The organism is Actinoallomurus vinaceus (assembly GCF_039542055.1).
In the GTDB taxonomy this organism is placed as follows: domain Bacteria; phylum Actinomycetota; class Actinomycetes; order Streptosporangiales; family Streptosporangiaceae; genus Actinoallomurus; species Actinoallomurus vinaceus.
In genome coordinates, this window is record NZ_BAABHK010000005.1 from 1 (window position 1) to 115,343 (window position 115,343).

Genomic DNA, 115,343 nt, shown 5'->3' on the forward strand with positions numbered 1-115,343 from the left:
CCCGCCGCGCGCGCCGCTCGCCGCGTGCCAGGCCGCCGCCCCCGCTGCCCGCCGCCCGCCGTGCGCGTCGCCGTGTGCCACCCCGCCGTACGCGCCGTCAGCGCTGGGCCGGCTGGTCCGCGTCCGCCGGCCGGCGTCCGCGCGATCGGGGCCTCGGCCCGGTCGGGACCGTGGACCCGGCCTCCGGTGGGGGTGCGCCGCCGGGGCCGGGGACGCCGGGTAGCCGGAGACGGATCAGCGCGCCGCCTCCGGGCCGGTTCTCCGCGAGTACCTGGCCGGCGTGGTGCTCGGCGGCGTTCCGGACGATCGCCAGGCCCAGGCCCGACCCGCTGGCCGCGCGCGCCGCCGCCGACCGGTAGAAGCGTTCGAAGACGTACGGCAGGTCGCCGGGCTCGATGCCGGGCCCCTCGTCGGCGACGACGAGTTCGCCGTCGCGGAGCACGACCCACACGGTGCCGTCCGGCGGCCCGAACTTCACCGCGTTGTCGAGGAGGTTCGTGACCGCCCGCGCCAGCTCCGGCTCCGCGCCCTCCACGACCCACGGTTCCACGTTCACCGAGAACACCGTCGCGGGCGCGCGCAGGCGCACCCGCTCCACCGCGTGCTGGACGATCTCGTCGAACCGTACGGGCACGCGCAGGCGCGGCGTCTCGTCCTCGCGCGCCAGCTCGACCAGGTCCCCGACCAGGGTGGTCAGCTCCATGAGCTGGGCCTTCACGTCGGCGAGCAGCCGGTCGTGGGTGCCCTGGGGCAGGGTCCGCTCCGGGTGCCGCTGGATCTGGATCAGCAGGTCGATGTTGGTGCGCAGGCTCGTCAGCGGGGTGCGCAGCTCATGGCCGGCGTCGGAGACCAGCTGCCGCTGCCGCTCGCGGGACCGGTTGAGCGCGGCGAGCATGGCGTTGAAACTGTGCGCGAGCTCGGCGATCTCCCCGCCGCCGGTCACCTCGATCGGCGTGGGGTCCAGGTCCTGCGTCCGGGCGATCCGCGCGGCCGCCCGGGTGAGGTTCCGGACGGGCCGCAGCCCGGCTCCGGCGACGGCGAACCCGGCGGTGGCGGCGAGGGTCACCGCGCCGAGCCCGAAGATGACGGTCCCGAGCTGGAGCTGCAGCACGGTGCGGTCGACGTCGGCCAGGGACCGGGCCAGCACGATGACGGTGCCGTCCGGGGCCCGCGTCGTCACGACCCGCACGTGGACGTCGCCGGAGTAGGCGCTGCGCAGCCGGTCCGGAGGCCCCGGGCCCGCCGACACCGCGCGCACGTCGGCGGAGTCGACCGGCACGCGGAGCGTCGTGCCCGGCGGCGTCATGACCGAGCCGTCGGGATGGACGATCGCGACGCTGATCCCCATCGAGGCGAGCAGGCGGCCGTCGTGCCGGTCGCCCGGCCGGTCGTCCGGCGAGTGGGCGAACGACTTGGCCTGGCTGATGAGGGTCTGGTCGATCTGACCGCGCAGCTCGTTCTGCAGCAGCGTGTCGGCGGCGAACGCCACGATGACGATCGCCAGGATGACGGCGCCGGCCGCCAGCAGCGCCACGCGGGACCGCAGCGACAGCCGGCGCGGGGACGGGACTCTCATCGGAGGGCGTACCCGACTCCCCGGACGGTGTGGATCACCCGGGGCTCGCCGTGCTCTTCGGTCTTGCGCCGCAGATAGCCGATGTAGACGTCGAGGGAGTTGGACGAACGCCCGAAGTCGTACCCCCAGACCTCCTCCAGGATCCGGGAGCGTTCCAGCACGTGCCGCGGGTTGCGCATCATCAGCTCGAGCAGGTCGAACTCCGTCCGCGTGAGTTCGAGCGGCCGCTCGCCGCGGTGGGTCTCCCGGGTGGTCAGGTTCATGATGAGGTCGCCGAAGCGCAGGACCTCCTCGCGGGGTCCGTCGCCGTCGTCGAATCCGCGCGACCGCCGCAGGAGCGCGCGCAGGCGGGCCAGGAGCTCCTCCAGTTCGAAGGGCTTGGTCAGGTAGTCGTCGGCACCCGCGTCCAGGCCGGTGACGCGGTCGTCCAGGTCGACGCGGGCGGTGAGCATCAGGATGGGGATGTCGTCCCCGCGCCGCCGCAGCATCCGGCACGCGCCCAGACCGTCGAGGTTCGGCATCCTCACGTCGAGGATCAGGACGTCGGGCCGGGCGGCGTCGACCGCCTCGAGGGCGCCGATGCCGTCCTCGGCGAGTTCGACCTCACAGCCGTTGAACCGCAGCACCCGCTCCAGGGCGGAGCGCACCGCGGGGTCGTCGTCGGCCACCAGGATCCGTGCGGAAGCCACCATGCGGCCAGCCTGGGCATTCGCCGTGATCCGACCATGAAGCGAACATGAGACCCGCCTGAGATCCCGTACATGGGCCGCGCCCCTGGCCGGATCCGGCCCCTCCCAGCGTCTTGATCCGGCGTTCGGCCGGTGTGACAGTGCGCGCGTTCTGACAACTCCTGAGATGGGAGATGACCGTGCGCGACAGGATCCGGCCATGGGCCCGGTGGGCGGTGGTCCCGGCGTTCGCCCTCGTCGCCGGCCTCACCGCCCCGGCGCATGCGAAGGCGACCGGCGAGGACTGCGAGGAGCCCGAGGTGAAGGCGGCGAAGGCCGCGACGACCCGGGTTCTGGAGGACGAGGAACCGGAGGAGTGCGGGCCGCTCGCCCCAGGCGAGTGGAAGGCGCGCCAGGACCTGTCCGGCGGCGCCGGGCTGCCGGAGCAGGCTCTGCTGACGGCGGCCGGCCAGGCCCGCCGGATCCGGTCCGTCGGGCACTGGACCTCCGAGGGGCCCGCGAACATCGGCGGGCGGGTCACGGGCGTCTCCGTCGACCGTGCGGGGGCGGTCTTCATCACGGCGGCCAGCGGCGGCGTCTGGAAGAGCACCGACCGGGCCACGACGTTCCGGTCGGTGTGGCCGGACGACTTCCCGCAGGCCACCGGTGCCACGGTCGCCGCTCCGGACGGGGCCGTCTACGTCGGTACCGGCGAGGCGAACCCCGGCGGCGGTTCGCTCACCTACGAGGGGAACGGGATCTACCGGACCACGGACGGCGGCCGTACCTGGCAGAACCTCGGCCTGCGTCACTCGGCCACGATCGGGCGGATCGCCGTCGATCCGAGGAACCCGAAGCGGATCTTCGTGGCGGCCACCGGGTCGCTGTTCCGCCCGGGCGGGGAGCGCGGTGTCTACCGGACCACCGACGGCGGTCGTACGTGGCGGCACGTGCTGGCCGGGGCGAACGCCTGGACCGGTGCGGTCGACCTGGCGATCGCGCCGGACCGGCCGGACACCGTGTACGCGACCCTCTGGGACCGGCAGCGCACGCCGAGTCTGCGCCGGTACGGCGGGCCGGGCTCCGGGCTGTACCGCTCCACCGACGGCGGCGCGCACTGGACGCGGCTGGAGAACGTCACCAAGCTCACCCCCGGCGACACCACCGGCCTGCGGCCCGACCCGAGCTTCAGCCGCTCCGGGGTGGCCGCCGCGCCCGGCGGACGGGTGTACGTCCGCACCGCGACGTGGGGCGCGTACGGCGACGAGAAGGGCTTCTACGTCTCCGACGACGGCGGGAACACCTTCACCACGGGTGGTGCGCACGAGGCCGGGCTCGGCTGGTGGGGCGGCGAGGTCTGGGCCGACCCGGCCGACCGGAACCACGTCCTCGTGCCCGGGCAGTTCCTCCGGGAGTCCAAGGACGGCGGCCGGACGTGGACCAACGACACCGGCACGCACGTCGACCACCACGCGATCGCGTGGGACCCGACCAAGCCGGGCCGGGTCTACGAGGGCAACGACGGCGGCGTCTACCGCTCGGACGCCAACGCGGCGGCCGGAAGCTGGACGCACGCGGCGTACGAGCCGTGGACGCAGTTCTACAGCGTCGCGGTGAGCGCGCAGGACCCGACGCGCATCACCGGCGGCGCCCAGGACAACGGATCGAACCGCACCTGGGGCGGCGAGCGCTGGAACTCCTGGTACGACGGCGACGGAGAGCAGAACCTCATCGACCCGCGGAACCAGAACCGCGTCTACGCCTGCTACCAGTACGGCAACTGCGCCCGCTCCCTCGACGGCGGCGACAACACCACCGACCTCACCGTCGCGGCCGACGAGGACGACCGGTTCAACTGGTTCAGCCCTCTGGAGTTCGCCACCGATGACCCCGACGTCACCTACCTCGGCGGGAACCGGCTCTTCCGGTCGGCGGACGGCCTGCACTTCACGCCGATCAGCCCGGACCTGACCGGCGGGCCCGGCGACGACCCGGTCTATCCGTTCGGCACGCTGACCTCCGTGCAGGCCACCGGTGACCGGATCCTGGCCGGCACCGACGACGGCCGCGTCCAGCTCACCAGCGACGCCGGGCGGACGTGGACGCCGCTGCTGACCGGGAAACAGTGGGTGACCCGTGTCCGGTTCGACGGGGCGCGCATCGTCGTCACCCTGTCCGGCTACCGCGCCGGCACCGGCGGCGGCAATGTGCTCACGTCGTACGACGGCGGCCGGACCTGGAGCGACATCACCGGCAACCTGCCGACGGCTCCGGTCAACGACGTGATCATCGGTCCGCGCGGCGTGCTGGTCGTCGCGACGGACGCCGGCGTGTTCGCGGGCCTCGGGAGGCGTTGGATCCGGCTCGGCAGCCTGCCGCTCGCCTCGGTGACCGACATCGAGTTCAAGGCGGGGAGGCTGTTCGCGGCGACCTTCGGTCGCGGCGTCTACAGCATGCGGCTCACCCCGGCACTGCTCAACCGGATCGACTGATCGAAGGGCGAGTGATCCGATCAATATCTCGATAACCGGTCGCTCCGGCACAGAAGTATTGATCGATTGAATAATTGGTCCTACCTTTGGGGCATCTCCTGACCCCTGGAGGGCCGATGCCCCGCTTCTTCCGCCTTCGTTCGCCCGGGTCCCGGGCCTTCGCCGCCGAGTCGGCGCGATCCCGGGCCCCGGGCGTACTGCTCCTCACGGCCGGACTGACCGCCCTCGTGACCGCCGGAGCGTTGTCGGCCGGGGTGCCGGCGGCGCAGGCGGCGTCCCAGGACGTGTACGTCTCCCCGGCAGGCTCCGACCACGCGCCGGGCACAGCCGTACGCCCCGTCCGGACCCTCGAACGCGCCCGTGACCTGGCCCGGTCCCGGCGCCTGACCGGGGATCTGACCGTGCACCTCGCATCCGGCGTCCACCGGCTGACCCGGCCCCTCCAACTCGACGCGCGCGACTCCGGGCGGGACGGCCACCGGATCATCTGGCAGGGCTCGTCCGGCACCGTGATCAGCGGCGGGCGCCGGGTCACCGGCTGGCGGCCCGGCCCGAACGGCGTCTGGAGCGCCCCCGCCCCGGGCGGGCTCGGCAACACCCGGCAGCTGTACGTCGACGGCGTCCGCGCGCAGCGCGCCGGCGGAAAGGTCCCGGTCACCCTCACCGCGACCGACACCGGATACACGGCGTCGGCCGACACGCTCGCGAAGTGGCGGAATCCCGGGGACGTCGAGTTCGTCTACACGGCCGGCGAGAAGCTCTGGAACGCCGAGCGCTACGGCCTCGGCCAGTGGACCGAGCCGCGCTGCCCGGTGGCCTCCGTCTCCGGCACCACGGTCACGATGGCGCAGCCGTGCTGGGACAACTCAATGAAGCGGGTCATCTTCCCCGACATCCCGGGCCGTACGGTCAACATGGTCGGGCCCGGCACGCTCACCAACGGGAGCCTGCCCGCGTACGCCGAGAACGCCCTCGAACTGCTGGACCAGCCGGGGGAGTGGTACCTCGACCGCACCAGGCACCGCGTCTACTACAAGCCCCGGGCCGGGCAGGACCTGCGCCGCGCGGACGTCGAGGTCCCGGCGATCGAGAAGCTGATCGACGCGAGCGGGATCCACGACGTCGCCTTCCGCGGCCTGCGCTTCTCGTACGCGACGTGGCTGACGCCGTCGAGCCCGGAGGGCTTCTCCGAGATCCAGGCCGGCTACACCATCACCGGCACGACCGGGTACGCCACGCAGGGCCTGTGCCAGTTCGTCGCGGGCGGCACCTGCCCGTACGCCTCCTGGACCAAGGAACCGGGCAACATCTCCGTCACCGGGGAACGCGTGGAGTTCAGCGACAGCGTCTTCGCCCACCTCGGCGCGGCCGGGCTGGAGTTCGGCACCGGCACCAAGGACGCGGTCGTCCGCGGGAACGTCTTCACCGACATCTCCGGCAACGGCGTCGAGATCGGCGGGGTCGACAAGCCGCAGGCCGACGACGCCGGCACCACCCGCGGCAACACGGTGGAGGACAACCACCTGTACGGGCTGCCGCGTGAGTTCCACGGTGGCGTGGCCATCATCAACGGCTACAGCCAGCACGACACGATCGCGCACAACCAGATCGACGACGTCGCGTACTCGGCGATCTCGATGGGCTGGGGCGGCTGGCCCGACAAGATCAGCAAACCGGCCACGCCGAACCTCTCGCACGACAACGCCGTACGCGACAACCTCATCTTCGATTACATGCAGCTGCTCGACGACGGCGGCGGCATCTACACCCAGGGCATCACCGGCACGTCCATCGCCGACGGCGAGAAGGTCACCGGCAACGTCATCCACGACCAGTGGGGCCTCGGCAAGAACGTCTACACCGACAACGGCTGCACGTACGAGACGATCGAGGGCAACGTGCTGTACAACGCGGCGTACGCCAACGTCGCCAGCCGGCACACCGACTACCGCGACTCCCTCGGCAACAACGACCCGACGCTCATCAAGGGCAACTACTGGCAGCAGGGCGACCCGGACAGCGACAACAAGGGCCTGGTCACCCAGGCCAACCACATCCTGTCCGACCCGTCGAAGGCCCCGGCCGACATCGTGACCAACGCGGGCCTGGAGCCGAAGTACCGCGGGATCCTCGGCGTCCGGGTGCCGACCGCGCCGGAGACCCCGGGACGCGTCGCCACCTTCGCCGCGGACGGCAAGGTGTACGTCGCCTGGAACCCGGCCTCCGACGGCGCGGCGCCCACCTCGTACACCGCGACGGCGTCCGGCGGGAAGAACGTCACGATCGGCGCCGCCGACTTCCGGCGCACCGGGTACGCCGTCATCGACGGTCTCACCAACGGCACGCCGTACACGGTGACCGTCACCGCCCGTGGCGCCTCGGGCGTCAGCGTGCCGTCACTGCCGTCGGCCGCGGTCACGCCGGGCTCGGGCACGGGTGCGCTCGCCGCCGCGCCGACGAGCCTCAAGGCGCGGGCGAGCGCGGACGCGGTCGCGCTGCAGTGGACCCCGCCGACCGTCACCGGTGACACCCCGGTGATCGGCTACACGGTGAGCGTCTCCGACGGCCGTACGGTCGCGGTGCACGGCCGGGACACGCTGATCAGCCAGCCGACGGCCAAGGCGCTCCTCCGCGTGGTGAACGGCCTGCAGCCGGGCACGAAGTACACCTTCACCATCGCCGCCGTCACGGCCACCGGCACCGGCACCCCCGCGTCGGTCACCGCGACGACGCAGAGCAACTGAGGCAGCGCGACGACAAGACGCGAAGGCCGCCCCCGGGGAAAGGGGGGCGGCCTTCGTAAGGCGCGAGGCTGCCCTATTCGACGATCACCGCGCCGACGCGTGGCTCGGCCGCTGGTGTACGGATCGGGCGCAGCCGCAGACTAGCTGTGCACCTTGGCGCAGGCGGTGCCCACGTGGTTGACGAACGCCTTCGTCGGTGCGACGCCGGCGCAGAGCAGAGTACCGTTGGCGAACTTCTTGCCGGTCTTCCACACGACGATCGACGGCTTCCCCGGCTTCTTGGTGTACTTCGATGCCCAGATGATTCTGAACTTGTGCTTCGGCTCGGACACCTCTACGTAGCCCCAGCCCCAGACCGTCGGCTTCCCGTTCTTTATTTTCTTGTTCCAGACGGTTACTTGGTCGACCTTCAGTCCATGCCCCTTGAAGTAGGCGGCGAACTTGCTGCCCTTCGGCCAGGAACTCTCCGTGTGTACCGTGCCCGCGCTCGCCGTACCAGTGGTGAGTGCCAGACCGCCCAGCGCGACGGCGCCGGCGAGGGCCATGGAGAGTTTGCGCATATTTCCCCCTAGGGATGATCTTGCGTGACGAGATCACCCTAGGGATGCGATAGGCCGCGATACAGAGTCTGCGGGCTCAACCGAGGATTAGGGCCTGAGACCCATTCGTGATGTCGCTGAGACCCGGTCAGGCCAGGCAGCGCAGGGCGTCGCGGAGGTCCGCGTCGAGCGGGTGGTCGTCGGGGAGACGTCCCACCGTCGCCTCGACGAACTCCGCCGGGGTCAGCCGGCCCAGGCCGCGGGACGTGCGCACGACGAGGTCGCCGTCGTCGTCCTCCGCGACCTCCACGTCGGCTTCCTGCTCCTCCAGCGCGAAAAGGCCGACCGCGACGCGCCAGGCCGTACGCTCCCGCGCGTCCTCGACCGGCACGCCGACGTCGTCGCCGTGCGTGGCGTACTCGGAGGAGTAGTGGAAGGCCTGCAGGCCGACGGGGTACGGCCCGGACATCGTGGCCAGCGTGGCGTCGCGTCCCAGCGCGCGCATCCGCCGGCGGGTGTCGCCGTTCCGGGTGCGCCACTCGTCCAGCACCTCGGCGACGGGGAGACCGCGCCGGGTGCGGACCGTCCAGTCGTTGAAGTCCGCCAGGCCGGAGATGCCGTTCTTCTCCAGGCGGGACCAGAGCCCGTCGAGGCCGTCGTCGAGGCAGGCGTGGTTGTAGTCCTCCTCGCCCGCCAGGTGGGCGAGGACGTCGCGGACCGTCCATCCCTCGCAGCGGGACGGCCGCATCCAGTCCTCTTCGCTCAGCTCTCTGAAGAAGCGGTCGAGGCGCTCGGCCTCGGCGTCGAAGACGGCGAACGGGTCGAGATCGTCAAGTGCGGTCACGCCCGTCCTCCTGCCCCGGACACGGCGGAACATTCGCCGCGCGTGCCCCGACCGTCACGCCACTGCCTGGGCCGCGGCGATCCGCTGTTCCAGCACCTGCTGGATCCAGGTGAATCGTTCCTGGTACGCGGCGTTGTCCGGATGGGCGAGGGCCAGACGTTGGGCGTAGGGGACGACCTGACGTACGGGTTCGACGGCTTCGGTCGCCGGTAGGTAGCCGGAGTTGATGCCGACCTGTGCGATCAGGTCGAAGAGGTAGCCGTCGTCGGTGTCCGGTGCGAGTGCGAGGAAGAGTGCGATGGCCTGGCGGGCGGGTTCTGTGGCTTCGGGCGCTCGGCCGGCCGCGGCGAGGCGTTGCGCCAGGACCACGAGGATCCATGGGTATCGGTAGCGGTAGTCCGGGTTTCCCGGATTTCCCTCGGCCAGCCGCTGAGCGAAAGGCGCCACCTGACGTACGGGTTCGACGGCTTCGGCCGCTGGCAGGTAGCCGGAGTTGATGCCCACCTGTGCGATCAGATCGAAGAGATAAGCGTCATTGGCGTCCGAAGCAAAGGCCAAGAACAATCCGATGGCCTGCCGGGCGGGTTCCGTCGCCTCCGGACGTCGACCGGCCCCGTCGAGGCGTTGCGCCAGGACCACCAGGATCCACGGGTACCGGTAGCGGTAATCCGGGTTTCCCGGATTCGCCGCGGTGAGTCGCCGAGCGAAAGGCACCACCTGACGTACGGGTTCGACGGCTTCGGCCGCTGGCAGGTAGCCGGAGTTGATGCCCACCTGCGCGACCAGATCGAAAAGGTAGGCGTCGTTGGTGTCCGGTGCGAGTGCCAGGAAGAGTCCGATGGCCTGCCGGGCGGGTTCTGCGGCTTCGGGCGCTCGGCCGGCCGCGGCGAGGCGTTGCGCCAGCACCACGAGAATCCACGGGTATCGATACCGGTAATCGGGATTGCCGGGATTCGCCCTGGCCAGACGTTGGGCGTAGGGGACGACCTGACGTACGGGTTCGACGGCTTCGGTCGCCGGTAGGTAGCCGGAGTTGATGCCGACCTGTGCGATCAGGTCGAAGAGGTAGCCGTCGTCGGTGTCCGGTGCGAGTGCGAGGAAGAGTGCGATGGCCTGGCGGGCGGGTTCTGTGGCTTCGGGCGCTCGGCCGGCCGCGGCGAGGCGTTGCGCCAGGACCACGAGGATCCATGGGTATCGGTAGCGGTAGTCCGGGTTTCCCGGATTTCCCTCGGCCAGCCGCTGAGCGAAAGGCGCCACCTGACGTACGGGTTCGACGGCTTCGGCCGCCGGTAGATAGCCGGAGTTGATGCCCACCTGCGCGACCACGTCGAACACCTTCGGGTCATCCAGGGCCGGGGCCAGGCGCAGGAGGATCTCGATTCCTCCTCGGGCGGGTTCAGCCGCTTCGCCGGTCCGGCCGGCCGCGGCGAGTCGCTGACCCTGGGTCAGCAGGCTGTAGGAGAGAACGAACAGATCCTGGCGGTCCTGGTCGGTGAGAGGGGTGCCGTCGCGTCCGGTGGTGCGCTCCTGCACCGGACCGCCGGAGGACGGCTGGAGGTACCACCGGCCGGTGGTGGGGCGCCACACGGCCAGGTCGGCCTTGCCGTCGCGGTCGTAATCGGCGGGAGCCGGATGATCTTGCGGCTCACCAAGGCGTTCGATCCGCACGGGACCGCCCGCGGCGGGTGCGATGAACCATACGCCCCCGTCTGGGCGCCACACCGCCGCGTCGTTGCGCTGATCGCCGTCGTAGTCGGCTTCCACGCCGAAGTCCGCCGGGAACGACACCCCGAACGACTGCCAGGGTCCGGTGACAGGGCCGGCGGCCGAGACGTAGCGGATCGAGAACTTCCCGGTCGCGGACGCGGTCACGTAGGGCGGGTTCCGGTCGGTACGGACGAAGATCTCACTGTCGGTGACGGACTCGTCGGTGGTGCGCTGCCACACGCCGCTGGCCCGCTCGTCAGGCTCCAGGGGGGCGTCCTGCTCGAAGATCTCCAGACGAACGCCGAACTGCCGATCGTCCACGGGTGCGGGGCCGATGGTCGTGCGCCACGGAGGTCCGGTCGGGTGGACGGTGCCGCCGATCCCGAACACGTCGCCGCTCTCGAATTCGGCGAAGCTGTCGTCGGAGGGAAAGCGCCAGGCCCGCACCTCGGTGGCCGTGCCGTCTCCCCAGTTGCCGGTGAAGACCCGCACCACGAAGTCTCCGTCGGAATCGCCCCCCGGGTCGCCGTCATCGATGATGGTGACGGCCTCCACGGCGAGATCGACCTGGCGCACCAGCAACGTCACCTGCTGGACGTGCTCCTGCCAGGTCCCGTTGGTGTCCATGACGCGCACGACCGCGGTGTAGGTGCCACCGGGACGCAGCGCGCTGCCGGTCGCGTCGTCGGTTTTGACCAGGTCCACCCGCCAGGTGCCGCGCAGCTCGCCCAGCAGCACCCGGCCGATCGGGCGGGCGAAATCGTGGTAGCCGAACGGAGGGAACTCCTTCGGCGTTCCCTCCGCGATTTCGGCGACGACGGCCACCGGGACGCGTCCGGCGGTGGTGATGTCCACCGTCACCTTGTCCGGCCCGAGGGTGGCCACCAGCCCGTCGGGGGGCAGAAGCGTGCCGCGCTGCCCGGCCGCCAGCACCGTCTTCATCCCGGTCCGGTCGGTGTCCGGTCTGTTCGGGTCCGCGTCCGGGTCGGTGGTGCCCCAGACCCGGTAGACGTCGCCCTTGCTCAGGACCGGTGCATCGACATATCCCCGCAGCTGGTAGTCGGCGAGGCCGGATTCCGGTCCCAGCAGGCCGCCCTGCCGGACGTTCGACGCCCGCATCCTGTTCTTCAGCGCATCGCCGGTGAGCTTGCGCCACGCCGGGAGAGGGGGATTGTCGGTGATGCGCTGCTCCCACAGGATCGGCTCCGAATGAACATCGAAGCTCTCATATCTGACCAGCACCACCGGACCAGCGCCCACCGGCGGAACGACATAGAAGAAGACCTCCTCGGAGGCATCATTCAGATGCGTCGTCACACCGATGGTCACCATGAGACCCGGCCCCCTCTGCGAACGGTGCATTTCCGGCAGACTCCTGTCGCCGTGCTCGAACCGTTCCATCGGCCGCGCTACCGCACATGAGTACCCCCTACTCACTTTCTGCGGCCGCGCTCCAGATCCGGCGGGCGCCGCCGGTCAGCGGTGGTAGTGGAAGCCGACGCCGTACTTTCCGGTCTTGGTCGACCTGCTCACCTTGACGGCCGTGAGGGTGAAGCCGCCGACCGTGACGGGCTGCGGGGTCGCCGACGCCGTGAGTTTGCGCTCGGCGTGGCCGGTGACGTCGGTGATGATCACCTTCACCCGCCCGGCCTTGAGCGCGCCGGCCTTCACGCGGAGGCCGCCCGCCGTCCTGGTCGTGCCGACCGCCTGCCACCACGCCGCCGCCTTGGCATGCCGCTTGGCGGGCTTGTGGGACGCCGTGGCGTGGGGGGACGGAGACTTCTTCCGGGCGGCGGCCTGTTCGCGGCGCGCCGCACCGGCCGGGTCGCTGCAGCCCGCCAGCAGCCCGACCGTGACGATCAAAGCCGGAAGGCGTACGCCTCCGCGCATTCTTCCTCCTCGTTGAACGACGGGAAAACCTTAGTCGCCGCCGGACGGTCCCGTGGCACCGTCCGGGCCGGCGCAGGGGGCCGTTCCGCCCGTACCGGCCCCCGACCAGCGCGGAGGCGTCTGGCGGCGCCACAGGCCACGGCCTAGAGTCGGCAGTGAAGGTGATCGACGCTTTTCCGAGACCCGGAGTGGAGATGCCCTATTACCGCGCCGTCGGGGAGATCCCCCGTAAACGGCACATCCAGTTCCGCAGACCCGATGGCGGGCTGTACGCCGAGGAGCTGATGGGGGAGGAGGGGTTCTCCTCGGACTCCTCGCTGCTCTACCACGTGCATCCGCCCACCGCCATCGTCAAGAGCGAGGGCGTGGACGTTCCGGCCCACGCCACGGGCGTACGGCCGAACCATCCGCTGCTGCCGCGGCATTTCAAGGCGCACGAGATCAAGGCCGGGGGCGATCCGGTGCTCGGGCGGCGGCTGCTGCTGGCCAACGACGACGTCCGCATCTCGTACGTGGCCGCCGACGCGGACGGCGAGCTGTACCGCAACTCGGTCGGGGACGAGTGCGTGTACGTCGAGGCGGGCCGGGCGCGGCTCGAGTCGACGTACGGGGCCCTCGACGTCGGACCCGGCGACTACGTCGTCATCCCGACCGGGACGATCCACCGCTTCGTGCGCACCGAGCCGGCCGAGCCGCTGCGCCTGATGGTCTTCGAGGCCTCGGGGCACATCCGGCCGCCGAAGCGCTACCTGTCGCAGTACGGCCAGTTCCTTGAGCACGCGCCGTACAGCGAGCGCGACCTGCGGGGGCCGGCCGAGCCGCTGGTCCTGGAGGGCGAGGACGTGCCCGTGCTCGTCCGCACCCGCGCCGGCCTGTCGCGCCTGACCTACCGGCACCATCCGCTCGACGTCGTGGGCTGGGACGGCTGCCTCTACCCGTTCGTCTTCAACATCGCCGACTTCGAGCCGATCGTGAAGCGCACGCACGCGCCGCCGCCGGTGCACCAGACGTTCGAGGGCCCGAACTTCGTGATCTGCTCGTTCTGCCCGCGACCGCTCGATTTCGACGATGCGGCGATCCCCATTCCGTATAACCACCACAATGTCGACTCCGACGAGATGATGTTCTATGTCGGTGGCGATTACACGGCGCGCCGCGGCTCGGGAATCGACATCGGGTCGATAAGCCTGCACCCGTCCGGGTTCACGCACGGGCCGGCGCCGGGCTCCGTGGAAGGGATCATCGAGGCGGTCCGAAAAGGCCATAAGACCACCACCGAAACGGCCGTGATGATCGACACGTTCCGGCCGCTGAACATCGGCGGTGAGGCCTTGTCCGTCGAGGCGTCCGATTACGCCTGGACCTGGGCTCGCTGACCGTCCGAAGCCTGGAGTATTGCCGGAGATGCCGAGCAGGCCGCGGTCCGAATCGACCATTGGCGGCCTTCTCGGCATTTCCGGTCGCCGTCGCTAAATCTGTTTACCGAATATCTCGGTAGTAACGGCTGGAGACGCCCGACCGCATGCGGTAATCGATAATTACTGAGTGTGATCCCGTGAGGGTGCGGGTAGAAGCTGCAATGGATCCGAAGGGTCGCCGATAAAGGCGGCCAAAAGGATTCGAGTGACGCAGTTCCTGCTACCTCGAAAACGGAGATCTGCATGCGGAAGATGTACGCGCTCGGAACGGGGACGATGGCTCTCGCGGCAGTGGTGGCCACCGGCCTCGCGGCCCACGCGGACAAGGGCGATCCCGCTCCCGAACCGGCGGCCCACAGCAAGACGGCGACCCTGCCCGCCGGGTACCAGATCGTCAGCCTTCCCAACGCGAACGTCCCGAACTTCCAGCGGCGCGTCGTCTACTGCCCGGGCGGCAAGCACGTCCTCGGCGGCGGCGGGGAGGCGCGGGGCGCCGACGCGATCCTGGTCGGCAGCTTCCCGACGCCCGACGGCCGCGGCTGGATCGCCCTCGGCCGGCAGAACGCCTACCCGACGGTCGGGATCAGCGTCTACGCGATCTGCGCGTCCTGAGCCTGCCGCGGATCTCCGGCCTTTCATGACGCGGTGAACGGCCGGGGTCCACGCGGGGTCCGGCGCCGGCCGCCCGTTCTCCGGGCGGCCGGCGTTCGCGTGCGCCGGGCCCGGCGGGTCGCGTCCGGGACCCGGCAAAATCGACTATTGGCGACCTTGACGGCATTAGCGAATAGTGATGTAAATAGCCAGGAATTCCATTGATGAGGGCATGGCAAACTGAAATACCGAGTGTTATCGAAGGTTGTCCGGGTAGGAGAGGCGTTGGATCTGAAGGCTGCCGATAAAGGCCGTCGCCGGATCACGAAAATGCAGTTCCTGCTACCCCCGAACGGAGACCTGCATGCGGAAGATGTACGCGCTCGGCACTGGAATGACGGCTCTCGCGGCAGTGGCGGCCACCGCTTTCGCCGCCCACGCCGACAAGAAGGAGCCCGTCGTGCGGCCGGCCGCCCACGGCAGGACGGCGGCTCTGCCTTCCGGGTACCAGCTCGTCACCCTCCCCAACGCCAACGTCCCGAACTTCCAGCGGCGCACCCTCTACTGCCCGGGCAGTAAGCACGTCCTCGGCGGCGGCGGCGAGGCCAGGGGCAACGGCGCCATCCTGGTCGGCAGCTTCCCGACCGACGACGCCCGCGGCTGGATCGTCCTCGGCCGCCAGATCGGCTACAGCGACGTCGGGATCAGCGTCTTCGCCATCTGCGCGGACTGATCTGGCCGTGAGCCCCCTGCGGGGGAGCCCACGATCCGCGTGACACCGGCGCCGGCCGCCCGTTCCGGGCGGCCGGCGCTGCCATGGGGATTCAGGCCAAAACGGGCACCGCCGCGAGCAGCGTCCGGGTGTACTCGTGCCGCGGCGACTCGTACAGCTCGTCCACGTCGGCCAGCTCGACCAGCTCGCCGCCGCGCAGCACCGCGACCCGGTCGCTCACCTGGCGGATCACCGCCAGGTCGTGGGAGACGAAGACGATGGTCAGGCCGTAGTCCTCCTGCACGTCGCGGAGCAGTTCGAGGATCTGCGCCTGCGTCGAGACGTCGAGCGCGGAGACGGGTTCGTCGCAGACCAGCAGTGTGGGCCGCAGGGACAGCGCCCGCGCGATCCCCATCCGCTGGCGCTGCCCGCCGGAGAACTCGTGGGGGTACCGGTCGTGCCGCGCCGGATCCAGGCCCACGCGTTCCATCAGCTCCCGCGCCGTCCGGCGGGCCTCCCCGTCGGGAACGCCCCGCACCCGGAGCGGGTCGGCGATGCTGTCGCCGACCGTGTGCCGGGGGTTCAGCGAGGACATCGGGTCCTGGAACACCATCTGCAGGTCGCGCCGGATCGGGCGCAACCGCTTCTCGGGCAGCCCGGTGATCTCCCGGCCGTCGAACACGATCCGGCCCGAGGTCGGGGCGAGCAGCCCGACCATCATCCGCACGAGCGTCGTCTTGCCGCTGCCGCTCTCCCCGACGACGCCGAGCGTCTCGCCGCGCCGTACGTCCAGGGACACCCCGTCCACGGCGCGCGCGGCGTCGCGGCGCAGCCCCCGGCCCGGCCGGCGGAACTCCCGCGTGAGGTCCGTGACGGTCAGCAGGGGCTCGCCCGGTTCGCGGCGGGCGGCCCGGGGCGCGTCGAGGCGGGGGACCGCCTCCAGCAGCGAACGGGTGTACGGCTGCGCCGGGGCGCGCAGCACCTCGTGCACCGGGCCGCGCTCGACCGCCCGGCCCCGGTGCATGACCAGCACCTCGTCGGCCGACCGCGACACGACGCCGAGGTCGTGCGTGACGAGCAGCAGCGCCATCCCCGTGTCGGCCCGCAGCCCGTCGAGCAGGTCGAGGATCTGCGCCTGCACGGTGACGTCCAGCGCGCTGGTCGGCTCGTCGGCGACCAGGATCTCCGGTTCGCAGGCGAGCGCCATCGCGATGAGCGCCCGCTGCCGCATGCCGCCGGAGAACTCGTGCGGGCGCGCCCGGGCCCGCCGCGCGGCGTCCGGGATGCCGACCCGGTCGAGCACCTCCACCGCCCGCGCCCACGCGGCCTTCCGGCCGGCGCCGGAGTGGGCGCGGTACACCTCGGCGATCTGGTCGCCGATGCGGTAGTACGGGTCGAGCGCGGACATCGGATCCTGGAAGATCATCGCGATGCGGCGCCCTCGCACCCCGCGGACCGCCTCGTCGTCGAGCGCGTTCACGTCCACGCCCTCCGGGCCGTCCCCGCCCAGGAGGATCCGGCCGGTGACCCGCGCCCCGGTGCGCCGGTGCAGGCCCAGGAGGGCGAGCGCCGTGGTGCTCTTGCCGGACCCGGACTCGCCCACGACGCCCAGCGCGCTCCCGGCGGCCAGGTCGAAGGACACCCCGTCGACGGCGCGGAGCACGCCGTCGCCGGAGCCGAACTCCACGGTCAGATCGCGCACCGACAGGACGACGCCCCCGCTCCCTTCGCCGGTCATGCCAGGACCACCCTTCGGTCGACCGCCGCGTACAGCAGGTCGGCGACGGTGTTGGCCAGGACGACGGCCAGGCCGGCGGTCAGCGTCAGGCCCGCCACGACCGGCAGGTCGACGTTGTTCGACGACTGGACGATCAGCTGGCCGATGCCGGGCAGCCCGAACAGCGTCTCGGTGAGCATGGCGTTCACCAGGACGACGCCGAACTCCACCGCGTTTATCGAGATCAGCGGGGTCAGCGCGCCGCGCAGCGCGTGCCGCCCGACGACGCGGCGCTCGGGCAGCCCGTACGCGCGGAAGGTGCGGATGTGGTCCTCCGACAGGGTCTCGAGCATGCCGGTGCGCGTCAGCCGCGTGAAGATCGCGGACTGCAGGATGGTGAGCGTCAGCCAGGGCAGGATGAGGTTCTGTGCCCAGGCCACGGGGTCCTCGGTCAGCGGCACGTACACCGGGAAGTCCAGCCACTGCAGCCATCCGCAGAACACCATGAGCAGCAGCAGGCCGCTCACGAACACCGGCGTGCCGAGGCCGCCGAGCACGAAGACGGTGATCAGCCGGTCGGTGAGCCGCTTCTCGCGCAGGGCCGACACCAGCCCGAGGGACACCCCGGTGATCGTCCAGAGCACGACGGCGCCCGCGGTCAGCGACAGCGAGACCGGGAGCCGCTGGGCGATCAGCGACAGGACGGGCAGGTCGGTCTGGAACGAGTACCCCAGGCAGGGTGCCGCGCAGTGGGTGACGTCCGGCCCCGAGCTGTAGTCCCGGCCGACGACCAGGCCCTCCAGGAAGTGCCAGTACTGGGTGGTGACCGGCTGGTCGAGGCCGAGCTTGTGGTGGACGACGGCGAGCTGGGCGCCGTCGCAGCCCTTCCCGCAGACGAGGACCGCCGGATCGGCGGGGATGGCGTAGAAGATGCCGTAGACGACGGCCGTCATCACGACCAGCAGCACCAGGAGGCTGCCGAGGCGGCGCAGCAGGTAGAGGGTCACCGGCGGCCTCGCAGGGACGCCTTCGGGTCCAGGGCGGCGCGTATCCCGTCGGCGAGCAGCGTGAACGCCAGCACGGCCGTCAGCAGCGACAGGCCCGGCACCAGCACGTACATCGGGTCGGCCCGGAACCAGGTGGTGGCGGTCGACAGCATCTGCCCCCACGAGGAGGTCGGCGGGTGCACGCCCACGCCGAGGAAGGACAGCCCCGCCTCGGAGACCATGTTCCCCGGCAGCAGGATCGCCGCGTACGTGAGGACCTGCGGCAGCGCGCCCGGCAGGATCTCACGCCGGGCGATCCGCGCCGGTGTCGCGCCCGACAACCGCGCGGCGGCGACGTAGTCGCGGGTCTTGAGGGACAGCACCTGCCCGCGGGTCAGCCGGGCCGTGCCGCCCCAGTTGAACAGGCCGATGACCAGCATCAGCAGCACCGGCCGGGGGAACGACTGCGGCACGATCGCCAGCAGCGCGATCGCGAACATCAGCTGCGGGAAGGAGATGGACAGGTCGATCAGCCGGCCCAGCGTGGCGTCGGCGACCCGGCCGCCGAACCCCGCGGCCAGCCCGATCGCCACCCCGAGCAGCAGCTGCACGACCAGCGTGCCGAACGCGACGGTGAAGGAGATCCGGGCGCCGTACAGCGCGCGTGCGAACAGGTCGCGGCCGGTGGTCGGCTCCACGCCCAGCCAGTGGTCGGCGCTGACGCCGCCCAGAGCGCCGTGCGGCACGCCGCCGCGCGCGGAGTCCAGCAGCTGGGTGTGGAACGTCGTCGTGTCCTGGCCCTCCAGCGCGGCGAGGAGCGGGGCGAAGACGGCGGCCAGGATGAGGAGGACGGTGACGACGAGGCCGGCCATGGCGGGCCGGTCCGACCGCAGCGTCCGCAGCACCTGACGGGCGCGGGCCGGCGGCCCGGACGTGGCGACGTCCGGACCGCCGATCTCCGTGACGACCTCGGTCACGCCACCACCACCCTGCCGTGGTGGCCCGTCATTTCACCGAGACCATGGCCACGTCGTACGAGCCGCGCCACTGGTCGAGGTAGGTGTTCTTGACGTTCTTGCCGTAGAGCCGCAGGTAGATCGGGTGGAACAGCGGCACCGTGAGCGCCTGCTCGCCCAGCTCGGCGTCGAGGGCGCCCCAGCGGGGCCGGGCCTGGACCGGGTCGGAGATCCTGTTGATCGCGTCGAACTCGCCGTTCACCTTCGGGTCGTCGTACTGGGCGAAGTTGTAGTTGCCGCCGTCCTTGAGGATCTGCCGCCCGTCGAAGATCGGCGCCAGGAACGGCCCGCCGGTCGGCCAGTCGGCGCCCCAGCCGGACAGGAAGATGCCCGGCTCGGTGGCCGGCTTGGTCTGGACGGAGCGGTAGCTCGCCTGGTCGTACGCCTTCAGGTTGACGGTGATGCCCGCCTGCTTGAGGGCCTCCTGCACCGCCGTGGCGACGGCGGGCCCGTCCTGGTGGGAGTCGCTGTTGCGGTGCCCCAGCGTGATCGTCAGGTTCGACTGACCCGCCTGGGCCAGCAGCTCCTTGGCCTTCGCGACGTTGCCCGTGGGCCCGGCGGGGAAGGCGTCGTACGGTTGGTAGCCGAAGGCCGCCTGGTCGGGCAGGAACGTCGTCGCCGGCGCGGCGAGCGAGCTGCCGCCGACCGCGTTGACGGCCGCCTGGCGGTTGACCGCGTAGGAGATCGCCTGCCGCACGCGGACGTCGTCGAACGGCTTGACCTTGGTGTTGAACGCGATGAAGTTCGTGTAGCCGAACTGACCGCGCACGGTGCGCTTCTTCAGGTTCGGGTCACTGGAGATCCGGGCCAGCTCCGCCGGGCTCAGGTCGGTGTCCGTGGTGATCGCGTTCGCGTCCTTGCCGGCGCTCGTGCTGAGCCGCTGGTTGATCACCGCCGAGCTGAGGCCGTACGTCGCCTCGATCTTGTCGGGGCAGGCGAGCCGCTGGTCGTCGGCGGTCCGCGACCAGTTGGGGTTGCGGACCAGCGTCAGGCTCTTGTCCTGCACGTGGGTCTGCACCTTGTACGGCCCGCTGGAGATCGGGTGCTTCTCGAAGGCGGTGCCGCCGTCCTTCGCCTTCGGCACCGGGGCGAACTGCGTGGCCGTCGCGACGTACGGGAAGTCGCCCTCGGGCTTGCGCAGCTTGAAGATGATCGTCTTGTCGTCGGGCGTCTGGATCGAGTCGAGCTCCTTGCCCTTGTACGGGCCCTGGTAGTCGGCGCCGCCGACCAGCCAGTCGCGCAGGTACGGGATGCCGCCCGTCAGCTCGGGCGCGAAGGAGCGCTCCACGCCCCACTTGACGTCCTTCGAGGTGATGGGCGTGCCGTCCTCGAACTTCAGGCCGTCCCGGAGGTGGTAGGTCCAGGTCTTGGCGTCGTCGCTCGGCGTGCCGGTGTCGGTGGCGAGGTCGGGGGCCACGGTGGTGCCCGCCTGGCCCGGCACCCGCTTGCGGGTGGTCAGCGTGCGGAAGACGAGGGACGGGACGGCGCCGCCGCCGGAGGTGTAGATCCGCGCCGGGTCGAAGTGCTCGTCCGTCGCCGAGTCCTGGTTGAGGATGTACAGCGTCCCGCCCTGGCAGTTCTTCGGGTCGAACGCCGAGCTGCCGGAGGACGAGGCCGAGCCGCTGGACGAGCACGCCGACGCGGCGGCCAGAACGGCGGCGGCGGTGAACAGGACGGGGACTTTTCGCATCATCGAGGGTTTCTCATTCCGGGGGAACGGCGACACCGCCTGCGGTGGCGGGCCTGGAGCAATATATACTTTCTAGGTAGGAAACATACAGATTCTCGCCGTGGAAGAGCCTGACACCCATGTTCCTTCGCGGTCCGATCCATGGTCAACTAGGGATGTGCCGGATCGCCTCGAACGCGTCCGGCACGCACGCGTGCCCGGCGACCAGGGCGACGTCGGCGAACGGAGGGCGATGAATCCGCGGTGGGAGGCCTGGGACCTGCTGGACGGTGAGTACGACGTCCGCGTGCTGGAGCCGTCCCCGCCCGCCGTGCCGACACCGCCCTGGTACGCCGACGATCCCCTCGAGGGCCCGTACGGTGCCAAGCTGGTCACGCCCGTGTCCGGGCTCGGCCGCACCTGGGACGACCTGGCCCGGGAGCGCCCCGAGCTGGCGGGCTTCTGCGCGGACCGCTGGCTGGGCGCCTGGCGCCGGCTCGCCCCGCTGCCCCGGGAGTTCGCCGCGACCCGCCGGACGCTGCACGCCCTCGCCGAGCACGTCGTCGCCGCGGCCCGGTACGCCGCCAACGGCAAGATCGGCCTGCGGTTCACCCGGGGCGGCTTCGGCACCCCGTTCTTCGGCGCCGACCGGCAGGTCCGTGTGGAGGCCGGCCGGCTGGTCGTCGACGACGCCTCGCACGCCCCGAAGACCCTCGGCGAGGCCGCCGGCCTGGCCGGGATCCCGCCGGGGATGCCCCCGGACGTCTACACGCCCCAGACGCCGGCCGACCCCGACCTGCCGCTCACGGTGAGCCCGCCCGCCGCCGGCGCGCTCGGCGCGTGGTACGGCTTCGCCTGGTCGGTACTGGAGCAACTCCGCCTCGACGCCCGCCCGCTCGACCCGAGCCGCGTGCAGCTGTGGCCGGAGCACTTCGACGCCGCCCTCGACGCCGGCGACGAGGCCGCCGGAGGGCGGGCCTCGTTCGGCGCGTCCCCCGGCGACGCCGAGCATCCGGAGCCGTACCTCTACGTCGCCCCCTGGGCGAAGCGGCCCGGCGCGTTCTGGACCGACGACGCGTTCGGCGGCGCGTCCCTCCCGTACAGCGCGCTCCTGGCCGCCGACGACCAGCGCGCCACGGCGCTCGGCTTCTTCCACCGGGGCCTCGACGCGCTGGCGGGCTGACCCGCCCGTGTTTTATCCGGGCTCGACCCGCAAGCCGGAGAGTTCCTGGAGTGCGTCATCATCGCGTCCAGCCATCGGCATGTCGGGTCAAACATCCGCTTTGCCCGTTAAAGAAAACCGCCGCTTCCACTTCACGGGCCGTCGCTGCGGGTAACCGAATTGCCGGGGCACATTGGGCGGCCTCGGGAGAGACGTTCCCGGCTCGCGGACGCGGGGCATGACGGCGAACCACGCGTGCGTCCGTACGTGCCCTCCTACGTTACCGGGGGAAAGGAACGGACAATGCGTAACGGAGTCATTGCCGCCGGAGTGCTGGCCTTGGGCCTGCTCGGCTCGGCCTGTGGCGAGGGCAGCAAGACCACGCCGGAATCGCAGGGCGGAGGGGGACCGTACGCGCAGCCTTCCAGCCCGGCGGCCTCTCCTCCTGGGGCGTCCCCATCGGAGTCCGCGTCGGTGTCCCCGTCGGTGTCGCCGTCCGAGTCGGCTTCGGCGATGCCGTCCGCGCCCGTCGGCGCCGCGGTCGTGAACGCCAAGAAGACCAGCCTGGGCACGATCCTGGTCGACGGTACGGGCAAGACGCTCTACATGTTCGAGAAGGACAAGGGCCAGGGCGGCAAGTCCACGTGCACGGGCGCCTGCGCCAAGGAATGGCCGCCGTTCGTCGCCGGCGGCGCGGCCGCGTCGCCCGGCGGGTCACCTGGCGGATCGCCGACCGGATCGCCGGGCGGGACGGCCAGCGCGATGCCCGGCGCGTCGCCCAGCGCGGGACCCGGCGTCGACGGGTCCAAGCTGTCGACGACGACGCGGCCCGACGGGTCCAAGCAGGTCGTCTACAACGGCTGGCCGCTGTACTACTTCGACCAGGACAAGGCGCCGGGTGACATGAAGGGCCAGGCCGTCACGTCGTTCGGCGCGCCGTGGTACGTCATCAACGCCACGACCGGCGATCCCATCACCCGGAAGTAGCCGGTCACCAGCTCGGCAGCTGCGGCATCGTGTCCGGCAGCAGCCAGGACCCGCCGGCCAGGAGCGCGGCAACGGCCACCAGGCCGAAGCCGAACACCCACAGCAGGCCGGGCATCCCGGTCAGGCGGGCCAGCTGGTCGGCGTCGGAGTCGGGCGCGCGGCCCCGGGAGCGCTTGCTCTGCAGCTCCACGACGGGCCGCGCTCCGGCGAGCAGCAGGAACCAGGTGAACGCGTAGGCGAACGCCGCCTGCACGGTGGCCGATCCGAACCACGACACGGCGAAGACGACCGCGCCCGTCGTGACGACGGACACGACGCCGTACGCGTTGCGGACCATGACGAGGATCGCGGCGAGCAGGACGATGCTCGCCCACAGCAGGGCCGTGATGTGCCCCACGGCCAGCAGGGCGGCCGCGCCCAGGCCGAGCAGCGGCGGCGTGACGTACCCGGCGAACGCGGTGACGATCATGCCCGGTCCGTGCGGCTTGCCGCGGGACACCGTCACGCCCGAGGTGTCGGAGTGCAGCCGGATGCCCTGCAGCTGCCGGCCGGTGATCAGCGCGGCGAACGCGTGCCCGCCCTCGTGCGCGATCGTCACGACGTTGCGGAGGACGTGCCACACCGAGCGGACGGACACCGCCGCGAGCGCTGCCACGCCGGTGACGGCGACGAGCCACCACGCCGGGTGCGGCTGCGTGCCGACGACCTCATGCCACACGCCGCCGATCGTTGCCGTGTCCACTGCGTCACCTCATCCTCATGACCTGCTGGTCCGCCCTCGTACCGGGTACGACGCGCCGCGCCGCGGCCGAGTTTCCGAAACGGGCGAACCCGTATTCTCCACCTCGGTGGCCAGTAGGCTAGGGGATCTATGAGCGACCCGTTGATGAGCGTTTATCCCCCGATGGAGCCGGCCACGCTGGTCACCCGGCGGTCAGTGCAGTTTCCGTTCGACTCGTCCGGGCTGACGCTGACCCACCTCGGACGCGGTGCGATCTGGCTGGCGCTGAAGGCCCTCGGCCTCGGGCCGGGCCACCGGATGGCGATGCCCGCCTACCACTGCGGCTCGGAGATCGAGGCGGCCCGGCTGGCGGGCGTCGAGGTCGTGTTCTACCGGGTGCTGCCCACGCTCGAAGTGGACGTGGAGGACCTGTTCCGGGTGGCGCAGCAGTGCCACGCCACGTACCTGATCTCCTACTACGGCTTCCCGATGCCGCCGATGCCGCAGGGCACGCGCGTCATCGAGGACGCCGCGCACGCGCTGTTCTCCTACGACGGCGGCGCCGCCATCGGCTCGCGCGGTGACGCGGCCATCTTCTGCCCGCGCAAGACCCTGGGCGTCCCCGACGGCGGCGCGGTGCTCATCCGGGGCGGTCACATCGACGCCGAGGGCCGGCCACCGTGGAAGCGCATGGCCCGCTCGGTCGCCTCCCAGGGCATGGGATGGGCGGCCCAGTCGCGCGCCGGCGTGCTGCGGGCCCCCGCCACGAAGGTGTTCCGCAAGGTCAGCAAGGCCGAGCAGGCGGTGGCGGAGGGCACCCTCACCGAGACGGTCATCGGCGAGTGGAACCTCCAGGTCGCCGACCTGGAGGTCGCCGCCTCCAAGTCCTCACGGATGACCGAGTGGGCCGTGCACGGCGCGGACGGCGAGAAGATCCGGGAGCACCGGCGCCGCAACTACCAGACCCTGCTGAACGCCCTGCCCGAGGTCTGCCCCCCGCGTTTCCGCGGCCTGCCCGACGGCGTCGCGCCCCTCTACTACCCCGTACGTGTTCCGCAGCGCGACCGGACCATCGCCGAGCTGCAGAAGCGCGGCGTCCGCTCCATCGAGATCTGGCCGGTGCCGCACCCGCTCCTGGACCGCCATCGGTTCGCCGAGCTGGAGCCGCTGCGCCACGAGATGCTCGCGCTCCCGGTCCACCAGGGCCTGTCGACGTGGCACATGGAGCAGGTCGCGAACGCCGCCCGCGAGGCCATCGCCGCCGCCCACCGGTAGACGCGTCACTGGATGCACAGCGCGTTGCGGTCGCCGTTCCGGTCGATGCAGGGGGGATAGCCCCGGATGCTGAGCTCGGCGCGCGCGTTGGCGCTGCCCAGGAAGGCGATGAAGTTCTTCAGTAGTGAGGAGGACTCCGGAGCGCCCGCCGTGTAGAGGTACTCCACGGTCCAGAACGGATAGCCCTGGGCGATGCTGGTGGCGTCGGGCAGCCTGCCGTCGAGCGTCACCACGTGGAACCTCTGCAGCCGGGCGGCCTCGGTCTTGGCCGTCGGCGCGTCGGCGTACCCGATCGCGCCCGGCGTCTCGGCGACCTTGTCGACCAGCTCCTGGGTGGTGCGCAGCTCGCACCGGATCGTCGGCGCGTGGAGCGGCGGGCTGCTCTCCCGGCACTCGGTGGAGGACGCAGCGCCCTCCGAGCGGCCGAGCAGCTTGTTCTGGAAGATCTGGCGGGTGCCGGACTCGCCGTCGCGGCCGACGATCCGGATCGGGACGTTCTTGCCGCCGAGCTCGCTCCACCGGTGGTACCGGCCCCGGTAGATGTCCCGTAGCTGGGTGGCGCCCAGGTTGGTGATTCCCGTCGTGTCCGAGAGGATGACGCTGTAGACCACCACCGCGACCGGGTGGCTCCTGAGGTCGATGGCCGGGTGGGTGGTGTCCGGCCCGTCGTTGAGCACGGCCAGCCCGCCGGTGTCCTGGGAGCCCGCGGCCGCCAGGTCGTGCATGCCGGCCCGGCTCCCGGCGAGCTGCAGGTCGATCGATGCCGAACCACACGCCTTGCGGTACTGGCGGACGATCTCCCGCAGCGGGTCGGAGAAGGCGCTGGAGCCCTCGAGGCGCAGATGGCCGCTCGCGCAGTGCAGCGCGGGGTCGGTCCCGCGCTGGTAGTAATTGGCGAGCACGTTGCCGGTCAGCGCCATGGCCAGCACGACCCCCGCGGCGATGGCGGCCACGGGCCAGCTCAGCCTCCGCCGGCGCTTCTCGTCCTTCACCCAGCCGCTGGTCAGGGCGCCGTCCGCCTCGATCTCCTTGCTGGTCGTGTCCTTGGGCGTGTCGTCCAGCTCGCGCAGGACCACGACGAGTTTGAATCGCTGCCGGCGCTCGAGGGAAAGGTTCGCCAGCCGGACACCGTTCACCTGCCGGGTGTCCTCGGCCGGTGCGGAAGGCGGGCTCTTGACCAGGCCCGGCAGCCGGTCGGCCAGCAACCGACGGAGTGTCTTGACATCGGGGCGGTCGTTGCTCTTCACGACGCCTTCGGGGGTGACGGAGAAGAATTCCAGCCGGTCCCGTACCGCTTTGTGAAGCTCTTTGGTGCTGGCGTCGGAGACCCGCGCGTTCCAGATGACGCGGTTCTTGAAGGTGAATTCCAGCGGCCTGATGAAGTCGGACGGACCGATGTCGTAACCGCCGGTGTTGCGCACGCGAATGATGACGATGCTGAGCAGGTCGATGGTCCGCGCGTGCTCGCGCAGGTGCGGGTCCGTCGCGGTGGCCTTGTCATCCCCGTCGTGCAGCGCCACGGGGCTCAGCCCGATCTTCGAGTTGTAGAGCACCCGATAGGTGATCCGCTTGCGCCGTACGAGATACCGGTCGGCGAGCGGACTCGTGACGAGCAGGACGATGAGAATCCCCAGGAAGGCGTTCTCCTGGCGTTGCGCGATGAGCTCGGCTATTCCCTGCAACATGGCCGGCATCCCGCAAGCGCCTCCCCGTTCGAGCGGTGCCATGATGCTAGAGGCGCAAGACGGGGGACCCCGTCGGGGAACGGCGGAATTCACCGCTATTTCATGGGGGCGTCTTCTGTGATCCGGGAACCGTCCACTTCGGTGGCGGAGCGCCGATCGATTCGGCTTCCGGCCGACACTTCACGGAAAAGGCGCCCGACCGGAATACCCGGTCGGGCGCCTTTCCGAACCGCGTTCCTCAGACCTTGCGGATGAGGACGATCGGGGTCTGCTCGTCCTCGTTGCCGGCCGGGTTGTCGGACAGGACGTTCTCGACCCACTTGCGGTCGACGCCCTTGGACGCCCCGACGACCCACGCGCCGGTGAGGTGGTTGGCGTCGACGACGCAGACGTGGCAGCCGAGCGCCGCGGACAGGTCCTCCGACAGCTTGTCGGGGCGGCCCGGGCCGAACAGCAGGTGGTGGTCGTGCGGCGGGAGCGCCGCCGCCACGTCGTCGATCATGGCCGCGCCGGGCCCCGCGACACGGTAGAACCAGCCGCGCTTGCCCACCAGCTTGCCGGCCGCGCCCGCGGCGGCGCCGAGGAGGACCTTCGTACGGCCCGCCTCGAGGATCGCGCCCTGCATTCCGGCCGGGCTGTGCAGCGGGCCGATCTTGCCGACGAACTTGCTCAGCTGCTTGGCCATGCCCTCCGGCGTGATCATCTCCAGCGGGATCATGCGACCCTGGCCGGCCGACGCGGGGCTCTCCGACAGCGCGAGGATGTCGTCCGGCTGCAGCATGCCCTGCGTCGCCTCCTGAATGATCGGGAGGATGCCGGTGCGCAGCGTGATCATCTTGGTCTTGATCGGAATGCGGCGGGCGCCGACCGCGCGCTCGTCGACCGGCGGGATGTTCGGCGCCTTCTCCGGCGGCGTCTCGCCGAAGTGCTGGTGCAGCATCTGCCGGATCTGCTGGTTGCGCGGGTAGATCGACGCGCCGCGCTGCAGGATGTCGCGGGCCCCCGCCGGGTCGCCGGCCTCCATCCGGAGCGAGGCGAGAAGGGTGTAGTCCGAGGCGTACACCAGGTAGTCGGGGGCGAGCGCGATCAGCTCCGTCTGGTACTTCAGGGCGCGCGGCTTGTCACCGCGGTCCACCGCCCACTTCGACAGGCGCTTGAGCGCGTGCCGCCGCAGCTGGGAGTCGTTGACGACCGACTCGAGGATCGTCTCGGCGTCGTCCATCCATCCGCCGTCCTTGAGGACGTCGGCCAGCGTCAGGGCGTACCAGGGGATCGTGGGGTACTTCTCGCGCGCCTGCCGGATGATCTGGGACGCCCGGCCGTAGTCGCCACGCCACTTGAAGACCTCGGCCAGCGCCGCCGTCGCGAACCGCGTGTCACCGCCGGCCGCGATGGCCTGCTGGGCGATCTGCTCGGCCTTCCTGTCGTCACGCTCGTTGGTGAGGACCAGCCAGGACAGCAGGGACAGACCGTCACCGTCGAGATCCGCCCGCTTCTGCTCGAGGAGCTGCTGGGCCTCCTCCGGCTTGCGGAGCCAGATGTCATAGGCGCGGCTGTTCGTGCTCATTGTCAGAACCTCATGCGTCGTCGGCGATCTGCGGGATCGGCCCATCATCGCAGAGTTTCACGGCGACCGACGCGGTGCCCGCGTTCACCCTGGATCACCGTAGTGGGAGAGAGATGGACGAAGCAGGGGGGAATACGCAGGTTGTATGACCCGGGCTTGTCGGCCGCTCGATACCCTTGGGTCTCGTGGACCTCCTCGATTCATGGCGCGATCTTCCGGCCGCGCAGCAGCCCGACTGGCCCGACCCCGCCCGGCTCCGCGACGTCGCGGGCCAGCTGTCCAAGCTCCCGCCGCTGGTGTTCGCGGGCGAGTGCGACCAGCTCAAGGCGCACCTGGCCGCCGTGGCGCGCGGTGAGGCGTTCGTGCTGCAGGGCGGCGACTGCGCCGAGACGTTCTCCGGCGCGACCGCCGACGACGTGCGCAACAAGCTGAAGACCCTGCTGCAGATGGCCGTCGTGCTGACCTACGCCGGGAGCGTCCCGGTCGTCAAGATCGGCCGGATGGCGGGCCAGTTCGCCAAGCCGCGTTCCAAGCCGCTCGAGGTCCGCGACGGCGTCGAGCTGCCCGCCTACCGGGGCGACATGGTCAACGGGTTCGACTTCACCCCCGAGGCCCGGGTGCCGGACCCCGAGCGCCTGCTGCGCGCCTACCACGCCGCGGCCGTGACGCTGAACCTCACCCGCGCCTTCACCCAGGGCGGCTACGCCGACCTGCGCCAGGTCCACGCCTGGAACCACGACTTCGTCGCGGAGAGCCCCGCCGGCCAGCGGTACGAACGGCTGGCCGGGGAGATCGACCGTGCCCTGGCGTTCATGCACGCCTGCGGAGCGGACCCGGAGGAGTTCCACCGGGTCGAGGTCTACTCCAGCCACGAAGCGCTCCTGCTGGACTACGAACGCGCCCTGACCCGCATCGACTCGCGGTCCGGCCTGCCGTACGACGTCTCCGCGCACTTCCTGTGGATCGGCGAGCGCACCCGGCAGCTCGACGGCGCGCACGTGGACTTCATGCGGCGCATCCGCAACCCGATCGGCGTGAAGCTCGGGCCGACCACGACCGCCGAGGACGCCCTCGCGCTCATCGACCGGCTCGATCCCGACCGGGAGCCCGGACGGCTCACGTTCGTCACCCGCATGGGCGCCGGGCGGATCCGCGACAACCTCCCCACCCTGGTGGAGAAGGTCACCGCGAGCGGCGCCCAGGTCGCCTGGATCTGCGACCCGATGCACGGCAACACCTTCGAGGCGGAGAGCGGGTACAAGACCCGCCGGTTCGACGACGTGGTGGACGAGGTCGCCGGCTTCTTCGAGGTGCACCGGGCGCTCGGCACCCACCCGGGCGGCGTGCACATCGAGTTCACCGGCGACGACGTCACCGAGTGCGTCGGTGGCGGCCACGACATCGTCGAGGACGACCTGCACCAGCGGTACGAGACCGCCTGCGACCCCCGGCTCAACCGCGGCCAGGCGCTCGACCTGGCCTTCATGGTCGCCGAGATGTACCGCATCGGGAAGTGACCGCCGGGGACGCCCCTGCGTCCGTACGGGCCGCCGAGACGTCCCGCGTCGGGAAGTGATCGCCGGGGACGTCCCTGCCCTGGTCTGTACGGCCGCCGGGACGTCCCGCTTCGGGGAGTGATCCGAACGACCCGTCCGGGGTCCGGCGGCCGTCACACGACGCGTACGGCGCCGGCGAACGGGCGGGTCGACAGGTCGGCGACGCGGACGTGGTCGCCGGTGTGCGGCGCGTGGACGAACTTCCCGTCGCCGATGTACATCCCCATGTGGTGGATGTCGGTGTAGAAGAACACCAGGTCGCCGGGTTCGAGCTGGTCCCGGGAGACGTGCACGCCGGCGTTCCACTGGTCGCCGCCGTAGTGCGGCAGATTGACGCCGACCTGCTTGTAGGCCCACATGGTCAGGCCCGAGCAGTCGAACCCCCGGCCGGCCGCCGCGCCACCCCACACGTACGGCACGCCGAGCTGCGACAGCGCGGCCCGTACGGCACCGACGGCCTTGCCGGGTCCGCCGGGGATGGGAGGCACCGTCTCGCCCTTGCCGGCGCGCTCGACGGCGTCGCGCAGCAGCGGCCTGCGGACCTTCTCCAGGTCGTGCCGGATGACCGTCCGCTGCCTGGCGAGCCGGCCCCTGAGCCGGGCCGCCTCCGCGGCGCGCTCCCGGGCGTCCTGGCAGGTCCACTGGGCGTTCTGGATGGCCTGGGTGAGCTGCCGGATCTCGGTGTCGTCCTGCTGCGTGAAGTAGTGCAGGGTCGCGGCCCGGTCGAGGACGGCGCGCGGGTCGGAGGCGGCGAGGAGGCTGGGGGAGTCGTCGTTGCCGCCGCTCATGTAACGCGTCGCCACGAACCGGCCGACCTTGCGCTGGATGGCCTTGAGCGCCTGCGCCGCCCGGGCCGAGGTCTGGCCGGCGACGACGGCCGCCCGCTGGGCCTGCTCCAGGCGTACCTTGAGGCCGTTGTACTGCTCGGTGAGCTGCTCCAGCTGGTTGTTCAGCTGGTCGGCGCGCTGCCGGAGCGCGTCGATCCCGGGACCGGGCCGGGCGGTGTCCGCCAGCGCGGGCGATGCGAGCCCGGCGACGACGAGCGCCAAGGCCACGGCGGCCGTACGGCGGGCGGTGGCCTTCGGCGGGTGGTGGGCGCCCTGTGTGAGGGCTATGGCGGCCGTACGGTGTGCCGTGGCCTTCGGCGGGTGGTGAGGGTCGTGTGTGAAGGTCACGGTGGCCGTGCGGCGAGCCGTGCCCTTCCCGGGATGATGGGGATCGCGGCTGCCCGCAGGGTGCGATGACGCCATCCAGTGCTCCTCTCCTCAGGCCGCCTACCGGGTTAGCTGACGGGTTCGGACGGAAGAGAAGCCCTACCGCGCACCGTCGGCGACGGGCGCGGATTCACCCCGGATGCGAAGGCAGGGAGGTGCCCCATGGCTTCGCGAGTGGGTCCCCGGTTCCCCGGCGCGCCGGCTGACGCGACGGGCGATTCGGCGGTCCGGCCGTCTCTCGGCCGGTGACGACTCGCTGGAGATTAACGGATAGTGACGAGGCCGCCAACGAGAACATGCGGAGATGGCCCGGGGGATCGGAGGATGGTCACTCCGGGTGATGTGGGGGCTGGTCCTTTGCGCCTACACGCACACGGTCCCCGCCCCCTCCGGATCGGGAGGAAACGGGGACCGGCGTGACGTTCGGACGCGCTCGCTCAGGAGAGGACGGACTCGGACTCGGCCTCGGAGCTGTTCTGGGCCACCGCAGCGTGCAGGGTGTTCCAGAACGCCAGCTCGACGTCCTCCTCCAGCTCGGAGATCTTGCCCCAGAACTCCTTGTCCTCGGCCTTGGCGGCGGCCTCGGCGGACAGGACGGGCATGACCATGGTGCCGGCGTCGGCGGCATCCAGGTCGGCCACGCTGACCTCGGCGGGCAGCTCGACCGGCGTGCGGTGGTGCTTGCCGCGCTTGCGGACCCGGACGTTCGGCGCCGAGACGGGCACCTTGACCTTCGACTTGCCGACGGCCAGGGCCACCGTGCCGAACAGGACGACGGCGAGCAGCCCGGTGAGGGCGGCCTGCTGGTCCGGCAGGGAGGTCGGCGCGGGCGCCGGGTCGTGCGACGCGATCGTGTGCGTGTCGACCTTCGCCACGGGATCCTGGCCGATCTCCTTGACGGCGGGCGTCGGAGCGGCGTGCTTGGGAGCGTACTTCTCGTTCTGCGCCGTCTGCTGGGCGGTCTGCGCGGGGGCCGACTTCACCTTCACCTTGGAGGGGTAGCCGAAGCCGACGACCTGGCTGATGTCCCGGGTGGCGCGCAGCAGCGCGTTGTTGTGGTTGGCCTCGATCGTGTGCAGCGTGTGGCCGTCGACCCGCTCGACGATGCCGACGTGCTCGATGTCGCCGATGCTCTTGCCGCCCGACCAGGAGAAGAAGACGATCGCGCCGGGCTCGGCCTTGTGGCCCCAGGCGTCGTGCTTCTTGAACCAGTTGGCGTGGTCGGGAGTGGAGGCGAACTGCCCGGTCCAGTCCTCGACGCCGGCCTTGTTGGCCGCCCACGCGAGGAACATGTCGCACCAAGGAGCGTCCGTGTAGGAGGAGTCCTTGTCGACATGCTTGCCGTACCAGTCGCCGAATTTCGTGTAACCGCTGGCTTTCTCGTGGTAGCCGAGCTGGCCTTTGGCGACCTCGAGCAGTTTCTGACCTATCGAATCCATATCTCCCCTTAGGCCGCCTACCGGGTTAGCTGACGGGTTCGGGCCAGAAGAGGAGCCCTACCGTGTGTAACGGATTCACCCCGAGGGACACATGGGTCCCCGGCTCCCGCGCCGCTGGGTGCGTCGTCGGGATTCGGCGGTCGGTCTGCAACCCCCTGGTTGGAGGTTGGTCACAGCCCGATCTCGGCGAAATCTAGCCGAACTTCCGCAACAACGGCAACGCGTTCGGAAACGAAAGTCTGGCATCACCTGCTCACCGAGCGTAGCCGCGGGCGATGCCCGCCGACCGGGCAACGCCCGAAAAGGTGCTCTCACGTGCGGCGCAGCCATCCGGGGCCGTCGAACGGCGGCACCGCGGAAAAGGCGAGTGCCGTGCTCGCCACTCCGAAAAAGTGACGAACACGGCACTCAGGCCGACGCTTCCTCAGTGGAAGTCGGGTCGCAGGATGTCGATCCCCCGCGTGTTGTCCGCGACGTAGACGTATCCGTCATGCCAGTACGGCGCCCACGACATGGCGTCCGCGGGCCGGTAGTAGGCCACCTGCTTCGGGTGCGCCGGGTCCCGCACGTCGAGGAAGCGGGTGCCCTGCGTGTAGAAGGACTGCACGAGGACGTCGTGGTGCACGGAGAAGTAGTGGGCCGAGCAGTCGTCGGTGTCCGTCCGGCTGCCCTCCTGGCCCGCCACGCTCCAGGTGCCGACCGTACGCAGACGGAAGGGCTTGTCCGGAGTCGACCGCCAGCCCTCACCCCCGTACGAGCCGCCGAGCGAGGCGATCACCAGCCGGCCGTCGTCGGCGCAGCCGGGGTTGAACGCCTCTTCGGTGGCGTAGACGAGGTCGCCGCCGCCCGGTGCCTCGTGGGCGGTCGCGCCGACGGGCCGGAACGAGTTGTGCATGAACCTGGACGGCGCCGCGGCCTCGCTGACGCCGCCGCCCGCGTACGGCACCGGGTCCCAGGCGCGGGCCACGCGCACGGTGCGCTGGACGGGGTCCCAGTGCCGTCCCTCGGTCCAGTAGCCGCGCACGCCGCCGCGTCCGGACGCCCACGTCACGCCGGCCGCGTCCACCTGGATGTCGTGGACGTAGTCGGTCGTGCCGTCGTTGCGGCCCAGTTCGATCGGCTGGGGGAACGTGTGCGGGTGCCGCGGGTCCCGTACGTCGGTGACCCAGACCGGGCGGCCGCCCCAGTCGGCGGGCATCCAGTCGGCCTTGGCCGGGCCGCCCGTCCAGAGGTACCGGCAGTCGTCGACGCAGCTCGTCGTGTGCCCGGCGGGGATCTTCTCGTACGCGAGCTGTACCGGCTTGGCGGGGTCGGCCAGGCTCACGACGTAGACGCCGGACTCGCCGGTGTGCGTGTTGCCGCCGAAGGCGCGCGGGTCGCGCGCCATGAAGATCAGCTTTCGGTGCGGGTCGGCCTCGGTGTCCTCGGTCTCCCACATGCCGGGCATGGACAGCGACCCCAGCGCCTTCGGCGCGGCCGGTTCGGTGACGTCATAGGTCTTCAGGCCGAACTCCCCGGAGACGTACATCACCTTCCGGTGCCCGTACGTCAGGAAGCCGAGGGAGATCGCGCCCTTGGCGTCGGCGAGGTTGGCCGCGAGGCGTACGCCCTTCACGGCGCTGGAGGGCGGCAGCGGGGCGGCGTGGATCTGGTGCGCGATCACGTCCTGCTGGACGGCGGGCTTGGTCGTCTGGGTCTCGTCGTCGTCGCCGGGCGGGCAGGCGAGGGCGGGGCCGGCCATCGTGACCACGGCGGTGACCGCGGCCAGGACGGACAGGGACAGGGTCCGCAGGGTTGTCACATCTCTCCTTGGGTCTGGCGGGGAAGGAGCATGATCCGACCGGGACGCTATACAGCGCCGTCGAGGCGATCAAGGGCTCGGCGTGCGCCCTCGGCGGGAGACCACCGGGATCCGCGGTGACGCGCGGCCGCGAGGACGTCCCGCTCATCGTCGCCGTACGGCGATCCGCGTCTCGCTCGGAGCGCGGTCGTTCATCGCACCATTAACCGATCCTGAAGCGGGCCTTAAGCGCCTGCCGCCGCGGTTCCCTTACCGCTTCGCTGGACACCTGACGCGGTCGCCTCCGAAGAAGGGGAATTCGTGAACAGCAGGATGATCGGCAGAAGGTCGTTCCTCACCTCCGGTGCCGCCCTCGGCGCCCTCGCGCTGGCCACGGGGTGTGCCCCGTCCACCCGGGCCCGGCGGACCTCGGCGACGGCGGGCGGCCTGCCGCTGACCGTCGTGAACCGGACGGGGCGGTACGCCGGCGGGTCGATCTTCATGTACGTCGTCGGCGTCGACCCGGCGACCGGGACCCAGGGGCGCGTGACGGCGGACGGCAGGTTCGTGCCGTGCGCGGCGTCGGACAACGGGTCCGGCGGCCAGACCGACTACGCGATCCCGCTGCAGGGCTCCGGAGACACGACGCTCGTCCTCCCGAAGATGTCCGGCCGGGTCTACTTCTCGCTCGGCGACCGCCTTCGGCTGCGGGTCGTCACCGACGGCAACGGCAAACCGGCCCTGCAGTACCCGGCGGGCTGGGTGAAGACCGACCCGAACTACGGGATCCTGCACGACTGGATCGAGTTCACGTACAACGACGCCGGCATGTTCTGCAACACCACGATGGTCGACATGTTCAGCGTCCCGCTCGCCATCCGGCTCACCGGGGCGCGCACCCAGACCACCGGCACCCTCGTCGCCGGCGGCCGCGACCAGATCTTCGCCGCGGTGGCGAAGCAGCCGGAGTTCGCCCGGCTGGTCGCGGGGGACCGGCTGCGCGTCATCGCGCCCGGTCACGGCATCGAGGCCGGGCTGTTCCCGGCGGACTACTACGACGCGTACATCAACGAGGTGTGGACCAGGTACCAGGGGACGCCGCTGACGGTCCGGACCGACGCCGGCACGTTCACCGGGAAGGTCACCGGGGACCGCCTCACCTTCACCGGCGGGAGCCGGACGCCCGCGTCCATCGCCCGGCCCTCGACCCGCGACGTCCTCTTCTGCGACGGCGCGCTCGCGGCGCCCAACGACGGGGTGACCGGCCCGGTCGCCGCGATCCTCGGCGCGGCGTTCAACCGGTCGACGCTGCTGTCGGACGCGAACCAGCCGGTCACCGACGCCGCCCGGTTCTACCGGACGCAGGTCACCAACCACTACGCGCGGGCGATGCACGAGGCGTCCCAGGACGGCGCGGCGTACGGCTTCGCCTTCGACGACGTGGCCGGTCACGCCTCCTACATCCAGGACAACGCGCCCACCTCGGTGACGGTCACGCTCACGCCGTTCTGAGGCGTGGTATTAATAATAAAATATGGTTATTTGTCTCGTCCGTATGGCCGGAATCGGTCAGTGGCGCCCCGTGGACCGATCCATCCTCCGCGCGGGCGCCCGGGAGCGGGGGCGCCGCCGCGGCGGCCCGCGCCCCGGACCGCCGACGGCGGCGGGCCACGACGTCGGCGCAGGCCCCAGCGTCCGCCCGGCACCGGCCCGCGGCCGTACGGCGGTCGCCCGGTCCTTCCGGCCCCGCTTCGCCGCTTCCCGGCCCGGCCCATCGGGTCAGGGCCCGGGTACGTGCCGGGCCGGACGGCCGGCGGTTCGTCTTCCTGTTGAATCACGGGGGACGAGTGGGCCGGTGAGGGAAGGGCGACGGTCATGAGCGAGACAACGCCCGGGCGGTACGCCGGCCGGGTCGGCCTGGTGACCGGAGGAGCGTCCGGCATCGGCGCCGCGACGGCCCTCCGCCTGGCGGCGGAGGGCGCGGCGGTGCTGATCGTCGATCTGTCGCCCGACGGCGAGGCCGTCGCGGCCCGCGTCCGGGAGTCCGGCGGCCGGGCGGTGTTCCTGGCCGGCGACGTCAGTCGGGAGGAGACCTGGGAGCGCGCCGCCTGGACGGCCGAAGAGTCGTTCGGCGCCGTCGACGTCCTGGTCAGCAACGCGTACGTCGTCGAGGTGGCGCCCGCGCACGCCATGTCGCCCGACTCCTGGCGCCGCCAGATCGACGTGTGCCTGACGGCGGCGTTCCTGGGTGCGCGACGGCTCCTGCCCGGCATCGCCGAACGCCACGGCGCCATGGTGATCACCTCGTCGGTGCACGCCCTCGTCGGGCTGCCCGGCCATCCTGCGTACGCGGCGGCCAAGGGTGGCCTCGTCGCGCTGACCCGGCAGCTCGCGGTGGAGTACGGCCCCGCGGCGCGCGTCAACTGCGTCATCCCCGGGCCGATCATGACCGCCGCCTGGGACCGCGTGACCGAGGCGGACCGGGCGAAGAGCGTCCAGGCCACCGTGCTACGGCGGTTCGGCGAGCCGGAGGAGGTGGCCGCGGCGATCGCGTACCTCGCCTCGCCGGACGCCTCCTACGTCACCGGCACCGCCCTGACGGTGGACGGCGGCTGGAGCGTGACAAGGGATTCGGCGTGACGCGCCGCGCCACGCGGGTCGGGAGCCGTGGAGGGCGGCCGGGGCCTGAGCGGGGTCTCGGCGTGACGTGTCGTGTCGTGCGGGTCCGGTGCCGTGGACGGTGGCCGGGACATGGCAGGGGTCTCGGCGTGACGCGTCGTGCCGAACGGGACGGGGGCTGACGTCGTGGCGTCCTACAGCGGCCGCGGGCTGCACGGGCAGACCGTCGAGGCCGTCGCCAACATGATCTTCACCGGGGAGTTCTCCGAGGAGGACGGCATCGACGTCGCCGGGCTGCAGGACAGGCTCGGGGTGAGCTCCACGGCGCTGCGCGAGGCGCTGAAGGTCCTCGCGGCCAAGGGGCTGATCTCCGCACGGCCCAAGCGCGGCACGTTCGTCCGGCCCCGGGCGGACTGGAACCTCCTGGACGGCGATGTGATCCGGTGGAAGTTCGCCGCCGGGCCGGACGACGCCTTCCTCCGTGACCTCCACGAGATCCGGTGCATCATCGAGCCGAGCGTCGCCGGGCTCGCGGCGCAGCGGCGCGACGCCGCGCAGCTCGCGGCCTTGCAGAAGGCGCTGGAGCGGATGGACCGGGCGCGCGGGAACGTCGACGCCACGACCGCCGCCGACCTGGAGTTCCACCGGGAGCTCCTCGTGGCCAGCGGCAACGAGCTGCTGATCCGGATGGACGTCATGATGGGCGCCGGTCTGGCGAGCCGCGACGCGCTCGTGCACAGTGCGGCCGGCACCGCCGACGCGGTGCCGAGCCACCGCGCGGTGCTGGAGGCCATCCGCGCCGGAGACGCCGGCGCCGCCGAGGAGGCCATGCGCGCACTCCTCCTGCAGTCCTGGCGCGACCTGGACCGGGTCCGCGGCGAACACCGGGTCCGTGGCGAAGACCGGGTCCGTGGCGAAGACCACGCGAATCCGCGTACGGAACGGGAAGATCGGGGCAGAGAACAGGAATGAAGATCGCCAGGATCGAGACGTTCCTCGTCCCGCCGCGCTGGATGTTCTGCCGTGTCGAGACCGACGACGGCCTCGTCGGCTGGGGCGAACCCGTCGTCGAGGGCCGCGCGGAGGTGGTGCGCACCGCCGTCGACGTCCTGGCCGAGTACCTCATCGGCCAGGACCCACTGCGGATCGAGGACCACTGGCAGGTGCTGACCAAGGGCGGCTTCTACCGTGGCGGCCCCGTCCTGTCGAGCGCGGTCGCCGGACTCGATCAGGCGCTGTGGGACCTCGCGGGCCGGTACTACGGGGCGCCGGTGCACGCCCTGCTGGGCGGGCCGGTCCGCGACCGGGTCCGCGTCTACGCCTGGGTGGGCGGCGACGAGCCCACACGGCTCCGTGACGCGCTGGCCGAGCAGGTGGAGGCCGGCTTCACCGCCGTGAAGATGAACGTCTCCGGCCGCCTGTCCCGCGTACCCACCGCGGCGGAGATCCACGGGATCGTCGAACGCGCTGAGATCGCCCGCGACGTGCTGGGCCCCTCGCGCGACTTCGCCCTCGACGCGCACGGCCGCGCCACGGTGCCCGCCGCCCGGCGGATCATCGCCGCCGTCGCGCCCCTGCACCCCATGTTCGTGGAGGAGCCGGTCGCCCCGGAGTACCTCTCCCGGCTCGGTGAGCTGGCGAGCGGCACCACCGTGCCGCTCGCGCTCGGCGAACGGCTGTACTCCCGCACCGACTTCCTGCCCGCCTTCCAGGCGGGCCTGTCGATCGCCCAGCCGGACCTCTCCCACGCCGGTGGCATCTCCGAGACCCGGCGCATCGCCGTGCTGGCCGAGACGTTCGACGTGCAGCTCGCCCCGCACTGCCCCCTGGGACCGATCGCGCTGGCCGCCAGCCTGCAGGTGGCGTTCGCGACGCCGAACTTCCTGATCCAGGAACAGAGCGCGGGCATCCACTACAACACGGACGCCGAACTGCTCGACTACGTCCTCGATCGGACGCTGTTCACGTTCACCGACGGGTACGCCGCGCGGAGCGACCTGCCCGGCCTCGGCGTCTCCGTGGACGAGGCCGCGGTACGCGAGGCCGACCGGCGACCCCACGCCTGGCGCAACCCGGTATGGCGCCACGACGACGGATCCCTGGCCGAGTGGTGAACGGAACGCCATGGGGGACCGATCGACGCGACGGCGCCCGCCCGACCTGCGACCGGCGTCGGGTTGGGCCGTGACCGGTGTCGCGGGCGTGCGGTGGGGCCGGGCGGTGGTCCCGGCGACGACGGGCAGAGCCGAAGCCGGTATCGCGGACGTGCGACGGGCCGGTGACCCGGCAGCGACAGGAGGACGGTGATCTCTACATGACCGAGCCGACGAGACTCGACGGGACGGAGCTGCTCGCGGCGTTGCGCGCCCGGCGGATCCTCGGGATCATCCGAGGCCGCGACCCGGACGCGTCCGTACGGGCCGCCGTCGCCCTGGCCGAGGAGGGTGTCGACCTGCTGGAGGTGTCGCTCACCGGGGCGGACGCCCTGGCCGTGATCACGCGGATCCGCGCGGAGCTGGGGTCGGAGTTCCGGCTCGGGGCGGGCACCGTGCTGCGCGCGGAGGACGCCGACGCCGCAGCCGGCGCAGGGGCGTCGTTCGCGGTGACCCCGGCGATGGGGGAGGGCGTCACCCGGGCGATCGAGCGGGGCATGCCGGTCCTGACCGGGGCGCTCACACCCACAGAGCTGTGGCAGGCGCACCTGCTCGGTGCCACGGCGGTGAAGATCTTTCCGGCCGCTCAGCACGGACCGGGTTACATCCGGGCGCTGCGGGACCCGTTTCCGGACGTCCCTCTCATCCCCGTGGGGGGCGTGGACGCCGAGCGCGCGGAGGAGTACCTCGCGGCCGGCGCCGTCGCGGTCGGTGTCGCCTCCCCGCTCGCCGGTGACGCGCCGCACGGCGGCGACCTCGCCGCCCTGCGCGAACGCGCCCGCCGCTTCCGCGATGCCGTCGCAGCCTGGACCACGTGACGTGACGCGTCATGTGGGAAGGGACAACGGATCGACACGACGACGGTCCGCGCCCGAAGGCCGCGGTCGCCGATCGACCGTGGCGAGTGCAGGGCAGGGGTGTCGGTGTGATGCGGCGAGGGTCTCTGGTCGGGGGCGATGGCCCGGTGACCGGCGGCGGTGAATGCAGGGGAGGGGTGCCGGTGTGATGCGGCGAGGGTCTCTGGTCGGGGGCGATGGCCCGGTGACCGGCGGCGGTGAATGCAGGGGAGGGGTGCCGGTGTGATGCGGCGAGGGTCTCTGGTCGGGGGCGATGGCCCGGCGATCGGCGGCGGTGAATGCAGGGGAGGGGTGCCGGTGTGATGCGGCGAGGGTCTCTGGTCGGGGGCGATGGCCCGGCGATCGGCGGCGGTGAATGCAGGGGAGGGGTGCCGGCGTGACGCGACGACGGTCTGTGAGCGGCCGCCGCCGGGGGACCGGCGGTGACGAGGACAGGGGAGGCACCCGGATGGGCGACGGCCGGAGGATCGAGGTCGTCACGATCGGCGAGACGATGGCCGCCCTGCGTGGCGACGGCCCGCTTCGGCTGGGCGGTCCGCTCACCCTTTCGATGGCCGGCGCGGAGACGAATGTCGCGATCGGCCTGGCGCGCCTGGGGCACCGTGTCCGCTGGGCCGGTGTCGTGGGCGCCGACGAGCTCGGCGAGCTGGTCCTGCGCACGCTCCGGGCCGAGAGCGTCGACGTGACGACGGTCCGGTCCGATCCCATGGCGCCGACCGGCCTGCTGCTTCAGGAGCACCGGGTGGCGAACGTCACCCGCGTGCACTACTACCGTACGGGCTCGGCCGGATCTGCGCTGCGGGTCGACGACGCCGAGGCGGCGCTCATGACCGGCGAGCCGGCCCGCGTCCTCCACGTCACCGGCATCACGCCCGCCCTCGGCCCGGACCCCCGGGCCACCGTCGAACGCGCCGTGCGCCGCGCCCGCGAGGCCGGCACCCGGGTGTGCCTCGACGTGAACTACCGCTCCCGCCTGTGGGCACCCGACCTCGCCGCCCGGGTGCTCGGCGAGCTCCTGCCGTACGTCGACATCCTCATCGCCTCCGACGACGAGCTCCCCTTGGTGGCGGGCGGGGAGACGGACGAGGAGCGCGCGGTCGGCCAGCTCCTTGACCTCGGGATCGACGAGGTCGTCGTCAAGCACGGTGGCGCGGGCGCGCGGGCCTGGTCGGCCGCGGGCTCCGTACGGCTGCCCGCGCGCGCCGTCCCGGTGACCGGCACGGTCGGCGCTGGTGACGCCTTCACGGCCGGGTACCTGTCCGGCACCCTCGACGGCCTGCCGATCGAGGATCGACTCGATCGTGCCGTCACCGTGGGGGCGTTCGCCGTGGCCGCCGCCGGCGACTGGGAGGGCCTGCCCACCCGGGACGAACTGGCGTTGCTGGCCGCCCCCGACGGCACCACCCTCCGCTGATCGAGCCGTCCGGACACCCACGGCTCACGGACGCCGGGCGGACCGGCGCTATCCGGTCAGCCCGGCACCGCGGCCCGCCTTCGAGTGACCGGGGCGCCGAGTGGGCGCATCCTCAGGGACCGCCCGGCGTCGCCTGAGGCCTGACCGGCCGTCTGAGGGCCTGGCCGGGTGCGGGAAAGCCTGACCGGGCGGGCTCTCCCCGGGGCCTGACTCGGCGCCTTCTCGGTCAGGGCCGGGCGTGGGCGCGGACGGCGTCCTCGATCGGTGTGTCGCCGCCGACGAGCTCGAGCGTCCGTCCGGTCGTGCCGGGGGTGTCGAGCAGCGCTGCGATCACCGCCGCCACGTCGGCGCGGGTCACCGCGCCGCGCGGCACGGACTCCGCCAGCAGCACGCGACCGGCGGCCGGGTCGTCGGTCAGCCGGCCGGGGCGCAGGATCGTCCAGTCCAGGTCACGCTCGCGCAGGTCCTCTTCGGCGGCCGTCTTGGCGTTGATGTAGGCGGCCCACACGTCGTCACGGCCCGGCTCCGGGGGCTTGCCGGCGCCCATGGAGGAGACCTGCACGAACCTCCGGACCCCGGCCCGCTCGGCCGCGTCGGCCATCAGCACCGACGCGGCGCGGTCGACGGTGTCCTTGCGGGCGGAGCCGCTGCCGGGCCCGGCCCCCGCCGCGAACACCACCGCGTCGGCCTGGTCCAGGTGGACCGCGACGTCCTCCAGGCTCGCGGACTCCAGGTCACAGACGACGGGGGCCGCTCCGGTGGTCGTGATGTCGGCGGCGTGGTCCGGGTTGCGGATCAGCCCGACAACACCGTCGCCGCGCGCCGCGAGCAGCCTTTCGAGGTGGAGGGCGATCTTCCCGTGCCCTCCCGCGATGACGATTCTCATGCGCCTCACAACACCCTCAGGTGGTGACGATCTTCCCGGTGACGACGGTTCACTCGATCTCCAGCACGATCTTGCCTCGGGTGTGGCCCTCGGCGCTCAGGCGCTGGGCCTCGGCCGCATCGGTGAGCGGGAACGTCTTCGCGACGGTGACGGTCAGCCGTCCGTCGTCGACCAGGCCCGCGAGCGCGGCGAGATCTGTGGGGTCCGGCCGGACGAAGACATATCGACCGCCACGGTCGATGACGGACGGGTCGATGATCGACGCCCAGCGTCCCTTGTCGGTCAGCAGCTCGGGGGTGACGTCGATCGCCTCCCCGCCGACCAGGTCGAGGGCGGCGCTCACTCCGCCCGGCGCGAGGCGGCGCACCTCGCCGGCCAGGCCCGGTCCGTACGCGACCGGCTCGGCCCCGAGCTCGCGCAGATGGTCATGGTTGTGCGGGCTCGCCGTGCCGATGACGCGGGCGCCCTTGGCCCGGGCGATCTGCACGGCGAACGTTCCGACGCCACCGGACGCGGCGTGAACGAGCACCGTGTCCTCCGGCGTGATCGTCAGGGCCTTCGTGAGCGCCTGGTAGGCGGTGAGCCCGGCGAGCGGCAGCCCGGCCGCCTCCGCCCACGACAGGCTCCTCGGCTTCCGGCCCAGCGCGCGCACCGGCGCCGAGACCAGCTCGGCGTACGTCCCGCGCTCGACGTGGTCCTCGCGGACGTAGCCGATGACCTCGTCGCCAGGGGAGAACTCGCTGACGGCCGGCCCGACCCGCTCGACCATCCCCGCCAGGTCCCATCCGAGGACGACCGGGAAGTGGGTGGGGAACAGGCCGTCGAGGTACCCCTCCCGGATCTTCCAGTCCACCGGGTTCACCCCGGCCGCCTTCGCACGTACGAGCACGGAGTCCGGACCGACCTTGGGCTCGGGCACGTCGGTGAGTTCGAGCACCTCGGGCCCGCCGTATCGCTGCATCGTTATCGCTTTCACCTAGTCCTCCGAAGGATGCCCCGGCCTTCAGGCCGGGGAGGAACTCGGACTCCGCCAGGAACGGCCCGGCGTAGCCGGGAGGTCCAAGAACAGAGTCCACCGGAATTCAACGAACTGCCTTACGCGCTCGTACATCGTGTGTAAGGTTGCGTGCATGCGGACGGCGTACAAGTGCCGGGCCTACCCGGACCCCGAACAAGCGGCGGTGTTCAGCCGCACGTTCGGGTGTGTGCGCCTGGTGTGGAACAAGACCCTGGCCGAGCGCCACGCGGCGTATCACGAGCGGGGCGAAAAAACCTCCTACAAGCAGACCGACGCGGCGCTGACCGAGTGGAAGAAGACCGAGGACCTGGCGTTCTTGTCCGAGGTGTCCTCGGTTCCGCTGCAGCAGACGCTGCGGCATCAGCATGCGGCGTTCGCGAACTTCTTCGCCGGACGCGCGAACTACCCGCGGTTTAAGAACCGGAACTCCCGCCAGTCCGCGCACTACACCCGCTCGGCGTTCCGCATGAAGGACGGCGAGCTGTACATGGCCAAGATCGCCACGCCGCTGAGGTTCGTGTGGTCTTTTGAGGGCGTCGAGGTGTCCACGCTCAACCCCACCATGGTCGTGATCTCCCGGGATCCGGACGGCCGCTGGTACGTGACGTTCGCCATCGACACCGAACCGCCCGGGCCCACGGACGAGGCCGGGCACGAGATCGGCGTCGATCTGGGCGTGAAGGACTTCGCGGTGACCAGCGACGGGGATCGGATCGCCAACCCCCGGCATCTGGAGCGCAAGGCCCGCAATCTCGCCCGCTACCAGCGGCGTATGGCGCGCTGCCAGCGTGGGAGTATGAACCGGCGCAAGGCCAAGGCCAAGGTCGCCCGCGCCCACCGCAAGGTCCGCAACGCCCGCGCCGACTTCCTGCACCGCACCAGCACCAACCTGGTCCGCAGGGCCGACACCATCGTGATCGAAGACCTCGCGGTCAAGAACATGGTGAAGAACCGCAGGCTGGCACGGGTGATCTCCGATGCGGGGTGGGGGGAGTTCCGGCGGCAGTTGGAGTACAAGGCCGAATGGGCCGGGCGCACCGTCGTGGTGATCGATCGCTGGTACCCCTCCTCCAAGACCTGCTCGGCTTGCGGGCATCTGCTGGCCGAGCTGAGCCTTTCCACCCGGCACTGGACGTGCCCTACCTGCCGTACCCGGCACGACCGGGACATCAACGCGGCCAAGAACATCCTTGCGGCTGGTCGAGCCGTAGCCGGGGAACCCCCTGGTGATGTCTGTGGAGCTGGTGTCAGACGGCAAGGGCTCTCCCTTCCGCAGTCGGCGCTGAAACAGAAACCCCGCGCTGCGAGGCGCCCGGCCTAAGCCGGATCGGCCGCAGGGCCGACGGGAATCCCCCTCCTCCGGGAGAGGGATGAAGTCAAACCTCCAGCGTTACCCCACCCACACCTCCCTCTGTGCCGTGTCGCGCCCGGCAGCGCGGCGTATCGGTCCAGTCGGCGGTCCGCTTCAGGTCGAGGTCCTGGCCGGAGACGCTTCTCGGGACGAGTGCGGCGTCGTTCCCGTCGCGGTGAGAGCGAAGGCGAGTGCGGCCGCGCCGGCTCCGACGGCGAAGGCGGCGCGGAAACCCACCTGCCCCGCGATGAGTCCACCGGCGGGTCCGGCGGTCAGGATGCCGAGGTCCCAGAACGAGGTCATCGCCCCGACCGCCGCCCCGGGGGTCAGCACTCCGGTGCGATGCAGCGTCAGCTTCGTCGTCGCAGGATAGATCAGCCCGAGGCCGACGCCGGTGACGGCCACGGCGAGCAGCGCGACGATCTCCGATGCGGCGTTGGCGAGCAGGACCAGCCCGACGGCCTCGATGAGCAGCACGCAGCGTGCGGCGGCCCGCCCCCCGTACCGGTCGATCAGCGGGCTTCCGGCCGCGCGCGTGAGAAGGAACGAGACGGAGAAGACCGCCAGACCGGCTTCCTTGCCACCGATGCCGGGAGTCGCCAGGAACAGCACGAGCAGCGCCGTGAGAGTGCCGTATCCGTACGCGGCGAGCCCGAGCATCATGCCCGGTCTGCCGACGCCGGCCGGTATCAGATCGCGCCGCCCGCGGATGGAGAGGGGCGCTCTTGGCCCGGGCGGGCGGCGGGTCGAGGCCACCAGGACGGTTGAGACGATCGGCAATGCCACCACGGCCGACCACACGGCGGTCGTCCCGTGGACCGACGCCGCGGCGACGGCCAGCGGGGGACCGGCCGACAGGCCCGCCCACATGGACAGACCGAACCAGCCAGAGATCCGCCCACGGCGTGAGGCGTCAACCCCGGTCAGCACCCAAGGCAGACAACCGGAGAACAGTGCCGCCTCCCCGGCGCCCATCACCAGGCGCGCGAGGAGCAGCGTCCCGACGTTGGGCGCGAGCAGGTGTCCCGCTCCGGCCACCGCCGTCAGCGCACCGCCCGCCATCGCGACCGGGCGGGACCAGCCGGCGTCACCAGCGCGCCCCGCGAGCGGCCGGACGGCGGCCGTTCCGGCGAAGGCGAGTCCCACGACGATTCCTACGGTGAACGGACGCTGGTGGAAGTGAACGGACACATAGACCGGCAATTCTTGGAGGGTGGCGCCGAGCGCGAGGTAGCCGCAGAGGACGGCGAGCCAGAGTCGCGCGACGGGCACTCGATCGCCATTCGTCATGGTCGCGACAGTACCGATCGGTACTGTGACAGTACAAGTCGGTACTCTTCAGTCGCGGGGGCGGCTACGCTCGGGAACGTGATGACCGACGCGCTCAGCCCTTCGCAGCAGGCGACACGCGCCAAGATCCTCGACACGGCGGCACGGCTCTTCTATGACCGGGGCGTTCACGCGGTGGGCGTCAACGAGATCGTCGCCGAGGCGAAGGCGTCCAAGCTCAGCCTCTATCGCTACTTCCCGTCCAAAGAGCAGCTCGTCGCCGCGATGCTCACCGAGCACAGCGACCGGATCCACGATTGGCTCGTCCGCAAGACCGCCGACGCCCCGGCGGGGCCGGAGCGCGTCCTCTCGGTGTTCGACCTGCTGATCGACTGGTTCGCCCAACCCGGTTACCAGGGCTGCACGGTCGTGAACACGGTCACCGACACCCGCGCCGATCCCGCCATCGCCGCCATCGCCCGCCGGCACCTGGCGCGGTACCGGCACCTGCTCGAAGGCCGGATCCAGGAGGCCGGACTCGCCGACGCGCCGCGGCTGGCGAGGCAGCTGCTGCTGCTCATCGAGGGAGCGAGCGTGGTCGTCTCGATCGACGGTACGACGGACGCCGGCGCCGACGCACGGGCCGCCGCGGAACGGCTCTTGGCGGCCGCGCGCCAGGGCGGACACCCGACGGTGCAAGCCGCCGGGTGAGAAGCGAGCCGTACACCAAGGGCTCATCTGGCAGGGGCCCGGTGTTACCCGAGCCCCGCCGCTCACACCCCCTCAGTGCCGTGTCGCGCCCGGCAGCGGATGCTCGGGGGGCGTGTCGGTCCAGCCGGCGGTCCGCCTCAGGTCGAGGTACTGGATGGTCCCCGGGGCAGCCTTCGGGTTCATGGCACCGTGGCGGATCACCACGACGCGGGTCGCCATGAGGAAGTCGCTCGACGGGTGGATGAGGAGCTGCCACTCCAGGGTGCCGAGTGCGGAGGTGTGCTCGGTCATCGCGACGCCGAGCGCGGGCCGGCCCAGCGGGTCGCGCACCCGGCCGAGGCTGCGCACCCCCGGCAGACCGGCGAGCATCCGGTAGACCGCCGCTCGTACCGGTGGCGTGAGCGGCCGGCTGTCGGCGTTCAGCAGCTTGGCGCCCTCGCGGAACAGCCACACGTCCGGGTGCGCCGGCATGGCGTCGTGGTCGCGCATCCACGTCAGCATCGCCATGCGCAGGCGGGCCGGGTCGGTGGGCAGCCGTGCGGGATCACCCTCGTAGATCGTGTTTCCCGCGAGTTCCGGCCCGTCCGGCATGTCGGGGATCTGAATGCCGAAGTCCGGGTCGGAGTTCTCATTGGGCTGGGGAGATCCGTCCGCCCGGTACGCGGCCGCGTCGGCGGCGGAGACCGGCCGGAGCCTGGTCCGGCCCGTGTCATAAGAGACGACGCCTTCACCGTCTCGCCGGTCCGTCGGATACCAGCTCTCTGTGGGATAGCTGGCGAACAGCATGTACCGGTGACCGCGATGGTCGCGGTACAGGGTCTGCCCGATCTCTCCCTGTGTGTGCCAGAACCGTCCGGTGTTCGTCGCCTCCGACTCCTGGGCGGCCGCCATCAGCACGGCATACGCCGGTCCGGACGTGACGTACCGCTGCCTGGGAATGGAGTCGGGGACCAGGGTGTCCCACAGCACCACCGCGACCACCGCGAGGGCTACCGCCGGGATCGCCCACCGGCTCGTACGGGCCTGCGGCGACCGGACGCGCGATCGGGGCTCCGGGGGCTCGGCGAGGATGCGCAGCAGCAGGGTTTCGGCCCGCGGTGACGCGGCCGTGTCACCGAGGTCGTTCTCCAGAATCGGGTTGGCCGCCGTCAGCCGGTCGTGCAGGTCCTTCATCGAGATTCCTCCGAACGCTGGGTCCGTACGGCGGCCGGAGCAGCGGCGCTCCTCACCGGCGCGGCGTCGAGCAGGGCGGCCAGCCGCTTGCGGGCGCGGTGGGCCCGGACCTTGAACGCCGTCACCGAGCAGCCGGTCACATAGGCGGCGGTACGGTTGTCGAGGCCCTCCCAGCTCAGCAGCAGCAACGTCTCCCGGTCCCTCGGCGCCAGCTCGGAGAGCGCGGCGCGCAGGTGCACATCCTCGACGACGCCGGTGGCGTGGTCCGGGACCTCCGTGTCGCCGGCGGTGAGATGACCCGCGACGCGGCCGGCGAGGCGTAGCTGCCGCCTGACCGACCGCCGCTGGTTGGCCAGGCAGTTGTGGGCCGTCCGGTACAGCCAGGGCAGCGGATCGTCCGGCAGCCGCCCGATATGCCGCCACGCGGCGGTGAACGTCTCCGCGACGACGTCCTCCGCGTGGCCCTCGTCGGTCCGGCGCAGGGCGTACGCCAGGATCCGGGCGTGATATCGCCGGAACACCGCCGTGAACCGATCCGCCTCGTCTTCATCGCTCATCTATGAGATCTCCGCCTCACATTCGCCGTTGCCATCGATCTCTTAGGTCCGGCGCGCCGGAGGTGGTTACGGGCGATCTTTTCGACGAGGGGACAGAGCCCGGTGGCGAGGTCAGTGGAACCGGGCGTATCCGGCCAGCCCCAGCAGGAGCAGTGCCGCCGGGCCCAGCACCAGCAGCGCGGTGAGCAGGGCGCCGCGGCCGAGCTGATACCCGAGAGGGATGAGCCGTCCGGGCCGTCCGGCGGCGCGCCAGGGATCACCCTGGTCGGCAGCGACCGAACGCTCCGTCGCGGCGCGGCCCGCAGCGTCGGCGGTCCGGCCTGTGGCGGTCCGGCCTGCGGCAGGCCGGTCTACGGCGGGCCGAGCGTCGGCGGGCCGAGCGTCTGTGGGCGCGTCGTCTGTGAGCGGATTCTCGGCAGGCCGGGCGTTCGCAGACCGGTCGCGTGCAGACCGGGCGTCGGCAGGCGGATCTTCTGCAGGCGGATCCTCGGCAGGCCGGGCGTCGGCGGGGCGGTCACCGGCGGGTGGATCCTCGGCGGGCCGGGCGGCGCGGCCGGCGGCCTCCTCCGGGCCCGTGGGAGCCCCCCAGACGAGATGCTCGTACGCGAGGTCCGTGGCCGGGGAGGTCGAACCAGGGCGTTCCGCGCCTGTCGGCTCCCGGCGCTGCCCGCCGATCGGGAGCCCGGCCGCCCAGCCGAACAGGTCGGCCAGCGCGGCCGGCGGGGTGTCGAGACCGGAGGCGAGGTACCGGACCTCGCCCGCCGTGCGTTCGAGCGTGCGGATCGTGTTGCCCAGTCCGACACCCTCCAGCCAGCCGCGTACGTTCTCGTCGACGCCCTGCCCGACCGACGTCCTGCGCAGGACGTCGGCCTTGGTGACGACCACGGCGATGCGGCGCTGCCGGCCCTGGTCGTCGCGGGAGCGCAGGTCGGTCAGCAGACGTTGCAGCGTGTCGGCGGGGTCCTCCTCGGAGGTCGCGGTCGCCGCCTCCACGAGCAGCCGTTCCTCCCGGGACAGCGCCGGGCGCAGCTCGGGCAGGGCGAACGGGTCGATGACGAACAGCAGCGCCTCGCCGTGGTCGAGGTAGCGCAGCCGTTCGACCCGCGTCGCGCCGGTGTGCAGCTCACCGGCCGGGTCGAACAGGTAGAGGATCCGGTGCCCGGCCGGCAGCGCCAGGTCCAGCATGGTCGCCGCGGGCAGCTCGGGCCCGGTCTTGGCGGGTCGCCCGCCGCCGTCGAGTTCGGTCAGGGCGTCGGCGTAGACGCGGGCGTCGCGGGCCTCGGCGAACTCCGCCCGCCCGCCGGCTTCGGCGGCGCCGGCGCGCAGCGCGCGCACGGCCAGGAACATCAGCGTGGTCTTGCCCGCGGCCGGCCCGCCGACGAACGGCAGCGGCTCGACGCGGGCCCGTCCGATCCGGCCTGGCAGCCGCCGCTCACAGTGCGGGCAGTACGCGCTGAGCCGGAACCGGCCGAGGAGGATCATCGTGGGCAGCCGGGCGCCGCAGCGGCACACGTGGTGCAGGGCGCCCAAGCGGTTCGGGATGAGCCGGAAGTGCCGTGCGTCGCAGCGCGGGCAGGCGTACGCGGGCAGCGCCAGCCGCTGATAGCAGCCCGGATGAGGGCAGGCCAGCAGAATCCGGCGGTAGGCCGCCCAGAGGCGTTCGACCGCGCCGAGCACGACGACGCAGACCGACCAGCCCACCAGGCCGACGCCCGCCACCAGGACGGTCACCGCGGCGAACACCAGGCCGGCGACCGCGAGCGGCAGGGCCGCCACCAGGACGCCCGCGCACAGCGCCAGCCAGAGGGGGAACAGCGCGAGCCCTTGGGGAAGGGCGAGCATCCGCGCGGTCAGCGTGGTCACGCCCCAGCGCGCCCGCTCGAGGCACCACGGAACCGTGCCGAGCGTCACCGCCCAGGCGTCGCGCCACACCTGACCGAGAAGGTACTGCGGGTACGCCGGGTCCCGGGACCCGGCGGCCGGACGGGGGACCGGAGAGGGCCCGTCGACCGTGGTCGCCGTCAGGGCCCGCCACGCGACGAGGAAGAACCGGCCGACCCCGGCGCACGCCGCCGCGACCAGCGCCGCGGGGATCGCGAACGGCACGACGAACACGAACTCGGCCCAGACCAGGCCCACCCACAGCAGGAACGCCACGGCGTAGACGACGGGCATGACCTCACGCTCCCCGCCGCCGCGACCCCTGCCACGCCGCGGCCAGCCAGGGGTCGCGGTCGGCGAGCGCCGACTCGATCTGCCGCCGGGCGAACCGCCCGAGCCCGTCCGCCCACTCCTCCAGCGGCGCGGCGGTGACGTTCGCGTCCGCGAGGCGTACGCCGATCTCCGCCAGATCCGCGCGGGCGCGCCGGTCCGGGCCGGCGGCGAGCCAGTGCCGGATCAGGGCGTCGCGTACGGCACCCGGCGCCGCGGCGAGCACCCGCGTCCGCGCCAGGGGCGAGCGACCGGCGAGGACCCGCGCGACACCGGCCAGCGCACGCTCGGCCAGCGGCTCGCCGGGCCGCAGGACGGCCAGGAATCGGGCGAGGTCCTCCTCCGGCCCGGCCCGCAACGCGCCGCCGTAGGCCAGGACGGTCCGCGCGGCGTCGGCCAGGTCGGGCAGCCGCTCATCGATCAGCCGCGCGAGCCGCAGCGTCTCCCCGGCCTCGAGCGGTACGGCGTCGAACACCCTGCGCGGCAGGTCGCGCAGGACGGCGAACCGCGGCAGCACCGGCGCGAGCCGCTCGGCCAGCCACCGGCACTCGGGTACGGTCGGCGGCTCGCTCCACAGGACGCCGAGCAGTTCATCGAGGTCCGGCAGGCCGTGGGCGTCGAGCGCGATCAGCTCCGCGGTGGCCGTCAGGCGGTCCGCGCGCACGGAGAGGACGAGCCCGCCGGTGCGCGGAGCGCGGGTCCAGTCCCGATCGCCCAGGGCGGCACACGCCTCCGGCGTCAGCATCGCCCGCCGCACCGCCGCGGGAGCGGACTCCACCCCGGACACGACTCCGGCGACCATCGCCTCGCGCCAGGCACCAGGGGTCGCCTGAACCGCGGCGGGCGGCTCACCGGCCCCCCGGCGCGCACAGGCGGCCGCCGCCGCGACCACGCGGTCGGCGTCGAGCGCGCCCCCGACCCGGTCCGCCAGACCGACGACCTCGGCGAGCGTCTCCAGGTCGGGCGCCTCGGCGATCGCCGCCCTGAACTCCTCCGGCAGGCCACCGCGCAGCCGCACCGCGGGCAGCCGCCGCCGCGCACCCGGGTCGGCCAGTGCCAGCCGCACGCAGTGCTCCGCGGCCTCCGGCACGGCGTCCGCGAGGGCCGCCGCCAGGTCGAAGCCGAGCGCGGGCAGCACCGGCGGCACGGCCGACCGCGCCCAGCCCGGCACGCCCTGATCGCGGACGAGCCGCGCGGCCACCTGCTGCTCCGCGGCCGACACGGACGCGTCCCCCCGGCACAACGCCAACAGCGCCGCCGCACCGTCCAGTCGAGTGACCCCACCTGCCCGGTCGGAAGTCCCCGTCACCGCGTCGTCGAACGGGGGAACCCGTCCCGAGCGGTCGGGAACCGCCCGCCCCGCACCGAAGGGAGGGGCTGGGCGCGAGCCGCCAGGGGGTGTCCGCGCCGCGTCGTCGAAGGGCGGGACCGGTCCCGAGTGGTCGGGAACCGCCCGCCCCGCACCGAAGGGAGGGACCGGGCGCGAGCCGCCAGGGGTCGGTCTTGCCATGCCATGGGCTTCGGCGACCTCGCCGGAGCCGTCAGGGGTCGTCGTTGCCGCACCGTCGGCCGGGGAGACCTGGCGCGCGCCGTCATGAGTTCCCGCTGCCGAGCCGTCCGGCGGAGACACCGGTCCCGAATCGCCGGAGCGGTCTCCCTCGGTTGCGCCGCCGGTGACCCCGGCCGCCGCACCATCCCTCGGGAAGGCCGGGTCCGGACGGATCGCCTCACCGATGAGTTCACCGACGGCGTCGATGCCGGCCAGGTCACCGGTCCTCCAGCAGTCCGCGATCACCTGCGCGAACCGGCTCGGCGCCGTGCCGGGGCGTACGAAGGGGTCGTCGAGGCGGAAGCCGCGCTCCGGGCAGGCGGCCGGGACGGTGCCGACGACGACGTACGGCGCGGCCTCCGGATCGGCGGTGTAGGTGATGAAGGACAGGTCGGCCGCCAGATCGGCGGGCAGCGAGTACGACATCACCGCGATCCACCGGGCGATCAACTCGGCGTCCTCGGCGACGAGGACCACCCGTCCATGCCCCGCGACCAGCACGGTCGTCACGGCGTCGAGGACGGCGGCGAGGCGGTCGTGGGCGCGTTCGCCGCCCAGCCACCCGACCAGCGTCTCGGGGTCGAACGCCGCACCGGGTGGCAGCCCGTCCGACGGATCCCAGGACCGCGCTCCGCCCCCTCCCGACTCATCCGGAGACGGACCACCGGACGGGGCGTTCAACAGAGGGGAGTCCCCCGGACGAGAACCCCCCATGGACGAGTCCCCCAGAACCGAATCCCCCAGACGGGAGTCCCCCAGAGGCGAGCCCCCCAGACGGGAATCCCCCAGACCGGAGTCCGCCGGAGGGGAATCACCCAGACGGGAATCCCCTAGAGGGGGGTCCCCTAGAGGCGAGTCCCACGACGGGGAGTTCCATAGCGGCGAGTCCCAGAACTCGATCGGCCGCAGGCCTGCCATCTCCTCCGGCGTCGCCACGACGGCCTGCCCGAGGAAGTTGCCGTACCGGCCGGAGTAGTCGCGGCCGGTGTAGCGGCAGCGGGCCAGCACGGCGTACGGGCCCTCCCGCCCGTAGGCGAGCGCGATCGGAAAGCCCGCCAGAGCATCGGGGCCGGGAGCGGACGGGGCCCCCGGCGGGGGACGGTACGTCATGTACGGCGTGACCGCGCGGGTGACGTCCGGCGGCGTGCCCGGACTCATCGCGACGAACTGGAACCCGGACCGGCCGGTCGGGCCCCGGGCGGCCGACGTGTAGGTCAGCCGCCAGATCATCCGCGCGCCCCGTCGAGCATTCCGAACCGGTGCAACAGCCACAGCAGCGGGTCCTCGACGCGGTACGGCCGGATGCCGCCCGTACCGACGGCTCCGTCGCGTGGCACGCCGCCGAGCGCGGACACGCCGAACAGGCCGTATTCGGCGTATTCGTGACCGAGGTAGCGGTCCAGTTCGCCGGCCTGCCAGTCGTGCAGCAGCGCGCGGACCTGCTCGTGAACGGCCTCCTGATCGTCCAGGTCGAGCACGTCGGACCGGTCGCGCTGCCGATGCAGCGCCCCGTCCAGCGGCAGTGCGTCGATCTTGGTGAGGGCCACGGCGGCGGGCACCGGCAGCCGCCTGCCGTGCGGAACGTCGCGCCCGGCGCGCAGCAGCTCGGTGACCCGGGCGATGACGTTGACGGGATCGCCGTCCGGGTCGCCCTCCCCGGTCTTCAGCTCGAGCGGGTCGACGAGGAAGATGATGGCGTCCGCCGCGGCGAGGTACCGCAGGTGCAGGTCGGTGACGTCACGGCTGCGCAGGTCCTCGCCCGCCGTGTCGAACAGCACGAGCGTCAGGGACATGTCGCGCTGCCGCAGGCGCCGGCGGCGGGTGCGGGTCAGGAGGTACACCAGCGGATCGCGCGGCGCCGTCACCGCGCTGGCGGTCGCGGGCAGCAGACGCCGCTCCCCGAACAGCGGGCGGTGGAAGTCGCGCTTGTAGCGCTCGATCGTCCGGTCGTCGCAGGCGACGAGGGAGGTGCCGAGGTCCGCGCCGATCCGGTGGGACAGCTCGTGCAGGAGCACCGCGATATAGGTGCTCTTGCCGGAGTTCTTCGCCCCCACCAGCGCCACGATCTTGCCGGGCGTCTCGCAGTACGCCGCGGGCAGCGGGTTGTGGCACTCGGGGCACGCGCGCCGGGCCGTCGTCTGGCCGCATTCGGGACAGGCGGCGCGACGGGCCGGCGCCCGGCCGATCCGCAGGCGGGCCGGCTCCGGTGGGGCGAACACCGGCGGCAGCGACGCGGTCGCCGTGGACCCGGTGTAGGCGGCCAGCCTCTCGTCGAGCCGGGGCGCGCAGCCCGGACCCCGTCCGGGACTGCCCGCACACCGGAACGCGATGCGCTCCCGGGCCACCCGCGCGAAGCAGTAGGGACAGGTGATGGACGCCATCAGCCTTCGCGCTCCACTCGGGATGCTTGCTGCGGCCGACGACATGGCCAGGCGATGGACGCGATCCGGCTCGCCTGCTCCGGCCGTACGAGGTGGCATGGAAAGGTGACGGACGCCATCAGCTTTCGCGCTCCGGTCGGGTCGCGCTTCGCATCAGCCCTCCCGTTCCGGTGTCGCGTGGCGGGTCTCCCATCAGCCCACCTTCAGGTGGCGGACCGGGGGGTCGCGCAGGTCGATTGTGTCGTCTTCGGCGAAGCAGCGCAGCCAGAACGGCCGGGGCAGCCGCGGCAGCGTCACCTCCAGGCGTGCGGGCACGTCCAGGTCCTCCCAGGACATCACGGTCCGTCCGTCGGCGGGCCGCTGCGGGATGGGGCCGGAGCGGGCGACGAGGAGGAGCCGCCGCAGGCGTACGGGGGCCGCGGCGGTCAGCGTGACGGTGAGGGGGCCGCGCAGGCGGGGGCGGTGTATCTCGTAGGCGACGGTGGTACGGCCCGTTACCACGGTGGTCGCGGGAGTGCCGGTGACGCGCTGTCCGTGGGCGGTCGCCGCGGCGGCGACCTCGATGGTGACCGTCTCGTCCGGGGGAGCCGGGAGGCGAACGCCGCCGTGGGCGTCGTAGCCGGCTCTGCCGACGGGCAGCCGCCGCGTCTCGCCGGCGGCGGTCCGCCAGACCACCTCGACCTCGGTGACGTCCGGCGGCCAGTCGAACCCCAGCATGATCACCTCGCCGCGTCGTTCGGCGATGAGCTCGCGCGGGGGCGTCAGGCTCACGTGCTCGCGATGGGCGCCGACCGTGGCGACGTCGCCCGCGACCGAGACGGCCAGCAGCACGCCCGGGCCCGCCTGGACCGCCAGGCCGCCGGGGGCGGGCTCGGCGCGCAGGATCCGCCCCGCGCGGCGCACCTCGTCCAGCGGGAGCGTCGTGCCGGGCGGCCAGGGCGGCGGTCCGTCCATCGCGACCAGCTCGACCTCGCTGTCGGCCGGCGGGTCGAAGGTGACGACGAGGCGTCCGGCCGCGTCGTGCTCGACGCCGAGCTCATCGACGGGGTCCGGCCGGGCCGCGGGAGTGGCGGCGGCGTGCACGCCCGCGGTGACGGCCTCCCGGCCGTCGGCGCCGAGGTACACGGCGGCGATCCGGTAGTGGTAGGTCGTCCCGTTGCGCGCCGTCGCGTCGCGGAAGCCCGTGCGCGCCGCCGGGACGGGCGTGCCGTCGCGGGTGACGAGGACGCGCACGGCCTCCGGCGGGCAGGACCAGCGTCCCGCGACGACGCCGTCCGCGGCGGTCACGGTGACCTCGGCGGGCTCCGGCCGTACGAGCACCGGCCCGGCGACGGCGTGCGCCGACGCGGCCGATCCCCGTACGGCGAAGACCGCGTAGTAGACCGGGGCGTTCAGCGGAGGCGCGGGGTCGCGGGCGTGCGTCGCCTCGGCGGGAAGCCGTTCGCCGTCACCGGGGTGTCGCGGGACCCGGCCGAGGCAGCGGACGACCACGTGCTCGATCTGCCCGACGCGGGACGGCGAGGGCGACCAGGACAGTGCGACGGCGACGCCGTCGACGGCCGCCTCGAGCCGGCTCGGCGCCCGGGGCGGCAGCCCGGCCTGCAGCTCCGCCGCCCCCGGCAGGTCGCCGACCAGCCGCAGCGCGTCGGCGAGCCGCAGCCAGGCCCCGTCGGGATCGGACAGCAGGAGGGAGGCCGCCTCCTGGCGCAGCGCCGTCGCCGCCGCGACCCGCCGTCGTGCCTCGTCCGCGAGGACCTGCGCGTCGCCGGACTGCTCCCCGGCGATCGCGGCCAGCTCGGCGGCCGCCTGCACCTCACCGGCGTCGATGAGGTCCCGCAGCCGCGCGGCGAGTCCGCTCGCGGGGGCGCCCTCCTGCCGCACCGCGAACACCAGGCGGCGCGCGTCGTCGGGGTCCACGCCGAGGTCGTCGACCGCGAACCGCAGGAGCGCCCCCTCGGAGGCCCGCTGCTGGTGGCGTTCGCGCAGCCGGGCCACCACGTCGTAGCGGACCAGCTCCGCGAGCCGGTCGCCGACCTGCCGGACCGCGACCAGGACGGTGTCGGCGTTGGTGCGGTTGCCGTCGTGCGGCCGCCGGCTCCACTGGTCACCGACCCATCGCGCCGAAGGCCGCAGGTCGGGAACGTCACGGAGGACGCGCCCGGCCCTCGGCTCGCCGGTCAGGAACTCGGGCAGGTGCCGCAGGCCGAGCGCGTCGAGCGCGTCCCGGGCGCGGGCGTAGCCGGCGTAGGGCGGGCCGTCCGGCAGCGGATCCGGCTCCCGGATCTCGATGTCGGCCGCGCGGGCCACGTCCGTGGCCTCACCGCCGATCTCCCGCAGGTCGGCGGGGGACAGCATCCGCAGCTCCCCGGCGGCGTCGAGCAGCCGGTCCCGCAGCTCGGCGCGGCGCCGGCCGGTCCGATCGCCCGCCGCGGCGATCTCGGCGCGCAACGGCGCGAGATCGCCGACAGCGGCCCGCTCGAACAGCGGCGCGAGCCGCAGATGCTCGCCCTCCAGGCGGTCGACCAGCCGCCGGAACCGCAGCTGGCCGCGAGCCTTGCGCCAGCAGATGCGCACCTGCTTGACCCGGTCGGCCACCTCGCGGGCGACGAGCGGGTCCGGCAGGGCGTACCGGAGGCTCAGGTCGTCGGGCGGCTGGTCACCGGCCGCCCGCGCGGGCTCCAGCACCTCCCGGACGTACCGGCGTTCGTCAAAGACCACTGGTCGTCGAAGACCGTCAGTCGACGCGGACGTGGGCCAGGTCGGTGCGCGACTGGGCCACCTCTTCCTCGGACATGCCGCCGACCCGTACGTCGAGCGTCAGCTCCTCGGCGGTCTCCTTCTCCACCGCCGTGACGTGCAGCAGCCCGGAGGTGTCGAGGGCGAACGTCACCTCGATGGGCCAGCCGGCGGGCTTGCCCGGCGGGATCTTCAGCTCACCGTCGGCGATGGGGGTGTTGTGGGCGACCTCCGTCGACTCGGCGCTGCCCGCCTGCTCGACCACGATGATCTTGACGATCGTCTGGTCCTCGTCGACGGTGCCGAACTCCCGCATCTTGCCGCGCGGGAGCGGGTCGTTGGCGTGGACGAGATGGACGACGTGCTCCTGTCCGGTGTCCGGGTCCAGCGCGATCACCCCGAACGCGCGGGAGGCCACCGTCGTGATCTGCCGGGCGGCGATCGCCTCCTGCTCGGCCTCCGACAGGCCGGCCCGGGACGCCAGGTCCAGCGCCTGGTCCGTCTCGCCCTTGGCGAGCAGCTGCCGATATGTCTCCTCGAAGGCGTACAGCGCGGCGCCCTTGGCGACCGCCAGGTCGGGATCCTGCAGGCGGGGGCTCAGCGTCAGCTCGCCGGCCAGCCGCCGCTGCACGGCGGGCATCTTCGTGGAGCCGCCGACGAGGACGAGGTCGTCGTAGTCGGACACGCCCTTCCCGGACGCGGTGGCGAGGGTACGGCCGGTGATCTCGATCGTCCGGTCGAGCAGGTCCTTGGTGATCTCCTCGAACTTCTCGCGGGTGAGCTCGACCGTCGCCACCCGGCCCTCGTGCATGACGCGCACGACGTGCCGGGTGCGCAGCGACAGGGCCTTCTTGGCCTCCTCCGCGTCGTGCCGCAGCTGCTGCTCGGTGTGCTTGTCGTCGAGGGGGTCGCCGACGTCGGGGTGCTCCTCGGCGAACCGCTCGGCGAGGTACTCCACGAGCCGCGCGTCCCAGTCGGCGCCGCCGAGCTCGTGATCGCCGTCGGTGCAGACCACCGAGATGTCGCCGCCGCGCAGGGTGATCACCGTGGTGTCGAAGGTGCCGCCGCCGAGGTCGTACACGAGGATCGTGCGGTCCTCGGCGTCGCCGCCCAGCACGCCGTACGTGATGGCGGCGGCGATCGGCTCGGAGATGATGTCGATGACGTTGAGCCCGGCGATGTGGCCCGCCTTGCGGGTGGCGTCGCGCTCGGCGGCCCCGAAGTAGGCCGGCACCGTGATGACGACGTCGCGGACCTCCTCGCCCGTCGTCGCCGCCGCGTCGGCGGCCAGCTTGCGCAGGACGAAGGCGGAGATCTCCTCGGGGGAGTAGTCGCGGTCGTGCAGCTCGCGCGGCACCTCATGGCCCATGTCCCGTTTGATCAGGCTCACCACCAGATCCGGGAACAGCACCGCGGTGTCCTTGGCCGGGGCGCCCACCACGACGTTGTCGGGGGTCTCGAAGTAGACGACCGACGGCGTGGTGTCGGTGCCCTCCATGTTGCGCAGCACGGCCGGGCGGCCGACGTCGTCGACGCGCGCGATGCACGAGTGGGTCGTGCCCAGGTCGATACCGTAGACAGCCATCTCAGTCTCCTCCGACGGGGTCGGCCGCCACCCGGGCGACGATCACCTCGGCACGTCGTGCGATCCGGTCACCACGGACGAAGCCGGCCCGCCGCACCTTCGCGATGGTGCCGTCGAGCTCGGCGTCGTCCACGTCCTGGGTGCCCGCCGGGCGGTGCCGCGCGGGGTCGAACGTCTCACCGGCCTCGACGGGCATGCGCTCCACCCCGGTCCGGGCCAGCACCTCGGCCAGCTCGTCGGCGATCGCCGCCAGCAGCCGGGGCGTGTGCGCGGGGTCCGCGGTCTCGCGCTCGGCCTCCCGCCGGACCAGGTCGTACAGGCGGTACAGCGCCGCGCGCACCGGCTCGAACGCCGCCTGCAGCTCGCCGTGGCGCAGCCGCTGGTTGTCCTCGTGCAGCCGGTCGATGACGCGCTCGCGGTGCGCCGCCCGCTCGTGCTCGCGCCCGGCGGTCTCGGTCAGCCCGGCCAGCAGGGAGCGGATGTCCTCGAGGGACGCCGCGACCTGTGGGCAGGACTCACCGGCCGGCCGGGAGTCGGGCTCGTCGCCGGGCGGCGGGGATCCGGTCCCGTCGGTGGGGGGATCGGGGTCAACGGGCATGGTCTCGCACCATAACTCTGAGTGAGCAGGGACGCCAGCCCATTGTCTCCATCCCCGGAAGCGGGCACCACCCTTCCGGGGAGTTCGTTGTTTCCGCCCGTCACTTTTCCCCGTTCCCGGACCTGGCATTTCCGGTCCGACCTTGCATTCGTTACGGAGCGTGATATTTGGGCCGATAGGCGATATACCGTGGAAAGCGAGGTGGAAGCGGCCCGGTGCTCCGCGCGGCGCATCACGGGCATACCCGTACTCGGGACGGTTTGACGTCCCCTGTCGCCCTGAAATACGACAGGGAATACGGCAGAAGGACGAGGCAGAGAGGCCCGGACGATGCGCCAGCTCAGTGCTCTTGACGCGCAGTTCCTCAACGTCGAGTCGCGGGGGACGGTCGCGCACATCGCGGGCCTGGCGATCCTCGACCCGACCGGCACGCCGGGCGGCCGCCTCACCCTGGACGACCTCATGGAACTGATGCGCCGACGGATCCCCATGATCCGGCAGTTCCGCTGGCGGCTGGCCGAGGTGCCGCTGGGCCTCGACCATCCGTACTGGATCGAGGACCCGGACTTCGACCTGGAGTACCACGTCCGCGAGATCGCCCTGCCGCGGCCGGGCGACGACCGGCAGCTCGCCGACCAGGTGGCGAGGCTGCACCAGCGGCCGCTGGACCGTGCCAGGCCGCTGTGGGAGATGTACCTCGTCCAGGGCCTCGAAGGCGGCCGGATCGCGCTCTACGCCAAGATCCACCATGCCCTCATCGACGGCGTCGCCGCCGCGCAGATCGTTGCGGCCCTGCTGGACCTGGAGCCCGAACCGCGCGAAACGGGGGTCGTCGACGACTGGCGCCCGGAGCGGCCGCCGAGCGCCTGGAGCCTGCTCGCCGGCGCGGCCGCCCGCGCCGCCGTGCACCCCCTGCGCACCACCGGCGGGCTGCTGCGGGCGGTCCCGTACCTCGACACCTTCCCGGTGGTCGGGCGCGTGCCCGGAATCGGCGCCGCCACCGGCGCGCTGCGCACGGCCGCCCGTACGGGACAGGTCCCTCCTCAGGCGAACCTGAGCGCGCCGCGGACGCCGTTCAACGGGCCGATCACGCGGCACCGGCGGGTCGCGTTCGGCTCCCTGTCGTTGAACGAGGTGAAGAAGGTCCGCCACGCGCTCGAAGCCAGCGTCAACGACGTCGTCATGGCGCTGTGCGCGACCGCCCTCCGGCGGTGGCTGATCGACCATGACGCCCTGCCCGACCGGCCGCTCGTCGCCGCCGTCCCCGTCTCCACCCGGGCCCTCGACGATGACACCCACGGCAACCAGGTGTCGGCGATGTTCACGCCGCTGCCCACGCACCTCGCCGATCCCCGGGCCCGGGTCGAGGCGATGCGCGACACGATGACGATTGCCAAGCGGCGCCTCGTCGCCACGCCGGAGCGCTGGCTACAGGAGCTGACCGCCGTGGTGCCCCCGGCGTTCGGCGGCCTGACGGCCTGGGCGCTGTTCCGGCTGGCGCCGTCCGCCATGCCGCCGATCAACCTGGTGATCTCCAACGTCGCCGGGCCGCAGTTCCCGCTGTACCTGTGCCGTGCCGAGGTCCTCGCCTACCACCCGCTGTCGGTGGTCAGCGACCTGAGCGGTGGCCTGAACATCACCGTCTTCTCCTACAACGGCAACCTCGACATCGGCCTCACCGCCTGCCGTGAGATGGTCCCCGACGTGTGGAACCTGATCGGCTACTTCGCCGACGCGCTCGAGGAGCTGAAGGGCCTGTAGTCCCCGGGGCTCGCCCACGCCGCCCGGCCGTCGCGGGCGGCGCGTACCCACGGAGGCGATCGATGTCCGGGGTCAGCGAATGGCCGCGCCGGCCTGGCGCTGCCGCTCGGCCATCACCGCGAGGACGTGCTCGACGAGGGCGATCAGCACCTGCTTGCCGGACTCGCGCCGGCGTACGTCACAGAGGATCACCGGGACGCGCGGGTCCAGGTCGAGAGCCGCGCGGATCTCCTCGGTGTCGTACCGGATCGCGCCCTCGAAGCAGTTGACCCCCACGATGAAGGGGAGCCGCCGTCGTTCGAAGTAGTCGATGGAGGGGAAGCAGTCGGAGAGCCTGCGGGTGTCCGCGAGCACGACCGCGCCGAGGGCGCCGAGCGCCAGCTCGTCCCACATGAACCAGAACCGGTCCTGGCCGGGCGTGCCGAACAGGTACAGGACGAGCCCGTCGCGGATGGTGATGCGACCGAAGTCCATCGCCACCGTCGTCGTGGTCTTGCGCTCAACACCGGAGGTGTCGTCGATGCCGACGCTGCGGTCCGTCAGCTGTTCCTCGGTCCGCAGCGGCTTGATCTCGCTGACCGAACCCACCAGGGTCGTCTTGCCCACGCCGAATCCGCCCGCGACGAGGATCTTCACGGCGAGCGGCATGGCGGCAGCGCCCCGCGAGGGGTCAGAGCGCCTGGAGTCCATTGAGCACTTCCTTCAAAACCCGTTCATTGGGAAGACGATTCTCGGTTTCAGGTCGGCGTACCACGATCAGCCCAAGGTCCAGCAGGTCTCCCAGAAGGACCCGGACGACCCCCAAGGGGAGCTTGAGTTTCGCCGAGACCTCCGCCACCGAGAGCGGCCGCACACAGAGCTCGAGGATGGCGACGTGCTCGGGCCCGGCGGTCGGCGGAGCGAACGTCGACGTCGCCGCCGACGCGATGATCGCGATCAGGTCGAAGCCCTCCCGGGAGGCCCTCGTGCGACCGCGCGTCAGTGCGTAGGGCCGGACCACCGGCCCGGCTTCGTCGTCGAGCCATTCGCTCATTCAGCCGTCCCGCCTCGTGGGAGAGGGGGGCACCGCCGGGTGCCCGTCGTGTTCTCCGTGTACGGTCACGCGGCCTCACGATTCCACGGCCGAGCGGGGAAGAGTCGACATGTGCTGGCCGACGCGCTTGACCAGCATCGCCATCTCGTAGGCGATCATGCCGACGTCCGCGTCGGCGCCCGCGAGCACCGCGAGACACGCACCGGACCCGGCCGCCGTGACGAACAGGAACGCATGGTCCATCTCGACGATCGTCTGGCGCACGCCTCCGCCGCCGAACTGGCGTCCGGCGCTGCGGGCGAGGCTTTGGAAGCTCGCGGCGACCGCCGACAGGTGCTCGGCGTCCTCCCTCGTGAGGCCGGCCGACGAGCCGACCAGCAGGCCGTCGCTGGACAACACCACCGCCTGTCGCACCTGGGCGACGCGAGTGACGAGGCTGTCCAGCAGCCAGTTGAGTTCCCCCGCAGAACCCGCTGACATCAGATGTCCTCCTCTTCGTGATGGGGTGCGGTCTTCTCGGCGTCCGAGCGGCCCCGCAGCCATCCCTTCTGAATGGAGCTCAGCATGGTGCGGAGCTCCTCCGGCGAGCGCTCATTGCTCGTCGCATTGTCCACGGGCTCGACGTCTTCGCGAAGCTGGGGGGCCAGGTTGGCCTGCCGGACCCGGCGCGGCAGCGACGGCTTGGTGCCGGGAGCCGCGGGTTCGGCGGTCGTCTCGGGCGCGGCGGCGGTCTCGGGCCGCGCGGTCTCCTCGATCGGCTCGAAGAGCGAACGGCTCGGCGGCGGCGGAGCCGTGGCGCCCCCGGGCGTCCCGGAGTGGCGGGTCGGCAGCGGCGGGCGTTCGGTCGCGCCGCCGTTGCGGGCCGGCAGGGGCGGGCGGTCGTCCCCGGCGCCCGCGATGGACGGCGGCGACCACTGCCCCGAGTACTCGCCGGCGGAGTGGTCGCTCGCCGCCGCGTAGTCGCTCGCCCCGGTCCCGTAAGGGTTCGTCTCCCCGCGCTGGTCGTAGGAGCCCGGCGCGGCGTCGTGGCCGCCGAGACCCGGCCCGTACGCGGACGTTCCCGTGCCGTACGCGTCGACGGGGAACGATCCGGTGTCGGGGCCCATCGCGTCGTCCTGGCCCGCGGAGGTCTGCGGCCGCCCGTCGGAGCCGCGGGAGCCGCTGGCGCCGTACGGCTTCGCGTCGTACGGGCCCGCCGGATAGGTCGGCTGCCCGCCGGTGTCGGAGCGGCGCTGCGGCAGCGGCGGCCGGTCGCCCTGCACCGCCTGAATCGGCCCGGTGATCGGACCCGTGATCGGGCCGGGGTCGGACGGGCCGCCCGGCCGGGTCGGCGCGCCGATGGCGCCGATCGGGACGAGCGCGTCCTCACCGCGCCGGGTGGCCGCGATCGGGCCCGACTCCAGCTCGGGCCGCTCGTCACCGCGGGCGACGATCGCGTCGGGCAGCAGCACGATCGCGGTCGTCCCCCCGTACGGGGAGGTGCGGAGCGTGACCTGCACCCGGTGCCGCTGGGCCAGCCGGCCGACGACGAACAGGCCGAGCTGGGCGCTGTTGGACAGGTCGAACTCCGGCGGGCTCGCCAGCCGCTCGTTCGCGCGGTCGAGGCTGGCCTGGTCCATGCTCAGCCCGCGGTCCTCCACCTCGAAGGCGAAGCCGTGCGCCACGAGCTGGCCCGTGACCTGGACCGTGGTGTCCGGCGGGGAGAACAGCGTGGCGTTCTCGATGAGCTCGGCCAGCAGGTGGATGAGGTCCGCGACGGCGGGGCCGGCGATCGCCACGCGGGGCATGGTGGCGACGGTGACGCGGGCGTAGTCCTCCACCTCGGCGGCCGCGGCGCGGGCGACGTCGACGGCCGGGACCGGGTTCCGCCAGCCACGGCCGGGCGCCTGCCCGGACAGAATGATCAGGCCTTCCGCGTGACGGCGCATGCGGGTCGCCAGGTGGTCGAGGCGGAACAGGTCGTCCAGCTCGTCGGGCTCGGTGACCCGCCGCTCCATCGAGTCCAGCAGGCTGAGCTGGCGGTGCAGCAGCGCTTGGTTGCGGCGCGCGAGGTTGAGGAAGACCTCGCTGATGCTGCGCCGCAGGCCGGCCTCCTCGACCGCGCCCTGGATCGCGGTCCGGCGGGCGGCGTTGAACGCCTGGCCGACCTGGTCGATCTCCTGGGTGCCGAACGACAGCGGCGGCGCCTCGGCGGCGACGTCGACCTCCTCGCCGCGCCGCAGGCGGCGGATGACGCTGGGCAGCCGCTCGTTGGCCAGGTCGAGTGCGGCGCGCCGCAGCCCGGTCAGTTCACGGATGACCGAGCGGCCGACCCACAGGGACAGGATGAGCGAGGCGATGACCGCGACCAGACCGAGGGCGCCGGCCAGGGCGATCCGCAGGATGATCCCGTCGGAGATCGGCTTGGCGCGCTTGGCGGCGTCCGCCGTCGACTGGAGCTCAAGGCCGCGCATCCGGGTGATGACCGAGGAGACGGTGGTCTTCCACGTCACGTCCATGCCGGCCAGCGGGTTCGGGGCCGCCTTGCCGGGCATCCCGCCCATGCCCGTCTTGGCGGGCTGGTGCGGCATGTTGTCGGTGAACCTGTTCTCCAGCTGCTGCAGCCGGGAGTACTCGGGCGTCGAGACGATCCGCTGGTAGTAGGCGCGGTCGGCGGGGCGCAGGTCGGGGAAGACCTCGTCGTAGAGGCTGCGCTGGGTGCCGACGAGCTTGGTGAACTGCACGTGCTCGGGGAACGTCAGGCGCCCGGCGGCGAGCGCGCCGGACAGCAGGGAGTCCTCCTGCGACAGCACCTCCCGCGCGCGGCCCAGGGCGACCTGGGTCTTGGCGTCCTTGGTGATGTCCGGGTCGGCCAGCGTCGACAGCGAGGACTGGAGCGCGTTGATGTCGCCGAGGGTGTCGCTGAAGTCGGTGAAGACCTGGGCGCGCTTCACGGAGCCGCTGTCGATCGCCTGCCGCTTGCCGTGCAGGGCGTTCAGGTGCTCCAGCACCTCACGGGTCCACTGCTTGGCCTGGGCGTTGGCGACGTTCTGCGCGCCGGGGTCGGAGACCAGCCGCCGGAACAGGTCGGCCTGCCGGTCGGTGACCAGCCGGCCGGACTCCATCGACGCGCGGTCACCGGCCGACTTGCTGCCGAGGAAGACCATCGACAGGCGGCGCTCCTGTTCCAAGGCGCTGCCGAGGGCCCCGGACGGGTAGCCCAAGTGGTCCTGGATCGTGTTGACGTGCCGCAGGTTCAGGCCGTCGCCCAAGGTGATGCTGGCCGCGAACGCCCACAGGGTGCTCAGCGACACCAGGGGGACGATGAGCAGCAGGCTGATCTTGAAGCGGACTGACCGGAAGATGCGGCCGACCCTGGACCGGGACGGCCGCCGGCTGACATCTGATCCCACTCGTCGGTCCTTTGATTGCACCGCGACAGGCTCGACTTTCAGTGAGGCGGGGGAAACACCGTGTGAACGCGCGAGACTCTACTAGACATCCGGGCGGACACTGGCTGTGTCTGTAAATATCGGGCATCAAACACCTGGGGACTTTGCGGTGAACTATGCCCGCTCGTGGTCGAATAACCGCAGGTAGATACCGCTTTTTTCCGGCGAAGACCTCTGGTCGGGCCGAGAACCGAATTTCGGACGATCGGTGACAAGGGCTCCGCATCCTCCCCCGGCACCCATAGAATCCGCCATCGTGATCCATGACGACCAGCCCCCGGAGACGCTCCCCGTCCGTGGACGCTCGCCGCTACCCGGCGGGCGGCACCGCCGTCCGGGCAGCGGCGAACTTCCCCCTGACGCACCGGTCCTCCTCCTGGCGGTTCCCGGCGCGGTCCCGGACGTCGGCAACGAGATCGCGGCGTACATCCGCACGTCCCGGACCGACATCGACATCCGGGTCGCGCCCATCGTCGGCACCACGCTCACGGACGTCCTGAGGGGAGTGCCCGAAGGCCGCTCGGCCGTCGTGGTGCCGCTGGTCACCGGCCCGCACCCGCAGACGTACCGCGACATCAACGCCGCCGTCGCGGAGGCCGGCGTCCGGACGACCGTCACCGACCCGCTCGGTCCCCACCCGCTGCTGGCCGAGGCGCTGCACGTGCGCCTCGCGGACAGCGGCCTGGCGCGCGCCGACCGCATCCGGCAGTTCAGCATCGGCGCGTCCGTCGACGGCGTCATCGTCGCCACGGTCGGCGGCGACGAGGCGGCCGTGGAGGCCGACATGACCGCGGTGCTCCTGGCGGCGCGGCTCGCCGTGCCCGTGGTCGCCGCGTCGATCGACGGCCGCCCGACGGTGGCCGACGCGGTGGGACGACTGCGCGAGACGGGCGGGCAGCGTATCGCCATCGCCCCGTACGTCATCGGGCCCGAGATCGACTTCGAGCGTCTCGCCAAGCTCGCCACCGACGCCGGCCTGGGCTGCGCCGAACCCCTCGGCGCGCACACCTCCGTCGTACGGCTCGTGAACCTGCGCTACGAGGTCGCGCTGGACGAGGCAATGGCATGAGGGCCTGCCCTGTACGCCCGGGGGCCCGCCCGGAACGCCTGATCGCCCCTTGCGACACGGCGGTACTCGACGAGGAGCTTTCATGAGGTTCGCCCCCCGTAAGCCGCTCGCCAGGCTCGCCTGCGCCGCCGCGCTCGTTCTCGCGGCCGCGGGATGCAGCGACTCCAGCGGAGGGCAGGCCGCCCAGCAGGTGCCGCGGCTGAGCGCCCAGCAGGAGATCGGCGCTACCGAGGGCAAACTGAACCTGGTCATCTGGGCCGGGTACGCCGAGGACGGTTCGACCGACAAGACCGTCGACTGGGTGAAGCCCTTCGAGAAGCGGACCGGGTGCAAGGTCAACGCGAAGGTCGCCGACACCTCCGACTCGATGGTCGCGCTGATGAAGACCGGGCAGTACGACGGCGTCTCGGCCTCCGGCGACGCGTCGCTGCGGCTCGTGTACGGCGGCCTGGTCTCGCCCGTCAACACGAACCTCCTCACGAACTACCGCGACATCCCGTCGTACCTGAAGAACCAGCCGTACAACTCGGTCAAGGGCCAGATGTACGGCACGCCGCACGGCTACGGCGCCAACTACCTCATGTACCGCACGGACAAGATCCCGGGCACGCCCGCGTCCTGGAGCATCGTGTGGGACAAGAACAGCGTGGCGGCCGACCACGTCGTCGCGTACGACTCGCCGATCTACATCGCCGACGCGGCGCTCTACCTCAGGGCCCACCGGCCCGACCTGAAGATCGGCGACGTGTACGAGCTGACGCAGAAGCAGTTCGACGCCGCCGTCGACCTGCTGAAGCAGCAGCGCTCCAACGTCAACCAGTACTGGTCGAACTACCTCGACGAGGTCGAGGCGTTCAAGGCGGGCGACAACTACGCCGGGACCGCGTGGCAGGTGACCGCCAACACGGCCAAGACCGAGAAGGCGAAGGTCGCGACCACCATTCCGACGGAGGGCGCCACCGGGTGGTCGGACACCTGGATGGTCGCCTCCCGTGCCCAGCACCCGAACTGCATGTACAAGTGGATGAATTGGATCACATCTCCCAAGGTGCAGGCGGCGGTGGCGCAGTGGTTCGGTGAGGCCCCGGCCAACCCCAAGGCCTGCAAGTTCGCCGCGAAGGGCTTCTGCGGGCAGTTCCGCGTGGGCGACGTCGACTTCTACAAGCGCCTTGCGTTCTGGAAGACTCCGGTCGCAGACTGTGGTGATTCTCGCGGAGCGAATTGCGTCGACTACTCCAAGTGGACGCAGATCTGGGCGCAGATCAAGGGATAGATGAACACATGAACACCGAAGAGCCCGGCGTCTCCGCCGCGGTCAGCCTCCGCGCGGTACGCAAGACCTTCGGCGAGGTCACCGCCGTCGACGGCGTTGACCTGGACATACGCGATGGCGAGTTCTTCGCGATGCTCGGGCCGTCCGGATCGGGCAAGACGACCGTGCTGCGGATGATCGCGGGCTTCGAGACGCCGACCTCCGGTCAGGTCCTCCTCGGCGGCCGCGACGTCACGAAGCTCGCGCCCTTCGACCGCGACGTCAACACCGTCTTCCAGGACTACGCGCTGTTCCCCCACATGAACGTCCTGGCCAACGTCGAGTACGGCCTGAAGGTCAAGAAGGTCGGCAAGGCGGAGCGCCGCGAGCGCGCCCTGCGGGCCCTGGCCTCCGTCCGTCTCGAAGGCTTCGACAAGCGCAAGCCGGGCCAGCTGTCCGGCGGCCAGCGCCAGCGCGTCGCGCTGGCCCGCGCCCTGGTCAACCGCCCGAAGGTGCTCCTGCTCGACGAGCCGCTCGGCGCCCTGGACCTGAAGCTCCGCGAGGAGATGCAGGTCGAGCTCAAGGCCATCCAGCGGGAGGTCGGCATCACCTTCCTGTTCGTCACGCACGACCAGGAGGAGGCGCTGACCATGGCCGACCGGGTCGCGGTGTTCAACACCGGCCGGATCGAGCAGGTCGGGACGCCCGCGGAGGTGTACGAGAAGCCGGCCTCGGCGTTCGTCGCCGGGTTCGTCGGCACCTCCAACCTCATCGAAGGCGAGGCGGCCCAGTCCATACTCGGCCGGCCGGGCGTCTACAGCGTCCGGCCGGAGAAGCTCCGCGTCGAAACGGACCTCGACGCGAAGCTGCCCGAAGGCGAGCACTCCGCGACCGGCACGGTGGCGGAGGTCGTCTACGCGGGGGCGGCCACCCGGTTCGTCGTGGACCTCGACGCCGGTGGCCGGCTGGTGGCACTGCAGCAGAACCTGCAGTCCTCCTCGATGGACGTGCTGAAGCTGCGCGAAGCCCGGGTCAGGCTCGCGTGGCGTCGTGAGCACGAGTTCGCCATCCCCGGTCCGACGTGATGCCGGCCGGTCACCGCCCGACCGGCCGTCTCGCCGCGGCGCGCGCGTCGCGGTCTTCCCCCGAGAAACCCCCCATCTGATCGGAGTCTGCATGCTGCGCCCCACGCGCCTCGCGCTCGTCGCGGTGGCCGCCGTATCCCTCCTCGCCGCCGGGTGCGGCGGCAAGAGCGGCGGATCCCACCACGGCGGGACCGATGCCGCAGGGTTCACGCCCCCCAAGATCCCCGCGCTCTCGTCGCTCGGCCAGGGCGAGGGTCAGGTCAACGTCATCGCCTGGGCCGGCTACGCCGAGGACGGTTCCAACGACCCGAAGGTCGACTGGGTCCACCCGTTCGAGAAGCAGACCGGATGCAAGGTCAACACCAAGGTCGCCGGCACGTCCGACGAGATGGTCAACCTGATGAAGACCGGGCAGTACGACGTCGTGTCGGCGTCCGGCGACGCCTCCCTGCGTCTCATAGCGTCCGGCACGGTCGCCCCGGTCAACACCGGCCTGGTGCCGAACTACGCCGACATCTTCCCGGACCTGAAGAACAAGCCGTGGAACTCCGTCGACGGCAAGATGTACGGCATCCCGCACGGCCGGGGCGCCAACCTGCTCATGTGGCGGACGGACAAGGTCAAGCAGGCCCCGGACTCCTGGGGTGCCGTCTTCGACCCGAACTCCCCGTACAAGGGTCACATCACCGCGTACGACTCGCCGATCTACATCGCGGACGCGGCGCTCTACCTGAGCACGACGCAGCCGGCCCTCGGCATCAAGGACCCGTACGCGCTCGACCAGAAGCAGTTCGACGCCGCGGTCAACCTGCTCAAGGAGCAGAGGAAGATCGTCGGCGAGTACTGGTCGGACTACACCAAGACGCTGCAGTCCTTCAAGAGCGGCGACACCGTCCTCGGCACGACCTGGCAGGTCATCGCGAACCAGGCGCTCGCCGCCAAGGCGCCGGTGCAGACCGTGCTGCCGAAGGAGGGCTCCACCGGCTGGTCCGACACCTGGATGGTGGGGGCCAAGGCGCAGCACCCCAACTGCGCCTACAAGTGGATGGACTGGATCGTCTCCCCGAAGGTGAACGCGCAGGTCGCCGAGTACTTCGGTGAGGCGCCGTCCAACAGCAAGGCGTGCGCGGAGACCAGCGACAAGACCTTCTGCAACACCTTCCACGCCGCGGACGAGCCGTACTGGACCAAGGTTCACTACTGGAACACGCCGATCACGCAGTGCCTCGACGGCCGTAAGGACGTCAAGTGCGTGGACTACGCGAAGTGGACCCAGGCCTGGACGCAGATCAAGGGCTGATGAGCACAATCACGACGCCCGGCGGGCCGGTTCGCCGGCTCGCCGGGCTGCTTCACCGCCGGCCGTACCTCCGGCTGGCCGGCCTCCTGTCCGTGCCACTGCTGTGGCTCGTCGTGGCCTACCTCGGCTCGCTGGCGGCGCTGTTCGCCGCCGCGTTCTGGACCACGGACGATTTCACCGGCGAGGTGGTCAAGCAGTTCAGCCTGGGCAACTTCCAGGAGCTGTGGATCCAGGGCGTCTACCGGACGATCACGCTGCGCAGCGTGGGCGTGGCCGTGGCGGTCACCGTCGTCGACGGCGTGATCGCCTTCCCGATGGCCTTCTACATGGCCAAGGTCGCCTCGCCGCGCGCCCAGCGCTGGCTGGTCATCGCGGTGCTGACGCCGCTGTGGGCGAGCTACCTGGTGAAGGCGTACGCCTGGCGGATCATGTTCTCCGGCTCCGGGGTGCTGAACTGGATGCTCGACCCGTTCGGGATCCACGGCCCCGGGTACGGCCTGCCGGCCACCATCGTGACCCTGGCCTACCTCTGGCTGCCGTACATGATCCTGCCGATCTACGCGGGCCTGGAGCGCCTCCCGAACTCCCTGCTGGACGCCTCCGGCGACCTCGGCGCGCGGACGTTCCGCACGTTCCGCACGGTGATCTGGCCGGTGGCGTTCCCCGCGGTGATCGCCGGGTCGATCTTCACCTTCTCGCTGTCGCTCGGCGACTACATCACGGTCAAGATCGTGGGCGGCAAGAGCCAGCTCATCGGCAACGTCGTGTACGACAACGTCGGCGCGGCCAACAACCTGCCGTTCGCCGCCGCCGTCGCGACCGTCCCGGTGGCGGTCATGGTGATCTACCTGGTCGCCGTGCGCCGCACGGGCGCCCTGGACAACCTCTGACCCGCACCAGATTGGGGGAAGCGATGTTCCGCTCCGGGCCGAACGCCGGCGTCGCGGCATCGCGCGCCGGATGACGCTTTCGCGGGGAGCCCGCATCGGCCTGCGGGTGGCGATGATCCTCGGGCTCGGTGTGATCTACGTGCCCCTGTTCGTCGTCCTCATCAACTCGTTCAACGCCGACAAGACGTTCAACTGGCCGCCCTCGCACCTGACGGGTCAGTGGTGGTCGGCGGCGTGGGACAACGGCGGCGTGCGGTCCGCGCTGTGGACGTCGGTCAAGGCCGGCCTGGGCGCCACCGCGGTGGCCCTGGTGCTGGGCACCATGGCGGCGTTCGCCGTGCAGCGCTACCGGTTCTTCGGCCGCGAAACGGTGTCGCTGCTGGTCATCCTGCCGATCGCGCTGCCCGGCATCGTCACCGGCATCGCGCTGAACAACGCGTTCCGCACGGTGCTGACCCCGCTGGGCATCCAGCTCGGGCTGTTCACCGTCATCGTCGGGCACGCGACGTTCTGCGTCGTCACCATCTTCAACAACGTCCTGGCCCGGCTGCGCCGCCTCGGCACCCGCGTCGAGGAGGCCTCGGCCGACCTGGGCGCCGACACGTTCCAGACGTTCCGGTACGTCACGTTCCCGCTGCTGCGCTCGGCGCTGCTGGCCGGAGGGCTGCTGTCGTTCGCGCTGTCCTTCGACGAGATCATCGTGACGACGTTCACGTCCGGGGCCGGCGTGGAGACGCTGCCGATCTGGATCTTCAACAACCTCTTCCGGCCGAACCAGGCGCCGATCGTCAACGTCGTGGCCGCCGCCTTGATCGTGCTGTCCGTCGTGCCCGTGTACCTCGCCCAGCGCATCTCCGGGGACACCCGCGGCCTGTAGGCCTCACCCCGGCGAGCAAGACCAGGAAGGGCCGCCGCAGTGAAGCGTCTGCAGGCGGCACCCCGGCAAGCAGAACACCAGGAAGGACCGACCGCAGTGAAGCGCACCGTCCGTAACTTCGTGAACGGCTCGCCGGCCGACGCGGCCGACGGCCGTACGGCGGACCTGATCAGCCCCGTCACCGGTGAGGCCTTCGGCACGGCTCCGGTCTCCGGACAGGCCGAGGTCGACGCGGCGTTCGACGCCGCGGCCCGCGCGTTCGACAGCTGGCGCGACACCACGCCGTCCGAACGGCAGCTCGCGCTGCTGCGCATCGCCGACGCCATCGAGGCCCGCGCCGACGAGCTCGTCGCGCTCGAGTCGGAGAACACCGGCAAGCCGATCGGCCTGACGGCGTCGGAGGAGATCCCGCCGATGGTCGATCAGATCCGGTTCTTCGCCGGTGCCGCGCGGATCCTGGAGGGCCGCTCGGCGGGGGAGTACATGGCCGGCCACACCTCCTGGATCCGGCGTGAGCCAATCGGCGTGTGCGCGCAGGTCACGCCGTGGAACTACCCGATGATGATGGCGGTCTGGAAGTTCGCGCCGGCCATCGCCGCGGGCAACACGGTGGTGCTCAAGCCGTCCGACACCACTCCGGTGACGACGGCGGCGCTGGCCGAGATCGCTGCGGAGTTCCTGCCGCCGGGTGTGTTCAACGTCGTCTGCGGCGACCGCGACACCGGACGCCTCCTCGTCGAGCACCCCGTTCCGCAGATGGTGTCGATCACCGGTTCGGTGCGGGCCGGCAGCGAGGTCGCCCAGTCGGCCGCCGGCGACCTCAAGCGGGTCCACCTGGAGCTGGGCGGCAAGGCGCCGGTCATCGTGTTCGACGACGCGGACGTCGAGGCCGCGGCCCAGGCGATCGCCGAGGCCGGGTACTTCAACGCCGGCCAGGACTGCACGGCCGCCACCAGGGTGCTGGCCGCGCCCGGTGTCCACGACGACCTCGTCGCCGCCCTGACCGAGCAGGCCGCGCAGACCCGCACCGGCCTGCCCGACGACGAGGACGTCCTGTACGGCCCGCTCAACAACGCCGTCCAGCTCGACCGGGTCGCCGGCTTCATCGACCGGCTGCCCGACCACGCGTCCGTGACCGCCGGCGGGTCCCGCGCCCGCGAGCAGGGCTTCTTCTACCAGCCCACCGTCGTGTCCGGACTCCGCCAGGACGACGAGGCCGTGCAGAGCGAGATCTTCGGCCCGGTCATCACCGTCCAGCGCTTCTCCGACGAGGACGAGGCCGTCCGCTGGGCCAACGGCGTCAAGTACGGCCTGGCCTCCTCCGTCTGGACGAAGGACCACGGCCGCGCGATGCGCGTGTCGCGGCGGCTCGACTTCGGCTGCGTCTGGATCAACACGCACATCCCGCTGGTCGCCGAGATGCCGCACGGCGGGTTCAAGCACTCGGGGTACGGCAAGGACCTGTCGATGTACGGCTTCGAGGACTACACCCGCGTCAAGCACGTGATGTCCAACATCGAGGCCTGAGCGCCGCTCCGACCGGCCGCGCCGTGGTGTCCGTCTCCATGGCGCGGCCGGTCGCCTTGGATGTTGATCTACAGTGTAAAGGCGGGCGGCGTTCAGTCCTTGAGCTCGTGCCGCAGCACGCTGTAGACGAACACGTCCCGCCACGTTCCGTCGCGGAAGGTGTATCCGCGCAGCACGCCCTCGCGGGTGAACCCGGCCTTCTGCAGCGCCCACTGCTCGGCGGCGTTCGTGGTCTCGGTGATCGCCTCGATGCGGTTCACCGTCGTGTGCGCGAACAGGTACCGCGCGAGCAGCCGCTGTGCCTCGGTGCCGTAGCCGAGACCGCGCGCCTCCGGCCGCATGGCGACGCCGATGTTCCAGCAGTGCGACCTGGGCGACGTGACCTGCTTGCGCCACGAGACGAACCCGAGCCGCTCGTCGCCGCGCAGCGCGATGAGGACTCCGCGATCGTCCTCCAGCAGGCCGTTCTCCTCCCAGCGCCGCCGGAAGTGCCACTGCTCGAACCAGCCGTGCCAGCCGTGCTCGCCGGTGGCCTCCGGGTCACCTGTGAGCCTCTCGATCACCGCCAGATCGTCCTGGCCCGCAGGCCTCAACCGCAGCTCGCCATCGCCCATGCCCGCAGAGCTTAAGCTCGCGGCCGAGTGCCAACAATGGTGTTACCCGTCCCGCGAACACCCTGCCGCCCGCCCGCGTCAGACCGGGGCTTCGCGATCGAGGCGAGGAAGTCGTCGAGCATGGTGACCTGTACGTCCTCGGTGAACCGGCCGGGATCGAAGAGGGCCTGGACGACGTGTCCAAGTGCGCTCCGGTCAGCGACCCGGGCTGAGCGGTCCCTCGCCGGCCCCGGTGCTCTCGATCGCCGCCGCGATCTCGTCGAGCTCCTCGGCGGTCAGTTCCAGGGACGAGGCCGGCAGCCAGCCGTCGATCTGGTCCGGGCGCCGGGCCCCGACGATCGCGCCGGTCACCCCGCGCCAGGCGAGGGTCCAGGCCACCGCGACCGCGGCGACCGGTACGCCGCGCCGCTCCGCGACCGCCGCCAGCGCGCCGGCGAGCGCCAGATTGGCGTCCAGGTTCGTCGTGAAGTCCGGATGGCGCTTACGCCAGTCGTCGTCGGGGAGGCCGGCCACCCGTTCCCGGGAGAACGCCCCGGTCAGCAGGCCCGACTGCATCGGCGAGTACACGATCACCCCGGTGCCGTGCGCGGCGCACCACTCGATCTCCGCCGCGGCGGAGCGGTGGATCGCCGAGAACGGCGGCTGGAGCGAGTCCACGTGCCCGAGCTTCTCGGCGGTCTCCAACTGGCCGACGTCGTGGTTGGACAGGCCCACGGCGCGTACCTTGCCCTCCGCCTTCAGCGCGAGCATGGTCTGCCAGTACTCCTCGAGGGGAGTCCCGTCCTGCGCCGGCCAGTGCACCTGGTAGAGGTCGATGCGCTCGACGCCCAGCCGGCGCAGCGAGTCGTCGACCTCGCGGCGGATGCTGTCCGCCGCCCCGACCCTCCGCGCCTGGGCGCTCGGATCGGCCGGGTCCCAGACGTTGCCGCACTTGGTGAAGACGTACGGCCGGTCGCCCTCGGGGATCTCCTTCAGCGCTCGTCCGACGACCTCCTCCGAGTGGCCCAGGCCGTAGATCGCCGCGGTGTCGATCCAGTTGACGCCCTGCTCGACGGCGTACCGGATCGCCGCGACCGACTCGGCGTCATCCTGCGGCCCCCACGCGAACCTCCAGCCGGAGCCGCCGATCGCCCATGCCCCGAAACCGACCCTGCTGATGTCCATCCCGGTCGTGCCGAGCGGTCGAGTGGGAAGCGCCACGTCCGTCTCCTCTTGTCGTCTGTTCCTCGTCGTCGCCGCACCCGTACGGGGCCCGCTCCTCGTACGGGACGGCGTCACGGGTTCTGGCCCCTCGGCGCCTCCGGCCGTCAGGTGGCGTCAAGCTCCGCGATCTCCTCGGCGGTGAGCTCCAGCTCGTCCGCCGCGACGGAGTCGCGGATGGTCTCCGGCCGGCTCGACCCCGGAATCGGGATGACGACGGGCGACTTGGCCAGCATCCAGGCGAGGCAGACCCGCTGCGGGCTCACGCCGCGCGCCTGCGCGATCCGCGCGAACGCACCGTGGGCGGATCCCAGGTCACCGGCCTTGGAGATGCCGCCGAGCGGGCTCCAGGGCAGGAAGGCGATGCCCAGCTCGTCGCACAGCCGCAGCTCCGGCTCGCTGCTGCGGAACGCGGGGGAGAACTGGTTCTGCACCGACACGAGCCGGCCGCCGAGGATCTCCTGCGACTGGCGGATCTGGTCCGGGTTCGCGTTGGAGATGCCGGCCAGACGGATCTTCCCCTCGTCCAGGAGGTCGCGGATCGCGCCCACGGACTCGGCGTACGGGACGGTCGGGTCCGGCCGGTGGAACTGGTACAGGCCGATCGCCTCGACCCCGAGCCGCTTGAGCGACGCCTCACACGCCTGCCTCAGGTGCTCGGGCGACCCGTCGAGCGTCCAGCTGCCGTCGCCGGGACGTACGTGACCGCCCTTGGTCGCGACCAGCACGCCGGAGGTGTCGCCGCCGTACGAGGCCAGGGCCTTGGCGACGAGAGACTCGTTGTGCCCCACGTCGTCGGCGCCGATGTGGTACGCGTCGGCCGTGTCGATCAGGGTCACGCCCGCGTCGAGGGCCGCGTGGACGGTGGCGATGGAACGGCTCTCGTCGGGCCGCCCCTCGATCGACATGGGCATGGCCCCCAGCCCGATCGCACCGACCTGGACATCGCCGATCCGGCGAGTACGCATGAAAGGACCTCCGGGAAATTCTGCGAGAACGGAACGGTCGGCCGCCGAACGACGCCCCTCGGCGTGAGGGACGACGCGCGGCGACGGCCCAGGCCCCACACCCGAGATCGACGGGCGGGCTCCCGGGCCGCTGACCGGTCTCCAGCCTGCTCGGCGGGCGACCAGGTGTCCAACAGAAGAAACCGATGAGATCAAGCAGTTAGAGTGCTCAATTGTGGAACTCCGGCATCTCGAGTACTTCGTCGCCGTGGCCGAGGAGGCGCACTTCACCCGCGCCGCCGAGCGCCTGCACCTCGCCCAGTCGGGCCTGTCGGCGTCGATCCGCGCGCTGGAACGCGAGCTCGGAGCCCCGCTCTTCGTCCGCAGCACCCGCCGGGTCGAGCTGACCGAAGCCGGCCGGGCCCTGCTGACCGAGGCCCGGCGCACCCTCGCGAGCGTCGCCGCGGCCCGCAACGCCGTCGCGGCCGTCCAGGGCCTGCTGCGCGGCACGCTGTGCGTCGGCGCCGAGCAGTGCCTGGGAGTGGTCGACGTCGCCGGGATCCTCGCGCGTTTCCGATCCATGCACCCGGGCGTGGAGATCCGGCTGCGCCAGGCAGGCTCCTCGCACCTGATCGAAGAGGTCCGCGCCGCCCGCCTGGACCTCGCCTTCGTGGCCGTCTCGGGAGACCCGCCGCCCGGCGTCACCCTGACGTCGCTGACGACCGAGCCGATGATGCTCGTCTGCCACCCCGGCCACCGGCTCGCGGCGTTCGACGCGGTCGACCTGTCGCAGCTGGCGGGCGAGGTGTTCGTCGACTTCCACGCCGACTGGGGAGCGCGCCAGGTCAGCGACCGGGCGTTCGAGACGGCCGGCCTGCACCGGCACGTCGCCCTGGAGGTCAACGACGTGCACAGCCTGCTCGACTTCGTCCAGCACGATCTCGGCGTCGCCCTGGTGCCCCGGCCGATCGCCCACAAGCGCAAGAAGAACGTCCGCATCGTGCCGCTCCGTGAGACACCGCCGTCCTGGCGGGTGTCGGTCGCCGTCCCGGCGGACGGCCCCACGAACAACCCGGCCTCCCAGGCCCTCCTCGGCATCGTCGGCGACTCCCTGACCGTCCCCACCGTCACACCTCCCGTCCCCGCCCCGGCGTGACGCCGCCGGACGGTCCGAGCGCCCGGCCGGTGAGCGAGAATCGATCGGCCGGAACCGCCGTGGAAAGGGATTCCTTTGACGACCGAACGGATCGAACGCCCCGATCCGCCACTGACCGGGGGAGAGCGGGAGACGCTGCGCGCCCTCCTCGACTACCACCGCGCGACGCTGGCCATGAAATGCGAGGGCCTGTCCGACGAGGAGCTGCGCCGGCAGTCGATGCCGCCCTCGACGCTGTCCCTGCTCGGCCTGGTGCGTCATATGGCCGAGGTCGAGCGCACCTGGTTCCGCATCGTGATGAACGGCGAGAACATCCCGCTGGTCTGGTCGGCCGACAACGACTACCAGGTGGCGTACGACGCGAGCACCGCCACCCGGTCGGAGGCGTTCGCCGCCTGGCAGGCTGAGGTCGAGCACTCCCGGCGGATCGAGCAGGCCGCCGAGTCCCTCGACGTGACCGCTTACATGGCCAAGTGGGAGGAGGACGTGTCACTCCGCCTGGTGATGCTGCACATGATCCACGAGTACGCCCGGCACAACGGCCACGCCGACTTCCTCCGCGAAGGAATCGACGGCACGGTCGGCGTCTGACGGCCGCTCGGGTCCTCCTGAGAGCCGGTGCCGCGTCTCGGCGTTCGATCTCAGGGCCGGCGGCGTGGGGGTGCTGCAGGCCATCGGATCCTGCGGCTGGACGGTCACCGGCGCATGCCAGGGAGGTGACCGACCTGTTTGTGCCAGGTATCTCAGGCGCAGGCGGCCGAACTGGCGGCAGTGGCAGAGCTCGCGCGGCGCCGGTTCGCCGAGCCCGCTGAGGCGCACACCTTCGAGGCGATCTCTCCTCGCGAGTACGTCCATGACGAGGTCGCCGAGGCGTTGACCCTCACCCGGGCGTCGGCCGGTGATCTGATCCGGTTCGCCACCGAGCTCATCGATCGTCTGCCCGCCACGTTCGCGGCGCTCGCGGTCGGCGACATCGACTACGCCAAGGCCCGCACGCTCTGGCACGGCACCGGCCAGGTCGACGCCGGGCTCATCGCGAGGATCGAGCGCGCCGTTCTCGAGCGCGCCTCCGTTCAGACCACCGGCGAGATCAGAGCGAAGACCCGCCGACTGATCAGGCGATGGGATTCGGACGCCGTCGCGCGCAGGCGTGAGGAGGCCGAGCGGCAACGCGGCGTGCGGCTCATCGAGACCGACGCGGGCACCGCGTATCTCAGTGGTCTCGACCTTCCTGCGGAGGAGGCCGCTGCCGCGTACGGCCGGATCAACGCCATCGCGGCCGGTCTTCGGTGTGACGGTGACGTGCGTACGACCGAGCAACTCCGCGCGGACGTCTTCCTGTGCCTGTTGCGCGGCACCCTGACGACGACATGTCCGCCGGCGGAATTCACGGACCATTCCGTCCCGTTCCACCAGGGCGGTCCGACCTGTCCGTGCAACGTCGCGATGCTCTGCAGGCGCTGGTCGCGAACGCCATCCGGCACACGCGCTCCGGTCATGCGGGCGGAGCCTTCACCGTCGAGGCATGCCACTGGTTCGCCGGTGTCGCCGTCGCGGTCGCCGACCAGGGCGGTGCGTCAGAACCGGTCCCCGGCGACGCCGACGCACTCGCGGAATCCGGACGTGGCCTGCGTACGGTCTCCGCGCTCGCCGACGGCTGGGGCTGGTACGGCAACGCGACCGGCCGTGCCGTCATCGCCGTCTTCCAGGCGGCCCCTGCCGTCGCCATCGGCGTGGTGGCGGCAGGCGCGGCGTGAGCGTCTGGTCAGTTCTCCGGATTCCACAGGTCGGCGACACGGTCTGCTTCGCGGCGGCCCTGTTCGCGGCCCGCGTGCGCCGTCGCTTCCCGGATGGACGGGTCGAGCGGGTTGGGGCCCATCGCGCTCTGGGACGCCTCGTCCGGGTGGACGACCAACACGGTGGAGCCCCGGTGCCGCAGCTCGTCGACCTCTTCCTTGAGCCCGCCCCAGGGAGGACTAGGGGCTTCGGCGGGCGTAGGGGACAGGATCAGGACGTGGTCGTGGCCCACGACCAGATCGGCGTTCTCGCTGGAGTGGACGCCGCCGTCGACGTACCGGCGACCGTCGATGGAGACGGGCGGCCAGATACCGGGGACGGCGCAGCTCGCCGCCACGGCGTCCACCAGGTCGACTCCGGTGTCAGGGTCGAAGATCCGCCTCTCCCCGGTCGCCGCATCCACCGCGACAATGGCGATGGGCCGGTCCGGCCAGGCGAACGACGGCAACCGGGAAGCGACGGCGTCCCTGCGGCTCTTCTCCGGGACCGTGGGCACCTCCAGCGCCCAGGCGCCCATGCGGCGACGCATCTCCAGGACGTCCTCCGCGCCCGCCATGATGTCCCCCAGCGTCGCGACGTAAGTGGTCAGGTCCAGTTCCGCGGGGATCTCCCTGGCCTGAAGCGCGGGGTCGATCTGGCGCCGGAACAAGTCTTCCAGCGGCAGGCCGCTGCTCACCTGGGCGGTGACGGCGGACCCGGCGGACGTACCCACGATCAGGTCGGCGTCGAGCACGTCGACACCCGCGTCGGCCAGCCCCGCCAGCACGCCCGTCTCCCAGGCGATGCCCGCCACACCACCGCCACCGAGTGCCAACGCCCGTCGTGTCATGCCCCCATTCTGACGGTTCGCTCCACCGGACCGCCTAGCCCCAGACCTCGTGGGCGGTTTCGACGATGAGGCGGAGTTTGGCGACCTGCTGGTCGTACGTGAGCGCGTTGCCGTCGACGGTGGAGGAGAAGCCGCACTGCGGCGAGAGGCAGAGCTGGTCGGCGTCGACGTACTTGGACGCCTCTTCGATGCGCCGCTTCAGGGCGTCCTTCGACTCCAGGTCGCCGCGCTTGGTGGTGACCAGGCCCAGGACGACCATCTTGTCCTTCGGGACGAAGCGGAGCGGCTCGAAGCCGCCCGAGCGGGCGTCGTCGTACTCGAGGTGCGAGTGGACATCGCATCCTCCGGGGACTCGCCGGGCGGTGCACGAATCTCACGTTCGCGCACCGCCCGGCGGAGGGTCAAGCGAAGAAGATCCGCTCCTGGGTGACGGGGTAACCGGCCTTGGCGAAGGCGGCGGCCATCGGCGTGTTCGTCATGTCGGTGTCGGCCAGGATGCGGTCGGCGCCCTGCTCGGTCAGGAAATGGGTGCCTTCGACGAGGAGGTCGTAGGCGTACCCGTGGCCGCGCTGTTCGGGCACGACCCCGACGAGGGCGACGACCGGTGCGGCGTGGTTGCGGCTCGGGACGACGAGCCCGGCCAGGTCGCCACCTGGCGTGTACCCCAGTCGCCACCATTCGCGGGGAGCGGGGAACCGCCCCAGGAGGTCCAGCTCCTCGCGCGCGGCCGCGTCCAGGTCCCGCTCGGCGATGGTGCGGCGGGCGTGGGCGTCGAGGGTCCCGTGCTGGATGCGGCGCAGCGCGTCGAGGAACACCGCATCGTCGGGCTCGGGCCGGTAGGTCAGGCGGTCGGGGCGGTCGGGCAGTCCGCACGCGGTCGTCCACTCGTACCGGTAGCGGTCCACGAGCCAGGTCATCCCGGCGGCGACGGCCGCGTCGGCGCGGGCCTGTACGGCGGCGCGCACCTCGGGCCGGTCCCGCCCGCCCGGCGGGATGAGCAGGCAGTACTCCGCTTTCAGCGATTCCGCGCGGGCCGCCCGCAGGAGGGCGACGCCCGCGTCGGCGTCGGTGAAGTCGAACCAGTCGAGTGCGAACGGCGCGTCGTCGTCCGGTCCGCCGAACCAGGCGGCGCGAGCGAGGACCGTGTCGCCGCGAAGGGCGACCCAGGTCCACTCGGGGCGGTACCCGCCCGCCGCGGCCGTCGCGCGGTACGACCGGCCGAACGCGGCGACGCCCACCAGAGCGGGGTCGGACAGTTGCTCGAAGAGGTGCTCCTCGCCGGGGGCGAGCGAGCGGATGACCAGATCGGTCATGTAAGTCCTTCCGGAAGGTGCGAGAGCGCTCCCGGTCAGACCCGTGACGCCCGGACGGGGCGGGAGCGCATGAACAACGTCGTACGGTCCATCGCTCTCACCTCCTCCCGGTCCAGGGCGTCCCCGCACCGTACCGGTGCCGCGGTCCGGCCGTCCATCTGTTTTCCGGCGCGCATGGGATAGGTTCGAACGCGATTCGGTTCGTTTCCTGGAGCGCAGATGACCTTCACCTCGCCCGCCGACGTCCGCGAGCGTCTCGCGGCCGTGGACTACCTGGCCGACGACGCGATCGCGACGACCGTCTACCTCGCCGCCGCGCTGGGCAAGCCCCTGCTGGTCGAGGGCCCCGCCGGGGTGGGGAAGACGGAGCTGGCCAAGGCCGTCGCCGCGATCACCGACGCGCGGCTCGTACGGCTCCAGTGCTACGAGGGCCTGGACGAGCCGCGCGCCCTGTACGAGTGGAACTACAAGAAACAGCTGCTGCGCATCCAGGCCGCCGGCGACCAGTCGTGGAGCGCCACCCACGACGACATCTTCACCGAGGAGTTCCTGCTCGAACGCCCGCTGCTGGCCGCCATCCGGCGCACCGACCCCACCGTCCTGCTGATCGACGAGACGGACAAGGCGGACGTCGAGGTCGAGGGTCTGCTGCTCGAGGTGCTGTCGGACTTCCAGGTGACCATCCCCGAGCTGGGCACGATCACGGCGGCGCGCCGGCCGTTCGTCGTCCTCACGTCCAACGCGACCCGGGAGCTGTCCGAGGCGCTCAAGCGGCGCTGCCTCTACCTGCACCTCGACTACCCGTCCCCGGACCGCGAGCGCGACATCGTCCGCGCCCGGGTCCCCGGCATCGACGAGGCCCTCGCCGGCCGGCTCGCCCAGGTCGTGGCGGCCCTGCGCGAACTCGAGCTCAAGAAGGCGCCGTCCATCGCCGAGACCATCGACTGGGCCCGTACGCTGCTCGCACTCGGCCTCGACCGGCTCGACGGGGACGCCATCGCCGCGACCCTCGGCGTCGTCCTCAAGCACCGCTCCGACCAGGACCGCGCGCTCAAGGAGGTCGTCCACGGCGATGCCGCCGCCCGATAGAACACCAGGTCTCCTGGACCGGCATCTGGACTTCCTCACGGCACTGCGCGAGGCTGGCCTGCCGGTGTCGCTCGCCGAAGGGCTGGACGCGGTGCACGCCCTGGTCGCCATCGACCTGGCCGATCGGGAGTCCCTGCGCGCGGCGTACGCGGCCACGCTCGTCAAGCGGCAGGCGCATCGGGCGGCGTTCGACACGCTGTTCGACCTGTGGTTCCCGCCGGTGACCGGCAGTCCCGAGACGGCCCGGGAGCGCCCCGCGTACGACGACCCCGAACTGCGGCGGCTGCGCGACGAACTGAGCCGGCTCCTGCTGGAGGGAGACGACGCCGCCCTGCGCGACTTCGCCCGCGAGGCCGTCGGCGCGTACGGCCGTGGCTCCGGCGGAGCGGGCGGGAACGGCAGCCGCGGGCAGTGGTTCTCCTATCAGGTGCTGCGGGTCCTGTCCCCGGAGACGCTGATGGCCGGGCTGCTCGCCGCCGTGCTGACCGAACGCGGCGGCCTGGACGAGAAGGTCGCCCGCCGGACGTTCACCCGCCGCATCGAAAGCTTCGAGAGGTTCGTCACCGAGGACGTACGGCGGCGGCTCGCCGAGGAGAACGGGCCGGAGAAGGTCGCGCGCAGCGCCGCCCGGCCGCCGCTGGAGCAGGTCGACTTCCTCCGCGCGACCCGCGCGGACCTGGCCGCGATCCGGCGGGAGGTCCAGCCGCTCGCCCGGAGACTGGCCGCCCGGCTCGCCCAACGTCGGCGGCACGGCAGGCGCGGCCGGCTGGACTTCCGCAGGACCGTACGCGCGTCGCTGTCGACCGGCGGCGTCCCCCTGACCACGCACCACCGCCCGCCCCGCCCCCACAAACCGGAACTCGTCGTGCTCTGCGACGCCAGCGACTCCGTCTCCTCCTTCGCGCACTTCACGCTGCTGCTGACGTACGCGCTGCGCGAGCAGTTCGCCCGGGTACGGGCGTTCGCGTTCATCGACGACCTCGACGAGATCACCCGATTCTTTGCCCCGGGCGCCGACGTGGTCGAGGCGATGACGACGATGACCCGCGAGGCACGCCTGGTCTGGGTGAGCGGGCACAGCGACTACGGGCGCGCCTTCGGCGTCTTCGAGGACCGGTACGGCGACGCGATCACCCCGAAGACCTCCCTGCTGATCCTCGGCGACGCCCGCAGCAACTACGGGTCGCTGAACCTGGAGGTGGTCCGGCGACTGGCGGGGCGGGCGCGGCACGCGTACTGGCTCAACCCCGAACCGGCCGCCGACTGGGACTCCGGCGACTCGGCCGCCTCGGCGTACGGCGCGGTCGTGCCGATGCACGAGTGCCGCAACCTCACCCAGCTGACGGAGTTCGTCGAAATGCTCGCGTCAACTACTCGGCCCTGAATGGCGAGCCTGCCAGCTCGGTCCTCAAGGGCGTTGTTTATGCTCCCCGTGCGCGACTGGCTGTCGTGTCCGGGGTCACATCTCCCCGCCCCCTTTATGTGGGGGTGGGGGTGGGCATGTTGACGAATACCCACGCCGAGCGTGCGCGTTCACGCACGTTGATCCCGGCGACGACGTCGGCGGGCCCAGCGAAGCCGCACCGACGACAGCAGAAAGAGTCCCGATCGGGCCGGTTGGCCCTCTCGGTGTGCCCGCACCAGGAGACGGGGCATCTTTGTGAGGTGTAGGCCGGATCCACCTCGATGAACGGCACACCGGCGCGGCGCGCCTTGTACTCGATGAACTCACCGAGTTCACGGAAGGGCCAGGACGATAGTCGTGCTCGCTGGTCGCGGGAAACCGTGACCCGTTCGCGGATACCGCCCAACTCTTCGACGGCGATACCGCGCTCGGTGCGTGCGGCGACAGCAACGACTGCCTTGGCGATCTTATGGTTCACGTGCGCGGCATGCCGGGCCTCGCGGCGAGCGCGCTTCTTGAGGAGCTGTTTGGCCGAGCGGGTGCGCTTGGCCTGCAGTTCGGCGCGTTTGCGGGCCTGCCAGCGCCGGTACCGGGCCAGTTTGCGGCCCTGGTGGTTGTCCCCGTCGCTGGTGGTGGCCAGGTTGACGATGCCTCGGTCCACCCCGATCCAGTCCCTCGGCGCGAACACCTCCGGCTCAGGGACGTCGATGGTGGCGAGCAGAAACCACTTGCCGTCCCGGTGCACCAGATCGGACTCGCCCTTGCGGTGCTCGATCAGCTGCTTGAGCGCGCCCGGGGAACAGGCGAAGCGGATGTTCTTGATCCGCCCGTCCAGGGTCCAGATCGAGACGGTCTGGGCGTCGTAGTTCCACGACAGGTTCCGGTCGTCGTAGGTGTGGGCGGCATCGGGGCGGAAGACGATCGGTTTGGACGTGGCCTTACGCCACCGTGTGGAGTCAGGGCCGCCTAGGTTCCCGGCGCGGATGTTGGCCCGCAGTGTGGTGTAGGCGTCCACCACCCGCTTGATGACGTGCTGGGCGGCCTGGGCGCCGAACCCTTGGGTCTTCAGCTCGCCGTAACACAGCTTCCGCAGCGGCGTTTCCCGGGCCTTGAGCTTGAAGTGCTCGAACGCCACCGCCGCGACCCGGTTCGCGGCCTCGTTCGTCGCAAACAGGGTCCGCTCCAATACCGACGCCTGACCGGCATCCGGCACGAGTTTCACCTGCACAACGAGTTTCACGAAACGTGACCATATCATTGCTCTATGTCACTGTAGTGGTAATTGGACCCTCTCCTTGCGCGACCGCATCCAGGCGGTCGTGTTCGCCTACGACAACCGGGCCTGATCCGGCCGGAGGCGCCGGGCGCTGGTGACGCCGTCGCGGGCTCATCGCCGCCCTGGGGCGTCGAGGGGGCGGGTGCCGTGACCTCGGTCACGGAAGGTTCGCCGCGTTCTCACCGGGTAACTCCTTTGGCTGCCGCGGAAACCGACCCTTCCGAGGGAGTTCTCATGGATTCCGTCATCGACACGATGGAACAGGAGTACAGCCAGGGCGAGGAGCGGCCGCTGAAGTCGTACGCGGGCACGCTCGCGGCCTACGGCGTGGCCGTGGGCGCGGCCACCGTGATCGCGCGGCTGACCGGGCGGCGGGCGCCCAGGCTCAACCTGTGGGATGTCGCGCTGATGACCGTGACCACCCACAAGCTGTCCCGAACCCTGGCCAAGGACACGGTGACGAGCCCCCTGCGAGCACCCTTCACCCGGTACAAGGGGACCTCCGGACCGGCCGAACTCGCCGAAGAAGTGCGCGGGAGGGGCGTAAAGCACGCCATCGGTGAGCTGATCACCTGTCCGTTCTGCATGGCCCAGTGGGTCGGTACGGCGTACGCGGTGGGGATGACCTTCGCACCCGACGCGACACGGCTGGCCGGGGCGACCATGACCGCCGTCGCGGGGGCCGACTGGCTCCAGCTCGTCTACGCCCAGCTGCAACAGGCGGCCGACGGCTGAGAGCCGGTTCGGCTCCGGTGAGCCGGGGCGTTGACCTGCTTCGGCGGTCCGGATCGGGGGGTTTGGGATGCCCTCGGCGGGTAGGCGGGCAGCATGGACGTTACCTTCCTCAAGTCGCTGTACGACACTCCCGGCCCGATCGCCTCCGTCTACCTCGACATGCGGCGGGCCACGGAAGACGCTCCGAAGGTCATCGAGCTGCGGTGGCGCGCCCTGCACCGCGAACTGGCCGAGCAGGGGACGCCGGCCGCGACCGTCGAGGCGATCGAGCGGATCGTGGCCGAGGAGAACACGCAGCGCGAATCCGGCACACTCGCGGTGTTCGCCGCGGACGGCGAGGTCGTCCACTCTGACCTGCTGCCCGGGCAGCCGCGCGCCGAACTGGCCAGGTACGCCCCGTTGCCGCACGTCAAGCCGCTCCTGGCCCAGCGTGGGCAGCCGATCGCCTACCTGGTCGCCACGGTGGACCGGCTCGGCGGGGAGATCACCTGCGTCTCGCGGGGCGGCGATCGCCGTACGATCGCGGTCAAGCCCGACGAGGACTTCCCGGTGCGCAAGACCAAGGCCGGCGACATGTTCCGGCAGGACAAGCAGCAGCGGGCCGCCGAGGAGGTCTGGCGGATCAACGCGAAGAAGGTCGCCCACGCGATCGTCGGGGCGGTCGACGACTGCGGTGCCGACATCGTGGTCCTCGCCGGCGACGTCCGCGCCCGTACGGCCGTCCAGGAGGAGCTGTCCGAACCGGTTCTGTCGCGTGTCGTGGACGCGGGCGGGGCCGGGCCGGCGCTGGATGAGGAGATCACCCGCGCCGTCGAGCTCAAGCGGGCCGAACATCTCACGTCCCTGGTGGGCCGGTTCGACGAACAGCTCACCAAGCACGGCCGCGCGGTCGAAGGCCTGGAGGGCGTCACCGACGCGCTGCGCAAGGGGCAGGTCGCCTGCCTGTTCCTGGAGGACCGGCCGGAGTCGTCGATCACCCTGTGGACGGGACCGCAGGCGACCGAGGTGGCGACGTCCGCCGACCGCCTGCGGGAGCTGGGCGTCGCCGACCCCGTCGAGGATCTGGCCGACGCCGCTCTCATCCGGGCGCTCGCGGGCACCGATGGGGAACTGGTGCTCCTGCCACCGGAGTCGCTGCGCGCCGAGTCCAGGACGGGAGCCCTGCTGCGGTACGTGGACTGAGCGGCGAGGCGTCACAGACGGCCGGCGCCGTCGGATCACGGAACGTCGAGCAGGGCGAGGCAGTCCGCGACGTCGGCGACGCCTTCCGCCCGGCGGCCGGTCTTCATGGCGTGCAGCGCGCCGTCCATGGCGGCTCGCGCCGCCAGCAGACAGGTCGTGCTGTGGACCACGACGTCGACGCCCAGGCCGGCGAGCTCGGCGTGGGACAGCCAGGGCGATCGTCCGCCGGGTACTTGGTCGAAGACGAGCGTGCGGCCCCCGATCGCGTCACGGGTGAGGCCGATGAGACGCGTGTTCGAGATGCCGGCCACGAGCACGCCGTCGGCGCCCGCCTCGACGTACGCGTTGACCCGCCGGACGATCTCGGGTTCCTCCGCCGCGTCCGTACGGGCGATCACGGCGAGGCCGTCACGTGCCCGCAGGACGGCGTTCAGCTTCTCGAGCTGGTCGGGCAGCGGGACCAGGCGCTTGCCCGCCAGGTGCCCGAACCGGCGAGGTCTGGCCTGGTCCTCCAGGACGACCCCGGTCGCGCCCGCCGATGCGAGCCGCCGGACGACGTGACCGGCGATCTCGGGGCCGCCATAGCCGTCGTCGACGTCCACGAGCAGCTCATGGCCCGGCAGCGCCGCCCTCAGCCTCCCGACGAATGCGATCATGTCGGGCCAGGCGATGAAGCCGACGTCGGGCAGCCCGTAGTGGGACGCCGAGAAACCGAACCCGGAGACGAAGAGCCCGTCGAAGTGCGCAGCGGCGGTGAGCGCCGAGATCATGTCGTGGATCCCGGGCAGCAGCCGTGGGGATGTCAATTCCGCTCCCAGAGGGAGCGCAGCAGGTCGACACCGCTCACGACCGGAGTGCCGCGGGTCTCGAAGACGACCGTGCCCTGCCAGGAACGCCTCTTGAGGAGGCCGACGACCTGACCGAGCGGGATGGTCCCGGCGTGCAGGCCGAGATGCGAGTCGGCCTGACCGTCGTTGTTGCTGACCGACAGCGCCCGGATGTCGCCGGCGAAGTCGTCCAGGATGGCGACCGGGAATCCCTGGTTGACGTTCGCGTGTCCGATGTCGAAGACGAAGGTCAGCTCGGGTATCCGCCGTTTGGCCTCCGCGAAGTCGTCATGCCCGGTGAAGACGTAGGAGAAAGGCCGGTGCCGGGGGTAGTGCGAGAGGTTCTCCACCCAGATCTCCACGCCGCGCCGGTCGGCCTCCTCGAGGATGAGCTCGACCGCGGACAGGAACCTGGCCAGCGCCGCCCTCCTGGCCGACCTGGTCGGGCGGGGGTCGACGACGCAACCGCCGTGGATCACGAGCGGGCAGCCGAGGCGCTCGGCGAGGTGGAGCTCGGTCGAGAGATACCGCAGCGTACCCTCACGTACCTCGGGGATCTCTGTGGCGAGCGGAGCCCGGAAGTTGCCGTGCAGGATGGGGCTGACGCCCAGCCGCGAGGTCAGCGCGCGCAGCCCTTGGACCCTCTCGGGCGACCACGTACACGGCTGGTCCGCTTCGAGGCTGAAATCGATGTACCAGTGGGTGCAGCCGTGCTCGTGGGCGCGTGCGGCGCCTTCTTCCGCGGAGAGGTACTCCTGGGCAGCGATTCCCGACGCGAAGGGAAGCGTCAGAGGCATGATGCTCACCGCCAATCGGGTGGTTCGGGGGCGTGGGCCACAGCGCGTTCGGCCGTCCACAGATCGGCCAGGCGGGTACGGAGGCGTTCGGCCGGTGGCCCGAGGCGCAGGAGCCGGTCGACGACGTCCTCGGGGCCGGCCACCAGGCTGCGCGTCTCGGACATGTCGCCCAGGCGCTCCTCGAACGGGGCACCGGAGAGATCACGGATGTCGATGCCGACCTCACGGGCGATGACGACTCCGGCATGCAGGTCGACCTCCCCGATCCGGTAACCGACGATGCCGTCGATGTCACCGCGGGCCAGCATCACCCAGTAGGTCAACGGCGCCCACAGCTGTAGAACGCGGCCCGCCATGCGTTCGAGGAGAAGGCGCAGCGCGCTCGCCATCGGGTCGTCGGGGCTCACGGCGTAGCCCTGGCTCCAGGCGAGCAGCGGGCGCCGCCGCCGTCGGTCGGCCGGACGCGACAGCGCCCGGTTCCGCGATATCCACGCGCCGCGTCCCCTGATGGCCGACCAGGTGCGGTCCGACACGGGGTCGTGGATCACCCCGAGCATCGGCACTCCGTCATGGCACAAGGCCAGGCCGATGCCGTAGACGGGCAGCCCGATGGCGAGGTTGTTCGTTCCATCGAGAGGGTCGATGACCCAGGACCAGGCGTCGTCGCCGTCGATCACACCGAGCTCCTCCGAGATGATGCGATGCCGGGGATAACCGGCCCGGATCCGCTCGACGATGACGCGTTCGGACTCGAGGTCCAGGCTGGTGAGTACGTCCGCTGCGCCCTTCTCACGGACGTCGAACCGCCCGCACGCGCCGCGCCGGAGCAGGGTTCCGGCCGCCTCGGCGGCCTCGATCGCGACGATCCTGGCCTTCCACAGATCCATGCTGCCCGCCTCTGTCAGGGGCTCATATCAAGGTCATGAAGCCGGTCGAAGGCGCCGGCGGCCAGCAGCAACTCGCGGGCCGCGCATCGGCGCCTGCGCACCTGGTGTCTACCCAGCCCGAGATGCCCGAGGGCGTACTCCGGAGTGGAGCGCTGGATGTCCGCCACGACGATGGTGGCCGCGGGGCCGCGGACGGACGTCGCGTGGAAGCGGCCGGCCGACAGGAGGTACGTGCGGTCGCTCTCGATGACCTGACGAGTGGCCTCCTCGCAGGTGACGAGGCGGCGGGTCGGCTGGAGTTCGTCGACCAGTCCGTCGGTGTACACGGCGAGGACGCGGTGTGTCGGGTGGTCGGCGGCGTCCTCGACGCGGAAGAGATGGTTGCGCACCTGCCCGAACAGCACGAAGCTCGTCAGGTTCCAGCTGTGCGCGTGAACGGGCGACGTGGTGAGCGGCGGACAGCGCACGGTGTCCGTCCACAGGTGGATGCACACGCCGACATCGGCGGACCGGAGCACGGGCACGCAGAGGAAACCCAGCGGATGCCGGACGGCGGAGATCCCTTCGGCCATCGCGCGGTCTAAGAGACGGCGGAAGTGTCGCCGGAGTATGGAGCCGGGGCCCCGGGCCGTGATCAGGTCGCGAAGCTCCGTCAGCTCGTCAGGGGTAAGGATTCCTGGCATGAATCGCCTTTTGGATGATGCGGGGAACATGGTCATCCGGAAGAGTCAACGGGAGGTTCAACGCGTCGAATAAGCCCCTCACCTCCTCGGGCGTCGGTTCGTCGCCCAGCCCGACGGTCGAGGACAGATCGAGGGGGACCTTCCGGGCCTGGGCCAGGCTCCGATCGAGCTCGGTGTGAAAGCTGGCGTAGAGGAAACTCTCTCGAGGGATCATCAGGGCCGGTATCCGCGGATCGTCCTGGGTGATGATCAGGCGGTTGTCGGCCATGTCATAGCGGAACGTGGTCATCGTCGACGTCAGACCGATCTGGACCTCGAGCAGGTCGTACCGCTTCTTGTGCCAGCAGGCGGCCAGGATCGTGGCGTACGCCTCCTCGCGCGTGCGGTCGCAGGTCCAGGTCTCGCCGGTCGCATCCGTCAACTCCGCCATCGATCGCCGAAAGACGGCGTACCGCTCACAGGCGTCGATGTCGACGGGGTCGAGGATCTCCAGTCTGATGGCCAGGGCGCGCCGGTCGCGGCGCGCCAGACGAACGCACTCGGGCAGGGTGACCGCGCGGATGTAGGTGCCGGTGCCGCCTTTGAACACCCAGCGGCCGGTCTGCTCACGTGCATCCTCGTGGGCGCGCGTGACCTCCCTCGGACCGGTCAACAGCCTGACGGCGGCGATCTCACGCAACGCGCGCTCGCTCTGGATGAGGGTCGTGTGCATCGCCGACAGGTCGCCGAGTCGGCCGGAGACCTCGTTGAGCGCTGCCGTCAGGCCGTGCTCGGCGTTCATGCTTCGCCAGCGGTCACGGAGGACCGCGAGGGAGAGCACGGCGAGTGTGAGCAGGATCGTGTTGTCGGCGAGTTTGGTCGTGGTGACGTCGAGCAGGCCGAGCACGCCTGCGACGATCGCGATGCCGAGCGCGACCACGGCGTCCGTCTCGGCCAAGAACCACACCAGAATGCGCTTCATCGGCATCCTCCAGTGCTTGACCGAGTTATGTGACTATTGATGCATTTCTCGTCAGAGTTGCTTAATGAAGCATCGTTCGGGCGAAGCGTCGATATGATTCCGGATGGTAACGTAGGAACAGATCGGGTTCAACGACTTCGATTTCCATGAGTTTCGGCTCGCCCGATTCGTCGATCACGAAATCGATCCGTCCGTAAATCGGCTGATTCGGGAGGGCGGCGAGGACGCGCCTGCCGTAGGAGTCCATCCACGGTTCGGCGGCCACTGGATAGGTGCGCCCCCCGTAATGATTCTGTACGCGGAACTCGCCCGGACGTGGAACCTTCAGCACGAGGTGGCTGAGCACACCGTCGAGATAGATCGCCGAATACTCTCCCTCGCTCTCGACGACCCGCTCGTACGCCTGGATCAGGACCGGCTCGTCGCGGAGCTCGGCGCGGGCGACGGACACCGCCTCGTCCAACGACGAGCACAGCCAGGTACGGCGGCCTCCCGCCCCGATCACCGGCTTCACCACGACGCGTCCGGCGTCCATCCCCGCCAGATGATCGGCGGTCAGGTCGGCGCCACGGTCGGCGACGCGTGTCTCCGGCAGTGCGATGCCGCGGTCGCGCAGCTCGATCAGATAGCGCTTGTCGACGTTCCAGGTGATCAGCGGATGGGAGTTGAGCAACCGATCATCGCGGTCGATCTTCGCCAGCCACTCGGTGAACTCCTGAAGGCGCATGCTGTAATCCCACGGAGAGTGCAGCAGGATCGCGTCGAAGTCGTCCCAAGGGGTGTTCTCGTCGTCCCAGATCACCAGCGAGGCGGCGGCTCCCGCCTCATGCAGCGCGGTGAGCAGATCGCGGGTGTCCTCCATTCCATCGGGCAGCGTGGGTGCGGTGACCAGGGCAACTCTCTGTGGCGTCATTGGTGGTCCTCTCCATCATTTCGGACGCCGGTGATTCCCCAGACGAGAAGGTCCATCGGGTCTGGTGAGGTACGCCGGAAGTCGACCCACTGCATGTTCTCCAGCAGGCTGGGAATACGTGGTCTCACCGCACCCTCCAGGAGCACCGGTATCACCGGGCACCGGCGGCCGAAGAACTGCTGCAAGAAGTACCACACTTCATCACGTTGCCAGGGTCCGATGCCGCTCTCGCCGATGAGAACCGCCGCGCATGAGATCGAGTCGATCTGCTCCTGTACTGCCTCAAGCCACGGTTTACCCGGATAGGCGTCCCAGATATCCACCCACGGCCGGATCCCTCGTTCCATCAGCTTCTTTGCCAGATGGAGTGCGCTTTCCTCGTCCTCATGGCTATAGGAGATGAAAACGTCGTAGAGGGAACGCTTGGCCTTCAATTCCACGTTGACGGATGCGACGTCCCGCTCGAGAGCGTGGTCGGCGCGCGTCTCGAGTGCGGAGGTCCTGGTCGGCTCCGGACGATCGACCCACGGGGCCGCGATGTCGACGCTCGCCTCGCAGACGTTGCAGCGGATCCAGGTGAGACCGCGCTCGACCCGCCGGCGTACCTGTTGCTCCGCCACCGCGGTGCCGCACGCTTCGCATACCACCGAGGTCCGCAGGACCAGGACGCCGTCGACCGCGACACGCCCGAGGAAGGCCCGGCACATCTCATCGAACAGCGACCGTTGAACCCCGGCGATGGCCGTCTCGTGCCGCGTCTCCGCCCACAGGGACCCCGAGTCGTCCGGGCGCACTCGGACCCAGGAACCGTGGCCGTTCGGCCAGGTGAAGCGCGCGGTCGACGCCCAGAGAGCCCGCCCGGAGAACAACCCGGAGTTGTGCAACGCCACGACGAGCGTGGCGTACACGTGATCCCGCTGGCCGGTGAGGCTCAGCGAGATGCCCGGTTCGAGGTCCGCCCAGCGGTCCTCGTCGGCGGGGGCCCGGACGGCGCTCGGAAAGCACAGGACGACGTCCTTGCCCTCGCGGATGACAACACCGGCGCCCACGAACTCCTGTACGGCCGCGTGCAGGAGATCCTGCTCCCGGCGCGGGTCGGTGACCCGCTCGTCGGACGGCAACGGGATGGTCGGCGCCAGCACGTCGTCCTCCCGCAGCGTGCCGTCACCGGCCGGCGCCCGCTGGGCGGCGATGAGGATCATCGAGGCGTACGAGCGCAGGAGGCTCGGGTCCAGCAGGACGAGGTTGCCGAAGCTGAGCCGCCGCACCAGCCCCTCGGCGTCCAGGAAGGCGAGGAGGGACCGGAACTCCTCCAGCGAGGGCTCGCCGATGCCCAGACGGGTGCAGTGCCGGGCGAACGCGGCGTACAGGGTGTGCACCGCCTCGAGAACACGGCCCTGAGCCTCGCTCTCCAGCACGAACATCCGGAGCCGCTGGAACTGGACCCCGGAGGTGAGCGTCGGTATGGCCGCCCAGTCGACCGCGTCGAGGATCATCCGCCGCAGCGCGGCGATGTTCGTCCCGTCCTTGGCGCTCGTCTCGATCAGCCCGGCGAACTCGCAGATCTCCTCCTCCCACCGCAGGTCCGAGATCGGGGCCGCCAGGCCCCCGCGGTCGATGCGGGCGATCACCACGATCCGCGGGGTCCGGGTGCCTCCGGCGCGCAGCAGCGTCTCCCACTCGCGGACCTCGGCGCGGGGGTCGGTGGTGTTCCGGTTGTCCAGCACGAGGACCGCGGCGGCCAGGTCCTCGACGTCGAGGCGTTGCAGCAGCCGGTAGATCGGCTGGCCGGCGAAATCCCACAGATAGGTCTCGCGGACGACCGGAACGTCGCCCTGCTCGGCCACGCTGCGGTCCAGCATCGAGACCTTCGTGGCGTGGGTGGACTCCGTCGGGTGGAAGTCCTCGCCCCGGAGCGCGTTGCTGAGCGCGGTCTTGCCGACGCCCGTGTTGCCCAGCAGCCCGATCCGGCAGTTCGCGTATCGGGTGGCGGACGACTCCGCGCTGAGCTGGTCGATGAGGCGGGTGTCGTACCACCACAGCAGCGCCTGGCGGTCGCGGTCGCCGGTGGTGACGAGCGCGGGCTCGTGCGGATGGAACCGGGCGCCGGCGTACCAGTGGTGGTGCTCGGCCGGCTCGTCGATGAGCTCGACGAGCTCGAAGGTGTCGGTCCGGTAGATCCGGATGGAGCGCTGGTCGTCCTTCACCGCGAGCAGCCGCTCGTCGTGTGAGAGCGAGAGGTCGTGCGGAATGCCGGTGAACCCCTCGATCACGTGCAGGAGGCGGAGGTCACGGCGGTCCCAGACGCGGACGGTGCCATCGCTGGACGAGCTGAGCACCGTCGCGCTCGAACGGGCGCCGATCAGGCGGATCACGAAGCCGCGGTGCGCTCGCACCTGGGCGACGGATTCTCCAGAATCGAGGTTCCAGACGCGGATGTGTCCGTCCCTGCCGCCGGTCAGGGCGTAGGAGTCGCCGGGCTCCCAGTAGGCGTCCTCGATACGCCCATGATGTGCGGCGATGGAGCGGACCAGCGCTCCGTCCCGGGTGTCCCAGACCTTCAGGGCGCCGTCGTAGCTGGCGGAGATGAGCCGCGCGTCGTCGTCGCTCCAGTCGATGGCATGGACGTCGTCGATGTGGCTGACGAGCGTCAGAACCTCGTCTCCGCACGACATGTCGAAGACGTGCACCGTGTTGTCCCGTCCCGCGACCGCGAGCCGCGCGGCGTCGGAGGACCAGGCGGCGGTCCATAACGGCTTTCCCGACCAGGTGGGCCGGAGCGGTGCGCCCTCCGCCATCAGCTGGACGTTGTGCGCGATGCGGCACTCGGCCGTGACGACGAACTCCGGGAAGGTGACGACGCGGACGACGCCCGCCTGGTCAGGTACGGCGAGCCGGTCCCCGGAGGGGGACCAGGCCATCCGGGTCAAGACCGCGTCGGAGCGGGCGAGCGCTCTCCGTCGGTCGAAGCAGCGGTTCTGCTCGGCCATCATGGACCTCCCTCGCCCCCTGGCAGCCCTAGTAGCCGCGTTCCGGGTCGACCGTCAGTGCCGGGAGCTCGCCGCGTCGCAGGGCCTCCCAGCAGGCGCGGAAGTCTTCGACGACATCGGAGTCGGCGGTCACTCCGGCGGTGTGCGGCGTGATGACGGTCCGGGGCATGGCCCAGAGCGGATCGTCCGGATCGGGCGGCTCGGTGGGGAGCACGTCGAGGACGGCGCGTCGTAGCCGCCCGTCGTCGAGCGCCTCTCGCAACGCGTCGTACTGCACGGTCGCGCCGCGTCCGACGTTGATGAAGGACGCGCCGCGCGCGGCACCGAGGAGATCACGCCCGAAATACCCCCGGGTGTCATCGGTCAACGGGAGTGTGGACACCAGCCAGTGTGCCTGGGGCACATGCATCGCCGCGCCGGAGGAGCTCAGCACGCGATCGAATTCCGGTGCGCCGCGGGCGGCGGTGGCCACGCCGATGACGCGGAGGCCCGCAGCGCGCAGCAGAAGCGCGACGGCCTTTCCGATTCGCCCGGCGCCGAACACGATGGCCAGATCGCCGTCGATGAGGTCGACCTGTTGCCGTTGCCAGCGGCGCATTCGCTGTTGGTCGTGGTAGATCGACGCACGCTGGCGTTCCTCCAGCATCCATGCCAGCACGTATTCGGCGATGCGCCGCCCCATTCGGCCGACGGTGCGGGTGAAGACGACATCCGCCGGCCATGACGTCGAACGGAGCACGGCGTCGACCCCGGCGTTGGTGCTGTGGAACCACAGAAGGTCGTCCATGAGGCGGGCGGGCACGTTCGGCCCGATATGAACGATCTGTCGGCCCTCACGTGCGGCCTCATCCGGGGTGAGGACCGGTCGTCGGAGGATGTGTGATAGTCGACCGCGCAGTTCGTCGGACATATCGGCATCGAGGGACACACATGCCCGCTCGACCCGTGCACGTCGTTCGTCTTCTTGTAACCCACTGGTAAATTGTGTACGCGGCCGCATGATCCGACTCTCCGCTCCCGATGGCATTCGCGATTCGATCGCCGAGCTTTTTTGGTGCTTGCATAATGGCATGAGAGGGAGAGCCGGGTCGAGCGAAGAAATGAATACGTTGCTATCTGTCCAATTCAGGTGATAAGGGACCTCCTTAACGGGCGCGGCCGGTCAGGGCAGGAGCGTGTCCAGGAAGGTGTTGCTGAACACCCGGTACGGGTCGTAGCCGTTGAGCGTGGTCCGCGCGGCGTCGAAGCCGTCGCCGGCGGCCTGGCCCGCGTTGACGGCGGTGCGGATGGTGGAGGTCAGCATCGTCGTGTCGGTCCAGGCACCGCTGGTCGTGACCGCCCAGGCCTTGGACCACTCGGGCCGTACGGTCGCGTACGAACCGGTGTAGTTGGAGAAGATCCACTGCTCCATCTCGCGGTAGAACGCGTTGCACTGGGGAGTGCCGGGGATGGTGCCCATGTCGAGCCAGACGCACACGTCCCACTCGGGGTGGTCCGGGCGGGGGCGTACGGACGACAGCTGCGGGGTGACGGCCCCGCTCACCCCGGACTCCGGCGGCTGGTCCAGGCCCGTCACGCGGATCTCGATCGGGCCGTTCATCGGGTACTGGCCCTGCGCCCGGTAGGCGTTGATCCGCGAGACGTACCGGTTGTAGAACTCGCTGACCACGCGCTGGATGTTGGACCGGGCGGTGAGGACGGCGTAGCCGGCCTCGACGATCCGCAGGGTGGTCGGCTGTACGTACAGCAGGGTGTTCTTCGTCCAGCCCCAGATGTCCCACGTGCCGGTGGTGATCAGCCCCGAGCCGACGATCGCCATCTCGAGGTTCTCGAACGACGGGGTGACCGAGACGTCGCCGTTCACGATCTGCTTGATGTAGTCGGACTGCTGCTGGTTGATGAAGTTCGCGAACGTGTAGTTGTACGGGCTGTCCACCTGCTTCGACAGGACGGGCTTGCTCGGGCTGAGCGACCACAGTTTGATCCACGGGACGGTCGTGAACGGGAACCAGATCACCTCCATCCGCCCGCACCCGTTCAGCAGGCTCGCGAACGAGTTCGATCCGGCGGAGGACGGAGCCGCGAACACGTCCGTCACCTGGATGTCGTACCGGCTCTGGCACCTCAGGCGCTGGTTGACGCCCACTTCGAGGGTCACCTCGGTGACGAACGCCCGGCCGAGGTGGGCCAGGAACGCCTTCATGGCGGAGTCGGTCCGGCCGAACGTCTTCAGCGTGAACGCGCTTCCGTTCCAGACCACGGCGGTCAGGGACTGGATGAGGTTGCTCAGCGAGCCGTAGCTGGTCCCGGCGAGGCGGCTCTCGCCCTGGGCGGGGATCGCCGAACCGTGCGCGTTGATCGCCAGTACGCCGCCGAGCGTGATGTCGCCGGGGGCGGGGATCGCGGCGAACCCCAGGCCGGCGGTCTCGAGCTTGGCGAGCAGAGCGTCCATCGTGATCCCGGTCTGCGCGGTGACCGTCGACGAGCCGACGCTGACGGACGTCAGGTGCTGCGTCGTGTCGACGAGGATGACCTTGCTGACGTCCGCGCCGTTCGGCACGAGGATCGGGGACCAGTTGTGGCCCATCCCCTTGGGCCGGAGACGGTAGCCGTTCTGCTGCGCCCAGTTCGCGATCGACACCACCTCGGCGGGGGTGTTCGGCGCGCAGGTCAGGGCGTTCTCGATGGTGATCTCTTCGGACCAGTTCTGGTACGCCTGCCGGTAGAGGGGCAGGGGGAACCCGGGCAGGGTGTCGGCGCGGGCGGGGATCCGGAAGGCGGGGACCCAGGTGAGGGCGGCCGCCCCGGCGGCGGCGAGGAGGCCGCGGCGGGACAGGTGGGAGGAATCCATGGGTGCTCCCAAGGGGAGCGGCGGTCCGGGAGGGGGACCGCCGGTGGCAGGGCGAAGCCGGCGGGGGCCGGCCGAAAGCCTCCCGCCGAGGTGACTGGCCGCGGTCGCGGCCGGAGCCGTCAGTGAGCACGAGCGTCAACGCTTGCGCTGGTTATACGGCGGATCGCGCCATTTGGTCAAGCACTTGCTTGGTGCTCATGCACGGGCCCTGGAGGGCACGGCGTGAGAGCGCGTCCCCTCGGGAGGGCCCTCACAAGGCCTCGCCGCCGCCGTCGTTACGTTCCCGGGGATGTCCGGAATCGGCCTCCTGGCGGACCGTGCGCGGCCCGATGAAGCCGTCATACTCGGCTCGGCATCCGATCGCGACGCTGGGAGGCGGCGGTGGGCGAGGTCAGCCGACGGGGCTTCATCGCCGGGACGGCGGGCGCGGTGGCGGCGGGCGTCGTCGCGGGCGAGTCCCTCACCGAGGGCCGGGCGGACGCGGCCGTACGGCTGCCCACGCCGGAGCGATCGGGCATCGACCACATCGTCGTGGTGATGATGGAGAACCGCTCCTTCGATCACTATCTCGGCTGGCTGCCGGGCGCTGACGGCCGGCAGGCCGGGTTGACCTACACCGACCGCGACGGCGCGACGCACCCGACGCATCACCTGACCGTGCCGCACGGCTGCGGCTTCCACGACCCGGACCACTCGTACGAGGGCGGGCGGGCCGAGTTCAACAACGGCGCGTGCGACGGCTGGCTGCGGGCCGGCCAGAACGACCTGCTGTCCATCGGCTACTACCACGCCGAGGACCTGGCGTTCTACGGCCGCGCGGCGCGCGACTGGACCGTCTGCGACCGCTACTTCGCCGCCATGATGGCCCCGACGTTCCCCAACCGGTTCTTCCTGCACGCCGCGCAGACCGACCGGCGTACGACGTCCGTCGAGAAGCTCGCGACCATGCCGACGATCTGGGACCGGCTCGCCGCCAAGGGCGTCAAGGGCCGCTACTACTACAGCGACGTGCCGTACACCGCCCTGTGGGGCACGCGGTATCTCGGCATCAGCCACCCGATCGCGGAGTTCTACGCGGCGGCCGCGACCGGCACGCTTCCGCCGGTCTCGTTCGTCGAGCCCGGCTTCCTCGGCGAGGCGGTGCCCGGACTGTCCGAGGACGAGCACCCGCTGGCCGACATCCGCCTCGGCCAGCACTTCCTCGGCAAGGTGCACGACGCGGTCGTGAGCAGCCCGAACTGGGCCAGGACGGTGCTGGTCGTCACGTACGACGAGTGGGGCGGCTTCTTCGATCACGTCGCCCCGCCCGCGGGCCCCGATCCCAACCCGGACCTCGGCGCGGGCCTGCGCGGCTTCCGGGTGCCGTGCGTGGTCGTCTCGCCGCGGGCCCGGCGCGGTCACGTGGCGCACCGGCTCTACGACCACACGTCGATCCTGAAGATGATCGAGTGGCGGTTCGGCCTGGAGCCCTTGACCGTACGCGACGCCGCGGCGCGCAACCTCGCCGAGGTGCTGGACTTCGAGCAGCGGCCGCGGCTGAAGGTCCCGCGGTACGACGTCCCGCGTCCGCTCACCTTCGGCTGCATCCTGCCCGACCACTCCCACGCCGGAGAGGACTGGCCCGACCTCGCCTCCCTGGCCCGTCACCGCGGCTTCGCGACCCACTGAGCCCAGGTACGACAGGGCAGACCACGCGGCTTCGTGACCCGCTGAGCTCAGGCGCGCGACAGGTCGTAGTCGGCCCGGCGGGCGTGGCGGGTCCGAGCCCAGTACTCGAACGTGAAGCCGGGCCAGATCGTGCGGTTCACCCCGTTCTCGTCGAGGTACCAGCTCGTGCAGCCGCCTTCGTTCCAGACCGCGCGGCGCAGCCTGCGCTGGAGGCGGTCGTTGAACCGCCGCTGGGCGTCGGCGCGGACCTCGATCACGTCCGCCTTTTCCGTCGTGAGCAGGCGCAGGCAGCTCAGCACGTGCCGCACCTGCGACTCGATCATGAAGACGACGGAGTTGTGGCCCAGGCCGGTGTTGGGCCCGAGGAGCATGAAGAAGTTGGGGAAACCGGCGACCGTCACGCCGTGGTGGGCCTCGATGCCGTCCGCCCAGGCGTCCTGGATCTTCAACCCGTCCCGCCCGACGATGCGCTGCTCGGTGAGCGCATCGGTGACCTTGAAACCGGTGCCGTAGACGATCACGTCGACGTCGTGGCTCGTGCCGTCGGCGGTCACGAGGCCCGTCTCGGTGATCTCGGTGATCCGTTCGGTGACCAGGTCGACATGGGGGCGGGTCAGCGCCGGGTAGTAGTCCGAGGACAGCAGGATGCGCTTGCATCCGATCGTGTAGTCGGGGGTGACCTTCGCGCGCAGCTCGGGGTCGTCGATCTGGCGCTCGATGTGGCGGCGGGCCATCTGCTCCATCGGGCCCATCAGCCTCGGATCGAGGGTGAATCCGACGGCCCGGGTCTCCAGCAGCCAGTAGATGCCGTCGCGGAAGGCGCGCTGCGCCCCTGGCACGTGCCGGAAGACGCGCCGTACCTGGTCGGAGAGCTCGAAGTCGGGCTTGGGCTGGATCCACGGGGGAGTGCGCTGGAAGACGTGCAGCCGGCTCGCCTCGTCGGCCAGGCGGGGAACGAACTGGATCGCCGACGCGCCGGTGCCGATCACGGCGACCCGTTTGCCGGTCAGGTCGGCCGACGGATCCCACTGCGCGGAGTGGAACGCCGTGCCCCGGAACCGCTCCGCCCCGGGGATCTCGGGGAGGGACGGCACGTGCAGGGCGCCGATCGCCGAGACCACGGCCCTCGGCGTCAGCACCTCGCCGGAGGCCAGCGTGACCCTCCAGTGGCCGGCCGCCTCCTCCCACTCCAGGGCCTCGACGGCGCAGCCGAACCGCAGGTGCGGCGCCAGGTCGTACTTGTCGACGCAGTGGCGCAGGTAGTCCCAGATCTCGTCCTGAGGGGCGAACATCCGCGACCAGTCGGGGTTCAGCTCGAAGGAGAAGGAGTACATGTGCGACGGCACGTCGCACGCGCACCCCGGGTACTGGTTGTCACGCCAGGTGCCCCCGAGATCGTCGGCCTTCTCCAGGATGACGAAGTCGTGGAAGCCCGCCCGCTTGAGCTGGATGGCCATGCCGAGGCCGCCGAACCCGGAGCCGATGATCGCGATTTTCACTGATCCTCCTGGAGCGCCGCCCGCTCACCCTCTCAGGTTACCGATAGTAAGTTACCAGCGGTAGCTTACCGGCGGTAGGTCGTGAGATAGAGTTCACATGTGCTCTCCAACGAGTCCGTCGAGTCTGTGAGGACGCGTCGCCCGAGGATGCCCCGCGCCGACCGCGAGCAGCAGATGCTCGACGTCGCCGAGGAGGTGTTCGCCGAGCGGGGCTACGGCGCCGTCTCGATGGAGGAGATCGCCGAGCGCGTCGGACTGTCCAAGCCGATGCTGTACGAGTACTTCGGTTCCAAGGAGGGCCTGCTGCTCGGCGTCATCCGGCGGGCCCGCGGTGAGCTTCGGGAGACCACCGAGCGGGCCGTCGGCGCGGGAGGCTCGCCGGAGGAGATGCTGCGGCGCGGCTACATCGCCTACTTCCGGTTCAACGAGGCCCATCGCCGGGCGTGGCTCGTGCTCCTGCAGGAGCCGGTCCTCATGAGAAGCGCGGCCGAGGAGATCGAGGCGATACGACGCCAGCAGAGCGAGATGATGGTCGGGCTCCTGGCCGCCCACCTCCCGGACCGCCCGCGCCGGGCCCTCGAGGCGTACGCCGAGAGCGTGATCGGCGCCTGCGAGCGCATGGCCCTCTGGCGGGCCCGCAACCCCGAGGTCGCCCCCGAAGAGGCCGCCGACCACCTGATGGACCTCACCTGGACCGGCCTCGCCGGCGGGAGTGCTCCTGCCTGAGTGGGCTGGTATCGAGATTCTCACTATGAGTGCTTGACTATTTACTCTAAGTTGACTCGACAGGATTTTCGACTACGATCCGTCCTGTCTTCGTCACCTTGTGTTCTAGTCCCCCCGGAGGGAATGATGCACTCATGGCGGTCCAAGCCCTTGAGGTGCCCGTGGTTCGAAACGACGACATCCGCAGCACGTTCCGGGAAGTCTGCGACATGGTGCCGCAGCACCGGGTCGAGCTCGTCAACGGCCGGATCGTGGTGAATCCGTTGCCGACCGGACAACACAACGACATCGTCTATTGGCTGTTCGCTCAGCTCCTCGCCGTTGCTCAGGCAAACGGCTGGAAGATCTGGACCGACATCACGCTCTTCTTCGGGCCGCAGCGCGATCGCTACCGGCCGGACCTGACCGTCGTGCCCGCCGAACCGAAGATGTGGGCGAAGGACCACATCTACGCCGACCAGGCGCTCCTCGTCGTCGAGGTCGTCTCCGCGAGCAGCGTGACCGACGATCACGAGGTCAAGCCACGGCAGTACGCCGCGGGCGGCGTGCCGCTCTGCCTGGTGATCGACGTCTTCGCGCGGAAGGTCCGGCTGCTGTCCCAGCCGAGCGACGACGGCTACCAGCAGGAGACCGACGTCGTGCTGGGGCGTCCGATCGATCTGCCGGAGCCGTGGAAGCTCACGCTCGACACCGCGGCGCTCACCGCCTGATCGGCGCGCCTTCCGGCAGCGTCAGGCGATCGTGCGCCAGGACTGTTCCTGGGTGAGCTCGCGGCTGCGCCAGCCGTCGGGTGTGCGGATCAGCCGGTGGTGATACCAGCCTCCGCCGCGGATGAATCCGGGTTCGGTCGCGGCGATCGTCGACCGTGACGGGGCGAGGGTGTCGGCGAACGACGCGCTGACGTGTGCCTCGTCGCCGTCGACCGACGTCGTCACCGCCCCGATCAGATGCTGCCTGCCGGGCCAGGCGGCGAGGACCTCGGCGAGCCAGCGCTTGATCGCTTCCGGGTCGCCCTTGGCGCCGCCGGACGCGGAGAAGTCGATGATCGCGTCCGCGGTGAAGACCGAGTCGAGCAGCGCCCACTCACCGCTGTCCACGGCGCGGACGTAGCGGGCGAGCAACTCGCCGATCTCCAGCCGGTCGGCGATCTCCTGAACATCCATTTCTGGATCATCCGTCTCGCCAACCGGACGATCAATACCGGAACCGGTCTACCATCCGTGATCACCTTCGTACGGAGGGACACTGCCCTCGGTTCGCCACGTGGGGGAGGCGCGATGCGACGTCTTTGGGGGAAGCCGACCGGCCGTGAGCCCGCCGGGAAGGATCCCGGGGAGGCACCCGAGCCGAGCCCGGGGGAGGGGTCCGTCGTCGGGGAGGTGACCCTACATCCCTGGCAGGCCCATTTAGGAGAGCTGGCCGCGACAGGCCTGGCGGGCATGAGCCGTCGCCTGCCCACGCTGGTCGGCGCGGCGATCCGCCTCGCCTGGCGGGCGAGCCGGTTCGACACGGTCGTGACCGTCCTGCTCAACCTCGCCGCCGGGGTCTTCACCGCGTACGGCCTGCTGGCGACGGCCGGTGTGCTGAGCGCCCTGTTCGCCGGCGGCCCGACACCGGACCGGGTGCGGGCGGCCCTGCCGTCGCTGGCGCTCGTCGCCGGTGCGGCGGCGCTGCGCTCGGGGCTGCAGGCGGGGGCCGGGTGGGCGCAGGCCCGGCTGAAGCCGAAGGTCAACCGCATCGTCGAGACCCGGCTGTTCGAGCTCACCACGCGGGTGGACCTGACGGCGTTCGACGACACCGACTTCCACGACGCGATGCACCGGGCCCGCCAGCGCGGCCTGTACGAGGCGTCGGCGGTGGTCCAGGAGGCGATCGACATCCTCACCGGCGTCGTCGGGGTGACGGCGGCGGCCGGCGCGCTCGGCGTCCTCCACCCGGTGCTCCTGCCGCTGTTGCTGCTCACGGCGGTGCCCGACGGCTGGGCCGCGGCGCGCGTGGCCCGCATGCGCTACCTGACCATCTTCACTCTGTCCCCGGTCCGCCGCCGCAAATGGGTGCTCGCGGACCTGATGGCCGACCGGGACTCCGCGGCGGAGATCCGGGCCTTCACGATGCGCGGCTTCCTCGGCAGGGAACACGATCATCTCGCCGCCGAGGAGTGCCGAGTGCACGTCGCGCTCGCCCGCCGCCAGACGGTCGCGCTGGTGCTCGGTGAGATCGCCGGCGGCGTCGCGAGCGGCGGGGTCTACGTCGCCCTCGGCGCGCTGCTCGCCACCGGAGCCGTGCCCCTCGCCGTCGCGGGCACCGCGGTCCTGGCCATCCGCACCGGCAAGACCTCCCTCGCCTCGCTGCTGTACGCGGTCAACCAGTGCTACGAGTCGGGCCTGTACTTCGCCGACTATCTCGACTTCTGCGCCGAGGCCGAGCGCCGCGTCCCCGAAGAACGCCCCGCGACGGCACCGGTGACCTTCGACCTCATCACCGCGGAGGACGTCTGGTTCACCTATCCGGGCGCCGACGAGCCCAGCCTGCGCGGGGTCTCGGTGCGGATCCGCGCGGGACAGGTGGTCGCGCTCGTCGGCGAGAACGGCTCGGGCAAGACCACACTGGCGAAGATCCTCGCGGGTCTGTACCGCCCGGACGAGGGCGAGGTGCACTGGGACGCGAACCTCCTGTCCGAGGTCGACCTCGAACGCCTGCGCGAGAGCATCGCGATGATCCCGCAGGACTACACGCACTGGCCGATGACGGCGCGGCACAACATCGCGATGGGCCGCGCTCCCGACGACCGCCTGATCACCGAGGCGGCGCGGGCCTCCGGCGCGGACGAGGTCGTCGAGCCCCTTCCCAACGGGTACGGGACGCTGCTCGACCGGCGCTTCAAGGACGGCCACGAGCTGTCGGGCGGGCAGTGGCAGCGCATCGCCGTCGCGCGCGGGTTCTACCGGGACGCTCCGCTGCTCATCTGCGACGAGCCCACCGCCGCCCTCGACGCCCGCGCCGAACACGCGCTGTTCGACCGGATCCGCGGCCATGCCGACGGCCGTACGGTACTGCTCATCACCCATCGGCTCGCCAGCGTCCGTCACGCCGACCAGGTCTACGTGCTCGACCGCGGCCGAGTCGTCGAGGAGGGGCCGCCCGCGGAGCTCCTCGCGGCGGGCGGCGTCTTCAGCGAGTTGTACGACCTGCAGGCCCAGGCCTACCGGCTGCAGGAGAGCCCGTCGGGCCCGGCACCACGCCGATGACCCGCGAGCCCAGGGCGTAGACGGCAGCGCGAGGCAGGAGGCGCACGGGCTTGCCGGCCGGCGGTTCGAGGCCGTGGGCGGCACACGGACTCGGAGATCGGCGGGCCCGGTGGCCGCACCGAAGATCAGGGGCTCAAGACCATGGGCGCCGTTCGCCGAGCGAGATGAGACGCCGTGTCATGGCGGGAGGTTCGGGTCGTGGCGTAACCCGGCCATCGGCCAACCTTTCGGGTTCGTCCCCCCTCTCACCAGGTGTAACGCAAGCGCGTGGGAGAGGTGGACCTCATGAAGATCAAGCGAATCGCCGTCACCGGCCTGGTCGTGGGCGCCCTCGGGATGGGTGGCGCCGCCCTGGCCGGTCCCGCCTCCGCGGACACGGCGCGGAGCCTGCCCGGGCACTCCGAGTCGTTCCCGGTCCTGCGGCAGGGGGAGACGAGCGAGGAGGTCCGCGCCCTCCAGTGGCTGCTGAACTGCCGGGGGCTCCGGATCCCCGTCCCCTCGCACTTCGGCCCCCGCACCTACTCCGCCGTGCGGACGTACCAGTCCGCGCACCGGCTGCACGCCGACGGCGTCGTGGGGGCGGCCACCTGGACCGACCTGCTGTCCCGGGCGCAGGTCAGGTACGGCGACCGCAACGACTGCGTGAAGGCCGCGCAGGTCCTGCTGAACAAGTACCACCACCCGTACCACTTCTCCGACCTGCCGATCAGCGGCTACTTCGGCCCGCAGACGCGAAGCGCCCTGCACATCGTGCAGGCGCGTGCCCACGTCGCGACCGCCGACACCATCACGGTCCCCACCTGGAGCATCCTGCTCTTCCCGGGCGACTGAGCCCCGGTCAGGGCGTCTCGCGCCGCCGGGCGGGGGGCACGGACCGTACGACCGCGCGCAGCGCGGCGGGCAGCGGCACGGAGGTGCCGCCGGAGACGGCGACGTAGGTGATGTGGCCCGTCGCCAGCGCGTCGTCATCCGCCTGGAGGACGAACGACATGGACAGCGAGGTCCGTCCGGCGGCGGTCGGGCGGACCTCGATCGAGACCAGGTCGTCCAGACGGGGGCCGCGGCGGTGCTCGCAGCCGCTGGCGACCACGACGAGGTCGGCGCCTGCCGCGCGAAGCGCCCGGTAACCGCCGACGTGCTCGTCGAGCCAGCCGAGGAACGCGTCCTCGAAGTACTCGTAGTACCGGGCGGCGTGGAGTACGCCCTGGGCGTCGCAGTGCCGCGGGCGGACCCGGGCGCGGTAGACCGACACCGGCACCGCGCCGGCGTCGGCGGGCGGGCTCCGGTGCGCCCAGATCGCGTCGAAGGCCGCTTGGTCGAGGGGGAGCATCCGGCAGTCGGCGATCCGGCCGTCCCGCAGGCGGTAGAGGCCGACGGTCGACCAGGTGTGCTCCTCCCCGGCGATCAGCGCGGTGCCGTCGGTGACCGCGGTGACCCATTCGCCGTCGCCGCTGAGCACGTCACGGGTGTGCATGCGGAAGCTGCGACCGGCGAACTCCCGGCGCCTGCGGAAGTAGGCGAGCACCGCCTCGACGCCGTGGTGGTCGCCGGCGATCGCGTTGTCCCCGGGAACGTGCCAGGCGATGTCGTCGGTGAGGATCTCCCGCAGTGCCGCGGCGTCTCCTCCGCCATAGAACGCGTTCTGCGCCGCGTGCAGGCGGTGCAGGAGGGCGATGGCCTGATCCCTGTCCAGCGTCGTTCCCCCTCACCGGAGACGGGCTCTCAGGTGATCATAAGGTCAGGACGTGGCGTGTCGCCGGATCCATTCGTACATCGCGACGCCGCTGGCCACGCCCGCGTTGATGGAGCGCGTCGAGCCGAACTGGGGGATGTGCAGGACGATGTCGGAGGCCTCCCGGGCCTCCTCCGACAGGCCGGGGCCCTCCTGGCCGAACAGCATGAGGCACGCGCGGGGCACCTCGGCGGTCTGGATCGGCCGGGACCCGGGCAGGTTGTCGATCCCGATGATCGGAAGATCGCGGTCCCGGCACCACGTCACCAGCTCGCTCGTCGTCGGATGGTGACGTACGTGCTGGTACCGGTCGGTGACCATGGCGCCGCGGCGGTTCCAGCGCCGGCGGCCGACGATGTGCACCGCCGCGGCGAGGAACGCGTTGGCGTTCCGGACGACCGCGCCGATGTTGAAGTCGTGCTGCCAGTTCTCGATCGCCACGTGGAAGGGGTGCCGCCGGGCGTCGAGGTCGGCGACGATCGCCTCGTTGCTCCAGTAGCGGTATTCGTCGACGACGTTGCGGCGGTCGCCGCCCGCGAGCAGTGCCGGGTCGAGCCGCTGATCCTCGGGCCAGGGCAGCGGGTGCGGGCCCACTCCGGGTTCGGCGGCTGCGCCCGCCTCCGGCTCGACACCGTACGGGGCCGCGACCTCAGACGTCATGCGACCGAGCATAGAACGTGTCCACCGCGGCTCGACCTGTGCGAGCCGGAGGTCCCAGCGGTGTGGTCGCCGCTTTGACTCACCCCGGCTCGGAGTCCCGGCCCCGCTGGAAGATGGCGAAGAGCCAGGCCAGGGACGGCACCAGGAGCACCAGCCCGACGAGGACCGTGGCCAGCGTGGCGTGCAGGACGGTGGGCTGGGCGGCGGCGCCGGCCACGGTGACGCGCGGCGGCAGGAGGACGGGGTACTGCGCGACCGGCCAGCCCCAGATCACGGCGGCGACGGCGGTGGCGGCGGTGATCCGGGCGATGGCGAACCGCCGGGCGACGAGCAGCGCCAGAGAGGCGACGCCGGCGACCGCGGACAGGATGACCACGGGGAGGGCCCGGCCGATCAGGCCATCGTACAGGCGCGGCGCGTCATGGCGGAGGACGAAGATGCCGCCGATCGCGACGCCGCCGGTGACCACCGCGGTGACGATCCCGCGCCGGCGGAAGGCGTCCGCGAGTTCCCCCTCACCGTGCCGGCGGGCGTCGCCGGTGAGGTAGACCGCCGCGAGGTACGCCGTGGCGCCGACGGCCAGCACGCCGGCGAGGATCGAGGTGGGGTTCCACCAACTGCCGATCAGGTCTCCCCGGGCCAGGCCGACCGGGACGCGCCCGGACGCCACCGCGCCCGCGACCGTTCCGAGGAAGAAGGGGGTCAGGACGGAGGACAGCGCGAACGCGCCGCCGAACAGCCGCAGCTGCCACAGTTCCGTGCTGGCCTTGCGGAACGCGAACGCCGAGCCGCGGGCGATGATGCCGAACGCGATCAGGGTCAGCGGGATGTACAGCGTGGACGCCACCGACGCGAACACCGTCGGGAAGCAGGTCCAGAACATCACGATGACGAAGATCAGCCATACGTGGTTGGCCTCCCAGACCGGCCCGATCGCGTGCTCGATGAGGCGGCGCTGGGCGAAGCCGCGCCGAGCCCCGCCCGCCAGGGCGTCCCAGAAGCCCCCGCCGAAGTCGGCGCCGCCCAGCAGCGCGTACATCGTGATCCCCACCCAGGCCAGGACGAGCAGGGCCTGCGCGGCGGTCACGGCGAGTACTCCTCGGTCCAGCCCTCCTGGGGCGCGGTGACCGGCTGCACCCGCAGACGGTTCAGGACGTAGCCGGCCGCGACGGTCAGCACGAGGTAGACGGCCAGCACCGCGACCAGCCCGACCCAGAGGCCCGGCGCCGGATTGACGGCGTCCGCGGTGCGCTGGTGCTGCCAGACGATCCAGGGCTGCCGGCCCACCTCCGTGGTGACCCAGCCGGCCTCCAGCGCGACGACCGACGCCACCCCCGAGATCGCCGCCAGCCGCAGGAACCAGCGGGAACGCGGCAGGTCCCGCCGTCGCCACCAGGCCAGCGCCAGCCAGGCGCCGAGCAGGACCAGGCCGAACCCGATCGCCACCATCGCCTGGAAGCCGAGGTGCACCGGGTTGACCGGCGGCCGGTCGGCGACCGGCACCTTGTCCAGACCCTGGACGACCGCGCCGGGCCGGTAGCCGACGAGCAGGGACAGCGCGTCCGGGACACGGATGGCGTACCGCATCTCCCCACCGACGTACGCGCCGCCGATCGACAGCGGGACGTGCGATCCGGTGTGGTTCAGGCCCTCGATCGCGGCGAGCTTGACCTGCTGGTTGGTCGCCAGGAACCTCGCCATCGCGTCACCGACCACCACCTGCACGGGCGCGACGATCGCGGCGACGGTGAACGGCAGCAGGAACCCGATGCGGTGATAGCGATCCCGGCGGCCGCGCAGCATCCCCACGGCGTACACGCTCGCGATGCCGAAGCCGGCGACCATGAAGGCGGCCAGGACCATGTGGAGGACCTGCCGCGGCATGGCGGGATTGAACATCGCCGCCCAGGGCCGTACGTGGGTGACCTTCCCGTTCACCAGGTCGAAGCCGCGCGGCTGGTTCATCCAGGCGTTCGCCGAGACGACGAAGACCGCCGACAGCACGCCTGCCACGCACACCGCCAGGCCGGTCAGCATGTGCGCGCGCGGCGGCAGCCGGTCCCACGCGTACAGGTAGATGCCGACGAAGATCGCCTCGATGAAGAACGCGAACCCCTCGAGGGCGAACGGCAGGCCCAGCACCTGGCCGTACGTGCTCATCAGGCCGGGCCACAGCAGACCCATCTCGAAGGACAGGATCGTGCCGGAGACGGCGCCGACGGCGAACAGCACGCCCATGACCTTCGCCCAGCGGTGCGCGAGCCGGAGGTAGTCGTCGTTCCCGGTGCGACGGCCGCGCCATTCGGCGAACACGGTGAACGCCGGCATGCCCACTCCGAAGCAGGCCAGAATGATGTGCCAGCCCAGAGAGAACGCCATCTGCTCCCGGGCCGCCATGAGATCGCCCGGAGTCGCCGCGACGGCCGGCAGTGCGAGCATGAGCGGCTCCTCACCGTCCGTGCCGGTACCGGCCGGGCACCGGCGCGTACGGACGCGCACGGACAGGACATCCGCTTCGTTTACCCACGTGGCGTGGTCCCACGCGCGTACCGGGAGAATCCGGATTCCGCGATAATCAGCGGATGACCATACGGGCGATCAAGGACGAGGAGCGGCGGGCGCGCCTCGGGACACGGCACCACCTGGCGGATCCGGCGGACACCGTCGTCGACGTCGCCCGAGCGCTGGTGGCGCTGCACGGCACGGACCCGGCGTCGGTGTACCTCGCGGCGGCGGCCCGGATGCGCGTCCCCGACGTCGGCCCCGTCGAAAAGGCGCTGTACGACGATCGCCTGCTGTTGCGGATGCTCGCCATGCGGCGGACCGTCTTCACCGTTCAGGCCGAGTTCGCCCCGGTCGTCCAGGTGGCGTGCTCCAACGACGTGGCGCGGCGCGAGCGCCGGAAGACGGTGCAGTTCATCGAGCAGGCGGGTCTCGGGGACGACGCCTGGCTCCGCGAGGTGGAGGAGGCCACGGTCGCCGCGCTGCGGGCCCGCGGCGAGGCGTTCACCGCCGACCTGTCCGCCGACGTGCCGCGGCTCAAGGAACGGATCCTGCTCGGGGAAGGCAAGGCGTACGAGGCCCGGCCGACCATCGCCAACCGGGTGCTGCTCGGCCTGGCCGCCAAGGGCCGGATCATCAGGGGCAGGCCGCGCGGCTCCTGGACGAGCAGCCAGTTCAGCTGGTCGCCGATCGAGGCGTGGCTGCCCGACGGGCTGCCCGGCATTCCCGAGGACGAGGCGCGGGCGGAGCTGATCCGCCGGTGGCTCGCCGCGTACGGTCCGGGCACCGCCGCCGACCTCAAGTGGTGGACCGGCCTCACCCTCACCCAGATCAGGAAGGCCCTGGGGCAGGTCGACGTCGAGAAGGTCGACCTCGGCGGCGAGGACGGGTACGTCCTGGCCGACGACGTGGACCCGGTCGGCGACCCCGGGCCGTGGGTCGCGCTGCTGCCCGCCCTCGACCCGACGGTCATGGGCTGGGCCGGGCGCGGCTGGTACCTCGGGCAGCACGGCCCGCTGCTGTTCGACCGCAACGGCAACGCCGGTCCCACGGTCTGGTGCGACGGGCGGGTCGTCGGCGGCTGGGCGCAGCGCGCGGACGGCGAGGTCGTCCACCGTCTCCTGGAGGACATCGGCGCGGAGGCCGCGGCCGCGGTCGAGACCGAGGCCGCCCGCCTCACCTCCTGGCTGGGAGCCGTCCGGATCGCGCCACGCGCCCGAGGCCGCTCCCCGGTGGAGACCGAGCTGGTCGCCTGACCTGGGCGGCGATAGAGGAGCGCAAGCCGGGCCGGTGGAGGCGGAGTTGGTCGCCTGACCGGAACGGCGATAATCCGGTCGCGCTCCGGCGCTGCGCGGGTCATGCTCGGGTCATGGGTGTCGACGTGGACGCTTTCGTGTCCGACGGGTTCGTCGTGCTGCGCGGGGCGTTCGACGCCGCGACCGCCGCGGCCTGCCGGGAGGTCATCTGGGCGGAGCTGAGCGGCCAGGGGATACGGCGCGACGACCGGCGTACCTGGACGAGACCGGTTGTATGGGCCGACTGCCGGGACGCGGCGCCGATGGTCGCCGCGGCCGCCTCGCCCGCACTCCTGGAGGCCTGTGACCTGCTCATCGGCCCGAGTCGGTGGACCGCTCCGGTGCCCGCGGTCGGAGGCCCGGTCCGGTTCCCGGCGGAGGTGTACCCCGGCGAGGTCGGCTACCACATCGAGGGCAACCGGTGGATCGGCGAGGAGTACTGGACCGACGTCCGCTCGCGCGGGCGCGGCCTGACGGCGTTCTTCCTCTACTCCGACGTCGGGCCGGACGACGCGCCCACCCGGCTGATCGCCGGCTCGCACCTGTTCATCCCGCCGATCCTCGCCGCCGCCGGCGAGACCGGCATGGCCGGCAGCGGCGCGGCCGACCGGTTGCGGCCGTCCGTGTTGTGCCGTACCACCGTCCACTGCACAGGCCGGGCGGGCGACATCTACCTCTGCCATCCCTTCATGGTCCACACCGCCACCTGGCCGCACCGCGGCCGTGGACCACGCATGATCAGCCAGCCGGGGATCGCGGTCCCCGACGGCTTCGCGATCGACGGTTCCGACCCGTCGCCGGTCGCCGCCGCGATCGTCCGCGGGCTGAACGGGATGAATTAAGAGGCGGCCTGGGCCCACGGCCGTGCGGACGCGTTCCGCCGAGACGCGGCCCGCGGGCCGGTGCGTTATCCGCCGGCGGCTTGGTCGAGGGCCTTGAGGATGCGTTTCTCCGAGACGGGGTAGGCGGTGCCGAACTGCTGGGCGAAGAAGCTCACCCGCAGCTCCTCGATCATCCAGCGGACCTGCCGGATCTCGGCGTTGCCCGGCCGGGCGTCGCGGGCCCGGATGTAGGCGGCCTCGACCTGCTGGATCCGCTGCATCCGCTGCCGGTCGCCGTACGGGTCGTCGGGCAGCTTGTCGAGGCGGCGTTCGACGGCCCGCAGGTAGCGGAGGACGTCGGGCAGCCGCCGGCGGCCGGTGGCGGTGACGAAGCCCGGGAAGACCAGCCGGCCCAGCTGCGCCCGTACGTCGGTCAGCGCGGGGATCAGCGTGGGGCTGTTCGTGCTCTTCAGCCGGCGTTCGATCTCGTGCGCGGCGGCCAGGACGCGCTGGACGTGGGCCAGGACGTCGGCGGCGGTGTCGCTGAGGTCGGCCCGTACGTGGTCGGTGAGCCGCCGGAAGCCCGCCTCGTCCCAGGCCGGTCCGCCGCCCTCGGTGATCAGGTGGTCGGCGGCGCAGGCGACGCAGTCGTCCAGCAGGGCCGCGACGCTGCCATGGGGGTTGTGACTGAGCACCAGCTTGGCCTGGTTGTTCAGTCTGCTCTGCAGGTACTTCACCGGTGAGGGGCTGTTCAGCAGGACCAGCCGGCGGGTGCCGCGCCACATGGCCCGCTGCTGCTCGGCCTCGGTGGCGTACGTGCGTACGGCCACGCTGTCGCCGTCGTCGGTCAGCGCCGGATACGCCTTGACGCGGCCCTGCTCGTACAGGCGCGGGAGCGTGCCGATGTCCCAGGTCCGCAGCCCCGTGCGCTCGATGTCGTCGGCGGCCTTGGACAGCGTCGCCGACACCTTGGGCGCGAGCCGGCGCTTCAGCTCGGTGAGGTCCTTGCCCTCGGCGAGGGTGCGTTTCCGGTCCGTCACCCGGTAGGTGATCTTCAGGTGGTCGGGGATGCGGGACAGGTCCCATGCCTCGCGGGGGACGTCCACGCCGGTCATCGCGCGCAGCTCGCGTTCCAGCGCGTCCAGCAGCGGGCCCGACCCCGGCGTGATCCGGGCGAGGACCTCGCGGGCGACGTTCGGCGCGGGGACGAAGTTGACGCGCAGCTGTTTGGGCAGCGACCGGATCAGTTCGGTCACGAGGTCCTGCCGAAGCCCGGGGATCTGCCAGTCGAACTCCTCGCCGCCGACCTGGTTGAGCACCGGCAGCGGGATGTCCACGGTCACGCCGTCGGCGTCCGTGCCCGGCTCGAACTGGTACGACAGCCGGAACCGGTGCCCGTCGGCCTGCCAGGCGTCGGGGTAGTCCTCCTGGGTCACCTCGCCGGCGGCGTCGTTGACCAGCATCGAGGTGGAGAAGTTCAGCAGCTCCGGATCGTCGTGGTGCGCCTTCTTCCACCAGCCGTCGAAGTGCCGGGCCGAGACCACCTCGGGCGGGACACGCCCGTCGTAGAACTCGAAGAGGGTCTCGTCGTCCACGACGATGTCCCGGCGCCGCGCCCGGTGCTCGAGCTCCTCGACCTCATCGAGCAGCCGGCGATTGTCGCGCAGGAACCGGTGGTGGGAGTCCCAGTCGCCCTCCACCAGGGCGTGGCGGATGAACAGCTCCCGGCACAGCTCGGGGTCGATCCCGGCGTAGTTGACCTTCCGCTGCGCCACGATCGGCACGCCGTACAGCGTGACCTTCTCGTACGCCATCACGGCGCCTTGGTTCTTCTCCCAGTGCGGCTCGCTGTAGGTGCGTTTGACGAGGTGGCCGGCGAGCGGCTCGACCCACTCCGGCTCGATCTTGGCGGCCATGCGCGCCCACAGCCGGGAGGTCTCGACCAGTTCCGCGGCCATCACCCAGCGTGGCGGCCGCTTGGCCAGCGCCGAACCGGGGAAGACGGCGAACCGGGCGTTCCGGGCGCCGAGGTATTCGCGGGGACCGCGCCGGGCATCGTCCTTGCCGCTGGTCTTCTTCTCCGTGTCGAGCAGGCCGATGTGCGACAGCAGACCCGCCAGCAGCGAGATGTGCACGCGCTGCGGGTCGGCGGGTGTGGTGTTCAGCGTGACGCCGAGGTCCTTGCCGACCTGCCGCAGCTGGCCGTGGATGTCCTGCCACTCGCGGATGCGCAGGTAGTGGAGGTACTCCTGCTTGCACAGCCTGCGGAACTGGTTGCCGGACAGCTCCTTCTGGCGGTCCCGAAGGTAGTTCCACAGGTTGACGTACGCCAGGAAGTCCGACTCCTTGTCGGCGAACCGGGCGTGCTGCTGGTCGGCGGCGGCCCGGTTCTCCGCGGGGCGCTCGCGGGGGTCCTGGATGGACAGGGCGGCGGCGATCACCATGACCTCGTGCGCGCAGCCGTTCCGGTCGGCCTCCAGGACCATCCGGGCCAGCCGCGGGTCGACCGGGAGCTGCGCCAGCTTGCGGCCCAGCTGCGTCAGCCGGTCGCCGTCCAACGCGCCGAGCTCCTGCAGGAGGTTCACGCCGTCCTTGACGTTGCGGCGGTCCGGCGGGTCGATGAAGGGGAACTCCTGGATGTCCCCGAGGCCGAGGTCGGTCATCTGCAGGATGACCGAGGCGAGGTTGGTGCGCAGGATCTCCGCGTCGGTGAACTCGGGGCGGGCGAGGAAGTCCTCCTCCGAGTACAGGCGGATGCAGATGCCCTCGGAGACGCGCCCGCAGCGGCCCTTGCGCTGGTTGGCCGACGCCTGGGAGACCGGCTCGATCGGCAGCCGCTGCACCTTCGTACGGTGGCTGTACCGGGAGATGCGGGCCGTGCCCGGATCGATGACGTACTTGATGCCCGGGACGGTCAGCGACGTCTCGGCGACGTTGGTGGCCAGGACGATGCGCCGGCCCCGGTGCGACTGGAAGACCCGGTGCTGCTCGGCCGTCGACAACCGGGCGAACAGCGGCAGCACCTCGGTGTTCTTCAGCTTCCGCTTCTCCAGTGCGTCGGCGGTGTCGCGGATCTCCCGCTCACCCGACAGGAACACCAGGACGTCGCCCGGCGGCTCGAGGGCCAGCTCGTCCACGGCCTCGAGGATCGCCTGGACCTGGTCGTCGTCCTCTTCTATGGGGCGGTAGCGCACCTCGACCGGGTAGGTGCGGCCGGACACCTCGACGATCGGCGCGTCCTCGAAGTGCTTCGAGAAGCGCTCGGGGTCGATCGTCGCCGAGGTGATGATCACCTTGAGGTCGGGGCGCTTGGGCAGCAGGCGCTTGAGATAGCCCAGGATGAAGTCGATGTTCAGGCTGCGCTCGTGCGCCTCGTCGATGATCAGCGTGTCGTAGCGGCGCAGCATCCGGTCCCGGGAGAGCTCCGTCAGCAGGATGCCGTCGGTCATCAGCTTGACCAGGGTGTCCTCACCGGAGTGGTCGGTGAAGCGC

Annotated in this window: 92 protein-coding genes, 2 pseudogenes and 2 riboswitches (1 of these 96 running past the window's edge); of the genes and pseudogenes, 40 read left to right on the plus strand and 54 right to left on the minus strand. The window is 71.3% G+C overall.

The features are described 5' to 3' along the window. Window positions 1-97: 97 nt before the first annotated feature. Both ABEA24_RS18775 and ABEA24_RS18780 read right to left on the minus strand, forming a co-directional pair. On the minus strand, window positions 98-1,576 hold the full coding sequence (locus ABEA24_RS18775; RefSeq protein ID WP_345432192.1) for an ATP-binding protein: 1,479 nt from the start codon (window positions 1,574-1,576) through the stop codon (window positions 98-100). Then, window positions 1,573-2,268, minus strand: coding sequence for a response regulator transcription factor (locus tag ABEA24_RS18780; protein ID WP_345432193.1), 696 nt, complete (start codon window positions 2,266-2,268; stop codon window positions 1,573-1,575). Before ABEA24_RS18780 ends, ABEA24_RS18775 begins: the two co-directional genes overlap by 4 nt. Window positions 2,269-2,444: 176 nt before the next feature. On the opposite strand from ABEA24_RS18780, the gene ABEA24_RS18785 reads away from it, so the two are divergent. Then, window positions 2,445-4,736 carry a WD40/YVTN/BNR-like repeat-containing protein gene (locus ABEA24_RS18785; RefSeq protein ID WP_345432194.1) on the plus strand — a complete coding sequence of 764 codons (2,292 nt, stop codon included), beginning with the start codon at window positions 2,445-2,447 and terminating at the stop codon, window positions 4,734-4,736. Between the two features lie 116 nt (window positions 4,737-4,852). After that, window positions 4,853-7,480: a fibronectin type III domain-containing protein gene (locus ABEA24_RS18790; protein ID WP_345432195.1), complete on the plus strand. Its 2,628-nt coding sequence runs from the start codon at window positions 4,853-4,855 to the stop codon at window positions 7,478-7,480. A gap of 140 nt (window positions 7,481-7,620) precedes the next feature. Here the strand turns inward: ABEA24_RS18790 and ABEA24_RS18795 are convergent, their stop codons facing one another. The 4 genes from ABEA24_RS18795 to ABEA24_RS18810 form a co-directional block, all read right to left on the minus strand. After that, a complete protein-coding gene (locus tag ABEA24_RS18795) occupies window positions 7,621-8,040 on the minus strand; it encodes a hypothetical protein (protein ID WP_345432196.1) in 420 nt (139 codons plus the stop codon). A 127-nt stretch (window positions 8,041-8,167) separates the two neighbouring features. Next, entirely contained in the window at window positions 8,168-8,863 is a 696-nt protein-coding gene (locus ABEA24_RS18800; RefSeq protein ID WP_345432197.1) for a maleylpyruvate isomerase family mycothiol-dependent enzyme, read from the minus strand. A 54-nt stretch (window positions 8,864-8,917) separates the two neighbouring features. Next, window positions 8,918-11,887, minus strand: a complete 2,970-nt coding sequence (locus ABEA24_RS18805) for a VCBS repeat-containing protein (RefSeq protein ID WP_345432198.1) — start codon at window positions 11,885-11,887, stop codon at window positions 8,918-8,920. A 159-nt stretch (window positions 11,888-12,046) separates the two neighbouring features. After that, window positions 12,047-12,460, minus strand: coding sequence for a hypothetical protein (locus tag ABEA24_RS18810; RefSeq protein ID WP_345432199.1), 414 nt, complete (start codon window positions 12,458-12,460; stop codon window positions 12,047-12,049). 194 nt (window positions 12,461-12,654) lie between these two features. Here ABEA24_RS18810 and ABEA24_RS18815 point away from each other — a divergent pair, with 194 nt between their 5' ends. From ABEA24_RS18815 to ABEA24_RS18825, 3 genes are all read left to right on the plus strand, one after another. Continuing rightward, window positions 12,655-13,836, plus strand: a complete 1,182-nt coding sequence (locus ABEA24_RS18815) for a homogentisate 1,2-dioxygenase (protein WP_345432200.1) — start codon at window positions 12,655-12,657, stop codon at window positions 13,834-13,836. A 285-nt stretch (window positions 13,837-14,121) separates the two neighbouring features. Continuing rightward, a complete protein-coding gene (locus tag ABEA24_RS18820) occupies window positions 14,122-14,490 on the plus strand; it encodes a hypothetical protein (protein WP_345432201.1) in 369 nt (122 codons plus the stop codon). A 343-nt stretch (window positions 14,491-14,833) separates the two neighbouring features. Then, window positions 14,834-15,202 (plus strand): hypothetical protein, encoded by a 369-nt coding sequence (locus tag ABEA24_RS18825; protein WP_345432202.1) that lies wholly within the window; start codon window positions 14,834-14,836, stop codon window positions 15,200-15,202. Between the two features lie 91 nt (window positions 15,203-15,293). On the opposite strand, the gene ABEA24_RS18830 is transcribed toward ABEA24_RS18825, so the two are convergent. The 4 genes from ABEA24_RS18830 to ABEA24_RS18845 are packed head-to-tail and all read right to left on the minus strand — an operon-like array spanning window position 15,294 to window position 20,593. Then, window positions 15,294-16,919 (minus strand): ABC transporter ATP-binding protein, encoded by a 1,626-nt coding sequence (locus tag ABEA24_RS18830; RefSeq protein WP_345432203.1) that lies wholly within the window; start codon window positions 16,917-16,919, stop codon window positions 15,294-15,296. Continuing rightward, window positions 16,916-17,905: an ABC transporter permease gene (locus tag ABEA24_RS18835; RefSeq protein ID WP_345432204.1), complete on the minus strand. Its 990-nt coding sequence runs from the start codon at window positions 17,903-17,905 to the stop codon at window positions 16,916-16,918. Before ABEA24_RS18835 ends, ABEA24_RS18830 begins: the two co-directional genes overlap by 4 nt. Next, the gene (locus ABEA24_RS18840; protein WP_345432205.1) at window positions 17,902-18,861 is read right to left on the minus strand and encodes an ABC transporter permease; all 960 of its coding nucleotides are present in this window, start codon (window positions 18,859-18,861) and stop codon (window positions 17,902-17,904) included. Before ABEA24_RS18840 ends, ABEA24_RS18835 begins: the two co-directional genes overlap by 4 nt. Before the next feature lie 28 nt (window positions 18,862-18,889). Further along, complete coding sequence (locus tag ABEA24_RS18845) at window positions 18,890-20,593, minus strand: ABC transporter substrate-binding protein (RefSeq protein WP_345432206.1); 1,704 nt, start codon at window positions 20,591-20,593, stop codon at window positions 18,890-18,892. A gap of 154 nt (window positions 20,594-20,747) precedes the next feature. On the opposite strand from ABEA24_RS18845, the gene ABEA24_RS18850 reads away from it, so the two are divergent. Both ABEA24_RS18850 and ABEA24_RS18855 read left to right on the plus strand, forming a co-directional pair. Next, entirely contained in the window at window positions 20,748-21,752 is a 1,005-nt protein-coding gene (locus ABEA24_RS18850; RefSeq protein WP_345432207.1) for a hypothetical protein, read from the plus strand. Window positions 21,753-22,034: 282 nt separating this feature from the next. After that, the gene (locus tag ABEA24_RS18855) at window positions 22,035-22,718 is read left to right on the plus strand and encodes a COG4315 family predicted lipoprotein (RefSeq protein WP_345432208.1); all 684 of its coding nucleotides are present in this window, start codon (window positions 22,035-22,037) and stop codon (window positions 22,716-22,718) included. A 4-nt stretch (window positions 22,719-22,722) separates the two neighbouring features. On the opposite strand, the gene ABEA24_RS18860 is transcribed toward ABEA24_RS18855, so the two are convergent. Next, window positions 22,723-23,460, minus strand: a complete 738-nt coding sequence (locus ABEA24_RS18860; RefSeq protein WP_345432209.1) for a M50 family metallopeptidase — start codon at window positions 23,458-23,460, stop codon at window positions 22,723-22,725. Window positions 23,461-23,589: 129 nt separating this feature from the next. Between ABEA24_RS18860 and ABEA24_RS18865 the strand changes: the two genes are divergently transcribed. Then, on the plus strand, window positions 23,590-24,714 hold the full coding sequence (locus ABEA24_RS18865) for a DegT/DnrJ/EryC1/StrS family aminotransferase (protein WP_345432210.1): 1,125 nt from the start codon (window positions 23,590-23,592) through the stop codon (window positions 24,712-24,714). Window positions 24,715-24,719: 5 nt separating this feature from the next. On the opposite strand, the gene ABEA24_RS18870 is transcribed toward ABEA24_RS18865, so the two are convergent. Together ABEA24_RS18870 and ABEA24_RS18875 are read right to left on the minus strand one after the other, a co-directional pair. After that, window positions 24,720-26,399 carry a substrate-binding domain-containing protein gene (locus tag ABEA24_RS18870; RefSeq protein WP_345432211.1) on the minus strand — a complete coding sequence of 560 codons (1,680 nt, stop codon included), beginning with the start codon at window positions 26,397-26,399 and terminating at the stop codon, window positions 24,720-24,722. Window positions 26,400-26,637: 238 nt separating this feature from the next. Beyond that, window positions 26,638-27,966 (minus strand): tetratricopeptide repeat protein, encoded by a 1,329-nt coding sequence (locus ABEA24_RS18875; protein ID WP_345432212.1) that lies wholly within the window; start codon window positions 27,964-27,966, stop codon window positions 26,638-26,640. Between the two features lie 185 nt (window positions 27,967-28,151). On the opposite strand from ABEA24_RS18875, the gene ABEA24_RS18880 reads away from it, so the two are divergent. After that, window positions 28,152-29,483, plus strand: coding sequence for a class II 3-deoxy-7-phosphoheptulonate synthase (locus ABEA24_RS18880; RefSeq protein WP_425551206.1), 1,332 nt, complete (start codon window positions 28,152-28,154; stop codon window positions 29,481-29,483). Between the two features lie 152 nt (window positions 29,484-29,635). On the opposite strand, the gene ABEA24_RS18885 is transcribed toward ABEA24_RS18880, so the two are convergent. The 3 genes from ABEA24_RS18885 to ABEA24_RS18895 all read right to left on the minus strand — a co-directional run bounded on the left by ABEA24_RS18885 (window position 29,636) and on the right by ABEA24_RS18895 (window position 33,976). Further along, complete coding sequence (locus tag ABEA24_RS18885) at window positions 29,636-30,772, minus strand: C40 family peptidase (protein ID WP_345432214.1); 1,137 nt, start codon at window positions 30,770-30,772, stop codon at window positions 29,636-29,638. 4 nt (window positions 30,773-30,776) lie between these two features. Continuing rightward, a riboswitch (cyclic di-AMP (ydaO/yuaA leader) is annotated at window positions 30,777-30,971 on the minus strand. A 202-nt stretch (window positions 30,972-31,173) separates the two neighbouring features. Continuing rightward, window positions 31,174-32,175 (minus strand): CHAP domain-containing protein, encoded by a 1,002-nt coding sequence (locus tag ABEA24_RS18890; RefSeq protein ID WP_345432215.1) that lies wholly within the window; start codon window positions 32,173-32,175, stop codon window positions 31,174-31,176. Next, window positions 32,174-32,324, minus strand: a riboswitch (cyclic di-AMP (ydaO/yuaA leader). Its footprint overlaps the gene before it by 2 nt. 275 nt (window positions 32,325-32,599) lie before the next feature. Beyond that, complete coding sequence (locus ABEA24_RS18895; protein WP_345432216.1) at window positions 32,600-33,976, minus strand: LVIVD repeat-containing protein; 1,377 nt, start codon at window positions 33,974-33,976, stop codon at window positions 32,600-32,602. Between the two features lie 312 nt (window positions 33,977-34,288). On the opposite strand from ABEA24_RS18895, the gene ABEA24_RS18900 reads away from it, so the two are divergent. The 6 genes from ABEA24_RS18900 (at window position 34,289) to ABEA24_RS18925 (ending at window position 40,998) form a co-directional block, all read left to right on the plus strand. Next, the gene (locus ABEA24_RS18900) at window positions 34,289-35,467 is read left to right on the plus strand and encodes a glycoside hydrolase family 64 protein (protein WP_345432770.1); all 1,179 of its coding nucleotides are present in this window, start codon (window positions 34,289-34,291) and stop codon (window positions 35,465-35,467) included. A gap of 363 nt (window positions 35,468-35,830) precedes the next feature. After that, the gene (locus tag ABEA24_RS18905; RefSeq protein ID WP_345432218.1) at window positions 35,831-36,595 is read left to right on the plus strand and encodes an SDR family NAD(P)-dependent oxidoreductase; all 765 of its coding nucleotides are present in this window, start codon (window positions 35,831-35,833) and stop codon (window positions 36,593-36,595) included. A gap of 165 nt (window positions 36,596-36,760) precedes the next feature. Then, window positions 36,761-37,546 carry a FadR/GntR family transcriptional regulator gene (locus ABEA24_RS18910; protein WP_345432219.1) on the plus strand — a complete coding sequence of 262 codons (786 nt, stop codon included), beginning with the start codon at window positions 36,761-36,763 and terminating at the stop codon, window positions 37,544-37,546. Further along, the gene (gene dgoD / locus ABEA24_RS18915) at window positions 37,543-38,688 is read left to right on the plus strand and encodes a galactonate dehydratase (RefSeq protein ID WP_345432220.1); all 1,146 of its coding nucleotides are present in this window, start codon (window positions 37,543-37,545) and stop codon (window positions 38,686-38,688) included. The genes ABEA24_RS18910 and dgoD overlap by 4 nt, the downstream gene beginning before the upstream one ends. Window positions 38,689-38,888: 200 nt before the next feature. Beyond that, a complete protein-coding gene (locus ABEA24_RS18920; protein WP_345432221.1) occupies window positions 38,889-39,545 on the plus strand; it encodes a bifunctional 4-hydroxy-2-oxoglutarate aldolase/2-dehydro-3-deoxy-phosphogluconate aldolase in 657 nt (218 codons plus the stop codon). 415 nt (window positions 39,546-39,960) lie between these two features. Further along, window positions 39,961-40,998, plus strand: coding sequence for a sugar kinase (locus ABEA24_RS18925; RefSeq protein WP_345432222.1), 1,038 nt, complete (start codon window positions 39,961-39,963; stop codon window positions 40,996-40,998). A gap of 226 nt (window positions 40,999-41,224) precedes the next feature. On the opposite strand, the gene ABEA24_RS18930 is transcribed toward ABEA24_RS18925, so the two are convergent. Further along, the gene (locus ABEA24_RS18930; protein ID WP_345432223.1) at window positions 41,225-41,884 is read right to left on the minus strand and encodes an SDR family oxidoreductase; all 660 of its coding nucleotides are present in this window, start codon (window positions 41,882-41,884) and stop codon (window positions 41,225-41,227) included. Window positions 41,885-41,933: 49 nt separating this feature from the next. Next, entirely contained in the window at window positions 41,934-42,860 is a 927-nt protein-coding gene (locus ABEA24_RS18935) for an NADP-dependent oxidoreductase (RefSeq protein WP_345432224.1), read from the minus strand. A gap of 154 nt (window positions 42,861-43,014) precedes the next feature. On the opposite strand from ABEA24_RS18935, the gene ABEA24_RS18940 reads away from it, so the two are divergent. After that, on the plus strand, window positions 43,015-44,223 hold the full coding sequence (locus tag ABEA24_RS18940) for an RNA-guided endonuclease InsQ/TnpB family protein (RefSeq protein WP_345432225.1): 1,209 nt from the start codon (window positions 43,015-43,017) through the stop codon (window positions 44,221-44,223). Between the two features lie 144 nt (window positions 44,224-44,367). Here ABEA24_RS18940 and ABEA24_RS18945 read toward each other — a convergent pair whose 3' ends face one another. Further along, window positions 44,368-45,543 carry an MFS transporter gene (locus ABEA24_RS18945; protein ID WP_345432226.1) on the minus strand — a complete coding sequence of 392 codons (1,176 nt, stop codon included), beginning with the start codon at window positions 45,541-45,543 and terminating at the stop codon, window positions 44,368-44,370. A gap of 81 nt (window positions 45,544-45,624) precedes the next feature. On the opposite strand from ABEA24_RS18945, the gene ABEA24_RS18950 reads away from it, so the two are divergent. Beyond that, window positions 45,625-46,233, plus strand: a complete 609-nt coding sequence (locus ABEA24_RS18950; protein ID WP_345432771.1) for a TetR/AcrR family transcriptional regulator — start codon at window positions 45,625-45,627, stop codon at window positions 46,231-46,233. Window positions 46,234-46,305: 72 nt separating this feature from the next. Here ABEA24_RS18950 and ABEA24_RS18955 read toward each other — a convergent pair whose 3' ends face one another. The 8 genes from ABEA24_RS18955 to ABEA24_RS18990 all read right to left on the minus strand — a co-directional run bounded on the left by ABEA24_RS18955 (window position 46,306) and on the right by ABEA24_RS18990 (window position 59,023). Beyond that, window positions 46,306-47,406, minus strand: a complete 1,101-nt coding sequence (locus tag ABEA24_RS18955) for a CU044_5270 family protein (protein ID WP_345432227.1) — start codon at window positions 47,404-47,406, stop codon at window positions 46,306-46,308. Continuing rightward, on the minus strand, window positions 47,403-47,963 hold the full coding sequence (locus ABEA24_RS18960) for an RNA polymerase sigma factor (protein ID WP_345432228.1): 561 nt from the start codon (window positions 47,961-47,963) through the stop codon (window positions 47,403-47,405). The genes ABEA24_RS18955 and ABEA24_RS18960 overlap by 4 nt, the downstream gene beginning before the upstream one ends. A 111-nt stretch (window positions 47,964-48,074) precedes the next feature. Next, a complete protein-coding gene (locus tag ABEA24_RS18965) occupies window positions 48,075-50,138 on the minus strand; it encodes a TRAFAC clade GTPase domain-containing protein (protein ID WP_345432229.1) in 2,064 nt (687 codons plus the stop codon). Window positions 50,139-50,142: 4 nt separating this feature from the next. Next, on the minus strand, window positions 50,143-52,953 hold the full coding sequence (locus tag ABEA24_RS18970) for a GAP1-N2 domain-containing protein (RefSeq protein ID WP_345432230.1): 2,811 nt from the start codon (window positions 52,951-52,953) through the stop codon (window positions 50,143-50,145). Next, on the minus strand, window positions 52,950-54,104 hold the full coding sequence (locus tag ABEA24_RS18975; RefSeq protein WP_345432231.1) for a TRAFAC clade GTPase domain-containing protein: 1,155 nt from the start codon (window positions 54,102-54,104) through the stop codon (window positions 52,950-52,952). The genes ABEA24_RS18970 and ABEA24_RS18975 overlap by 4 nt, the downstream gene beginning before the upstream one ends. A 192-nt stretch (window positions 54,105-54,296) precedes the next feature. Beyond that, complete coding sequence (locus ABEA24_RS18980) at window positions 54,297-56,822, minus strand: SaeA-related protein (protein ID WP_345432232.1); 2,526 nt, start codon at window positions 56,820-56,822, stop codon at window positions 54,297-54,299. 16 nt (window positions 56,823-56,838) lie between these two features. Further along, a complete protein-coding gene (locus ABEA24_RS18985; RefSeq protein ID WP_345432233.1) occupies window positions 56,839-58,425 on the minus strand; it encodes an Hsp70 family protein in 1,587 nt (528 codons plus the stop codon). 1 nt (window position 58,426) lies between these two features. Continuing rightward, window positions 58,427-59,023 (minus strand): nucleotide exchange factor GrpE, encoded by a 597-nt coding sequence (locus ABEA24_RS18990; protein ID WP_345432234.1) that lies wholly within the window; start codon window positions 59,021-59,023, stop codon window positions 58,427-58,429. A 330-nt stretch (window positions 59,024-59,353) separates the two neighbouring features. On the opposite strand from ABEA24_RS18990, the gene ABEA24_RS18995 reads away from it, so the two are divergent. After that, entirely contained in the window at window positions 59,354-60,784 is a 1,431-nt protein-coding gene (locus tag ABEA24_RS18995; protein ID WP_345432235.1) for a WS/DGAT/MGAT family O-acyltransferase, read from the plus strand. 72 nt (window positions 60,785-60,856) lie between these two features. Here ABEA24_RS18995 and ABEA24_RS19000 read toward each other — a convergent pair whose 3' ends face one another. The 4 genes from ABEA24_RS19000 to ABEA24_RS19015 form a co-directional block, all read right to left on the minus strand. Beyond that, complete coding sequence (locus ABEA24_RS19000) at window positions 60,857-61,474, minus strand: GTP-binding protein (protein ID WP_345432236.1); 618 nt, start codon at window positions 61,472-61,474, stop codon at window positions 60,857-60,859. Next, on the minus strand, window positions 61,455-61,817 hold the full coding sequence (locus tag ABEA24_RS19005) for a DUF742 domain-containing protein (RefSeq protein WP_345432237.1): 363 nt from the start codon (window positions 61,815-61,817) through the stop codon (window positions 61,455-61,457). Before ABEA24_RS19005 ends, ABEA24_RS19000 begins: the two co-directional genes overlap by 20 nt. A gap of 75 nt (window positions 61,818-61,892) precedes the next feature. Then, window positions 61,893-62,297 (minus strand): roadblock/LC7 domain-containing protein, encoded by a 405-nt coding sequence (locus ABEA24_RS19010; RefSeq protein ID WP_345432238.1) that lies wholly within the window; start codon window positions 62,295-62,297, stop codon window positions 61,893-61,895. Then, window positions 62,297-65,209 carry a sensor histidine kinase gene (locus ABEA24_RS19015; protein WP_345432239.1) on the minus strand — a complete coding sequence of 971 codons (2,913 nt, stop codon included), beginning with the start codon at window positions 65,207-65,209 and terminating at the stop codon, window positions 62,297-62,299. Before ABEA24_RS19015 ends, ABEA24_RS19010 begins: the two co-directional genes overlap by 1 nt. Window positions 65,210-65,504: 295 nt before the next feature. Between ABEA24_RS19015 and ABEA24_RS19020 the strand changes: the two genes are divergently transcribed. The 7 genes from ABEA24_RS19020 (at window position 65,505) to ABEA24_RS19050 (ending at window position 73,248) form a co-directional block, all read left to right on the plus strand. After that, window positions 65,505-66,317, plus strand: a complete 813-nt coding sequence (locus ABEA24_RS19020) for a sirohydrochlorin chelatase (protein WP_345432240.1) — start codon at window positions 65,505-65,507, stop codon at window positions 66,315-66,317. Window positions 66,318-66,399: 82 nt separating this feature from the next. Continuing rightward, window positions 66,400-67,590 carry an ABC transporter substrate-binding protein gene (locus tag ABEA24_RS19025; RefSeq protein ID WP_345432241.1) on the plus strand — a complete coding sequence of 397 codons (1,191 nt, stop codon included), beginning with the start codon at window positions 66,400-66,402 and terminating at the stop codon, window positions 67,588-67,590. A gap of 8 nt (window positions 67,591-67,598) precedes the next feature. Next, window positions 67,599-68,654: an ABC transporter ATP-binding protein gene (locus tag ABEA24_RS19030; RefSeq protein ID WP_345432242.1), complete on the plus strand. Its 1,056-nt coding sequence runs from the start codon at window positions 67,599-67,601 to the stop codon at window positions 68,652-68,654. Window positions 68,655-68,745: 91 nt separating this feature from the next. Further along, window positions 68,746-69,954 carry an ABC transporter substrate-binding protein gene (locus ABEA24_RS19035; protein WP_345432243.1) on the plus strand — a complete coding sequence of 403 codons (1,209 nt, stop codon included), beginning with the start codon at window positions 68,746-68,748 and terminating at the stop codon, window positions 69,952-69,954. Beyond that, a complete protein-coding gene (locus ABEA24_RS19040; protein ID WP_345432244.1) occupies window positions 69,954-70,844 on the plus strand; it encodes an ABC transporter permease in 891 nt (296 codons plus the stop codon). Before ABEA24_RS19035 ends, ABEA24_RS19040 begins: the two co-directional genes overlap by 1 nt. A 70-nt stretch (window positions 70,845-70,914) precedes the next feature. Further along, a complete protein-coding gene (locus ABEA24_RS19045) occupies window positions 70,915-71,721 on the plus strand; it encodes an ABC transporter permease (protein ID WP_345432245.1) in 807 nt (268 codons plus the stop codon). A gap of 96 nt (window positions 71,722-71,817) precedes the next feature. Further along, entirely contained in the window at window positions 71,818-73,248 is a 1,431-nt protein-coding gene (locus tag ABEA24_RS19050; RefSeq protein ID WP_345432246.1) for a gamma-aminobutyraldehyde dehydrogenase, read from the plus strand. A gap of 92 nt (window positions 73,249-73,340) precedes the next feature. On the opposite strand, the gene ABEA24_RS19055 is transcribed toward ABEA24_RS19050, so the two are convergent. From ABEA24_RS19055 to ABEA24_RS19065, 3 genes are all read right to left on the minus strand, one after another. After that, on the minus strand, window positions 73,341-73,862 hold the full coding sequence (locus tag ABEA24_RS19055) for a GNAT family N-acetyltransferase (RefSeq protein WP_345432247.1): 522 nt from the start codon (window positions 73,860-73,862) through the stop codon (window positions 73,341-73,343). 195 nt (window positions 73,863-74,057) lie between these two features. Beyond that, entirely contained in the window at window positions 74,058-75,062 is a 1,005-nt protein-coding gene (locus tag ABEA24_RS19060) for an aldo/keto reductase (protein WP_345432248.1), read from the minus strand. Window positions 75,063-75,169: 107 nt separating this feature from the next. Beyond that, window positions 75,170-76,030 (minus strand): aldo/keto reductase, encoded by an 861-nt coding sequence (locus ABEA24_RS19065; RefSeq protein ID WP_345432249.1) that lies wholly within the window; start codon window positions 76,028-76,030, stop codon window positions 75,170-75,172. Between the two features lie 214 nt (window positions 76,031-76,244). Between ABEA24_RS19065 and ABEA24_RS19070 the strand changes: the two genes are divergently transcribed. From ABEA24_RS19070 to ABEA24_RS19085, 4 genes and pseudogenes are all read left to right on the plus strand, one after another. After that, complete coding sequence (locus ABEA24_RS19070; protein WP_345432250.1) at window positions 76,245-77,165, plus strand: LysR family transcriptional regulator; 921 nt, start codon at window positions 76,245-76,247, stop codon at window positions 77,163-77,165. A gap of 75 nt (window positions 77,166-77,240) precedes the next feature. Beyond that, window positions 77,241-77,756 carry a DinB family protein gene (locus ABEA24_RS19075; RefSeq protein WP_345432251.1) on the plus strand — a complete coding sequence of 172 codons (516 nt, stop codon included), beginning with the start codon at window positions 77,241-77,243 and terminating at the stop codon, window positions 77,754-77,756. A gap of 180 nt (window positions 77,757-77,936) precedes the next feature. Next, window positions 77,937-78,470: pseudogene (locus ABEA24_RS53565) on the plus strand (DUF222 domain-containing protein); the annotation flags it as partial. Between the two features lie 128 nt (window positions 78,471-78,598). Next, complete coding sequence (locus ABEA24_RS19085) at window positions 78,599-78,922, plus strand: ATP-binding protein (protein ID WP_345432253.1); 324 nt, start codon at window positions 78,599-78,601, stop codon at window positions 78,920-78,922. 8 nt (window positions 78,923-78,930) lie between these two features. Here ABEA24_RS19085 and ABEA24_RS19090 read toward each other — a convergent pair whose 3' ends face one another. From ABEA24_RS19090 to ABEA24_RS19100, 3 genes and pseudogenes are all read right to left on the minus strand, one after another. Beyond that, window positions 78,931-79,791, minus strand: coding sequence for a patatin-like phospholipase family protein (locus ABEA24_RS19090; RefSeq protein WP_345432254.1), 861 nt, complete (start codon window positions 79,789-79,791; stop codon window positions 78,931-78,933). 34 nt (window positions 79,792-79,825) lie between these two features. Then, a pseudogene (locus tag ABEA24_RS19095) lies at window positions 79,826-80,074 on the minus strand (5-methyltetrahydropteroyltriglutamate--homocysteine S-methyltransferase); the annotation flags it as partial. Between the two features lie 118 nt (window positions 80,075-80,192). Continuing rightward, window positions 80,193-81,104: a GNAT family N-acetyltransferase gene (locus ABEA24_RS19100; protein WP_345432255.1), complete on the minus strand. Its 912-nt coding sequence runs from the start codon at window positions 81,102-81,104 to the stop codon at window positions 80,193-80,195. Window positions 81,105-81,323: 219 nt separating this feature from the next. Here ABEA24_RS19100 and ABEA24_RS19105 point away from each other — a divergent pair, with 219 nt between their 5' ends. Beyond that, window positions 81,324-82,193, plus strand: a complete 870-nt coding sequence (locus ABEA24_RS19105) for an AAA family ATPase (protein WP_345432256.1) — start codon at window positions 81,324-81,326, stop codon at window positions 82,191-82,193. Continuing rightward, entirely contained in the window at window positions 82,177-83,577 is a 1,401-nt protein-coding gene (locus ABEA24_RS19110) for a vWA domain-containing protein (protein ID WP_345432257.1), read from the plus strand. Before ABEA24_RS19105 ends, ABEA24_RS19110 begins: the two co-directional genes overlap by 17 nt. A 94-nt stretch (window positions 83,578-83,671) precedes the next feature. Here ABEA24_RS19110 and ABEA24_RS19115 read toward each other — a convergent pair whose 3' ends face one another. Next, on the minus strand, window positions 83,672-84,838 hold the full coding sequence (locus ABEA24_RS19115; protein ID WP_345432258.1) for an RNA-guided endonuclease InsQ/TnpB family protein: 1,167 nt from the start codon (window positions 84,836-84,838) through the stop codon (window positions 83,672-83,674). Window positions 84,839-85,108: 270 nt separating this feature from the next. On the opposite strand from ABEA24_RS19115, the gene ABEA24_RS19120 reads away from it, so the two are divergent. Then, entirely contained in the window at window positions 85,109-85,609 is a 501-nt protein-coding gene (locus ABEA24_RS19120) for a DUF1360 domain-containing protein (RefSeq protein WP_345432259.1), read from the plus strand. Window positions 85,610-85,702: 93 nt separating this feature from the next. Continuing rightward, window positions 85,703-86,791, plus strand: coding sequence for a baeRF2 domain-containing protein (locus tag ABEA24_RS19125; protein ID WP_345432260.1), 1,089 nt, complete (start codon window positions 85,703-85,705; stop codon window positions 86,789-86,791). Between the two features lie 35 nt (window positions 86,792-86,826). Here the strand turns inward: ABEA24_RS19125 and ABEA24_RS19130 are convergent, their stop codons facing one another. The 9 genes from ABEA24_RS19130 to ABEA24_RS19170 form a co-directional block, all read right to left on the minus strand. Continuing rightward, the gene (locus tag ABEA24_RS19130) at window positions 86,827-87,597 is read right to left on the minus strand and encodes an isocitrate lyase/PEP mutase family protein (RefSeq protein ID WP_345432261.1); all 771 of its coding nucleotides are present in this window, start codon (window positions 87,595-87,597) and stop codon (window positions 86,827-86,829) included. Beyond that, a complete protein-coding gene (locus ABEA24_RS19135) occupies window positions 87,594-88,415 on the minus strand; it encodes a sugar phosphate isomerase/epimerase family protein (protein ID WP_345432262.1) in 822 nt (273 codons plus the stop codon). The genes ABEA24_RS19130 and ABEA24_RS19135 overlap by 4 nt, the downstream gene beginning before the upstream one ends. 5 nt (window positions 88,416-88,420) lie before the next feature. After that, a complete protein-coding gene (locus ABEA24_RS19140) occupies window positions 88,421-89,302 on the minus strand; it encodes an inositol monophosphatase family protein (protein ID WP_345432263.1) in 882 nt (293 codons plus the stop codon). Window positions 89,303-89,316: 14 nt separating this feature from the next. Further along, a complete protein-coding gene (locus tag ABEA24_RS19145) occupies window positions 89,317-89,874 on the minus strand; it encodes a hypothetical protein (protein WP_345432264.1) in 558 nt (185 codons plus the stop codon). An 88-nt stretch (window positions 89,875-89,962) separates the two neighbouring features. Continuing rightward, window positions 89,963-90,946: a hypothetical protein gene (locus ABEA24_RS19150; RefSeq protein ID WP_345432265.1), complete on the minus strand. Its 984-nt coding sequence runs from the start codon at window positions 90,944-90,946 to the stop codon at window positions 89,963-89,965. Between the two features lie 61 nt (window positions 90,947-91,007). Continuing rightward, a complete protein-coding gene (locus ABEA24_RS19155; protein WP_345432266.1) occupies window positions 91,008-91,859 on the minus strand; it encodes an ATP-grasp domain-containing protein in 852 nt (283 codons plus the stop codon). Continuing rightward, a complete protein-coding gene (locus ABEA24_RS19160; RefSeq protein WP_345432267.1) occupies window positions 91,856-94,849 on the minus strand; it encodes a TIR domain-containing protein in 2,994 nt (997 codons plus the stop codon). The genes ABEA24_RS19155 and ABEA24_RS19160 overlap by 4 nt, the downstream gene beginning before the upstream one ends. Window positions 94,850-94,877: 28 nt before the next feature. Beyond that, window positions 94,878-95,636, minus strand: a complete 759-nt coding sequence (locus ABEA24_RS19165) for an NAD(P)-dependent oxidoreductase (protein WP_345432268.1) — start codon at window positions 95,634-95,636, stop codon at window positions 94,878-94,880. A 375-nt stretch (window positions 95,637-96,011) separates the two neighbouring features. Further along, window positions 96,012-97,700 carry a cholesterol oxidase substrate-binding domain-containing protein gene (locus tag ABEA24_RS19170; protein WP_345432269.1) on the minus strand — a complete coding sequence of 563 codons (1,689 nt, stop codon included), beginning with the start codon at window positions 97,698-97,700 and terminating at the stop codon, window positions 96,012-96,014. A 381-nt stretch (window positions 97,701-98,081) separates the two neighbouring features. On the opposite strand from ABEA24_RS19170, the gene ABEA24_RS19175 reads away from it, so the two are divergent. Further along, window positions 98,082-99,368, plus strand: a complete 1,287-nt coding sequence (locus tag ABEA24_RS19175; protein ID WP_345432270.1) for an alkaline phosphatase family protein — start codon at window positions 98,082-98,084, stop codon at window positions 99,366-99,368. A gap of 47 nt (window positions 99,369-99,415) precedes the next feature. Here ABEA24_RS19175 and ABEA24_RS19180 read toward each other — a convergent pair whose 3' ends face one another. Further along, window positions 99,416-100,867: a flavin-containing monooxygenase gene (locus ABEA24_RS19180; RefSeq protein WP_345432271.1), complete on the minus strand. Its 1,452-nt coding sequence runs from the start codon at window positions 100,865-100,867 to the stop codon at window positions 99,416-99,418. A 147-nt stretch (window positions 100,868-101,014) separates the two neighbouring features. On the opposite strand from ABEA24_RS19180, the gene ABEA24_RS19185 reads away from it, so the two are divergent. Further along, window positions 101,015-101,593, plus strand: a complete 579-nt coding sequence (locus ABEA24_RS19185; RefSeq protein ID WP_345432272.1) for a TetR/AcrR family transcriptional regulator — start codon at window positions 101,015-101,017, stop codon at window positions 101,591-101,593. A gap of 134 nt (window positions 101,594-101,727) precedes the next feature. Beyond that, window positions 101,728-102,303 (plus strand): Uma2 family endonuclease, encoded by a 576-nt coding sequence (locus ABEA24_RS19190; protein ID WP_345432273.1) that lies wholly within the window; start codon window positions 101,728-101,730, stop codon window positions 102,301-102,303. Window positions 102,304-102,324: 21 nt separating this feature from the next. Here the strand turns inward: ABEA24_RS19190 and ABEA24_RS19195 are convergent, their stop codons facing one another. Then, the gene (locus ABEA24_RS19195; RefSeq protein WP_345432274.1) at window positions 102,325-102,756 is read right to left on the minus strand and encodes a nuclear transport factor 2 family protein; all 432 of its coding nucleotides are present in this window, start codon (window positions 102,754-102,756) and stop codon (window positions 102,325-102,327) included. 276 nt (window positions 102,757-103,032) lie between these two features. Here ABEA24_RS19195 and ABEA24_RS19200 point away from each other — a divergent pair, with 276 nt between their 5' ends. Together ABEA24_RS19200 and ABEA24_RS19205 are read left to right on the plus strand one after the other, a co-directional pair. Continuing rightward, window positions 103,033-104,841, plus strand: coding sequence for an ABC transporter ATP-binding protein (locus ABEA24_RS19200; protein WP_345432275.1), 1,809 nt, complete (start codon window positions 103,033-103,035; stop codon window positions 104,839-104,841). Window positions 104,842-105,126: 285 nt separating this feature from the next. After that, the gene (locus ABEA24_RS19205; protein WP_345432276.1) at window positions 105,127-105,672 is read left to right on the plus strand and encodes a peptidoglycan-binding domain-containing protein; all 546 of its coding nucleotides are present in this window, start codon (window positions 105,127-105,129) and stop codon (window positions 105,670-105,672) included. Between the two features lie 7 nt (window positions 105,673-105,679). Here the strand turns inward: ABEA24_RS19205 and ABEA24_RS19210 are convergent, their stop codons facing one another. From ABEA24_RS19210 to ABEA24_RS19225, 4 genes are all read right to left on the minus strand, one after another. Beyond that, on the minus strand, window positions 105,680-106,534 hold the full coding sequence (locus ABEA24_RS19210; protein ID WP_345432772.1) for a nuclear transport factor 2 family protein: 855 nt from the start codon (window positions 106,532-106,534) through the stop codon (window positions 105,680-105,682). A 45-nt stretch (window positions 106,535-106,579) separates the two neighbouring features. Further along, window positions 106,580-107,233, minus strand: a complete 654-nt coding sequence (locus tag ABEA24_RS19215; protein ID WP_345432277.1) for a TrmH family RNA methyltransferase — start codon at window positions 107,231-107,233, stop codon at window positions 106,580-106,582. A gap of 79 nt (window positions 107,234-107,312) precedes the next feature. After that, window positions 107,313-108,320 (minus strand): cytochrome d ubiquinol oxidase subunit II, encoded by a 1,008-nt coding sequence (locus ABEA24_RS19220; protein WP_345432278.1) that lies wholly within the window; start codon window positions 108,318-108,320, stop codon window positions 107,313-107,315. Further along, a complete protein-coding gene (locus ABEA24_RS19225) occupies window positions 108,317-109,672 on the minus strand; it encodes a cytochrome ubiquinol oxidase subunit I (RefSeq protein ID WP_345432279.1) in 1,356 nt (451 codons plus the stop codon). Before ABEA24_RS19225 ends, ABEA24_RS19220 begins: the two co-directional genes overlap by 4 nt. 143 nt (window positions 109,673-109,815) lie before the next feature. On the opposite strand from ABEA24_RS19225, the gene ABEA24_RS19230 reads away from it, so the two are divergent. Beyond that, window positions 109,816-110,991 (plus strand): winged helix DNA-binding domain-containing protein, encoded by a 1,176-nt coding sequence (locus tag ABEA24_RS19230; protein WP_345432280.1) that lies wholly within the window; start codon window positions 109,816-109,818, stop codon window positions 110,989-110,991. A gap of 113 nt (window positions 110,992-111,104) precedes the next feature. Next, on the plus strand, window positions 111,105-111,872 hold the full coding sequence (locus tag ABEA24_RS19235; protein ID WP_345432281.1) for a phytanoyl-CoA dioxygenase family protein: 768 nt from the start codon (window positions 111,105-111,107) through the stop codon (window positions 111,870-111,872). A gap of 65 nt (window positions 111,873-111,937) precedes the next feature. Here ABEA24_RS19235 and hrpA read toward each other — a convergent pair whose 3' ends face one another. Then, a protein-coding gene (hrpA, locus tag ABEA24_RS19240) for an ATP-dependent RNA helicase HrpA (protein WP_345432282.1) crosses the window boundary here: on the minus strand, window positions 111,938-115,343 show its 3' portion. The gene runs 461 nt beyond the window's last position; only the last 3,406 of its 3,867 coding nucleotides appear in the window; its start codon lies off the right edge, out of view — the gene reads right to left on this strand; the stop codon is at window positions 111,938-111,940.

Bases quoted from the DNA above. Each gene is read 5' to 3' on its own strand.
- ABEA24_RS18775 (WP_345432192.1), bottom strand. From the start codon at position 1,576: ATGAGAGTCCCGTCCCCGCGCCGGCTGTCGCTGCGGTCCCGCGTGGCG.
- ABEA24_RS18780 (WP_345432193.1), bottom strand. From the start codon at position 2,268: ATGGTGGCTTCCGCACGGATCCTGGTGGCCGACGACGACCCCGCGGTG.
- ABEA24_RS18790 (WP_345432195.1), top strand. From the start codon at position 4,853: ATGCCCCGCTTCTTCCGCCTTCGTTCGCCCGGGTCCCGGGCCTTCGCC.
- ABEA24_RS18795 (WP_345432196.1), bottom strand. From the start codon at position 8,040: ATGCGCAAACTCTCCATGGCCCTCGCCGGCGCCGTCGCGCTGGGCGGT.
- ABEA24_RS18810 (WP_345432199.1), bottom strand. From the start codon at position 12,460: ATGCGCGGAGGCGTACGCCTTCCGGCTTTGATCGTCACGGTCGGGCTG.
- ABEA24_RS18815 (WP_345432200.1), top strand. From the start codon at position 12,655: ATGCCCTATTACCGCGCCGTCGGGGAGATCCCCCGTAAACGGCACATC.
- ABEA24_RS18820 (WP_345432201.1), top strand. From the start codon at position 14,122: ATGCGGAAGATGTACGCGCTCGGAACGGGGACGATGGCTCTCGCGGCA.
- ABEA24_RS18825 (WP_345432202.1), top strand. From the start codon at position 14,834: ATGCGGAAGATGTACGCGCTCGGCACTGGAATGACGGCTCTCGCGGCA.
- ABEA24_RS18830 (WP_345432203.1), bottom strand. From the start codon at position 16,919: ATGACCGGCGAAGGGAGCGGGGGCGTCGTCCTGTCGGTGCGCGATCTG.
- ABEA24_RS18845 (WP_345432206.1), bottom strand. From the start codon at position 20,593: ATGATGCGAAAAGTCCCCGTCCTGTTCACCGCCGCCGCCGTTCTGGCC.
- ABEA24_RS18855 (WP_345432208.1), top strand. From the start codon at position 22,035: ATGCGTAACGGAGTCATTGCCGCCGGAGTGCTGGCCTTGGGCCTGCTC.
- ABEA24_RS18865 (WP_345432210.1), top strand. From the start codon at position 23,590: ATGAGCGACCCGTTGATGAGCGTTTATCCCCCGATGGAGCCGGCCACG.
- ABEA24_RS18870 (WP_345432211.1), bottom strand. From the start codon at position 26,399: ATGTTGCAGGGAATAGCCGAGCTCATCGCGCAACGCCAGGAGAACGCC.
- ABEA24_RS18875 (WP_345432212.1), bottom strand. From the start codon at position 27,966: ATGAGCACGAACAGCCGCGCCTATGACATCTGGCTCCGCAAGCCGGAG.
- ABEA24_RS18885 (WP_345432214.1), bottom strand. From the start codon at position 30,772: ATGGCGTCATCGCACCCTGCGGGCAGCCGCGATCCCCATCATCCCGGG.
- ABEA24_RS18890 (WP_345432215.1), bottom strand. From the start codon at position 32,175: ATGGATTCGATAGGTCAGAAACTGCTCGAGGTCGCCAAAGGCCAGCTC.
- ABEA24_RS18900 (WP_345432770.1), top strand. From the start codon at position 34,289: ATGATCGGCAGAAGGTCGTTCCTCACCTCCGGTGCCGCCCTCGGCGCC.
- ABEA24_RS18905 (WP_345432218.1), top strand. From the start codon at position 35,831: ATGAGCGAGACAACGCCCGGGCGGTACGCCGGCCGGGTCGGCCTGGTG.
- dgoD (WP_345432220.1), top strand. From the start codon at position 37,543: ATGAAGATCGCCAGGATCGAGACGTTCCTCGTCCCGCCGCGCTGGATG.
- ABEA24_RS18920 (WP_345432221.1), top strand. From the start codon at position 38,889: ATGACCGAGCCGACGAGACTCGACGGGACGGAGCTGCTCGCGGCGTTG.
- ABEA24_RS18930 (WP_345432223.1), bottom strand. From the start codon at position 41,884: ATGAGAATCGTCATCGCGGGAGGGCACGGGAAGATCGCCCTCCACCTC.
- ABEA24_RS18940 (WP_345432225.1), top strand. From the start codon at position 43,015: ATGCGGACGGCGTACAAGTGCCGGGCCTACCCGGACCCCGAACAAGCG.
- ABEA24_RS18945 (WP_345432226.1), bottom strand. From the start codon at position 45,543: ATGACGAATGGCGATCGAGTGCCCGTCGCGCGACTCTGGCTCGCCGTC.
- ABEA24_RS18950 (WP_345432771.1), top strand. From the start codon at position 45,625: ATGACCGACGCGCTCAGCCCTTCGCAGCAGGCGACACGCGCCAAGATC.
- ABEA24_RS18955 (WP_345432227.1), bottom strand. From the start codon at position 47,406: ATGAAGGACCTGCACGACCGGCTGACGGCGGCCAACCCGATTCTGGAG.
- ABEA24_RS18960 (WP_345432228.1), bottom strand. From the start codon at position 47,963: ATGAGCGATGAAGACGAGGCGGATCGGTTCACGGCGGTGTTCCGGCGA.
- ABEA24_RS18965 (WP_345432229.1), bottom strand. From the start codon at position 50,138: ATGCCCGTCGTCTACGCCGTGGCGTTCCTGCTGTGGGTGGGCCTGGTC.
- ABEA24_RS18970 (WP_345432230.1), bottom strand. From the start codon at position 52,953: ATGATCTGGCGGCTGACCTACACGTCGGCCGCCCGGGGCCCGACCGGC.
- ABEA24_RS18975 (WP_345432231.1), bottom strand. From the start codon at position 54,104: ATGGCGTCCATCACCTGTCCCTACTGCTTCGCGCGGGTGGCCCGGGAG.
- ABEA24_RS18985 (WP_345432233.1), bottom strand. From the start codon at position 58,425: ATGGCTGTCTACGGTATCGACCTGGGCACGACCCACTCGTGCATCGCG.
- ABEA24_RS18990 (WP_345432234.1), bottom strand. From the start codon at position 59,023: ATGCCCGTTGACCCCGATCCCCCCACCGACGGGACCGGATCCCCGCCG.
- ABEA24_RS18995 (WP_345432235.1), top strand. From the start codon at position 59,354: ATGCGCCAGCTCAGTGCTCTTGACGCGCAGTTCCTCAACGTCGAGTCG.
- ABEA24_RS19000 (WP_345432236.1), bottom strand. From the start codon at position 61,474: ATGGACTCCAGGCGCTCTGACCCCTCGCGGGGCGCTGCCGCCATGCCG.
- ABEA24_RS19005 (WP_345432237.1), bottom strand. From the start codon at position 61,817: ATGAGCGAATGGCTCGACGACGAAGCCGGGCCGGTGGTCCGGCCCTAC.
- ABEA24_RS19010 (WP_345432238.1), bottom strand. From the start codon at position 62,297: ATGTCAGCGGGTTCTGCGGGGGAACTCAACTGGCTGCTGGACAGCCTC.
- ABEA24_RS19025 (WP_345432241.1), top strand. From the start codon at position 66,400: ATGAGGTTCGCCCCCCGTAAGCCGCTCGCCAGGCTCGCCTGCGCCGCC.
- ABEA24_RS19030 (WP_345432242.1), top strand. From the start codon at position 67,599: ATGAACACCGAAGAGCCCGGCGTCTCCGCCGCGGTCAGCCTCCGCGCG.
- ABEA24_RS19035 (WP_345432243.1), top strand. From the start codon at position 68,746: ATGCTGCGCCCCACGCGCCTCGCGCTCGTCGCGGTGGCCGCCGTATCC.
- ABEA24_RS19040 (WP_345432244.1), top strand. From the start codon at position 69,954: ATGAGCACAATCACGACGCCCGGCGGGCCGGTTCGCCGGCTCGCCGGG.
- ABEA24_RS19045 (WP_345432245.1), top strand. From the start codon at position 70,915: ATGACGCTTTCGCGGGGAGCCCGCATCGGCCTGCGGGTGGCGATGATC.
- ABEA24_RS19055 (WP_345432247.1), bottom strand. From the start codon at position 73,862: ATGGGCGATGGCGAGCTGCGGTTGAGGCCTGCGGGCCAGGACGATCTG.
- ABEA24_RS19065 (WP_345432249.1), bottom strand. From the start codon at position 76,030: ATGCGTACTCGCCGGATCGGCGATGTCCAGGTCGGTGCGATCGGGCTG.
- ABEA24_RS19090 (WP_345432254.1), bottom strand. From the start codon at position 79,791: ATGACACGACGGGCGTTGGCACTCGGTGGCGGTGGTGTGGCGGGCATC.
- ABEA24_RS19100 (WP_345432255.1), bottom strand. From the start codon at position 81,104: ATGACCGATCTGGTCATCCGCTCGCTCGCCCCCGGCGAGGAGCACCTC.
- ABEA24_RS19105 (WP_345432256.1), top strand. From the start codon at position 81,324: ATGACCTTCACCTCGCCCGCCGACGTCCGCGAGCGTCTCGCGGCCGTG.
- ABEA24_RS19110 (WP_345432257.1), top strand. From the start codon at position 82,177: ATGCCGCCGCCCGATAGAACACCAGGTCTCCTGGACCGGCATCTGGAC.
- ABEA24_RS19120 (WP_345432259.1), top strand. From the start codon at position 85,109: ATGGATTCCGTCATCGACACGATGGAACAGGAGTACAGCCAGGGCGAG.
- ABEA24_RS19125 (WP_345432260.1), top strand. From the start codon at position 85,703: ATGGACGTTACCTTCCTCAAGTCGCTGTACGACACTCCCGGCCCGATC.
- ABEA24_RS19135 (WP_345432262.1), bottom strand. From the start codon at position 88,415: ATGCCTCTGACGCTTCCCTTCGCGTCGGGAATCGCTGCCCAGGAGTAC.
- ABEA24_RS19140 (WP_345432263.1), bottom strand. From the start codon at position 89,302: ATGGATCTGTGGAAGGCCAGGATCGTCGCGATCGAGGCCGCCGAGGCG.
- ABEA24_RS19145 (WP_345432264.1), bottom strand. From the start codon at position 89,874: ATGGCCGAAGGGATCTCCGCCGTCCGGCATCCGCTGGGTTTCCTCTGC.
- ABEA24_RS19150 (WP_345432265.1), bottom strand. From the start codon at position 90,946: ATGAAGCGCATTCTGGTGTGGTTCTTGGCCGAGACGGACGCCGTGGTC.
- ABEA24_RS19155 (WP_345432266.1), bottom strand. From the start codon at position 91,859: ATGACGCCACAGAGAGTTGCCCTGGTCACCGCACCCACGCTGCCCGAT.
- ABEA24_RS19160 (WP_345432267.1), bottom strand. From the start codon at position 94,849: ATGGCCGAGCAGAACCGCTGCTTCGACCGACGGAGAGCGCTCGCCCGC.
- ABEA24_RS19165 (WP_345432268.1), bottom strand. From the start codon at position 95,636: ATGGACGACCTTCTGTGGTTCCACAGCACCAACGCCGGGGTCGACGCC.
- ABEA24_RS19170 (WP_345432269.1), bottom strand. From the start codon at position 97,700: ATGGATTCCTCCCACCTGTCCCGCCGCGGCCTCCTCGCCGCCGCCGGG.
- ABEA24_RS19185 (WP_345432272.1), top strand. From the start codon at position 101,015: ATGCCCCGCGCCGACCGCGAGCAGCAGATGCTCGACGTCGCCGAGGAG.
- ABEA24_RS19190 (WP_345432273.1), top strand. From the start codon at position 101,728: ATGGCGGTCCAAGCCCTTGAGGTGCCCGTGGTTCGAAACGACGACATC.
- ABEA24_RS19195 (WP_345432274.1), bottom strand. From the start codon at position 102,756: ATGGATGTTCAGGAGATCGCCGACCGGCTGGAGATCGGCGAGTTGCTC.
- ABEA24_RS19200 (WP_345432275.1), top strand. From the start codon at position 103,033: ATGAGCCGTCGCCTGCCCACGCTGGTCGGCGCGGCGATCCGCCTCGCC.
- ABEA24_RS19205 (WP_345432276.1), top strand. From the start codon at position 105,127: ATGAAGATCAAGCGAATCGCCGTCACCGGCCTGGTCGTGGGCGCCCTC.
- ABEA24_RS19215 (WP_345432277.1), bottom strand. From the start codon at position 107,233: ATGACGTCTGAGGTCGCGGCCCCGTACGGTGTCGAGCCGGAGGCGGGC.
- ABEA24_RS19225 (WP_345432279.1), bottom strand. From the start codon at position 109,672: ATGCTCGCACTGCCGGCCGTCGCGGCGACTCCGGGCGATCTCATGGCG.
- ABEA24_RS19230 (WP_345432280.1), top strand. From the start codon at position 109,816: ATGACCATACGGGCGATCAAGGACGAGGAGCGGCGGGCGCGCCTCGGG.
- ABEA24_RS19235 (WP_345432281.1), top strand. From the start codon at position 111,105: ATGGGTGTCGACGTGGACGCTTTCGTGTCCGACGGGTTCGTCGTGCTG.